At 73.8% G+C, this 101,772-nt stretch carries 78 protein-coding genes, 2 tRNA genes and 1 pseudogene; 53 read left to right on the top strand and 28 right to left on the bottom strand.

Annotated features, from left to right (window positions below; genetic code table 11):
• Positions 1 to 650: 650 nt before the first annotated feature.
• Positions 651 to 2,228, top strand: coding sequence for an outer membrane protein assembly factor BamB family protein (locus tag ACZ3YL_RS34190; protein ID WP_465661253.1), 1,578 nt, complete (start codon positions 651 to 653; stop codon positions 2,226 to 2,228).
• Between the two features lie 133 nt (positions 2,229 to 2,361).
• Positions 2,362 to 4,941, top strand: a complete 2,580-nt coding sequence (pepN, locus tag ACZ3YL_RS34185; RefSeq protein ID WP_465661251.1) for an aminopeptidase N — start codon at positions 2,362 to 2,364, stop codon at positions 4,939 to 4,941.
• 103 nt (positions 4,942 to 5,044) lie between these two features.
• On the opposite strand, the gene ACZ3YL_RS34180 is transcribed toward pepN, so the two are convergent.
• Together ACZ3YL_RS34180 and malQ are read right to left on the bottom strand one after the other, a co-directional pair.
• A complete protein-coding gene (locus tag ACZ3YL_RS34180) occupies positions 5,045 to 5,269 on the bottom strand; it encodes a hypothetical protein (protein ID WP_188303613.1) in 225 nt (74 codons plus the stop codon).
• Between the two features lie 9 nt (positions 5,270 to 5,278).
• Positions 5,279 to 7,438 carry a 4-alpha-glucanotransferase gene (gene malQ, locus ACZ3YL_RS34175; RefSeq protein ID WP_465661260.1) on the bottom strand — a complete coding sequence of 720 codons (2,160 nt, stop codon included), beginning with the start codon at positions 7,436 to 7,438 and terminating at the stop codon, positions 5,279 to 5,281.
• Positions 7,439 to 7,710: 272 nt separating this feature from the next.
• Here malQ and ACZ3YL_RS34170 point away from each other — a divergent pair, with 272 nt between their 5' ends.
• Positions 7,711 to 11,652 carry a beta-N-acetylglucosaminidase domain-containing protein gene (locus ACZ3YL_RS34170; RefSeq protein ID WP_465661249.1) on the top strand — a complete coding sequence of 1,314 codons (3,942 nt, stop codon included), beginning with the start codon at positions 7,711 to 7,713 and terminating at the stop codon, positions 11,650 to 11,652.
• A gap of 128 nt (positions 11,653 to 11,780) precedes the next feature.
• Here ACZ3YL_RS34170 and ACZ3YL_RS34165 read toward each other — a convergent pair whose 3' ends face one another.
• Positions 11,781 to 12,425, bottom strand: a complete 645-nt coding sequence (locus ACZ3YL_RS34165; RefSeq protein WP_465661247.1) for an HNH endonuclease — start codon at positions 12,423 to 12,425, stop codon at positions 11,781 to 11,783.
• Positions 12,426 to 13,016: 591 nt separating this feature from the next.
• Between ACZ3YL_RS34165 and ACZ3YL_RS34160 the strand changes: the two genes are divergently transcribed.
• From ACZ3YL_RS34160 to ACZ3YL_RS34120, 9 genes are all read left to right on the top strand, one after another.
• Entirely contained in the window at positions 13,017 to 14,087 is a 1,071-nt protein-coding gene (locus ACZ3YL_RS34160; protein ID WP_465661258.1) for a mechanosensitive ion channel family protein, read from the top strand.
• A 219-nt stretch (positions 14,088 to 14,306) separates the two neighbouring features.
• Positions 14,307 to 15,497: an ROK family transcriptional regulator gene (locus tag ACZ3YL_RS34155; RefSeq protein WP_465661245.1), complete on the top strand. Its 1,191-nt coding sequence runs from the start codon at positions 14,307 to 14,309 to the stop codon at positions 15,495 to 15,497.
• A 180-nt stretch (positions 15,498 to 15,677) separates the two neighbouring features.
• Positions 15,678 to 17,033 carry an ABC transporter substrate-binding protein gene (locus tag ACZ3YL_RS34150; protein WP_188309713.1) on the top strand — a complete coding sequence of 452 codons (1,356 nt, stop codon included), beginning with the start codon at positions 15,678 to 15,680 and terminating at the stop codon, positions 17,031 to 17,033.
• A gap of 23 nt (positions 17,034 to 17,056) precedes the next feature.
• Positions 17,057 to 18,055, top strand: a complete 999-nt coding sequence (locus ACZ3YL_RS34145) for a carbohydrate ABC transporter permease (RefSeq protein WP_188309712.1) — start codon at positions 17,057 to 17,059, stop codon at positions 18,053 to 18,055.
• 20 nt (positions 18,056 to 18,075) lie between these two features.
• On the top strand, positions 18,076 to 18,993 hold the full coding sequence (locus ACZ3YL_RS34140; RefSeq protein WP_188309711.1) for a carbohydrate ABC transporter permease: 918 nt from the start codon (positions 18,076 to 18,078) through the stop codon (positions 18,991 to 18,993).
• Entirely contained in the window at positions 18,993 to 20,291 is a 1,299-nt protein-coding gene (locus ACZ3YL_RS34135; protein ID WP_188309710.1) for a 6-phospho-beta-glucosidase, read from the top strand. Before ACZ3YL_RS34140 ends, ACZ3YL_RS34135 begins: the two co-directional genes overlap by 1 nt.
• 99 nt (positions 20,292 to 20,390) lie before the next feature.
• Complete coding sequence (locus ACZ3YL_RS34130) at positions 20,391 to 21,410, top strand: N-acetylglucosamine kinase (protein ID WP_188309709.1); 1,020 nt, start codon at positions 20,391 to 20,393, stop codon at positions 21,408 to 21,410.
• 206 nt (positions 21,411 to 21,616) lie between these two features.
• Complete coding sequence (locus ACZ3YL_RS34125; protein WP_188309708.1) at positions 21,617 to 22,228, top strand: hypothetical protein; 612 nt, start codon at positions 21,617 to 21,619, stop codon at positions 22,226 to 22,228.
• Between the two features lie 420 nt (positions 22,229 to 22,648).
• Complete coding sequence (locus ACZ3YL_RS34120; protein WP_223243552.1) at positions 22,649 to 23,758, top strand: hypothetical protein; 1,110 nt, start codon at positions 22,649 to 22,651, stop codon at positions 23,756 to 23,758.
• Between the two features lie 169 nt (positions 23,759 to 23,927).
• On the opposite strand, the gene ACZ3YL_RS34115 is transcribed toward ACZ3YL_RS34120, so the two are convergent.
• Together ACZ3YL_RS34115 and ACZ3YL_RS34110 are read right to left on the bottom strand one after the other, a co-directional pair.
• On the bottom strand, positions 23,928 to 24,584 hold the full coding sequence (locus tag ACZ3YL_RS34115) for a response regulator (protein ID WP_188309707.1): 657 nt from the start codon (positions 24,582 to 24,584) through the stop codon (positions 23,928 to 23,930).
• Positions 24,581 to 25,843 carry a sensor histidine kinase gene (locus ACZ3YL_RS34110; protein WP_465661240.1) on the bottom strand — a complete coding sequence of 421 codons (1,263 nt, stop codon included), beginning with the start codon at positions 25,841 to 25,843 and terminating at the stop codon, positions 24,581 to 24,583. The genes ACZ3YL_RS34115 and ACZ3YL_RS34110 overlap by 4 nt, the downstream gene beginning before the upstream one ends.
• Before the next feature lie 134 nt (positions 25,844 to 25,977).
• Here ACZ3YL_RS34110 and ACZ3YL_RS34105 point away from each other — a divergent pair, with 134 nt between their 5' ends.
• Together ACZ3YL_RS34105 and ACZ3YL_RS34100 are read left to right on the top strand one after the other, a co-directional pair.
• Positions 25,978 to 26,889: an ABC transporter ATP-binding protein gene (locus ACZ3YL_RS34105; protein WP_188309705.1), complete on the top strand. Its 912-nt coding sequence runs from the start codon at positions 25,978 to 25,980 to the stop codon at positions 26,887 to 26,889.
• Positions 26,886 to 27,746 carry an ABC transporter permease subunit gene (locus ACZ3YL_RS34100; RefSeq protein ID WP_188309704.1) on the top strand — a complete coding sequence of 287 codons (861 nt, stop codon included), beginning with the start codon at positions 26,886 to 26,888 and terminating at the stop codon, positions 27,744 to 27,746. Before ACZ3YL_RS34105 ends, ACZ3YL_RS34100 begins: the two co-directional genes overlap by 4 nt.
• 228 nt (positions 27,747 to 27,974) lie before the next feature.
• Here ACZ3YL_RS34100 and ACZ3YL_RS34095 read toward each other — a convergent pair whose 3' ends face one another.
• Positions 27,975 to 28,736 carry a tyrosine-protein phosphatase gene (locus ACZ3YL_RS34095; protein ID WP_465661238.1) on the bottom strand — a complete coding sequence of 254 codons (762 nt, stop codon included), beginning with the start codon at positions 28,734 to 28,736 and terminating at the stop codon, positions 27,975 to 27,977.
• Positions 28,737 to 29,032: 296 nt separating this feature from the next.
• On the opposite strand from ACZ3YL_RS34095, the gene ACZ3YL_RS34090 reads away from it, so the two are divergent.
• The 6 genes from ACZ3YL_RS34090 to ACZ3YL_RS34065 all read left to right on the top strand — a co-directional run bounded on the left by ACZ3YL_RS34090 (position 29,033) and on the right by ACZ3YL_RS34065 (position 41,469).
• Positions 29,033 to 30,151 (top strand): PucR family transcriptional regulator, encoded by a 1,119-nt coding sequence (locus ACZ3YL_RS34090; RefSeq protein ID WP_465661236.1) that lies wholly within the window; start codon positions 29,033 to 29,035, stop codon positions 30,149 to 30,151.
• Positions 30,152 to 30,377: 226 nt separating this feature from the next.
• Entirely contained in the window at positions 30,378 to 31,151 is a 774-nt protein-coding gene (locus ACZ3YL_RS34085; protein ID WP_465661234.1) for a hypothetical protein, read from the top strand.
• Between the two features lie 64 nt (positions 31,152 to 31,215).
• The gene (locus ACZ3YL_RS34080) at positions 31,216 to 33,231 is read left to right on the top strand and encodes a flotillin family protein (protein ID WP_188309702.1); all 2,016 of its coding nucleotides are present in this window, start codon (positions 31,216 to 31,218) and stop codon (positions 33,229 to 33,231) included.
• A gap of 24 nt (positions 33,232 to 33,255) precedes the next feature.
• Positions 33,256 to 37,971, top strand: coding sequence for a DNA repair ATPase (locus ACZ3YL_RS34075; RefSeq protein ID WP_465661232.1), 4,716 nt, complete (start codon positions 33,256 to 33,258; stop codon positions 37,969 to 37,971).
• Between the two features lie 91 nt (positions 37,972 to 38,062).
• Positions 38,063 to 38,896, top strand: coding sequence for an ABC transporter ATP-binding protein (locus ACZ3YL_RS34070; protein WP_465661230.1), 834 nt, complete (start codon positions 38,063 to 38,065; stop codon positions 38,894 to 38,896).
• Complete coding sequence (locus ACZ3YL_RS34065) at positions 38,890 to 41,469, top strand: FtsX-like permease family protein (protein ID WP_465661228.1); 2,580 nt, start codon at positions 38,890 to 38,892, stop codon at positions 41,467 to 41,469. The genes ACZ3YL_RS34070 and ACZ3YL_RS34065 overlap by 7 nt, the downstream gene beginning before the upstream one ends.
• Before the next feature lie 109 nt (positions 41,470 to 41,578).
• Here ACZ3YL_RS34065 and ACZ3YL_RS34060 read toward each other — a convergent pair whose 3' ends face one another.
• A complete protein-coding gene (locus ACZ3YL_RS34060; RefSeq protein WP_465661226.1) occupies positions 41,579 to 42,742 on the bottom strand; it encodes a hypothetical protein in 1,164 nt (387 codons plus the stop codon).
• A 271-nt stretch (positions 42,743 to 43,013) separates the two neighbouring features.
• Here ACZ3YL_RS34060 and ACZ3YL_RS34055 point away from each other — a divergent pair, with 271 nt between their 5' ends.
• Together ACZ3YL_RS34055 and ACZ3YL_RS34050 are read left to right on the top strand one after the other, a co-directional pair.
• Positions 43,014 to 43,868: a class I SAM-dependent methyltransferase gene (locus ACZ3YL_RS34055; RefSeq protein WP_465661224.1), complete on the top strand. Its 855-nt coding sequence runs from the start codon at positions 43,014 to 43,016 to the stop codon at positions 43,866 to 43,868.
• A 5-nt stretch (positions 43,869 to 43,873) separates the two neighbouring features.
• The gene (locus ACZ3YL_RS34050; RefSeq protein ID WP_465661222.1) at positions 43,874 to 44,929 is read left to right on the top strand and encodes an aromatic ring-hydroxylating oxygenase subunit alpha; all 1,056 of its coding nucleotides are present in this window, start codon (positions 43,874 to 43,876) and stop codon (positions 44,927 to 44,929) included.
• 224 nt (positions 44,930 to 45,153) lie between these two features.
• On the opposite strand, the gene ACZ3YL_RS34045 is transcribed toward ACZ3YL_RS34050, so the two are convergent.
• From ACZ3YL_RS34045 to ACZ3YL_RS34030, 4 genes are all read right to left on the bottom strand, one after another.
• Positions 45,154 to 46,851 (bottom strand): 4Fe-4S binding protein, encoded by a 1,698-nt coding sequence (locus ACZ3YL_RS34045; protein ID WP_465661220.1) that lies wholly within the window; start codon positions 46,849 to 46,851, stop codon positions 45,154 to 45,156.
• A gap of 49 nt (positions 46,852 to 46,900) precedes the next feature.
• Positions 46,901 to 47,818, bottom strand: a complete 918-nt coding sequence (locus ACZ3YL_RS34040; protein WP_188305771.1) for an AurF N-oxygenase family protein — start codon at positions 47,816 to 47,818, stop codon at positions 46,901 to 46,903.
• 317 nt (positions 47,819 to 48,135) lie between these two features.
• Complete coding sequence (locus ACZ3YL_RS34035; RefSeq protein WP_188305772.1) at positions 48,136 to 49,158, bottom strand: RNA ligase family protein; 1,023 nt, start codon at positions 49,156 to 49,158, stop codon at positions 48,136 to 48,138.
• Between the two features lie 45 nt (positions 49,159 to 49,203).
• A complete protein-coding gene (locus ACZ3YL_RS34030; RefSeq protein ID WP_188305773.1) occupies positions 49,204 to 49,785 on the bottom strand; it encodes a TetR/AcrR family transcriptional regulator in 582 nt (193 codons plus the stop codon).
• Between the two features lie 146 nt (positions 49,786 to 49,931).
• On the opposite strand from ACZ3YL_RS34030, the gene ACZ3YL_RS34025 reads away from it, so the two are divergent.
• Positions 49,932 to 51,338: an amidase gene (locus ACZ3YL_RS34025; protein ID WP_465661217.1), complete on the top strand. Its 1,407-nt coding sequence runs from the start codon at positions 49,932 to 49,934 to the stop codon at positions 51,336 to 51,338.
• A 135-nt stretch (positions 51,339 to 51,473) separates the two neighbouring features.
• Positions 51,474 to 51,686 (top strand): cold-shock protein, encoded by a 213-nt coding sequence (locus ACZ3YL_RS34020; protein ID WP_188305775.1) that lies wholly within the window; start codon positions 51,474 to 51,476, stop codon positions 51,684 to 51,686.
• A gap of 252 nt (positions 51,687 to 51,938) precedes the next feature.
• On the opposite strand, the gene ACZ3YL_RS34015 is transcribed toward ACZ3YL_RS34020, so the two are convergent.
• Together ACZ3YL_RS34015 and ACZ3YL_RS34010 are read right to left on the bottom strand one after the other, a co-directional pair.
• Positions 51,939 to 52,583 carry a response regulator transcription factor gene (locus ACZ3YL_RS34015; RefSeq protein WP_188305776.1) on the bottom strand — a complete coding sequence of 215 codons (645 nt, stop codon included), beginning with the start codon at positions 52,581 to 52,583 and terminating at the stop codon, positions 51,939 to 51,941.
• 101 nt (positions 52,584 to 52,684) lie between these two features.
• Positions 52,685 to 53,908 (bottom strand): sensor histidine kinase, encoded by a 1,224-nt coding sequence (locus tag ACZ3YL_RS34010; RefSeq protein ID WP_465661214.1) that lies wholly within the window; start codon positions 53,906 to 53,908, stop codon positions 52,685 to 52,687.
• Positions 53,909 to 54,051: 143 nt separating this feature from the next.
• Between ACZ3YL_RS34010 and ACZ3YL_RS34005 the strand changes: the two genes are divergently transcribed.
• Positions 54,052 to 55,194 (top strand): serine hydrolase domain-containing protein, encoded by a 1,143-nt coding sequence (locus ACZ3YL_RS34005; protein ID WP_188305600.1) that lies wholly within the window; start codon positions 54,052 to 54,054, stop codon positions 55,192 to 55,194.
• A gap of 289 nt (positions 55,195 to 55,483) precedes the next feature.
• On the opposite strand, the gene ACZ3YL_RS34000 is transcribed toward ACZ3YL_RS34005, so the two are convergent.
• Positions 55,484 to 55,567 (bottom strand) — tRNA-Leu (locus tag ACZ3YL_RS34000).
• A 212-nt stretch (positions 55,568 to 55,779) separates the two neighbouring features.
• Here ACZ3YL_RS34000 and ACZ3YL_RS33995 point away from each other — a divergent pair.
• From ACZ3YL_RS33995 to ACZ3YL_RS33970, 6 genes and pseudogenes are all read left to right on the top strand, one after another.
• On the top strand, positions 55,780 to 56,676 hold the full coding sequence (locus tag ACZ3YL_RS33995) for a LysR family transcriptional regulator (RefSeq protein ID WP_188305599.1): 897 nt from the start codon (positions 55,780 to 55,782) through the stop codon (positions 56,674 to 56,676).
• 110 nt (positions 56,677 to 56,786) lie between these two features.
• Positions 56,787 to 56,969: a 4-oxalocrotonate tautomerase DmpI gene (dmpI, locus tag ACZ3YL_RS33990; RefSeq protein ID WP_188305598.1), complete on the top strand. Its 183-nt coding sequence runs from the start codon at positions 56,787 to 56,789 to the stop codon at positions 56,967 to 56,969.
• A gap of 161 nt (positions 56,970 to 57,130) precedes the next feature.
• Positions 57,131 to 57,238, top strand: a pseudogene (locus ACZ3YL_RS33985) (VOC family protein); the annotation flags it as partial.
• 230 nt (positions 57,239 to 57,468) lie between these two features.
• Positions 57,469 to 59,028 carry an AMP-binding protein gene (locus tag ACZ3YL_RS33980; RefSeq protein ID WP_465661211.1) on the top strand — a complete coding sequence of 520 codons (1,560 nt, stop codon included), beginning with the start codon at positions 57,469 to 57,471 and terminating at the stop codon, positions 59,026 to 59,028.
• A 104-nt stretch (positions 59,029 to 59,132) separates the two neighbouring features.
• Positions 59,133 to 59,819 (top strand): TIGR03086 family metal-binding protein, encoded by a 687-nt coding sequence (locus ACZ3YL_RS33975; protein ID WP_188305596.1) that lies wholly within the window; start codon positions 59,133 to 59,135, stop codon positions 59,817 to 59,819.
• A gap of 350 nt (positions 59,820 to 60,169) precedes the next feature.
• Positions 60,170 to 60,397, top strand: coding sequence for a DoxX family protein (locus ACZ3YL_RS33970; protein WP_465661208.1), 228 nt, complete (start codon positions 60,170 to 60,172; stop codon positions 60,395 to 60,397).
• A 202-nt stretch (positions 60,398 to 60,599) separates the two neighbouring features.
• Here ACZ3YL_RS33970 and ACZ3YL_RS33965 read toward each other — a convergent pair whose 3' ends face one another.
• Positions 60,600 to 61,256, bottom strand: a complete 657-nt coding sequence (locus ACZ3YL_RS33965; protein ID WP_465661206.1) for a TetR/AcrR family transcriptional regulator — start codon at positions 61,254 to 61,256, stop codon at positions 60,600 to 60,602.
• A gap of 59 nt (positions 61,257 to 61,315) precedes the next feature.
• Here ACZ3YL_RS33965 and ACZ3YL_RS33960 point away from each other — a divergent pair, with 59 nt between their 5' ends.
• Complete coding sequence (locus ACZ3YL_RS33960) at positions 61,316 to 62,722, top strand: aldehyde dehydrogenase family protein (protein WP_465661204.1); 1,407 nt, start codon at positions 61,316 to 61,318, stop codon at positions 62,720 to 62,722.
• Between the two features lie 13 nt (positions 62,723 to 62,735).
• Here ACZ3YL_RS33960 and ACZ3YL_RS33955 read toward each other — a convergent pair whose 3' ends face one another.
• Positions 62,736 to 63,257: a hypothetical protein gene (locus ACZ3YL_RS33955; protein WP_188305592.1), complete on the bottom strand. Its 522-nt coding sequence runs from the start codon at positions 63,255 to 63,257 to the stop codon at positions 62,736 to 62,738.
• 166 nt (positions 63,258 to 63,423) lie between these two features.
• Here ACZ3YL_RS33955 and ACZ3YL_RS33950 point away from each other — a divergent pair, with 166 nt between their 5' ends.
• Complete coding sequence (locus ACZ3YL_RS33950) at positions 63,424 to 64,338, top strand: sigma-70 family RNA polymerase sigma factor (RefSeq protein WP_465661201.1); 915 nt, start codon at positions 63,424 to 63,426, stop codon at positions 64,336 to 64,338.
• A 123-nt stretch (positions 64,339 to 64,461) separates the two neighbouring features.
• Here the strand turns inward: ACZ3YL_RS33950 and ACZ3YL_RS33945 are convergent, their stop codons facing one another.
• Both ACZ3YL_RS33945 and ACZ3YL_RS33940 read right to left on the bottom strand, forming a co-directional pair.
• The gene (locus ACZ3YL_RS33945) at positions 64,462 to 64,995 is read right to left on the bottom strand and encodes a DinB family protein (RefSeq protein ID WP_465661199.1); all 534 of its coding nucleotides are present in this window, start codon (positions 64,993 to 64,995) and stop codon (positions 64,462 to 64,464) included.
• A 47-nt stretch (positions 64,996 to 65,042) separates the two neighbouring features.
• Entirely contained in the window at positions 65,043 to 65,618 is a 576-nt protein-coding gene (locus ACZ3YL_RS33940) for a nucleosidase (RefSeq protein WP_465661197.1), read from the bottom strand.
• Between the two features lie 522 nt (positions 65,619 to 66,140).
• Here ACZ3YL_RS33940 and ACZ3YL_RS33935 point away from each other — a divergent pair.
• The 10 genes from ACZ3YL_RS33935 to ACZ3YL_RS33890 all read left to right on the top strand — a co-directional run bounded on the left by ACZ3YL_RS33935 (position 66,141) and on the right by ACZ3YL_RS33890 (position 79,535).
• On the top strand, positions 66,141 to 67,454 hold the full coding sequence (locus ACZ3YL_RS33935) for a hypothetical protein (protein WP_465661195.1): 1,314 nt from the start codon (positions 66,141 to 66,143) through the stop codon (positions 67,452 to 67,454).
• A 15-nt stretch (positions 67,455 to 67,469) separates the two neighbouring features.
• A complete protein-coding gene (locus ACZ3YL_RS33930; protein ID WP_465661193.1) occupies positions 67,470 to 68,441 on the top strand; it encodes a glutamate ABC transporter substrate-binding protein in 972 nt (323 codons plus the stop codon).
• A 295-nt stretch (positions 68,442 to 68,736) separates the two neighbouring features.
• A complete protein-coding gene (locus ACZ3YL_RS33925; RefSeq protein WP_465661191.1) occupies positions 68,737 to 70,107 on the top strand; it encodes a hypothetical protein in 1,371 nt (456 codons plus the stop codon).
• 5 nt (positions 70,108 to 70,112) lie between these two features.
• Positions 70,113 to 72,716, top strand: a complete 2,604-nt coding sequence (locus ACZ3YL_RS33920; protein WP_188307035.1) for a serine/threonine-protein kinase — start codon at positions 70,113 to 70,115, stop codon at positions 72,714 to 72,716.
• Between the two features lie 3 nt (positions 72,717 to 72,719).
• Positions 72,720 to 74,099 (top strand): protein phosphatase 2C domain-containing protein, encoded by a 1,380-nt coding sequence (locus ACZ3YL_RS33915; protein WP_465661188.1) that lies wholly within the window; start codon positions 72,720 to 72,722, stop codon positions 74,097 to 74,099.
• Positions 74,100 to 74,194: 95 nt separating this feature from the next.
• Entirely contained in the window at positions 74,195 to 75,550 is a 1,356-nt protein-coding gene (locus ACZ3YL_RS33910; RefSeq protein ID WP_188303392.1) for a vWA domain-containing protein, read from the top strand.
• Between the two features lie 73 nt (positions 75,551 to 75,623).
• Positions 75,624 to 76,826, top strand: a complete 1,203-nt coding sequence (locus ACZ3YL_RS33905) for an FHA domain-containing protein (RefSeq protein ID WP_465661185.1) — start codon at positions 75,624 to 75,626, stop codon at positions 76,824 to 76,826.
• 156 nt (positions 76,827 to 76,982) lie between these two features.
• Positions 76,983 to 77,900, top strand: a complete 918-nt coding sequence (locus tag ACZ3YL_RS33900; RefSeq protein ID WP_465661183.1) for an ABC transporter ATP-binding protein — start codon at positions 76,983 to 76,985, stop codon at positions 77,898 to 77,900.
• Positions 77,897 to 79,042: an ABC transporter permease gene (locus tag ACZ3YL_RS33895; protein WP_188303389.1), complete on the top strand. Its 1,146-nt coding sequence runs from the start codon at positions 77,897 to 77,899 to the stop codon at positions 79,040 to 79,042. Before ACZ3YL_RS33900 ends, ACZ3YL_RS33895 begins: the two co-directional genes overlap by 4 nt.
• 88 nt (positions 79,043 to 79,130) lie before the next feature.
• Positions 79,131 to 79,535, top strand: coding sequence for a globin (locus tag ACZ3YL_RS33890; RefSeq protein WP_188303388.1), 405 nt, complete (start codon positions 79,131 to 79,133; stop codon positions 79,533 to 79,535).
• A 15-nt stretch (positions 79,536 to 79,550) separates the two neighbouring features.
• Here ACZ3YL_RS33890 and ACZ3YL_RS33885 read toward each other — a convergent pair whose 3' ends face one another.
• From ACZ3YL_RS33885 to ACZ3YL_RS33865, 5 genes are all read right to left on the bottom strand, one after another.
• On the bottom strand, positions 79,551 to 80,243 hold the full coding sequence (locus tag ACZ3YL_RS33885; RefSeq protein ID WP_465661180.1) for a DUF8010 domain-containing protein: 693 nt from the start codon (positions 80,241 to 80,243) through the stop codon (positions 79,551 to 79,553).
• 55 nt (positions 80,244 to 80,298) lie between these two features.
• Positions 80,299 to 80,742, bottom strand: coding sequence for an acyl-CoA thioesterase (locus ACZ3YL_RS33880; RefSeq protein WP_188303386.1), 444 nt, complete (start codon positions 80,740 to 80,742; stop codon positions 80,299 to 80,301).
• Between the two features lie 109 nt (positions 80,743 to 80,851).
• The gene (ettA, locus tag ACZ3YL_RS33875; RefSeq protein WP_188303385.1) at positions 80,852 to 82,516 is read right to left on the bottom strand and encodes an energy-dependent translational throttle protein EttA; all 1,665 of its coding nucleotides are present in this window, start codon (positions 82,514 to 82,516) and stop codon (positions 80,852 to 80,854) included.
• Positions 82,517 to 82,894: 378 nt separating this feature from the next.
• The gene (locus ACZ3YL_RS33870) at positions 82,895 to 84,328 is read right to left on the bottom strand and encodes a Cys-Gln thioester bond-forming surface protein (protein WP_188303384.1); all 1,434 of its coding nucleotides are present in this window, start codon (positions 84,326 to 84,328) and stop codon (positions 82,895 to 82,897) included.
• A 359-nt stretch (positions 84,329 to 84,687) separates the two neighbouring features.
• Positions 84,688 to 85,263, bottom strand: a complete 576-nt coding sequence (locus ACZ3YL_RS33865; RefSeq protein WP_465661255.1) for a single-stranded DNA-binding protein — start codon at positions 85,261 to 85,263, stop codon at positions 84,688 to 84,690.
• 654 nt (positions 85,264 to 85,917) lie between these two features.
• Here ACZ3YL_RS33865 and ACZ3YL_RS33860 point away from each other — a divergent pair.
• Positions 85,918 to 85,993, top strand: a tRNA-Arg gene (locus tag ACZ3YL_RS33860).
• A gap of 313 nt (positions 85,994 to 86,306) precedes the next feature.
• Here ACZ3YL_RS33860 and ACZ3YL_RS33855 read toward each other — a convergent pair.
• The gene (locus ACZ3YL_RS33855; RefSeq protein WP_188303382.1) at positions 86,307 to 86,918 is read right to left on the bottom strand and encodes a TetR/AcrR family transcriptional regulator; all 612 of its coding nucleotides are present in this window, start codon (positions 86,916 to 86,918) and stop codon (positions 86,307 to 86,309) included.
• 77 nt (positions 86,919 to 86,995) lie between these two features.
• Between ACZ3YL_RS33855 and ACZ3YL_RS33850 the strand changes: the two genes are divergently transcribed.
• On the top strand, positions 86,996 to 87,547 hold the full coding sequence (locus tag ACZ3YL_RS33850) for a GNAT family N-acetyltransferase (protein WP_188303381.1): 552 nt from the start codon (positions 86,996 to 86,998) through the stop codon (positions 87,545 to 87,547).
• Positions 87,548 to 87,651: 104 nt separating this feature from the next.
• Here ACZ3YL_RS33850 and ACZ3YL_RS33845 read toward each other — a convergent pair whose 3' ends face one another.
• On the bottom strand, positions 87,652 to 89,310 hold the full coding sequence (locus tag ACZ3YL_RS33845) for an MFS transporter (RefSeq protein WP_465661176.1): 1,659 nt from the start codon (positions 89,308 to 89,310) through the stop codon (positions 87,652 to 87,654).
• 152 nt (positions 89,311 to 89,462) lie between these two features.
• On the opposite strand from ACZ3YL_RS33845, the gene ACZ3YL_RS33840 reads away from it, so the two are divergent.
• The 3 genes from ACZ3YL_RS33840 to ACZ3YL_RS33830 all read left to right on the top strand — a co-directional run bounded on the left by ACZ3YL_RS33840 (position 89,463) and on the right by ACZ3YL_RS33830 (position 91,808).
• Positions 89,463 to 90,152 carry a TetR family transcriptional regulator gene (locus ACZ3YL_RS33840; protein WP_188303380.1) on the top strand — a complete coding sequence of 230 codons (690 nt, stop codon included), beginning with the start codon at positions 89,463 to 89,465 and terminating at the stop codon, positions 90,150 to 90,152.
• A 34-nt stretch (positions 90,153 to 90,186) separates the two neighbouring features.
• The gene (locus tag ACZ3YL_RS33835; RefSeq protein ID WP_188303379.1) at positions 90,187 to 90,996 is read left to right on the top strand and encodes an enoyl-CoA hydratase/isomerase family protein; all 810 of its coding nucleotides are present in this window, start codon (positions 90,187 to 90,189) and stop codon (positions 90,994 to 90,996) included.
• A 209-nt stretch (positions 90,997 to 91,205) separates the two neighbouring features.
• Positions 91,206 to 91,808 carry a phosphatase PAP2 family protein gene (locus tag ACZ3YL_RS33830; RefSeq protein ID WP_223241886.1) on the top strand — a complete coding sequence of 201 codons (603 nt, stop codon included), beginning with the start codon at positions 91,206 to 91,208 and terminating at the stop codon, positions 91,806 to 91,808.
• A gap of 4 nt (positions 91,809 to 91,812) precedes the next feature.
• Here the strand turns inward: ACZ3YL_RS33830 and ACZ3YL_RS33825 are convergent, their stop codons facing one another.
• Positions 91,813 to 93,039 (bottom strand): acyl-CoA dehydrogenase family protein, encoded by a 1,227-nt coding sequence (locus tag ACZ3YL_RS33825; protein ID WP_188303378.1) that lies wholly within the window; start codon positions 93,037 to 93,039, stop codon positions 91,813 to 91,815.
• A gap of 151 nt (positions 93,040 to 93,190) precedes the next feature.
• Here ACZ3YL_RS33825 and ACZ3YL_RS33820 point away from each other — a divergent pair, with 151 nt between their 5' ends.
• Both ACZ3YL_RS33820 and ACZ3YL_RS33815 read left to right on the top strand, forming a co-directional pair.
• Positions 93,191 to 93,826, top strand: coding sequence for a TetR/AcrR family transcriptional regulator (locus ACZ3YL_RS33820; RefSeq protein WP_188303377.1), 636 nt, complete (start codon positions 93,191 to 93,193; stop codon positions 93,824 to 93,826).
• Between the two features lie 85 nt (positions 93,827 to 93,911).
• Positions 93,912 to 95,354, top strand: coding sequence for a cellulase family glycosylhydrolase (locus tag ACZ3YL_RS33815; protein WP_465661171.1), 1,443 nt, complete (start codon positions 93,912 to 93,914; stop codon positions 95,352 to 95,354).
• Here the strand turns inward: ACZ3YL_RS33815 and ACZ3YL_RS33810 are convergent, their stop codons facing one another.
• Complete coding sequence (locus ACZ3YL_RS33810; RefSeq protein ID WP_188303375.1) at positions 95,355 to 97,379, bottom strand: M3 family metallopeptidase; 2,025 nt, start codon at positions 97,377 to 97,379, stop codon at positions 95,355 to 95,357.
• 182 nt (positions 97,380 to 97,561) lie between these two features.
• Here ACZ3YL_RS33810 and ACZ3YL_RS33805 point away from each other — a divergent pair, with 182 nt between their 5' ends.
• Positions 97,562 to 99,274: a bifunctional 3'-5' exonuclease/DNA polymerase gene (locus tag ACZ3YL_RS33805; RefSeq protein WP_465661169.1), complete on the top strand. Its 1,713-nt coding sequence runs from the start codon at positions 97,562 to 97,564 to the stop codon at positions 99,272 to 99,274.
• Between the two features lie 8 nt (positions 99,275 to 99,282).
• Here ACZ3YL_RS33805 and dhaM read toward each other — a convergent pair whose 3' ends face one another.
• Entirely contained in the window at positions 99,283 to 99,678 is a 396-nt protein-coding gene (gene dhaM, locus ACZ3YL_RS33800) for a dihydroxyacetone kinase phosphoryl donor subunit DhaM (protein WP_188304904.1), read from the bottom strand.
• 235 nt (positions 99,679 to 99,913) lie between these two features.
• Between dhaM and dhaK the strand changes: the two genes are divergently transcribed.
• Together dhaK and dhaL are read left to right on the top strand one after the other, a co-directional pair.
• Positions 99,914 to 100,909 (top strand): dihydroxyacetone kinase subunit DhaK, encoded by a 996-nt coding sequence (dhaK, locus tag ACZ3YL_RS33795; protein WP_188304905.1) that lies wholly within the window; start codon positions 99,914 to 99,916, stop codon positions 100,907 to 100,909.
• 11 nt (positions 100,910 to 100,920) lie between these two features.
• Positions 100,921 to 101,547, top strand: coding sequence for a dihydroxyacetone kinase subunit DhaL (gene dhaL, locus ACZ3YL_RS33790; RefSeq protein ID WP_465661166.1), 627 nt, complete (start codon positions 100,921 to 100,923; stop codon positions 101,545 to 101,547).
• Positions 101,548 to 101,772: the final 225 nt, after the last annotated feature.

The following is a 101,772-nucleotide window of genomic DNA, read 5'->3' as shown; positions in this document are numbered from 1 at the left end:
CCGTTGGCAGTCTGAAAATCACCCGTCACGCCCCTCTCCGCAGCCACCCCCTGCGCCGCCCCCTTCCGCAGCGCGTCCCTCTCGCCTGGTCGGGTGAGGGGGAGGGAGGGGGGGAGGATGGGAGGCGCGGGGGCTGGGTGGGTGGGGGGGATTGCCGGGGGTGGGTGGGTGTGGGGAGGGATGCGGGGGGTGGGGGTGGTTTTGGTGCGGGTGCGCGGGGTTTGTCCTGCGGGGCCGTGGGGCGTGGGGGTGGGGTGGGTGGGGGGTGAAGGTGTTGCGTGGTCAGGGGGTGTGGGGGTGGGGTTCCGTGGTCCTGGCGGCGGCCTGAAACCGGCCGCCACTAGCATGGTGCCCAATCTCACCCGTCCCACCGGACCGTGGACGGTACCGGCCGGGGGACGCATCCAGACATGACGGGGAATCAGATGGCAGGGGATCACCCTACGCCGGGTGCAGGCGACGCATCGGGCAGTGGCCCGCAGGACAACCGGGGCGTTTCGTTCGGGCGCCCGGCAGGCGGCGTGGATCCCGCCGCCGTCGCGGACCAGATGACACAGCTCGACGGTTCGGCGGTTCCGGGGCGGCCGCCGGTCGGTCCGCCGCCGCCGGCCCAGCCGCCGGCGCCTCCGGCCCAGCCGCCGATGGGGGGCGTGGACTACGGGGCGTACGCGCCGACCGCGCCCGGCATCCCCGCCCAGGCTCCGCCGCCGCCGGCCGGTGCGCCGATCGGGCCGTACGACCCGGTGAACGGGGGCGGTTACCCCGCGCCGGACGCCGCCCAGGGGTACGCCACCGGCGGGTACGACTACCAGCAGCAGGGCGGGTACACCTACCCGGGTGCGCCGGTGCCGGTGGCGCCCAAGCAGCGCAACCCCGTGATGCTGTGGGGCGGGATCATCGGCGGCGTGCTGGCGATCGCGATCGTGATCGGGCTGGTCGTGCTGCTCAAGCCGAACGACCCCAAGCCGGGCCCGGGCCCCGGGCCCGGCCCGGTGGCGAACTCGGGCGGCTCCAGCAGCGTCGCGGGCACGGACGGCGGGAACAGCGTCTCGCCGGCGCCGGACTCCAAGGCCACCTTCAACGTCGCGTGGAACGCCCCGTCGCCGGCCAACACGGACGCCACCAACCAGCTGCTCGGCATCTGGGGCACCGACAAGTACGCCGTGCGCGTGGACGGCGACGGCGTCAAGGCCTACAACCTGACCGACGGCAAGCCCGCCTGGAACATCCCGGTGCCGTCCGGCAGCAAGGAGGTGTGCAGCGCCTCGTACACCTCCAACTCCAAGAACATCGCCGCCGTCGCGTTCAACACCGGCGACTACGACTGCTCCACCGTCGGCGCGATCGACCTCACCCAGGGCAAGCTGCTGTGGACCGTCAAGGCCACCGCCGACCGGCTCTCCCAGCCGACCCTGAGCGTCACCGACAACGTGGTCGTCGTCGGCGGCAACGCGGTGGCCGGGCTGAGCGTCGCCACCGGCCAGCCGGCCTGGCAGTACCAGCCGCGCGACAAGGACTGCACCATGCGCGCCCGCGCGGCCGGCAACCAGATCGCGATCAGCGACCGCTGCTACATGACCAGCGGCCCGAAGTCGCAGCTGGTCATCGTGAACGCCGACTCCGGCAAGCCCGCCAGCACGCCGATCACCCTGACCGGCACCATCGAGCAGGTCGACTCGGTCATCCAGGACAAGCCGCTGGTCCTGCTGATCACCAACGGTCCGAACGGCGACTACATCCTGCCGTTCGACAAGGACAACAAGCCGGGCAACCAGATGTCCGTCAAGGAGCCCGGCTCGGACAGCCTGCGCCTGTCCGGCCAGGACACCGCCTTCACCCGCAACGTGGTGAGCGGCAGCACCCTGTACGTCCAGGTCAACCCGACCAAGCCGGCCATCAACGCCTACGACCTGAACACCGGCAAGCGCCTGTGGGCGGCCAGCCCGGGCGACAGCAGCGGCAGCGACATCCGGCTGGTCACCGGCACCGACAAGGACGGCAAGATCCGGGCCGTGGTCTCGCAGGGTTACGACAAGCCGTCCCGGCTGGTGACGCTCTCGCCGACCGACGGCTCGATGACCGACATCGGCACCATGGCGAACGCGAACGGGAAGTTCGACATCAGCGCCAGCACCTCGGTGTACTTCGTCTCGGACGACGGCAACGCGGTGTACGCGTTCCGCCGCTACACCAGCAGCGACGGTCCGCTGACCAAGTGGCGGAAGTGACGCGCTCCGGTCGATGACGGCGGGGCGGGTACGGGCCGGTGGCCCGGGCCCGTCCCGCCTTCGTCTTATCCGGTCGGCCACCTGTCGGGCATGCGAGGATTCGATCCATCAGCCTGACGAAGGAGTGCAGCGAGTGCCCGGCACCAACCTGACCCGCGAAGAGGCCCGCACCCGGGCCGACCTCATCCGGGTGGACGCGTACGACATCGAGCTCGACCTCGGCTCGGCCCGCGAGGGCGGCACCTTCCGGTCCACGACCGTGGTCCGGTTCACCGCCACCACCCCCGGCGCCGACAGCTTCATCGACCTCGTCGCCCCCGGCGTCGAGGAGATCACCCTCAACGGTGCGGCGCTCGACCCGGCGAGCTTCGCCGACAGCCGCATCCCGCTGCCCGGCCTGGCGGCCGAGAACGAGCTGCGGGTGGTCGCCGACTGCTCCTACAGCAACTCCGGTGAGGGCCTGCACCGGTTCGTCGACCCGGTCGACGGCGAGACCTACCTGTACACCCAGTTCGAGGTGCCGGACGCCCGACAGGTCTTCGCGAACTTCGAACAGCCGGACCTGAAGGCCACGTTCGCGTTCACCGTGACCGCCCCCACCGGCTGGGTCGTGGTCTCCAACTCGCCCACCCCCGAGCCGGTCGGCGAAGGCGCCACCCAGGTCTGGAAGTTCGAGCCCACCGGCCGGATCTCCAGCTACATCACCGCGCTGGTCGCCGGCCCGTACGTGGGCGTCTTCGACACCTACGAGAACGGCGAGCAGCGCGTGCCGCTGGCCGTCTACTGCCGTCCCTCGCTGCGCGAGTACCTGGACGCCGAGGCGATCTTCGAGGTCACCAAGCAGGGCTTCGACTACTTCCAGGCGAAGTTCGACTACCCGTACCCGTTCCCCAAGTACGACCAGCTCTTCGTCCCGGAGTTCAACGCCGGCGCGATGGAGAACGCGGGCGCCGTCACCCTGCGCGACCAGTACGTGTTCCGCTCCAAGGTCACCGACGCCGCGTACGAGTCGCGTGCCGCGACGATCCTGCACGAGCTCGCCCACATGTGGTTCGGCGACCTCGTCACCATGGAGTGGTGGAACGACCTCTGGCTCAACGAGTCCTTCGCGACCTTCGCCGAGGCCGTCTGCCAGGCCGAGGCCCCCGGCTCCAAGTGGCCGCACTCCTGGACCACGTTCGCCAACCAGATGAAGACCTGGGCCTACCGGCAGGACCAACTGCCGTCCACCCACCCGATCATGGCGGACATCAACGACCTGGAGGACGTCCAGGTCAACTTCGACGGCATCACCTACGCCAAGGGCGCCTCGGTGCTCAAGCAGCTGGTGGCGTACGTCGGCCAGGACGCCTTCTTCGAGGGCGTGCGGGCGTACTTCAAGCGCCACGCCTGGGGCAACACGCGGCTGAGTGACCTGCTCGGGGCGCTGGAGGAGGCCAGCGGGCGCGACCTCAAGGCCTGGTCCAAGTCCTGGCTGGAGACCGCCGGCATCAACGTGCTGCGGCCGTCTCTGGTGGTGAACACGGACGGTGACATCGAGTCGTTCGCGGTTCTGCAGGACGCCCCCGCGCTGCCCGCCGGCGCCAAGGGCGAGGCCGTGCTGCGCCCGCACCGGATCGCCATCGGCCTGTACGAGCTGGTGGACGGCTCGCTGGTGCGCACCGACCGGATCGAGCTGGACCTCGACGGCGCGCGCACCGAGGTGCCCGAGCTGGTCGGGCGGCACCGGCCGGCCGTCGTGCTGCTCAACGACGACGACCTGACGTACGCCAAGATCCGGCTGGACGAGGACTCGATGGCCGTCGTCACCGAGCACCTCGGCGGCTTCACCGACTCGCTGCCGCGCGCGCTGTGCTGGGCCTCCGCCTGGGACATGACCCGCGACGGCGAACTGGCCGCCCGCGACTACCTCGCGCTGGCGCTGTCCGGCCTCGGCCGGGAGAGCGACATCGGCGTGGTGCAGTCCGTGCAGCGCCAGGTCAAGCTCGCCCTGGACGCCTACACCGACCCGGACTGGCGCGAGCAGGGCCTCGCCCGCTGGGCCGCCGCCGCCGAGGAGCACCTGCGCGCCGCCGAGCCCGGCAGCGACCACCAGCTGGCCTGGGCCCGCACCCTCGCCGCGGTCGCCCGCACGGACGGTCAGCTGGACCTCCTCGCCGGGCTGCTGGACGGCTCGGTGGAGCTCAAGGGCCTGGCGGTGGACACCGAGCTGCGCTGGGTCCTGCTGTCCCGGCTGTCCGCCACCGGCCGGGCCGACGAGGCCGCGATCGTCGCCGAGCTGGAGCGGGACAACACCGCGGCCGGCCAGGAGCACGCCGCCTCCTGCCGCGCCGCCCGCCCGACCGCCGAGGCCAAGGCCGCGGTCTGGGCCGCGGTGGTGGAGGCGGACAACCTGACCAACTACGTGCAGGAGGCCATGATCGCCGGCTTCCAGCAGTCGGACCAGCGGGAGCTGCTGGCGCCGTACGCGGAGAAGTACTTCGCCGCGGTCAAGGGCATCTGGGAGACCCGCAGTCACGAGATCTCGCAGCAGATCATCGTCGGGCTGTACCCGGCGCTGCAGGTCTCCGAGGCGACGCTGGCCGCCACGGACGCCTGGCTGGCCTCGGCCGAGCCGGCGCCGGCGCTGCGGCGTCAGGTCGTCGAGTCGCGGGCCGGGATCGAGCGGGCGCTCAAGGCGCAGGTGGTCGACAAGGCCGCCGGGGGCCGGTGACCTGCCCTGGAAAGGCCTGAAGGGGCGCCGGACGGATCGTCCGGCGCCCCTTCGGGGTTGTGCGGGTCTTGCGGGTCTTGCGGGTCCTTGGTGGACGCGGCGGTTACTTCTTCTTCTTGCCGTACGGCAGACCGGCGAGGGCCGCGATGACGACGAACGCGGCGAGCGGGATCAGCACGTACAGGCCGATGGTCTGGCCGACGCTCAGGCCGGCACCCGGGTCGTCGCCGTCGTCCCTGGTGAGGGCCATGGCGGGCGACGACAGCAGCATCATCAGCGTGACCGTTGCGGAGACCGCGCCGGCTCGCAAAGCGTTCCTCTTGTCCACGTTTCCAACTTACCCGCCGCTTACGGGAGGGCGCGCGTCGGGGTGGTGGTGTGGGTTCCGCTTGCGGGTTCCGGGGCTCCCGGTGACGGGTTCCGGGGCCAGGAGGTGGGCGAGGAGGCGGGCGGCGGGGGTGGCGGCGAGGTGGTCCAGGGTGACCGGGTCGCCCGCGCCGTCGGCGACCGGGAGGCGCCAGTTCGGGTACTGGTCCCAGGTGCCGGGCAGGTTCTGCGGGCGCGGGTCGCCGACCAGGTCCGGCAGCCAGACGCCGACCAGTTCGGCCGGGGTCGCGCGCAGGAAGCGGTAGAGGGCGGGCATGGAGACGGGCTCGTCGGGGGTGAGCAGGCCTCGCGCGGTCAGTTCGGCCCGCCAGTCGGCCAGCTCGGCGGCGGCCTCGTCCTGCTCCTCGGAGAGTGGGCGGGCGAGCAGGCCGAGGCGGTGGCGCAGCTCGACGTGTTCGCCGGAGAGCCGGGCGGCGGTGCTGGGCAGGTCGTGGGTGGTGAGGGTGGCCAGGCAGCCGGGGCGCCAGCGGTCGGGGGGCAGGATCTGCCCGGCGTTGCCCCAGTCCCGTTCGAACCAGAGGACGGAGGTGCCCAGGATGCCCCGGGCCGCCAGTTCCTCCCGTACGCCCGGCTCGACCGTGCCCAGGTCCTCGCCGATCACCGCGGTGCCCGCCCGGTGCGCCTCCAGTGCGAGGACGCCGAGCATCGCCTCGGCGTCGTAGCGGACGTAGGCGCCCTCGGTGGGCGGGTGGCCGTTCGGGACCCACCAGAGGCGGAAGAGGCCCATCACGTGGTCGATGCGGAGCGCGCCCGCGTGCCGCGTGGCGGCCTTCAGGAGTTCCGCGTACGGGGCGTAGCCGGCCTTGGCCAGGGCGTCCGGGCGCCAGGGCGGCAGGCCCCAGTCCTGGCCGTGGGCGTTGAAGGCGTCCGGCGGGGCGCCGGTCGAGATGCCGCCGGCCAGGACGTCCTGGAGCGCCCAGGCGTCGGCGCCGTCCGGGTGGACGCCGACGGCGAGGTCGTGGATCAGACCGACCGGCATGCCGGCGTCGCGGGCCGCGCGCTGGGCGGCGGCGAGCTGCTGGTCGACCTGCCAGGCGAGCCAGCGGTGGAACTCGACGCTTGTTTCGAGCTCTTTGGCGGCCTGGTCGATGTGTGGGCCGTTCGGGTGACGCAGGCCCTTCGGCCAGTGGTGCCAGTCGGCGCCGTGCACCTCGGCCAGGGCGTTCCAGAGCGCGTGCCGGCGCAGCCACTCCCCCTCGCGGCGCTGGTACGCCTCGTAGGCGGCCTGGCGGCCGGGGGCGCGCGGGACCTCGTGGAGGCTCTCCAGGGCTTCGCGTTTGAGGGCCCAGACGGCGTCGCGGTCGACCAGGCCGTCGTGGGCGAGGACCTCCTCGCGCAGCCTGGTGGCCCGGCGGGTGAGGTCGTCGGCCTGCCGGCGCTGCTCGGCGGTGAGGTAGCCGTACTCGGGGACGGCCTCGATCCGCAGGTGGACCGGGTCGGCGAAGCGCCGGGAGGAGGGGCGGTAGGGGGACGGGTCGGAGGGGGTGCCGGGGGCCGCGGGAAGGCCCTGGTGCAGGGGGTTGATCTGGAGGAAGCCGGCGCCGAGTTCGGCCCCGGCCCACTGGGCGAGGTCGGCGAGGTCGCCGAGGTCGCCCATGCCCCAGGAGCGGGCGGAGAGGACGGAGTACAGCTGGGCGAGGAAGCCCCAGCTGCGGCCGGGGAGTTGGGGCAGCTGTTGGGGGGCGACGATGAGTGGGGACTGCTGCTTCTTGTCGTTGCTCTCCGCCGTGAGGGTGTGTCGGCCGAGGGGGAGGTCGGCGGGCAGCCAGTGCGAGTGGCCGCGTGGCAGCTCCCAACTGCCGCCGTCCTCCAGCTCGATGTGCAGCCGGACATCGGCGGGGACGTCCAGTGCGGTGCGTCGGCCCTGTCGGGCGACGACGCAGGGTGGCAGCAACCTGCGGTGCTGTTCGGTCCGGTGACGCTCCAACGCCTCCCGTACCTCCTCCGGCGAACCCGCCGCCACCCCCAGCGCCGCCAGCACGGCTACCAGCGTCCGCGCCCCCACCGCCTGCCCGCCCGCCCCCGGATACCGGGTGTCCACCCCGTACGCCTGGGCCAGCGCCAGCAGTTCGGCGGGCGGCGGCGGCGCGTCCTGCGCCGGGACCTTCAGCCCGTCGACTCCGTCACTGTCGTGGTAAGCGGCCACTCGCGGCTCCTGCGATGTCTCGGCAACGCCTGGTCAGGACTCCCAAGTCCTACCCGGGTGACGGGCCGAGCACGCTGTGCGACACGAGTACGGGCGGTGGATCGATCGGTGACAGCCAGTCAGGACAATCGGATATTCAGGAGCAAAACCGGCATAGCCGTCGGTGACGTTGACACCGGGTTGGGTAGCTGGTGGGGTTGCGAGCGTTGTGGTCCAGGCCTGGCGAGGAGGCCCTTGTGCAAGCCCGAGTGTCCGTTACGGCCGGGCGGCGGCTGCGACAGCAGTTGGAGCAGAGTCCGGTGTTGCGCGAGGTGCTGGACCATCCGGCGGCGCTGGCGGCCCGGCGGGCCACGGCGCGGACGTGCCGTCAGCTGGTGCCGCGGACTGCGGACCGGCTGATCGCCGACCTCAAGGGGACGGAGCCGCTGTTGGCGTCGGTGCGGGCCGAACGCGCGGCCGGGCGGCCGGGGCGGCGGGCGGTGCGGATCGCCGCCGGGGTGGTGACCGCGGCGGTCGTCGGCGGGCTGCTGGCCGGGCCGCTGCCCTCGTCGGCGTACGCGGCCGGGCCCGGGCCGGACGTGGTGAGCAGTGCACCGCAGACGCCGCTGGGCAGCGTGACCAACCCGCAGGTGTTCCCGCACCCGCAGGAGCAGACCGCGGCCGGACGGGCGGTCACCGTGCCGGCCGCCGTGGCGCTGGTGACCGCGCCCAAGGTGGACCCGGGCGCGGTGGACGCCGTCCGCGAGGTGCTGGGCATCGCCGGGGCCACCGCGGTGACCCCGCAGCCGGACGGCGGCACCCCCGCCGCCGGCTCGCTGGTGGTGTACATCGGCGGCCCCGCCGAGGGCGCCGACGGCGAGACCGACCGGACGCTGCGCCAGCTGACCGCCGCGGCCGGCGGCAAGGACGGCTCCGCGCCCTCGACCGCGGGCATGCCACCGGGCGGCTACGTGCTGTCCGCCGGCCAGCTGCCCGCCCAGGGCGGCGGGACGTACGGCGCGGTGGTGCTCGCGGGCGCCGACGCGGCCGGCACCTTCTACGCCGCGCAGAGCCTGCGCCAGCTGCTCGCCGCCGTACCGGCCGGTCAGGGCCAGGGGCCGGGCGCGGCCGGGCTCGGCCTGCCCGGGATCACCCTGCGGGACTGGCCGAGCGGCGCGGCGGTGCGCGGCACCGCGGAGGCGTTCTACGGCACCCCGTGGACCGCCCAGCAGCGGCTCGACCAGGTCGACTTCCTGGGCCGCTCCAAGCAGAACTTCTACCTCTACGCCCCCGGTGACGACCCGTTCCGGCTCAACCGCTGGCGCGACGCCTACCCCGTCAACCAGCAGTCCGAGCTGCGCGAACTCGGTGACCGGGCCCGGCAGAACCACGTCACCCTCGGCTACGCGATCGACCCGGGGCAGTCCCTCTGCTTCAGCTCCGGCACGGACGTCGACGCGCTGGTCGCCAAGCTGGACGGGCTGCGCAAGCTCGGCTTCACCGCGTTCCAGCTGCAGTTCCTGGACGTCAGCTACGACGAGTGGCACTGCGACGACGACCGGGACGCGTACGGCAGCGGCCCGGCCGCCGCCGCCAAGGCGCAGGCCGCGCTGGTCAAGAAGGTGCAGGACCGGCTGATCGCCAGGAACCCCGGGCTGGCGCCGCTGTCGATCGTCCCCACCGAGTACCACAAGCAGGGCACCACGCCGTACCGCAAGGCGCTGGCCGACGCGCTGCCCGCCGGCGTGCAGGTGGCCTGGAGCGGCGGCGGGATGATCCCGGAGAAGATCACCGGCGCCCAGGCCTCGGACACCGGCAGCCTGTACGGGCACCCGCTGGTCACCATGGACAACTACCCGGTCAACGACGCCAGCCCGGACCGGCTCTTCCTCGGCGCCTACACCGGCCGCGACCCGGAGGTGGCGACCCGCTCCGCGGTGCTGCTCACCGGCGCCATGCAGCAGCCGGTGGCCTCCCGGATAGCCCTCGCCACCGCCGGGGACTTCGCCTGGAACCCCACCGGCTACAAGCCCGACGACTCCTGGCAGGCCGCGGTGCGCTCGCTCGCCGGGCCGACCGGCGCCGCCGCCACCCCCGCCGGATCGGCGCTGTCCGCCGTCACCGCGCTGGCCGGCAACAGCACCTCCTCGCCGCTGGCCAAGCAGGAGTCCGGCTACCTCCAGCCGCTGCTCGACCAGTTCTGGGCCAACGCCGAACCCACCTCAGGCGCCGCCCCCGACCTCGCCAGGCTGATAGCGGCGGCGGGCCCGCTGCGGGACGCCTTCACCGCGATGGCGGGCGCCCAGCAGACCCTGGCCGGCACCCAGGCCACCGCCCAGCTGGCCGCCGAGGCCGGGCCCTGGCTGGGCCCGCTGCGCGACTACGGGCTGGCCGGGCAGGCCGCGCTGGACATGCTGCTGGCCCAGCACGGCGGCGACGGCACGGCGGCCTGGAAGGCCCGGGTGCAGCTCAACCGGCTGCGCGCCCAGCTCGCCCAGGCCCCGGCCACGATCGGCGCGGGCGTGCTCGCTCCGTTCCTGGACCGGGCCGTGCGCGCCGCCGACAACTGGTCCGGCGTGGTCAGCGGCGGGGTCACCCCGACCAGCAGCATGGGCACCGCGCACGACCACCTGCCCGCGCTGATGACCGACGGCCAGGCCGACACCTTCTACTGGAGCTCCGCTCCCCCGCAGCCCGGCGACTCGGTCGGCGTGGACCTCGGCGCGGGCCGGCCGATCAGCGGCGTCACCGTGCTGATGGGCGGCTGGGGCAACGGCCCGGACGCCCAGACCGCCGTCGACGACTACCTCCGCGACGGCGTCCTGGAGTACAGCACCGGCGCGGGCGGCTGGCAGCAGCTCGCCGTGGTGAAGAACCAGAAGACGGTCAGCGCCCAGCTGCCGCCCGGCACCGTGGTCCGGGCGGTGCGGCTGCGGGCCACCGCCGCCCAGAAGACCGCCATCGCGGTGCGCGAGTTCACCGTCACCGCACCGGACGAGTCCCCGGCCAGCGTCTCCGGCGGCCCCGCCGCGCTGCCCGACTCCTCGGCCGCGGCCGTCCTGGACGGCAACCCGGACACCGCGTACCGCGCCGCCAAGGCGCCCACCGCGCAGGACGAGCCGCTCACCGTCGCACTCGGCGCCGCCCGGCCACTGGACCGGCTCACCGTGCTCACCGACCCGAACGTGCACGCCACCGCCACCGTCGCGGTGCGCCGCTCCGACGGCAGCTGGACGGACATCGGCACCGTGCAGCCCGGCTACAACGAACTGCCGGCCGGCGGGCAGCTCGCCGACGCGTTCCGGCTGACCTGGAAGCCCGGTGGCGACCCGCCGGTGGTCAACCAGGTGATCCCCTGGTACGCCGACGCCCCGGCGGCCCGGCTGAGCCTCGCCGACCCGGCCCTGGACGTGGTCACCGGCGCCGCCGCCCCCGCCAAGACCCAGGCCACCGTCGAGGCCGGCCGCCCCGAGGGCACCACCGGCGAGCTGCGGATCGACGTGCCGGCCGCCGCCAAGGGCCTCACCGTCACCCCGGCCGGCCCGGTCACCGTGCCGCGCGGCGGGCGGGTCGGCGTGCCGCTGCTGGTCACGGCCGCCCAGGGGACGCCCTCCGGGACGTACCAGGTGCCGGTGTCCTACGTGGCGGGCGGCACCACCGTGAAGCAGGTGCTGCAGGTCCACGTCGTCCCGCCGACCGGCGGACCGGACCTGGCGCTCGGCGCCCAGGCGTCGTCCTCGGGCGACGAGACGCCGAACTTCCCGGCCGCGGCGATCGCCGACGGCGACCCGAAGACCCGCTGGTCCTCGCCGGCCAAGGACGACGCCTGGGTGCAGCTGGCGCTGCCGCAGGCCGGCCACCTGGGCGCGGCGGTGCTGCACTGGCAGTCCGCGTACGCCTCCTCGTACAAGATCCAGGTCTCGGCGGACGGCAGCACCTGGACGGACGCCGCGACGGTGGACAACGGCAAGGGCGGGGACGAGACGGTGCGCTTCGACGCGCCGAACGTCCGGTACGTGCGGATGCAGGGCGTGGCGCGGGCCACCAAGTTCGGCTACTCGCTGTACGGCATCGAGCTGTACGGCGTCACCGCCCCGGCCGCCCCGCCGCAGCAGCCGGCCAATCCGCCGGCCAACCAGCCGGCCCAGCCGGGGGCGCCGGCCGCCCCGCCTGCGGCCCCACCGGCGGCGAAGCCGTAGGTGCAGCCGTAGATGCAGCGGAGCCGGCTCGGAAAAGCGGCGGGCCGCCGGGCTCCCCTTCGCGGGGGGCGCGGCGGCCCATGAGGCGCGTACCGACGGTGTGACGGGCGGGCCCTGTCGTGCTGTGGTCAGGCGGAGAGCGGTTCGGGCTGCTCGCCGCGGCGGACGGGGGCGGGGTGGGCGACGTGCGCCCGGCCGATCGGGACGGAGTGGGTGGGCTCGGTACGGTCGTGGTGCTCGTACTCGCCCCACTGCGCGGCGCGCAGCTGGTCGCCGCCGCCGTAGGGCTCCAGGTAGGGCCGCCAGCGCGGGTCCTTGATCCCGGTGCCGATGATCCGCCAGGCGAGGCCGCTGGGCGGCGCGGGTTGGCGTTTCATCCGCCAGCCGAGTTCGGTCAGGTGCCGGTCGGCCTTGGTGTGGTTGCAGCGGCGGCAGGCCGCCACCACGTTGTCCCACCGGTGCTGGCCGCCCCGGCTGCGCGGGATGACGTGGTCGACGCTGGTTGCGGCGGCCCCGCAGTAGACGCAGCGGCCGTGGTCGCGGGCGAACAGTGCCCGGCGGGTGAGCGGGACGGGCCCGCAGAACGGGACCCGCACGAAGCGGGTCAGTCGGACGACGGACGGCGCCGGAAGGGCGCTGGTGGCGCTGTGCAGAGTGACTCCCGAGTCCTCCAGGCTGACCGCCTTGTGGTTGAGGACCAGGATGAGTGCGCGGCGCATCGATACGACGCCGAGTGGCTCGTAGGACGCGTTGAGGACCAGGACATGCGGCACGGATGCCTCCTTGGACGCCTGCGGCGCGTGGCTCGCGCCGGGACGAGCGGTTGGATCGCGCAACGAGTGCGTGATCTCCCCCAGTGTCGCCTTACGCCTTCGTACGGCGCCACCACTCCTGTGTAACGGACCTGACGTGAACTCCGGGTGTGGTGTCTGTCATACCCGGTATGCCCTGGCGACGGTCCGGTTGCACCCGGGTGCGACCGGGGCGGGGGCGGCGGAGGGGCCGGGGGCGCGGCTCGGCCGGTCGGAGCAGTGCCGTGGGCCGTACGGCGGACGGGCTGCGGCCGTCCGGGGGAGGTGTGGCCGGTGGTGCGGGCGTGGTGCGGGGGTGGTGCCCGGGGGGAGCGCACCGGGGCGTTGACAGGGCGTCCGGGGCGGACCGCACGCCGGTCGGTGGGTCCGGGTTGGTGTTCGGTGCCGGATAGGCTAGCCCGCACGGTCCGCGGGCCGCTTGCGCGGCACGGACCGGTCACGCCCCCAGCAAGGAAGGCCCCGCACGTGTTCCGCTCCGGCGCCACCGGTCCGACCGACGCGTCCCCGACGCTCTCCACCCCGACGCCGGCCCCCTCGCCCACCGCACCGGACCTGCCGCAGCTGCGCATCCCGACCAGCGCGCAGGACGTCACCGACACCACCAAGCAGGCGGCCAGCTGGTTCGACACCCACTGGCAGAGCTGGCTGGCCGGCGGCCTGCAGATCGTCCTGATCATCGTGCTGGCACTGGTCCTGCGGGCCGTGGTGAACAAGCTGGTCACCCAGCTGATAACGAGGATGGCGCGCAGCCACGACCACCGGGAGGAGAGCCGGCTGGGCGGCCTGCTGGCCAACCACGGGGTGGTGAACCCCGAGCGGCGCCAGCAGCGCTCCGAGGCGATCGGCTCGGTGCTGCGCAGCATGGCCTCCTTCACCATCCTGGGCACGGCGGCGCTGATGGTGCTCTCCGCGCTCGGGATGAACCTGGCGCCGCTGCTGGCGAGCGCCGGTGTGGCCGGTGTGGCGATCGGTTTCGGCGCCCGCAACCTGGTCACGGACTTCCTCTCCGGGGTCTTCATGATCATGGAGGACCAGTACGGCGTCGGTGACGAGATCGACACCGGGGTGGCCAGCGGCACGGTGCTGGAGGTCGGCCTGCGGGTGACCAAGCTGCGCGGGGCCAACGGCGAGATCTGGTACATCCGCAACGGCGAGGTGAAGCGGATCGCCAACATGAGCCAGGGCTGGGCGACCGCCTCGGTGGACGTCCAGGTCGGGTACAAGGAGGACCTGCAGCGGGTCGAGGACCTGATCCAGGAGACCGCCGAGGGCCTGTCCAAGGAGGCGCCGTACGACGAACTGGTCTGGGCGCCGGTGTCGATCCTCGGTGTCGAGTCGGTCGCGGCCGACTCGGTGATGGTGCGGATCGAGGCCCGGACGGCGCCGGGCAAGGCCCCGACGGTGTCCCGGGCGCTGCGCCAGCGGCTGAAGACGGCCTTCGACCAGGCCGGGATCAAGGTCAAGGAGGAGGCCGCGGCGGTCGCCACCGGCGTGTCGATCACCGCGGTGGAGCCCTCGCCGCCGTCCGCCCTCTCCGACCCGACCTCGCCGCGCTACCGGGCGGCCGAGCCGATCCCGGTGCCGAAGCCGCCGGCGGACGACCCGACGCTGCAGAAGCCGTAACGCTCCGCCCGGCCGTCCTCGACGGGCGAAGGCCCCGCTCCCGCTTCGGCGGGGGCGGGGCCTTCGGCGTGGGCGGGCGGGGGGCCGGTAACGCTTCGGCATCCTCCGGAGTACCGGGCATTGACACCCCGCTGACGGGGACCGTACGGTCCTGTTCCAAGCGACTGGAAAGTTTCCTAACAGTTCCGGTCCATCAGCCGAAAGGGGAGGATTCCGGCCATGACCAAGAGCACCGCCAAGGCTCCCCTCGCCGGCACCCCCAGTCTGTTGCGCGCCATCAACGACCGCGCGGCCCTCGAACTCCTGTTGGAGAACGGGCCGCTCTCCCGCACCCAGATCGGCAGTCTGACCGGGCTGTCCAAGCCCACCGCCTCGCAGTTGCTGTCCCGGCTGGAGGCGGCCGGGCTGGTGCTGCCGGTGGGTACCACCGAGGGCGGGCCGGGCCCCAACGCGCAGCTGTACCAGGTGAATCCGTCCGCCGGGTACGTCGCCGGGCTGGACGTCACCAACAGTGGGATCCGGGTCGCGATCGCCGACATCACCGGCAGCACGCTGGTCGAGCACAGCGTGTCCAGCAGAGGTGTCCCGGCCGCCGGGACGGTGCCGAGAGTGGCGGCCGCCGTCGCCGAGGCGGTGCGCGCGGCCGGACTGCCCGAGCGGAGCCTGCGCACCGTCGCGATCGGGGTCGGCGGCGCCCCCGACCCGGTCACCGGCAAGCTGCGCTACGCCTCCCACCTGCCCGGCTGGCACTCGCCCCGGCTGGTCGAGGAGCTGACCGCGGCGATCGGCGCCCCGGTGTCGATCGAGAACGACGTGAACCTGGCCGCGGTCGCCGAGCAGGCCTCCGGCGCGGCGGCCGGCTTCGAGGACTTCGTCCTGCTCTGGGCCGGGGTGGGCGTCGGCGCTGCCGTCGTGATCGCCGGACGGCTGCACCGCGGCTTCACCGGCGGCGCCGGGGAGGTCGGCTACATGCCGGTGCCCGGCTCACCGGTCGAGTGGGACGCCCGCCGCCGCAAGTTCGGCGGCTTCCAGGACCAGGTCGGCGCACCGGCCGTCCGCACCCTGGCCCGCGAGCACGGGCTCGGCGCGCCCACCGCGGAGGAGTCGATCGCCAAGGCCCTGGAGACCCCGGGCGCCGGCGAGGCCTTCCTCACCGAACTGGCCGGACGGCTCGCCGTCGGGCTGTCCGTGATCGTCGCCGTGGTCGACCCCCAGCTGGTGGTCCTCTCCGGCGCGGTGCCGAGCGCGGGCGGCGAACGCCTGCGCGCGCTCGTCGAGGACGAACTGGCCCGGATCTGCCTCGCCCGGCCGGAGATCCGCAGCACTGCCCTGCCCGGCTCGCCCGTCCTGCTCGGCGCCCTGCAACGCGCCCTCACGGACGCCCGCGAGGCGGTCTTCTCCACCCACTGATCCACCCACTGATCACCCACTGATCCAACCGTTGATCCCGTCCTGCCGGCCCGGCCGGCCCTGATCCGCCCACTGACGCTCCCCCGCTCCCGAAGACGACCTGCACCCACCTCTCCCCCAACCCCTACGCGGGCCCCGAGGCAATGACGCCTGCCCGCGCACCCCCAGGAGGACCTCGAAGTGCACGCCATCACCTCCCGCAGAGGCCGCCGCACGATAGCCGCCGTCGCCGGCAGCGCCGTCCTGGCCCTGCTCGCCTCCGCCTGCACCGGTTCCAGCGAGTCGGGCGGCACCGACGACTCCGCCAGCGGCAAGGACGTCACCATCACCTTCTGGCACGGCTGGAGCCAGGACAACGAGGTGAAGGCGATCAACGACACCATCGCCGCCTTCGAGAAGGCCCACCCCAACATCCACGTCAAGCCGGTCGGCAACGTCGCGGACGACAAGGTCAACCAGGCCCTGCGGGCCGGCGGTGACGACGCGCCGGACGTGGTGTCCTCCTTCACCACCAACAACGTCGGCATGTTCTGCTCGACCAAGGCGTTCATCGACCTCAAGCCCCAGCTGCAGAAGAGCGGCATCGACGCGGCCAAGACCTTCCCGGCCGCGATGCTCAACTACACCCAGTTCCAGGGCAACCAGTGTTCGCTGCCGCTGCTCGGCGACGCGTACGGGCTGTACTACAACAAGAAGGCCTTCGCCGCCGCCGGCATCACCGCCCCGCCGAAGACCTTCAGTGAGTTCGCCGCGGACGCCAAGGCGCTCACCATCGCCGACGGCGACTCCTACAAGCAGCTCGGCTTCATGCCGCTGTACCACGGCTACGAGTCCACCACCGAGCACTTCCTCGGCCAGTACGGCGCCGGCTACTTCGGCGCCGACGGCAAGTCGAACCTCGCCACCGACCCCAAGGTCGGCGCGATGCTCGACTGGCAGAAGGGCATGGTGGACCAGCTCGGCGGCTACGCGAAGCTGGACAAGTACCGCGCCACCTTCGGCGAGGAGTTCAGCGCCAAGAACCCCTTCCACACCGGCCAGGTCGCGATGGCCATCGACGGTGAGTGGCGCACCGCCTCGCTCGCCGAGAACAAGCCGGACTTCGACTGGGCCACCGCGCCGTTCCCGGTGCCGGACGACCAGGCCGCCACCTACGGCCGCGGCTACCAGACCGGCACCATCGTCGGCATCGCCAGCACCAGCAAGAAGCAGGCCGCGGCCTGGGAGTTCGTCAAGTACCTGACCACCGACACCGACGCGGTGGTGAACTTCGCCAACGCGATCCACAACGTGCCCAGCACCTTCGACGCGCTCAACTCGCCGAAGCTGGTGAGCGACGCGAACTTCAAGACCTTCCTGGACGTCGCCAAGAACCCGAACTCGGGCACCACCCCGGCCAGCGTCAACGGCGGCGGGTACATCGTCTCGCTGCAGAACCTCGGCTACGACTACGAGTCCGGAAAGCAGACCGACCTCAAGGCCGGCCTGGCCGCCACCGCCAAGCAGATCGACACCGACATCGCCCAGGCGAAGTAGCGGGAACGGTCCACGGAGCTCCCATGTCACTCGCGTTCGGCACCCGCAAGGGCGCCGGGACGACCGACCCGGCGGCGCCCTCCACGCAGCACCTGCTGCGCCGGAAGCGCCGCCGGGAGGCGGCCCGCACCCTCGCCTTCCTCTCCCCCTGGCTGATCGGGTTCAGCGTCTTCTTCGTCTACCCGCTCGTCTCCACCGCCTACTTCTCCTTCACCCAGTACAACGGCTTCGGCGCGCCGACCTTCAACGGCCTCAAGAACTGGGACTACGTCCTCAACCAGCTGCCGACCTTCTGGCAGGGCCTGCGCAACACCCTGTGGCTGGTGCTGATCATGGTGACCCTGCGAGTCGCCTTCGGCCTCGGCATCGGGCTGCTCATCACCAAGGTCAAGACCGGGGCGGGCTTCTTCCGCACCGTCTTCTACCTGCCGTACCTGGCCCCGCCGGTGGCCGCCACCGTCGCCTTCGCCTTCCTGCTCAACCCCGGCACCGGGCCGCTCAACCACCTGCTCGGCGAGCTGGGGCTGCCCCAGCCGGGCTGGTTCGCCGACCCGAACTGGTCCAAGCCCGCGCTCACCCTGCTCGCCATGTGGGGCATCGGCGACCTGATGGTCATCTTCATGGCCTCGCTGCTGGACGTCCCCAAGGAGCAGTACGAGGCGGCCGAGCTGGACGGCGCCGGCCCGTTCCAGCGGTTCCGGTACGTCACGCTGCCGAACATCTCCCCGATCATCATGTTCGCGGTGGTCACCGGGGTCATCCAGACCATGCAGTACTACACCCAGGCGATCGTGGCCGGGAAGGTCGCCAGCGGCATCGCCGGCAACTCCGGCCAGCAGTTCGAGCCCGGCTACCCGCAGGGCTCCACCTGGACCCTGCCGCAGATGGTCTACAACCTCGGCTTCCAGCGCTTCAACTACGGCGCGGCCTGCGTCGTCGCCCTGGTGCTGTTCGCCCTCTCGATGGCCGTCACCTCGGTCCTGCTCCGCCGCAAGTCCGGCTTCATGGCGAGCGACGACTAGCGACGGATGAGGACTCCGACATGACTCTCAGCTCCACACCCACGCCCACCATCAGGCCCGGTAAGGCCCCGGCCCCCACCTCCAGGGGCACCGCCGCCGCCCGGACCGCCCGGCGCCGCGCGCTGCTCGACTGGGTGGCCGTGCACTCGCTGGCCATCGCCGCCGCGCTGTTCTTCCTGCTGCCCTTCGTCTTCGTCTTCCTCACCTCGGTGATGAACGACCAGCAGGCGCTCACCACCGACTACTGGCCCACCTCCTGGAACTGGGGCAACTACGCCGAGGTCTGGGACACCCCCGGCTTCCTCACCTGGTGGCGCAACACCCTGGTGTACGCCGGCGCCGGCACCCTGCTGACCGTCGTCTCCAGCCTGCCGGTCGCCTACGCGCTCGCCAAGTTCCGCTTCCGCGGCCGCAACCTGGCGCTGATGGCGGTGATCGCGATGATGATGCTGCCGCCGCAGGTCACCGTCATCCCGATGTACCTGTTCTGGGCGAAGCAGATGGGCCTCGGCGGCTCGCTCTGGCCGCTGATCATCCCGATGGCCTTCGGCGACGCGTTCTCGATCTTTCTGCTGCGCCAGTTCCTGATGACCATCCCCAAGGAGTACCTCGAGGCCGCCCGGATCGACGGCTGCGGCGACCTGCGCACCCTGCTGCGGGTCGTGCTGCCGATGGCCAAGCCGGCCATCGCCGCCGTCGCCCTGTTCCAGTTCTTCTACTGCTGGAACGACTACTTCGGCCCGCAGATCTACGCCAGCAACAACCACGAGGCCTGGACGCTCAGTTACGGCCTGGAGTCGTTCAAGGCCGCCCACCACACCAACTGGAACCTCACCATGGCCGCCACCCTGCTGGTGATGGCGCCGGTGATCATCCTCTTCTTCTTCGCACAGAAGGCCTTCATCGAAGGCGTGACACTGACAGGGGTCAAGGGCTGATGTCCACTGTTCCCAGCCTCAAGCTGGCCATCGTCGGCGGTGGTTCGACCTACACCCCCGAACTCATCGACGGCTTCGCCCGGCTGCGCGACAGCCTGCCGATCGGCGAACTGGTACTGATCGACCCGGCCGCCGAGCGGCTGGAGCTGATCGGCGGCCTCGCCCGGCGGATCTTCGCCAAGCAGGGGCACCCGGCGGCGGTCACCGTCACCACCGACCTGGTGGCGGGCGTCGCCGACGCCGACGCCGTGCTGCTCCAGCTGCGGGTCGGCGGCCAGGCCGCACGCAACCGGGACGAGACCTGGCCGCTGGAGTGCGGCTGCGTCGGCCAGGAGACCACCGGCGCGGGCGGGCTCGCCAAGGCGCTGCGCACCGTCCCGGTGGTGCTGGACATCGCCGAGCAGGTCCGGCGGACCAACCCGGACGCCTGGATCGTCGACTTCACCAACCCGGTCGGCATCGTCACCCGGGCCCTGCAGAGCGCCGGGCACAAGGCCGTCGGGCTGTGCAACGTCGCCATCGGCTTCCAGCGCAAGTTCGCCGCCCACCTGGGAGTGGCCCCGGAGCTGGTCCGGCTGGACCACGTCGGGCTCAACCACCTCACCTGGGAGCGCGGGGTGACCCTGCTGGACGCCCCCGGCGCCGCCACCGGGCGGGAGGTGCTCCCGGAGCTGCTCGCTTCGCACGGCAAGGAGATCGCCGAGGACCTCCACCTGCCGCAGGCCTTCGTGCGACGGCTCGGCGTGGTGCCCTCCTACTACCTGCGGTACTTCTACCAGCACGACGCGGTCGTCGAGGAGCTCAAGGCGCAGGGCTCCCGGGCCGCGCAGGTCGCCGAGATCGAGCGGCAGCTGCTGGAGCTGTACGCCGACCCGGCCCTGGACACCAAGCCCGAACTGCTCGGCCGGCGCGGCGGGGCCTTCTACTCGGAGGCCGCCGTCCAGCTGATCGCCTCCCTGCTCGGGACCGACGGCGGGACGACCGTCCAGGTGGTCAACACCCGCAACGACGGGGTGCTGCCGTTCCTGCCGGACGACGCCGTCGTCGAGGTGCCGGCCGAGGTCGACGCCCGGGGCGTACGGCCGCTGCCGCAGCGGCCGGTCGAGCCGCTGTACGCCGGGCTCATCGCCGCCGTCACCTCGTACGAGCACCTCGCCCTCGACGCCGCCCTGCGCGGCGGACGCGACCGGGTCTTCGACGCCCTGCTCGCCCACCCGCTGGTCGGCCAGATCGAACTCGCCGACCGGCTCACGGACCGGCTGCTCGCCCACAACCGCGAGCACCTCGCCTGGGCCTGACCGCCCTTGCCGGGCCCTCCGGGAGGGCCCGGCCGTGAGGAGACGGACCACCCCCGGCCGGGGTTTGCGGCCGGGCCACGTACGAGCCGCGGGGACCTGATGACCCACCAGCCCGAACCACTCCTGCCCGGCGTCCTCGCCATCGACGCGGGCAACTCCAAGACCGACGTCGCCCTGATCGGCGCCGACGGCACCGTCCGCGGCACCGCCCGCGGCGGCGGCTTCGCCCCCCAGAAGATCGGCGGCGCCGCGGCCGTGGCCGGCCTCGCCCCGCTGGTCGAGGAAGCCGCGGCGGCGGCCGGCCTCCCCGCCTTCCGCGGCGTGCTCACCAGCCACGTCAGCGCCTGCCTGGCCAACGCCGACCTGCCGGTCGAGGAGGAGGCGCTGCGCACCGCCCTCGAATCGCACCCGTGGGGCCTCAGCAACACCGTCGTCAACGACACCTTCGGCCTGCTGCGGGCCGGCACCGACGGCCCGCGCGGGGTCGCGGTGGTCTGCGGCGCCGGGATCAACTGCGTCGGACTGCTGCCGGACGGGCGCACCGCCCGCTTCCCCGCCCTCGGCGAACTCACCGGCGACTGGGGCGGCGGCTCCGGACTCGCCATCAACAGCATGTGGCACGCGGTGCGCGCGGAGGACGGGCGGGGCGGGCCGACCGGTCTGGCCCGCGCCATCGCCGAACACTTCGGCCTGCCCAGCGCCGGCGCCGTCGCCGAGGCCGTCCACCTCGGGCACCTGCCGGGCACCCGGCTGCACGAGATCGTCCGGGTGCTGTTCGCGGTCGCGGCCGAGGGGGACGCCGTCGCCCTGGAGCTGATCGACCGGCAGGCCGACGAGATCGTCCGGCTGGCCGCGGTCGCCCTCGGCCGGCTGGACCTGCTGGACGCCCCGACCCCGGTGGTGCTCGGCGGTGGGGTGCTCGCCTCCCGGCAGCCGCTGCTGCTCGACAACGTGACGGCCCGGCTGGCGCGGGCCGCGCCGCTGGCCGAGCCCCGGGTGGTCGTCGCGCCGCCGGTGCTGGGCGCGGCCCTGCTCGGGCTCGACCACCTGGGCGCGGGCGGGACGGCGCAGGCCCGGGTGCGCGAGACGTACGAGGCGCAGCGGCCGGTCGCGGTCTGACGCCCGCCCCCTTGGGGACCTCCCGTCCCTCGGAGACCTCCCGCCCCCGCCGGATCCGCACATCCGGCGGGGGCGGGAACATTCGTGCGAGGGTGGGAGCCGTCCGGCGGGGGCGGCAACCTTCGTACCGGGGCGGGAACCGTCCGGCGCGCGCCGCTCGTGTACCCGGGTGCCGACCACCACCGACGCCCGGGGAGACTTGTGCCATGGCCGTGCCCCGCATCCTCCTCGCCGCCGCCGCCTTGACCGGCACCGCCCTCGTCGGCCTCACCGGCTGCACGCCCGCCGACTCCCGGCCGACGGTCGCGGCCGCCTCCTCGGCCGCGGCCCTCGCCGATGAGGGCGTGGACGACCCGCTGCTCGACGACGATGACCTCGCCGACGACGGGACCTACCCCACCGCCGGCACCATCGCCGCTCCCGACGCCCCCGCCGCGCCCGACGCCACCGACCCGGTGTGCGCCGCCCCGGAGCCGGCCCCCGGCCACCAGGTGCTGATCGTGGTCGCCGCCGGCCCCGCCGAACTCACCGCCCAGCCCGCCCGCTACGCCTGCACCCCGCCGCACTACGAGGCCACCGGCTCCCCCGTCCACTACGCCTTCGCCGCCGCCGGCGTCGCCGCCACCCTGGTCGACCGCCCGCGCCAGGAGCCCGCGAAGCCCGTCCAGCTCGACGAACTGGTCACCCACCTCAACGACTGCCTGGCCGAACGCGACCCGGCCGACCCGTACGGCTGCGACGGCAACGCCTACGACGTGGTGCTGGACTCCCACGGGCGGATCATGCGGATCTCCGAGGTCGAGGGCCCGGAGGCGTGAGCCGGCGCCGGGTCAGCACACCGTAGGGCACCGACCGGGGCGGCGGAAGGGGGCCGGGGTGGGTGATCGGTGCAGGTCGTGGGGAGGGCAATACGGTGTAGACAGGCCCTTCAACTGTTGAGATTCCGCGTCGCTACGCGCATCAACGGGCTGTCTGCTGGGGGTTTTTGAATTTCCATACGTTTTCCCGGGCCGCTCTTGGGGTTGGTCTTACTCTCGGCGTCGTTGACCCGGTTTCGGCGGCGGTGCTTTGCTTCCGGCCGTCGGCAGTGAACCGGTCCCCCATCCCCGCTTCACTGACTGTTCATGACGAACGGTCGGTGGCACCCGGTTCGCCGTCGTCGCTCCTCCCTAGTTGTCCCCCCACGGTGTCGCCGCGCCCTACCGGTGTGCGGTCGGCATGAGAGAGGAACCCTCACGATGGGCATGTCCCCCACCTCCCGCCGGGCACGAGTCCGGGCCCTGACCGGGCTCAGCGCGCTGGCGCTGGCCGCCGCCGGATTCGCCGCCGCTCCGGCCGCCCAGGCCGACCAGCCGGGCAGCGAGTTCGCCGGGAACAGCCACCCGTACCGGCACGGTGCCGTCCCCACCAAGGAGGGCGCCGAGCACGCCAACGCCGCCTCCGCGGCCGCGACCCGTACGTCGAACCTGAAGTTCGGCGGCGGTGTCAACGGCGTCGGTGTCACCACCGGCGCGCCGCGGGTCTACCTGATCTTCTGGGGCTCCCAGTGGGGCAGCCAGGGCACCGACGCCAACGGCTACACCACCCTGAGCGGTGACCCGTCGGGCGAGGCCGTCCGGGCGCAGCAGCTCTTCAAGGGCCTCGGCACCAACAACGAGACCTGGTCCGGCGTCATGACCCAGTACTGCGAGGGCGTCGCCAAGGGCTCCACCACCTGCGCGTCCACCGCCGCGCACGTCGGCTACCCGACCGGCGGCGCGCTGGCCGGCGTCTGGGTGGACCCCTCGGCCGCCGCCCCGGGCCAGGCCACCGGCAACCAGATCGCCAACGAGGCCATCAAGGGCGCCGGGCACTTCGGCAACACCACCGCGGCGTCCAACCGCAACGTGCAGTACGTGGTGCTCTCGCCGACCGGCACCCACCCGGACGGCTTCAACACCTCGACCGGCAACTTCTGCGCCTGGCACGACTGGAACGGCGACACCACGCTGACCGGCGGCGCGGCCACCTCGCCGTACGGCGACCTGGCGTTCACCAACGACCCGTACGTGACCGACATGGGCTCCTCCTGCGGCCAGAACTACGTCAACACCGGCAACGCGGGCCTGCTCGACGGCGTGACCATGGTGTTCGGCCACGAGTACTCGGAGACCGTCACCGACCAGTTCCCGGCCGGCGGCTGGACCGACTCCTCCGGCGCCGAGAACGCCGACAAGTGCGCCTGGAAGGGCGTCGGCGGCACCGGCGGCTCGCAGAACGTGGCCTTCGCGACCGGCTCGTTCGCCATGCAGGGCACCTGGTCGAACGCGGTCAGCGGGTGCCAGATCTCGCACGCGATCGTCCACTGAGCACCGTCGCGTGAGCACCGGTTCCCGGGCAGCGTGGGGCAGCTCGGGAACGGATGACCCGGCGGATCCGAAGGGCCTGAGGGGTCTCGTGCCCTGACGATCCGATGCGGGGGAAGGCGCCGGGGTGGGCTGTGTGCCCACCCCGGCGCTTCGCGCTGTCCGGAGCCGTCTACGAGGGTGCGACCAGGCCGAACTCGTAGGCGTGGATGACCAGGTGGACCCGGTCGCGGGCGCCCAGCTTGGTGAACAGCCGGGCGACGTGCGCCTTGGCGGTGGCCACGCTGATGGTGAGTTCCTCGGCGATCTCGGTGTTGGACAGGCCACGGCCGACCAGGGTGAGCACCTCGCGCTCGCGCTCGGTGACGCCCTCGGCGGACGTCCGGGGCCGGCCGGCCGTCTCCGGGCGGGCGGCGAACTCGCCGATCAGGCGGCGGGTGATGGCGGGGGCGAGCAGGGCGTCCCCGGCGGCGACCACCCGCACGCCGTCCAGGATGGTCTCCAGGGCGAGGTCCTTGACCAGGAAGCCGCTCGCCCCGGCGCGCAGCGCGCCGTACACGTAGTCGTCGTCGTCGAAGGTGGTGAGGACGAGGACCTGGGTGGGCAGTTCCGGGTCGGCGAGGATCCGGCGGGTGGCCTCGATGCCGTCCATGCCGGGCATCCGGATGTCCATCACGGCGACGTCCGGGCGCAGCCGGGTGACCAGTTCGACGGCCTCGGCGCCGTTGCCGGCCTCGCCGACCACCTCCAGGTCGGGGGCGTCGGCGATGAGCACCCGCAGGCCGGTGCGGATGAGCGGCTGGTCATCGACCAGGACGACGCGGATCACGGTCCCACCTCCAGGGCGGCTGTTTCGGATGCGGCGGGTGCCGCGGGTACGGCGGGTGCCGCGGGTGCCGCGGGTACGGCGGGTGCCGCGGGGGCGGCCGGGATCGGCAGCAGGGCGGCGACCCGGAAGCCGCCCTCGTGGCGCGGGCCGGCGCTGAACTCACCGTGCAGCAGGGCGACCCGCTCGCGCATGCCGGCCAGCCCGTAGCCGGTGCCGGGGGTGTGGGCGGCCGTGCCCGCGCCCAGGTCGACGACGGTGACGGCGAGCCGTTCCGCGCCGTACTCGACGGTGACGTGGCAGTCCCGGGTGCCGGAGTGCTTGACCACGTTGGTGACCGCCTCCTGGACGATCCGGTAGGCGGCGAGGTCCACCTCGGCCGGCACCGGACGGGCCGCGCCGCGCCGGGTGAGCGCGACCCGCACCCCGGCACCCGCCGTCCGCTCCACCAGCCGGTCCAACTCGTCGAGTCCGGGGGCGACTTCGAGCGGCGCGGCCTCCCCCTCGCCCTGCCGCAGCGCGCCGAGCATCCGGCGCAGCCCGGCCAGGGTCTCCCGGCTGGTGGCCTCGATGGCGTCCAGCGCGTTGCGGGTCTCGGCGGGCTGGGTGTCCATGACCCGGCTGCCCATGCCCGCCTGGATCGCGATGATGCCGATGTTGTGGGCCACCATGTCGTGCAACTCGCGGGCGATGCGCAGCCGTTCGGCGGTGACGGCCTGCTCGGCGGCGCGGCCGCGCAGGGCCTCGGCGTGGGTGCGGCTCTGGTGGACGGTGTTGCCGATCAGCCAGGCGATCAGGACGGTCGCGGCGAGGCCCAGGTAGGCGTACGGGTTCACGGGTTGGCCGTTGACGGTTCCCCAGAGGAACAGCCCGGCGAGCACGGCCAGGGGCATCCCCGCCGCGAGCGTCGACACCAGGCGGGAGCGGGTGGCCGCGCAGTACGCGACCACCCCTTCGGCGATCAGGAACTGCACCGGCGCCGTCGCCGGTTGCGTCCACATCCCGAGCGCGAAGACGCCGCCCGCCAGGCCCGCCGCGACGGCCGCCAGCGGCAGCCGGACCAACAGGAAGGCCACCAGGGTGGTGACCACGGCCGTGACCACCAGGGGCATGTCCTCGGTGTTGCCCTGGTACTCGAGGAGGTGCCGGAGTTCGTCGGCCCGGGTGAAGAACCGGAACAGCACGATGGCCGTCCAGAACGCCGCCACCCACACGCCCGCGGGCAGGCGCCGGAGCAGCGGCGGGCGGGGTTCGGTGATCATGACGCGATGGTAGCGGCGGGCGGGGCGGCGGCGCATTGGCCCGGGGGAGTAGTCCTGGGGGCGGGGGCGGTGACCTGCGATTGTGTCCCGCCGCCCGATGCCCGACCGCGGCCCCCACCGGCAGTGTTGTCCCCGTGATCGAGATCGAGCGACTGACCAAGCGGTACGGCGCCACCACGGCCGTCGACCAGTTGAGCTTCACCGTCAAGCCGGGCACCGTCACCGGCTTCCTGGGCCCCAACGGCGCGGGCAAGTCCACCACGCTGCGGATGATCCTGGGCCTCAACACCCCCACCGAGGGCACCGTCGCCGTCGACGGCGTGCCCTTCGCCGGCCGGCCGCGCGGCCTGCGGCACGTCGGCGCGCTGCTGGACGCGAGCGACGTGCACGGCGGGCGCAGCGCCCGGGCCCATCTGTCGGCGCTGGCCCGCAGCAACCGGATCCCGCTCGGGCGGGTGGACGAGGTGCTCGCCGAGGTCGGCCTCGGCAAGGCCGCCGGGCGCCGGATCGGCGGCTACTCGCTGGGCATGAAGCAGCGCCTGGGCATCGCCGGCGCGCTGCTCGGCGACCCGCCCGTGCTGCTCTTCGACGAGCCGCTGAACGGGCTGGACCCGGAGGGCGTGCTCTGGGTGCGCGGACTGTTCCGCCGGCTCGCGGACGAGGGCCGCACGGTCTTCGTCTCCAGCCACATGATGGCCGAGATGGAGCACACCGCCGACCGGCTGATCGTCATCGGCCGCGGCCGGCTGATCGCCGACGAGAGCCTCACCGAGTTCTCGGCCCGACACGCGGAGTCGAGCGTGGCCGTCCGGGCGCCGGAACTCCCGCTGCTGGCCGATGCCTTGCGCGCCGAGGGAGCAGAAGTCGCTCTGGTGGAGCCGCAGTTCGGCATCGTCACCGGGATGCCCGCCGAGCGGATCGGTGAACTCGCGCTGCGGGAAGGCCTGGTGCTGCACGAGCTCGCCACCCGGACGTCGTCCCTGGAGTCCGCGTTCATGTCCCTGACCGCCGACAGCGTCGAGTACCTGGCTGGAGAGACCCGATGAGCACCATGACCCTGATCCGCGCCGAGGCCGCCCGCACCACCGAACCGGCACCCCGGTTCACCGACCTGCTCGCCGCCGAGTGGATCAAACTGCGCTCGCTGCGCTCGACGTACTGGGTGCTGGCGCTCGCCTCGCTGGTCGCGATCGTGATCAACATCAACGCCGTGCACAGCGACCTGACGTACATCGACCACCCGCCGGCACGGATGCCCGGCTTCCCGCCGTACCGCTACGACCCGCTGTACCACGGCCTCAGCGACATCGCGTGCTACCTGATGGCGATCGCGGCCGGCAGCCTCGGGGCGATCACCGTGTTCGGCGAGTACACCACCGGCATGATCCGCACCACCTTCGCCGCCGTGCCCGACCGGCGCGGGGTGATCGCCGCCAAGGTGCTGCTGATCGGCGGGATCACCGCGCTGGCGGGAGCCGTGGTGTCGGCGGTGTCCTTCTTCACCACCAACGCCATGCTGGCCTCCCGGCACGTCGGGCTCTCCATCACCGAAGGCGTCAGCCTGCGGGCCGTGCTCGCCTACGCGGCGATCGTGCCGGTCTGCGCGCTGATCGGGATGGCGCTGGGCGCGGTGCTGCGGCACGCCACCGCCTCGATCGTGTCGCTGGTGCTGCTGTTCTTCATCATGCCGCTGATGTTCGGCGGGGACCGCTACCGGTGGTTGCACGAGATCGGCAGCCACCTGCCGCTGTCCACCGTCAACCGGCTCACCTACAACCCCGACTCCTTGAGCACGATCAGCAAGTGGGCGCCGAGCGTGCTGGACTCCTGGATCACGATGGGGGTCTGGGCGGTCGTCTCGGTGGCGGTGACGATGGTGGTGGTGCGGCGGCGGGACGTGTGAAGTCCCGCACGATCACCGGATGTCGAGGCGCCGCGCCGTCCCGGCGCGGCGATCGCCTCGCGCAGCCCGCGCGGCGTGCGACCAGGCATCGGCGGCGGGGGCCGCCGGATGGGCACGGCGCTCATGCTGTAACTCCCTCTTGTTCGGCCGTGCGAACCCCCCGCCAGACGGAATGCCGAATACATCGGCATGAACCCTGGCGTCGGAAACGACGACGGCGCAGGTCGCTCAGGCCGTGGTGACCGCCGCCTTGGCGCGGAAGGCGCCCAGGGTGGCGGCCGGGACGCCGCAGGCGGGCAGGAAGGCCTCGGCGCCGCCGTGGCGGGCGCGGACCTGGCCGAGGAAGACGGTCATCGCCTCGGCGGGGGCCTCCAGCAGCGGGGCGGGGATGGTGAGCCGGCGGCCCTCGGGGCCGGTGACGCGGGTGGCGCCCTGGCCGTTGAGGGCGGTGCGGTGGCGCTCGGCGAGGTTGGCGAAGATCTGCGGGAGGGCGTCGGCGGTGCGGGCGTAGTCGGCGACGATCCGCTCGACGGGAACGCCGAGGAGGTCGAGGAGCAGCGCGGTGAGCAGGCCGGTGCGGTCCTTGCCGGCGGCGCAGTGCAGCAGGACGGCGCCGGGGCGGGTGGCGGCCTCGACGGCGGCGGCGACGGCCTCGGGGGCGGATTCGGCGAGCAGCAGGTAGAACGCGCCGAGGTCGGCGGCGGTGGTCATGGTCGCCATGTGGGCGGTGAGGACGTCGGTGGCGGGGTTCACCGGGGCGGCGACGACGGTTATCCCGGCGGCCTCGGCGGCGGCCCAGTCCTCGGGGCGGGTCTCGCGGGGGTCCCGCAGGTCGACGACGGTGCGGATGTCGCAGGAGCGCAGCTGGGCGACGACGGCCTCGTCGGCGGCCGGGAAGGGCTGGGCGGAGCGGTACAGCACACCGGGGCGGATCCGCAGGCCCTCGGGGTCGCTGAGGGCGGCGGGGTCGCGGAAGTTGACCAGGGACATGCGGGTGGCCTTTCGGGTGGAGCCGCGCCGGGGCGGAGCAAGGACGTCCAGCAGGACATCTAGATGTCTAACGCCTCAGTGGGGTGCCGGGCAAGCCACGGCCCCCGGGCACCCCTTCCATCCTCCGTCCTCGCCCCGCCACGGCGACCCGAAGCGGTGGATCGGGGGGCGGACCAGGGCGGCGGACCGGGGGCCGCGCCCGGGGCACCCGGCCGTGAGGGCCCCGATCCGGCCGTACGGATCCTGATAAGGTTCACCGCCGAAAATCCAGGCCACACGGGGGTTGGCAGCGCGCGGTGAACGAGACCAACGAGTACGACGACATACCCACCGAGCTGGCCGAGGCCTACCTCCTCCTGCTCGCCGACGTCTCCCGCACCGGGCGCCTGCTGCGCCGGGAGGAGCTGGAGGGCCTGCGCAGGCTGGGCGAGCACTGCGCCGAGGCCGGCTACGGGCTGCGCGAGGTGGTCTCGCACTGCCTGGCGGCGGCCCGGCGGGCCTGGCAGACGCTGCCCGGGACGACCGCCGCCGGCAGCGTCGGCGAACTGCGCCGGATGGGCGACGCGGTGCTGGCCGCCACCGATGCCGCGCTGGCCGCACTGGGCGAGGGCCACGAGCGGGCGCAGCGCCTGGCGGTCCGTCAGGAGGAGGCCGCCAGGCGGGAGTTCATCGACGACCTGCTGCACGGCCGCACCGACCTCGGGCTGCTGGCCGAGCGGGCGGAGCGGTTCGGGCTGCGGCTGGCGGGCGCGTACACGGTGGCGGTGGCGGTCGGCGACGAGCCGTTCGCGGACGTCCATCCGCTGGTGCACCGGGTGGAGCGGGAGCTGACCGGCCGGTTCGGCGAGCGGGACGTCCTGCTGGCCAGCAAGGACGGCCGGCTGGTGTGCATCGCCCCGGACTCCGAGCGGGCCGTACTGGAGGCCTTCGCGGACCTCACGCTGCGCCCCGGCCCCGGCTACCGCCCGGTGCTGCGGGTGGCGACCGGGCGCCGGCACTCGGGCGCCAGCGGAGTGCTGCGCAGCTACGACGAGGCGCTGGACGCCCTGGACTACTCCCAGCGGCTCGGCCTGCCGGCCCGCCTGCTGAAGGCCGAGGAGCTGCTGGTCTTCCCGGTGCTGATGCGCGACCGGGCGGCGATGGCCGACCTGGTGCGCAGCGTGCTCGGCCCGCTGAGCGAGGCGCGCGGCGGCGCCCGTCCGCTGCTGGACACCATCGCGGTGCAGGCGGAGGCGGCGTACGTGAACGCGGAGGCGGCGCGCCGACTGGGGCTGAGCGTGCGCACCCTCGGCTACCGGCTGGAGCGGATCAAGGCACTCACCGGCTACGACCCGGCGGACGCCCTGCAGCGCTTCACCCTGGAGACGGCGGCGATGGGGGCGCGGCTGCTGAACTGGCCGGAGCAGCCGCTGTAGGCGCGTCCTGCGGGGCGCCGGAAGGCCGCCGGGCGGGGTCGGCAAACCCCGGCCGACCCGCCCGGGGCCGTCCTGTTGCCCGGTTGTCGCAATGTCACGGCGGGCGTGCGTACCAGGGTGTCAAAAGGCCGTAAAGATTGCCGGATCCTGGCAATGTGCGGACGCCTCCCCCGCTGCCATGATCTCCCCGGCGCCGATGTGCGGCGTCGTGGGAGAGGCGGGGGGCATGGCCGGGACGGGGGACTTCTTCGCGGCCGCGCTGGCCTTTCCGACGGCGCTGTTCAGTTTCGCGCTGGTGGTGGTCGTCGGGTACTGGCTGCTGATGCTGGTCGGCGGCCTGGGGTTCGACGCCGTGCACGGGGGGCATGGCGTCGGGCACCACCTGGGTGCCGGGCACGCCGGCCCGGTGGGTCACGTCGGACACGGTGCCGGGGGGCATGGTGTCGGGGGGAGCGTGGCCCACGGGGCGTCCGGCGGGCACGGTGCCGACGGGAGCGCCCACGGCGCGGCCGGTGCCCACGGGGGGCAGGGCGCCGGCCACCACGGGGGCGTGCTGGACGCGCTCGGGCTGGGCGGGATTCCCGCGACGGTGGCGCTGTCGCTGCTGGTCGCGCTCGCCTGGTTCGTCAGCCTGGCCGGCACCGTCCTGACCTCGGGGGCACCGGCGCGCGGCGGCGTGTTCGCCGTCGCGCTGGTCGCCTCCTGGGCGGGCACCCGGGTGCTCGTCCGGCCGCTGCGGCGGCTGTTCCCGCAGGACCGGCCGATCACCCGGGGGGACTTCGTCGGCCGGGTCTGCGTGATCCGCACCGGCCGGGTGACGGCCGGCTTCGGGCAGGCCGAGGTGACCGCCGAGGACGGCTCCACCGCGACCGTGCAGGTCCGCACCCCGGACCCGGAGCCGGGGCTGACGGCCGGGCGCACCGCGCTGATCTACGACTACGACCCGGACGGCGAGCACTTCCTGGTCGCGCCGTTCGACCCGCCCCCGCCGGGCCTCTGACGTCACGTCAGTTCTTTTGTCACGCAAACCACTTCGCACCACCGTCTCGTCAAAGGACTCCGTGATGGACACCATCGCCGTGGGTTTCGGCGTACTCATCGCCGTCGTGCTGCTCATCCTGTTCGCCGCGCTGCTCCTGGTGGGCCGCCTGTTCCAGAAGGTCGAGCAGGGCAAGGCGCTGATCGTCTCCCGGACCAGGAGCGTGGACGTCACCTTCACCGGGGCGATCGTCCTGCCGATCCTGCACAAGGCCGAGCTGATGGACATCACCGCGAAGACGGTGGAGATCCACCGGGCCGGCCGGGACGGCCTGATCTGCCGGGACAACATCCGGGCGGACATCCGGATCTCCTTCTTCGTCCGGGTGAACAAGACCGTCGAGGACGTCGTCAAGGTGGCGCAGTCGATCGGCACCGTCCGGGCCTCCGACCCGCAGGCGATCCAGGACTTCTTCGCGGCGAAGTTCGCCGAGGCGCTCAAGACCGTCGGCAAGCAGCTGGACTTCACCGACCTGTACACCCACCGGCACGAGTTCCGGGACCAGATCATCGCGGTCATCGGCACCGACCTCAACGGCTACACCCTCGAGGACGCGGCCATCGACCACCTCGAACAGACCCCGATGAGCCAGCTGGACAGCGACAACATCCTGGACGCCCAGGGCATCCGCAAGATCACCGAGCTGACCGCGATCGAGCACGTGCGCACCAACGAGTACCAGCGCACCGAGGAGAAGGAGATCACCCGGCAGAACGTGGACGCCCGGGAGACCGTCCTGGAGCTCGAACGCCGCCAGGCCGACGCCGAGATCCGCCAGCGCCGCGAGATCGAGACCCTGCGGGCCAAGGAGGACGCGGTGATCGCCCGGGTGCAGGAGGAGGAGCGGCTCAACGCCCAGACCGCCTTCCTGCGCACCGAGGAGGTCCTCGGGGTGCAGCGGGAGAACCAGGCCCGCGAGGTCGCGGTGGCGCAGAAGAACCGCGAGCGGGTGATCGCGGTGGAGAACGAGCGGATCGAGAAGGACCGGCTGCTGGAGGTCGTCGGCCGCGAGCGGGAGACCGAACTCGCCGTGATGGCCAAGCAGAAGGAGGTCGAGTCCCGCCGCCGGGAGGTCGCCGACGTGGTCCGCGAGCGGGTCGCGGTCGAGCGCACCGTCGCCGAGCAGGAGGAGGCCGTCAAGACCCTGCGGGCCGTCGAGGAGGCCGAGCGGGTGCGCAAGGCCGTGGTCATCCAGGCCGAGGCGGAGGCGCAGGAGAAGCTCGTCAAGGACATCAAGGCCGCCGAGGCCGCCGAGCAGGCCGCCTCGCACAAGGCCCGCGAGTCGCTGGTGCTGGCCGAGGCCCGGCAGCAGGCCGCCGAGCTGGACGCGGCCGCCAAGGTCAAGCTGGCCGAGGGCGTCCGGGCGGAGGCCGCCGCCGAGGGGCTGGCCCGGGTACAGGTGCGGGAGCAGGAGGCCGCCGCGGTGGAGAAGGTCGGCCGCGCCGAGGCCGTCGTCCAGACCGAGAAGGCCAGGGCGACCGCGCTGGAGGTCGGCGCCAAGCTGAAGGCGGAGGCCGAGGGCCTGACCGAGAAGGCCGCGGCGATGGCCAAGCTGGACGAGGCCTCGCGCGGGCACGAGGAGTACCGGCTGCGGCTGGCCGCCGAGAAGGACGTCCGGCTCGCCGGGCTGGACGCGCAGCGGCAGATCGCCGAGGCCCAGGCCGCGCTGGTCGCGGCCGGACTGGAGAAGGCGAAGATCGACATCGTCGGCGGGGACTCGGTGTTCTTCGACAGGCTGGTGCAGTCGGTGACGGCCGGCAAGAGCGTGGACGCCTTCGTCGGCCACTCGCAGACCGCCCAGGCGCTGGCCGGCCCCTGGCTGGACGGCCGGTCCGACTTCACCGAGGACCTCACCCGGATGCTGTCCTCGGTGTCCACCGCGGACGTGCAGAACCTGACGGTGTCCGCGCTGCTGCTCAAGCTGATCGGCGGCGGCGGCGAGCAGACCGGGCAGCTCCGGCAACTGCTGGACTCCGCGAAGAAGCTGGGGATCGCCGAGACCCCGATCGGGGCGCTGGCCGGCGCCAACGGCAGCAAGTAGTCACCCGCCGAGCAGCTGAGGAACATGACCGTGGAAGCCCTCGCCGACGCCCGGCCCGACACCGGCAGCTACGAGGTCCTGCGCCGCCGGCTCGCCCGATCGGCCGCCGAACTCGCCGACCGAGCACGGGCGTTGAACGACCGCCGGGTCGAGGAGTTCGGCGGCGGGGAACTGCGGCTGACCGGCACCGGGCGGCTCACCACCGCCCGGCCCTGCCTGCCGCAGGACCTCACCGCCGTCGGCGGGCAGCTGCTGCTCGGCACCCGTCCGGCCGAAGTGGTCGACGACGCCGGGGACTTCACCGACGTCCTCGGCCTCTACCGGGCCGACGACCTCTCCCCCGCCGGGGGCCCGCTGCTGGACGACCCGCGGCTGCGCCAGGACCTCACCGACCTGCGCCGCTACTTCCGCGACGCCCGGCTCGAACGGCTGCGCCCGGTCGGCGGCCGACTGCTCGCCGTCTTCCGCACCGGCCCCGCCGCCACCGACGTCCGGGTGCTGCGCTGGCGCCTCGACGACGGCCGGGCCGCCTACCAGGACGGACGCGGCGAACGCGACCACACCCCCGCCGACGGCGGACAGCCCGACTGGACGGCGCTCACCCGCGACGACCAACTGCCCGCCGCCCCCGGCACCGCGCCGCGCGCCGACCTCGCCGGGGAAGTCCACCTCGGCGTGGACGGCGGCCGGCTCACCCTCACCACCCCCGACGGCCGTGAACTGCACCACGAGCCGCTCGCCGAGGCCCTCCAGACCCTCGCCGACGCCCAGATCGCCCACGCCCGGCTCGCCACCCTGCTGCTGGTGCGGGTACGCCCGTACCAGGAGGAGACCGTCCGGCACCTGGTGGTCCACCTGCCCACCGGCCAGGTCACCCGGATCGACGCCCTCGGCCAGGCCTGCCTGCGGCTGCCCGCCGACCAGGGCGTCGCCTTCCCCGGCGGCTGCCACCTCGCCGACGGCACCGTGCGCACCTTCGACCAGCCGGTGGACGGCCTGACGTACGAACGCACCGTCCTCTCCCCCAACGGCGAGGACGTGCTCTACGAGTTCCGTTCCACCACCGACGGGCACGCGCTGCTCCAGCCGTACAACTCCGTCCGCCAGGAGGCCGCCGCCCCGCTCTCCTGCCAGGGCTACGCGCTGCTCGACGACGGCACCCTGATCGCCCTGCGCCCCGCCGAGGACGGCCCCACCCGGCTGCACCCCGTCCAGCTCTGGCAGAGCCCGTTCACCAGCGAGCGGCACGCCGCCGAACAGCCACCCGGCACCGGCCCGCTGGCCCGGATCGGCAACGCCGACCTGGTCCGCGGCCTGGCCGACTGCCTGGCCCTCGCCCGGCTGGCCGCCGCCGGCGCCGACACCCCGGCCGGCCACCGGGCCGTGCTCACCGCCTGCACCCGCACCGCCGACCGCCACCACTGGCTCGGCCAGAGCGGCCTCGGCGACCTCGCCGCGCCGCTCGCCGAGATCCGCGACACCACCCGGCAGGTGATCGCCGAGTACGAGGCGATCGCCCAGCTCACCGCGCACGCCGCCGCCCGGACCTCGGAGACCGCCGAGCACGTCGAGGGCCTGCTGCGCACCGCCCGCGGCGAGACCCTCGCCGACGCCGCCGAATGGGTCGACCGGCTGGCCGCGCTGCGCCGCGCCCAGGGCCGGGTGGAGGCGCTGCGCGACCTGCCCCGGGCCGAACCGCAGCGCATCGACGCGCTCGCCGCACACCTCGCCGAGGGGCTGGCCGAGGCCGCCGGCCGGGCCGTCGGCCAGCTCGCCGAACCCTCCGCCTTCGAACCGCACCGGCGCCGGGCCGGCGAACTGGCCGAGCGCTGCGCGGGCATCACCACCGCGACCGAGGCCGAACCGCTCGGGATCGAACTCACCGAGCAGAGCGAGGCGTTGCAGACCGTCTCGGAGCTGGTCGGCACCCTCGACCTGGCCGACGCCACCACCCGCACCGCAATCCTGGACCGGCTCGCCGACGTGCTCGGGCTGCTCAACCGGGGCCGTTCCACGCTGACCGTCCGCCGCCGGGAACTGCGCACCCGCGAGGCCGCCGCCGAGTTCGCCGCCGAGACGGCGCTGCTCGCCCAGGCCGTCACCGCGGCCCTCGCCGCCGCCGACACCCCCGAGGCCTGCGACGACCTGCTCGGCCGGCTGCTGCTGCGGATCGAGCAGTTGGAGACCCGCTTCGCCGACGCCGACCCCTCGCTCGGCGAACAGCTCACCGAACGCCGCACCGCGGTCCACGACGCGCTCACCGCCCGCCGCCAGCACCTGCTGGAGGAGCGGGCCGGCCGCGCCGACCGGCTGGCCGCCTCCGCCGAGCGCATCCTCGACACTCTGCACCGGCGCCTCGCCGCCCTCGGCACCGCCGCCGAGATCGACGCCGCCCTGGCCGCCGACCCGACCGCCGTCAAACTCCGCGACCTCGCCGGCCAGTTGACCGGACTCGGCGACAAGGTCCGGGCCGAGGAGCTGACCGGACGGCTGCGCGCCGCCCGCGGCCGCGCCCACCGCGCCCTGCGCGACCGCGCCGAACTCGCCGGGGACGGCCCCGGCACCCTGCGACTGGGCCGCCACCTGTTCACCGTCACCACCCAGCGCCCCGAACTCACCCTGCTGCCCTGGCACGGCCGCCCCGCCTTCACCCTCACCGGCACCGGCTACCGCTCCCCCGTCACCGACCCGGCCTTCGCCGCCACCGAGCGCTACTGGGCCCGCCCGCTGCCCTCCGAGACGCCCGCGCTCTACCGCGCCGAGTACCTGGCCACCAGCCTGCTGCTGGCCGCCGAACCGGGGGGCCTCACCGCCGACGCCGACCTCCTGGAGTACGTCCGCCGGGCCGTCGAACAGCGCCCGGACGAGGGCTACCAGCGCGGGGTGCACGACCACGACGCGGCGCTGGTGCTCCGCGCCCTGCTCGAACTCGACGCCGAGGCAGGCCTGTTGCGCCACCCGGCGGACGCCCGGGCGGCGGCCCAGCTGTACTGGGCGCACGGCACGGACGAACGGCAGCGGCTGGTCTGGCACACCCGGGCCCGCTCGCTCGGCCTCGCCCGCCAGGCGTACGGCGGCACCGTACCGGCGCTCGCCGCCCTGGCTGCCCTGGCCGCCGAACTGTCTGCCGCCGTGGCGGAGTTCACCCCGGGAGCGACCGGAGCCGGAGACTACCTGGCGGCCGAACTCGCCGCCGCCGCACCCAGCTTCGCCTACTCCGCCGGAGCCCGCGCCCTGCTGGAGAAGTTCCACGCCGCTCCCGAGTCGGCCGGGCTGACCCAGGCCCTGGCCGCCCTCCCCGAGGACCCTGCACTGCTCCCGGTACGACGCCAACTGGCCGACGCCTGGCTGGAGTCGGCCGCCGCCGACACCGACCCGGGCGACCGCGCCGAGGCCGCCGCCGTCCTGCTCTGCCCGGCCCTGCCACGCCGCCCCGCCGAGGGCGCCGTCGGCACCCGGCTGACCGGGCTGCTCGGCGACCACCCCCGGCTGACCGGCGGTTCGCTCGACCTGCGACTGGACGAACTGCTCACCCGCGTCCGCGAGTTCGAGCAGACCGACGCCCCCGGCCAGCGCGCCTACCAGCGGCTGCGCGGCGAGCTGCTGACCGCCGAGCACGCCCGGCTGCGGCTCGACCAGTACCGGCCCGCGCCGCTCAACGGCTTCGTCCGCAACCGGCTGATCGACCAGGTGTACCTGCCGCTGATCGGCGACAACCTCGCCAAGCAGCTCGGCACCGCCGACTCCGGCGGGCCGGTGGACCGCAGCGGCCTGCTGCTGCTCGTCTCCCCGCCCGGCTACGGCAAGACCACCCTGGTCGAGTACCTCGCCGAACGGCTCGGCCTGCTGCTGGTCTCGGTCAGCGGCCCGGCCCTCGGCCACCACGTCACCTCGCTGGACCCGGCCGAGGCCCCCGATGCCACCTCCCGGCGCGAACTGGAGAAGCTCAACTTCGCCCTGCACGCGGGCGACAACGTGCTGCTCTACCTGGACGACGTCCAGCACACCTCGCCCGAGTTCCTCCAGCGCTTCATCCCGCTGTGCGACGCCCAGCGCCGGATCGACGGCGTTCAGGACGGCGAGGCCCGCGAGTGGGACCTGCGCGGCAGACGCTTCGCCGTGGTGATGGCCGCCAACCCGTACACCGAGTCCGGCCGGCTCTTCCGGCTGCCCGACATGCTCGCCAACCGCGCCGACGTCTGGAACCTCGGCGACGCCGTGGCCGGCCGGGAGGACCTCTTCGCGCTCAGCTTCGTCGAGAACGCCCTGCCCGCCAGCCCCCACCTGGCCCCGCTGGCCACCGCCGAACGCGCCGACCTGGACACCCTGCTCGCCCGCGCCGCCGGCACCCCGGGCGGCACCCTGTCCGGCGCCTGGCCGGCCGCCGAGGTCGAGCGGATGACCGCCGTCCTGGCCGGGCTGCTCCACCTGCGCGGCACCGTCCTCGCCGTCAACCGCGCCTACCTCGCCTCCGCCGCCCAGGACGACCGCGCCCGCACCGAGCCGCCGTTCCTGCTCCAGGGCTCCTACCGCAACATGGCCAAGCTCGCCCAGCGCCTGGACCCCGCCCTCACCCGGCCGGAACTCGACGCCCTGCTCACCGACCACTACCGGGCCGAGGCCCAGCCGCTCGGCGCCGACGCCGAGGCCCAGCTGCTGAAGCTGGCCGAGCTGCGCGGCGCCCTGACACCCGAGCAGGCGGCGCGCTGGGCGGAGCTCAAACGGGCCTGGCGCGACTGAGGAGGAGCGAGGGGGGTGTAGCCAGCTACACCCCCAGGAGTGAACCCCTGGTCATTGAGCCACCCCCGCCCCGGGCGATGGGATGGGGATCATGAACGCCACGGACTTTGCCGTCGAACTCCGCTCCGTCCGCCGGACCTACCGGCGCGGGCCCGAGCCCGTCATCGGCCTCGCCGATGTGACCATCGGGTTCCCCTTCGGCACCTTCACCGCCGTCATGGGCCCCTCCGGCTCCGGCAAGTCGACCCTGCTGCGGTCGGCGGCCGGGCTGGAGGCCATCGACGGCGGCGAGGTGCGGGTCGACGGCACCGTCCTCGGCGGGCTGCGCGACAAGGAGCTGACCGTCCTGCGCCGGGAGCGGATCGGCTTCGTCTTCCAGTCCTTCAACCTGCTGCCCGCGCTGACCGCGGCCCAGAACGTCGCGCTCCCGGCCCGGCTCTCCGGCCGCCGCCCCGGGCCGGCCGAGGTGACCGCCGCGCTGGCCGCCGTGGGCCTCGCCGACCGGGCCGGGCACCGGCCGGCCGAGCTGTCCGGCGGCCAGCAGCAGCGGGTCGCCATCGCCCGGGCGCTGATCACCCGCCCGGCCGTCCTGCTCGCCGACGAGCCCACCGGCGCGCTGGACTCCAGCAGCGGCCGCGAGGTGCTCGCCCTGCTACGCGGGATGGCGGACGACCCGGGCCGGGCGGTGGTGATGGTCACCCACGACCCGGTCGCCGCCGGGTACGCGGACCGGGTGCTCTTCCTCCGGGATGGCCGGCTGGCCGGCTCGCTGGAGCGGCCCACCGCCGAACAGGTCGCCGCCCGGATGACCGCGCTGGAGGCGCAAACCTCGGAGGCCCAGCCGTCGGAGGCCCAGCCGGCGGGCGTCCAGCCGGCGGGCACCCAGGTGTCGGACGCCCAGGCGCCGGAGGCCGTCGCATGCTGACCCTCGCCCTCGCCTCCGTCCGGCTCCGCTGGGCCTCGTTCGTCGGCAGCTTCATCGCGCTGGCCTGCGGCGTCGCCCTGATGGCCACCTCGCTGCTGGTCATCGCCGCCACCGCCGACGTCCCCGACCAGGGCCGCCAGCGCTTCTCCCAGGCCCCGGTGCTGGTGACCGCCGACCTGAACGTGGACTTCACCCCCGCCGGCGGCGACCCCCAGCCCACCCCGGTCCCCGCCCAGCCGGGCCTGCCCGCCGCCCTGATCGCCGCCGTCGCCGCGACCGGCCCGACCGTCGCGGACCACACCTTCTACGCCCAGCTCGCCGACGGCCCGCGCGGACAGGTCGGCCGCGCCTGGTCCGGCGCGGCCCTGGGCGGCTACCGGCTCACCGCCGGCGCCGCACCCAGGGCCGACGACCAGGTCGTCATCGGCGGCGGCAGCCCGGAGCAGGTCGGCCGGCAGGTCCGGTACGTCACCGCCGACGGCCCGCACACCGCGACGGTCTCCGGCGTCACCGAGGCCGAGGCCTTCGAGCACGCCGTCTTCTTCACCGACGCCCAGGCCGCCCGCTACTGCCCCGCCGTCGGCGTGCTGGCCGCCTTCGGCCCCGCCGACGCGGTGCGCCGGGCCGTGGACGCGGCCGGCGGCGCGAGCGTCGCCCGGGTGCTCACCGGCGCCGAGCGCAGCCAGGCCGACCCGCACCACGCCGAGGTCAGCAGCCGGCTGGACGACGTGCAGACCCCGCTCGGCCTGTCCGCCGCGGTCTCCAGCGGCACCGCCGTGTTCGTGGTGGCCGGCACCTTCGCGCTGTCCATCGCGCAGCGCCGGCGCGAACTCGCGCTGCTGCGGCTGATCGGCGCCACCCGCCGGCAGCTGCGCGCCCTGGTCAACCGGGAGGCGCTGGTGGTCGGCGTCCTGGCCTCCGCCGCCGGGTGCGCGCTGGGCGCGGCCGGGGCGGCGCCGGCCGGCCGCTGGCTGGTCGACCACGCCATGGTGCCGGCCGAGTTCACCGTCCCGGTCACCTGGTGGGGGCTGCTCGTCGCGGGCGCCATCGGGCTGCTGACCGCGATCGGCGGCGTGCTGGTCTCCTCGCTGAAGGCCGGACTGATCAGCCCCGGCGAGGCGCTCGCGGACGCGGACGTGGAACGGCGCTCGCGCGGCGCGCTGGCGTTCCGCTGGCTGAGCGGCCTGGTGGTGCTGGGCGGCGGCATCGTGGCCCTGGTGCTGACGGCCCGCACCTGGCCGGACGCGGCGGCCAACGCCGCCGACTCGCTCGCCCTGCTGCTGGCCATCGTCGCGGGCTGCGTCCTGCTGGCGGCCGTGCTGGCCGGGCCGGCGATCCGGCTGCTGACCGCGCTGCCCGCGCTGGTGGGCCGGCTGCGCGGGCGCCCCGCCGAGGAGACCGGCGGCATCGTCTGGGCCACCGCCCGGCAGAGCTCGCTGACCGCCTTCCGGCGCACCGCGGCGACCACCACCCCGGTGGTGCTGGTGATCGCCTTCGCCGGGTGCCTGCTCGGCAGCATCGACACCATCAACCGCTCGCAGGTCAGCGAGGTGCGCCACCAGCTGTCCGCCGCCGACCTGGTCGTCAGCCCGGCCGGCACCCCCGGGCTGAACCGGACCGTGGTGGACCGGGTCCGGGCCGTCCCCGGGGTGCGGGCGCTGGTCATCACCCCGACCTCGCTGATGGCCGTCGACCCGACCGGCCAGGCCCTGGTGCCGCTCAGCGCCGCCACGGCGGACCCTGCCGCGCTGGCCGAGGTCGACCGCCTGCCGGTGGTCGCGGGCTCGCTCGCCGACCTCGGCCCCGGCTCGGTGGCGCTCAGCCGTACCTGGCCGGGCTCGCCCCGGGTCGGCGGGCGGGTCTCGGTCCGGCTGGCCGACGGCACCCCGCGCGACGTGCGGGTCGTCGCCCTGCTCGGCAGCGGTGCCGAGACCGTCCAGGCCTGGGTGACCGGCGCCGACGCCGTCACCGCCGGGGTCAACGGCCCGGGCGGCGTCGGCGGCCCGGCCCTGGCGAGCCGGATCGACCTGCGGGTGCTGCCCGGCACCGACCCCCAGCGGGCCGCCGCCGCGCTGCGGACCGCCGTGGACGGGCTGGGCGCCCGGCTCTCCACCCCCGAGGAAGTCTGGTCGGCCGCCGGCGACAGCACCGAACAGGCCGCCTGGGACGCCCTGTTGATGATCCTCGGACTGGCCATCGGCTACGCGGGGATCGCCCTGGCCAACTCGCTGGTGATGACGGTCAGCGACCGCCGCCAGGAACTCGCCCTGCTGCGGCTGGCCGGCGCCACCCGGGGCCAGGTGCTGCGCACCGTCGCCGTGGAGACGCTGATGTGCGTGGCCGCCGGCACCCTGCTGGGCGTGCTCGGCACCGCGATCAGCGTCGGCGGCTCCTGGGCCGCGCTGACCGCCCTGGTCGGCCCGACGCCCGCGATGGTGCCCTGGACGGCGATGGCCGCGCTCGCCGCCGGCTGCGCGGCGATCGCCCTGACGGCGGCGGTGCTCCCGACCGCACTGGCCCTGCGCGGCCGGGACGGGCAGGGCATCCTGCGCGGAGCGGCGGGCGCGGCCTGAGCCCTCGGGGTCGTCTTAGACCGCCCGGTGCCGGTGGCTTCCGTGGAGCCACCGGCACCGGGCGGCCCACTGAGCGGAGCGGGGGTGCACCTGGCGGCCCGGAGCCCGGTCACACCTTCCCGAAGACGACGTCCGTCAACTCCAGCCACAGGTCCAGTTTGTGGGCCACGAGCTTGAACTTGTGGTCCGAGCCACGCAGCCGCTCGTAGGTGGCGACCAGCAGGTGCGCCACCCGCTCGGTCTCGGCCGGGAGCTTGCTGTGGATGAGGTCGGTCCAGCGCGGCGAGGTCCGGCTCCCGTCGTGGAGAGTCTCCAAGGGCAGGCTCCGGCAGGCCGCCCAGGTCACCAGCTCGGGGGCGTACTCCAGCAGCTTCCAGCACCCCTTGCTGTTCCGCTTGAGCATCCGGGCGATCGCCTTCTGGGTCTCCCGCCTGGCCTCCACCGCGCGTTGGATGCTGATGGCGTGCAGGTCCTCGTGGACGAGGCTGCGGTAGGACGGGCTTGCGATGTCCGTCCACAGCTCCTTCAGTCCCTGGTCGGTCTGCAGTCGGTTGCTCAGCTGAGGGCGCGGCGCGTGCGAGAGTGCAGCGAGCGAGCGGAACACGTCGCCGGGGGTGAATCCGACAGGGTGCGGCCCGGACACGATCCCTCGCCTCGGTTCGAAGTACCCTCCCTCCTTCCGGAACTCTTCCTGGACGGTGAGGAGGTACGGACAGCGGGCGAGATTGTCCTGCGGTTCGAGCGCGTTGACGTGATGAGCGGCTTCGTCGCACAACTCACGAGCCCGGTCGATGTCTTCCCCGGTGACGATCACGACCCACAGCACGGCCCTGGCAAGCTGCGCGGGGGCCAGCTCGCGAGCGAGGTGGGACATAGTGACCAGGCGTTGGAATCCGTCGAAGCACTCGATGTCCACGATGCCGAGGCGCCCTGCGCCGCCCGACCGGCCGGGTTCCCAGTGCGGGCTCCGCGAGGCGAGGACGATGGGCGGCCCGAAGAACCCCGCTTCCTCCGGCCGTTCGCGCAGCGTGGTCGCGAAGGCCCGGTTCACCGCACTGTCCGGCAGGTAACCGCGTCGGCTGCGCAACATGAAGGCCGCATCGGGCATGTCCGCCAATACGGCCAACTCGGATGCGTCGATCAGGGCGATCCAACGGTTGCCGATGGCCGCAACGTGCCGGACCGCGAGGATGTGCCGACCAGGGGTCGGCGGGGTGTCCGCCTCCAGCGAGATTCCCTGCCAAGTGCCAAGCAGTCCGTGATTGTTGTTCATGGCCGGTTCAACGCCTCGCGAGCGCCCAGGTTGCGGCTCGTAGTCACGGCCCGGACCCACCGCTCCCGGGCACGACGGAGCCCGCTGCCATCGGTCGCCGGGCCGCCCGGCCCGCCGGTGGGTGTCCTCCTTCGTCCCGACCGTCCCCTGGCTGCGGGACACAGCCTGGTCAGCTGATCACCCCGTCCGACGAGCGCACCAACCCTCCCGGCGGCGCAACCGGCCGTGGCGCCGCCGGGAGCAGCCGGTCGAGCGCCGCTAGCGTGCCCCCATGGGCGCTCAGGAGCTGGATCTCACCGCGCTGCGCCGGGTGTACGGAAACGCCGGGAGCCGGTGGTTCTACACCCGGGTGGCGCGCAACGCCCGGCACTGGGGGTGGACCGAGCCCGGGCAGTCGAAGTGGCGGCTGTGGCGGGCGCAGCGGCAGCTGGAGGACGTGCTCGGGCGCAAGCTGGCCCTGCCCGCCGGGGCGCGGGTGCTGGACGCGGGCTGCGGGGCCGGGGTGGTGGCCCGGGCGATGGCGGCCCGGTTCGGGCTGCTGGTCACCGGGGTCGACGTGCTGGACTTCCACGTCGCCGAGGCCCGTCGACTGAGCGCCGACGCCGCACTGGCCGGCCGGACCGCCTTCTCCTGCGGCGACTTCCATGAACTCCCCTTCCCCGAGGGCACGTTCGACGGCGCGTACTCGATGGAGACGCTCGTCCACTCCTACCGCCCGGCCCGCGCGCTGGCAGAGTTCCACCGGGTGCTCCGCCCGGGCGGTCGGCTGGTGCTGCTCGGCCCGATGAGCACCGGCCCGCTGGAGGAACTCCCGTCGTCCGCGCGGGCCTTGCTCGAACCGTACCTGGACGCGATGGCGATGACCGGCGCCCGGCTCTACCACGCGGGCAACCTGGCGCAGCTGCTCGCCGGGGCCGGCTTCGAGGTCGAGGAGGCCCTGGACGCGACGCCGCACTACCTGCCGACCACCGAGGCGGTGCACGCGTACTTCCGACTGCCCTGGGAGCTGCTGCGCCGCGTCGGCGACCCGGCGCGGTGGCTCAATCTCCGCTCCACGGTGGAGATGTACGCGGTGCGCGAGCACATCGCCTGGTACGTTCACACCGCCGTCAAGCCACCGAGGTGACCGCCATGGACGAGCACTCCGCCCCGCTGCCGTACCCGAGCGGCTGGTTCTGCGTCGGTCGGACGCGTGATCTGCCGCCCGGCCGGGTCCGTACGGCCCGGCTGATGGGCGAGGACGTGGTGCTGTACCGGACGCGGCGGGGCGCGGTGCGCGCGATCGGACCGCACTGCCCGCACCTGGGCGCGCACTTCGGCGCGGGCGGGCGGGTCCACGGCGAGGACCTGGTCTGCCCGTTCCACGGCTTCGCCTTCGCCCCGGACGGCTCCTGCACCGGCTCGCCGGACGGCACCCGGTTCCGCGGTGAACTGACGAAGCGTCATCTCGTCGAGCGGGACGGCGCGTTGTTCGTCTGGCGGGGCGGACCGGACGGCACGCCGCCTACCTGGGAGCTGCCGCCGGCGGTCGGCGTGCGGCCGCTCGCCTGGTGGAGCGGAGAACTGCTCTCGCATCCGCAGGAGGTGCTGGAGAACAGCGTGGACTTCCGGCACGTGTCCGTGCTGCACGGCCTGGACGCCCAGGAGACGGCGCCGCCGGAACCGGACGGCCCGCTGTTCACCATCCACCAGCGCACCACCACCCGGTTCCCCGGGCTGGGCGCGGTGAGCCTGGAGCAGCCGGTAACGCTGGCCGGGCTGGGGCTGATGCGGCTGACCGCCGAACTGCCGGAGCTGGGCAGCACGCTACGGGTGTGGGTGCTGCCGACGCCGCTCGCACCCTGGCGCACCCTGGTGCGCTTCGCGGCGACCAGCACCGTGCCGGTGCCCGGGGTCGGGGCGGCGCGGGTCGTGGACCGGGCCGCCTCCTGGGTGGCGCTCCAGGCCTCGGTGCGGATCATCAAGCAGGACCGCCCGGTGCTGGCGCACAAGCGGTACCTGGCGCAGCCGCGGCTCGTGCCCGGGGAGCGTTCGATCGGGCTGTTCCGGCGCTGGGCGCGGCAGTTCTATCCGGTCGGGTCCGGCGGTGCCTGGGATTCCGAGGCCGCCGGCGAGTCCCAGACCGGGTCGGGCAGTCCGGGCACCGACCGCCCCTCCGACTGCCAGCGGCGGGCCAGCTCGGCGTAGATCGGCGCTCCCGGATCCCGGTCCGACCCCGGGTCCGGAGGGCGCCCCGGTTCCGGAGGGCGCCCCGCGCCTGGCAGGATCGTTTCTTCGGCCGGCCAACGCCAAAGAGCCGGCATCACCCCAAAACTGCTCACATCCGCCCAACGCGCCCCACCCGCCCCGGGTCACGGCCGCGTCAACCGGACGGCCCGCGCATCCACCCCGCACGAGCCGTCCGCCGGGGCTCAGCGCCGCCGCCCCGCCGCCAGCAGCTCCGCCAGCGTCGCCAGCTTCACCCGGGGCCGCCCCTGCGCCGCGCCCCGCTCGCGCTCCGCCCGGTCCACCGCGCGCAGTTCCTTCAGCCCCACCGCGTCCGGCCGGCGCCGCCGCACCAACTGCTCGAACTCCGTCCGCCCCGCCGGGGGCACCGGCAGTGCCTGGGCCTGCGCGTCGTCCATCAGCGCGTCCACCGTCTCGCGCGCGCAGGCCCGGTTGGCGCCGATCCCGCCGGACGGCCCGCGCTTGGCCCAGCCGACCACGTACGCGCCGGGCAGCGGCCGGCCGGTGGCCGGGTCGACCACCCGTCCGCCGTGCTGCGCGACCGTCCCGGTCCGCTCGTCGAACGGCAGTCCGGGCACCGGCACGCCCCGGTGCCCGATGGAGCGCACCACCAGGGCGGCGCGCAGGGTGTCCCGCCGAGCGGTCGGGCCGGCCGGGCCAGTCGGATCGATCGGCCCAGCCGGGTCGATCGGGTCGCCGTCCGCTGTCAGCGCGGTCCGTTCGACGGTCAGCCCCGAGACCCGGCCGTCCGCCTCGGTCAGCTCGACCGGCGTCGACAGGAAGCGCAGCACGATCCGCCGCCCCGGCCCGGGTTCGGCGTCCCCGTCGTGGCGCACCAGCGGCAGGTCGGCGAGCAGCGCGGCCCTGGAGTCCGGCGCGGCGGCCTCGATCGCGGCCCGCACCTGCGGGTGGTCCTCCACCACCAGCTCGACGCCCGGCAGCCGGCGCAGCCCCAGGAACTCGGGCGCGCTCCAGGCGGCCTGCTCGGGCCCGCGCCGGGCCAGCAGCACGACCTCCCGCACCCGGCTGCGGCGCAGCGCGGCCAGGGCGTGGTCGGCGATGTCGGTGGCGGCGAGCCGGTCCGGGTCGGTGAGCAGGATGCGGGCGATGTCCACCGCGACGTTGCCGTTGCCGACCACCACCACCCGCTCGGCGGACAGGTCCACGGTGTCGGCCGGCACCGTCGGGTCGGCGTTGTACCAGCCGACGAAGGAGGTCGCGGGCACGCTGCCGGGCAGGTCCTCGCCGGGCACGCCGAGCCTCCGGTCGGCGGCCGCGCCGACCGCGTACACCACCGCGTGGTGGTGCGCGGCCAGTTCCTGGTGGCTGACGTCGGTGCCGACCTCCAGGTTGAGGTGCATCCGCAGCCGCGGGTCGTGGAAGACGCTCGCGAAGCTCTCCGCGATCCGCTTGGTGGACTGGTGGTCGGGCGCGACGCCGTGCCGCAGCAGGCCGCCGGTGACCGGCAGCCGGTCGATCATGGTGAGTTCGGCGCTGGTGCAGCGCAGCAGTTCCTGCGCGGTGTACCCGGCGGAGGGTCCGGTGCCGACCACGGCGATCCGCAGGGTGCCGACCTCGCCCGGCAGGCTGCGCGGGAAGCTGGGCGCGCCCCAGGCGTGGTCGTTGGGGTGGTCGCGGTACCAGTCGCGGTTGAGGTCGCCGAAGACGACGTCCGGCCCGCGCAGCCGGTCGACCGGGAACACCGCGTCCACCGGGCAGGCGTCCGCGCAGGCGCCGCAGTCGATGCACGCCCGGGGGTCGATGTACAGCAGGTCGGTGGTGCCGAACTCCGGTTCGTCCGGGGTCGGGTGGATGCAGTTGACCGGGCAGACGGAGACGCACGAGGCGTCGTTGCAGCAGGATCGGGTGATCGCGTAGGCCATGGCCGGAGTCGGGTCCTCGCTAGAGCTGACGGTCCGTCAGGGTCGGTGGTCAGAGCATGTGCACGCGGCGGTAGACCGCCGCCGCGCGGCTGGTGATCAGCCCGGTCTCGGCGAGGAACGCCATCAGGTGCCGGGAGCTGTTGCGCATCATCGCCTTGCGGTGCTCGTTGCCCTTCGCCTCGTCGAGGGCCCGCGCGACGTCCAGCCCGGCGGCCTTGTAGACGCCCGGGTGCACCATGCTGCTGACGATGACGTACGCGCCGATCGCGATGCCGGTGGCCGAGGCGCGGCGGCGGGCCGGGCTCGCGTGGCGCACCCGCTCGCGGATCTCCTGCCGGGCGAACTTCATGTGCCGGGACTCCTCGACCACGTGGATCCGGGAGGTGCCGCGGACGATCTCCAGGACGTTCTCGCCGCGCATCCAGTCGCGCTGCATGACGTCCAGCACCTCCTCGGCCACCAGGATGCCGCCGTAGGCGAGTTCACCCTTGGCGAGGGCCTTGAAGGCGCGCCCGGCCTGGGCGATCACCTTGTTGGGGCGGTAGGCGGGGACGCCCATCTTCTGGCAGGCGCGGGCGAACATGATCGAGTGGCGGCACTCGTCGGCGATCTCGGTGAGCGCGAACTGGAACTCGGCGCTGGCGGGGTTCTTGAGGTACTGGTCGCGCAGCACCATCTGCTGGAGGATCATCTCGAACCAGATGCCGGTGTTCATGATCGAGCAGACCTCGTGCCGGGTGAGGGTGACCCGCTGCTGCTCGGTCATCTCGTCCCACAGCCGGGTGCCGTAGAGGGTGCTCCACTCGGGGTTGAGGCCGTAGTGCCCGGCCGGGAGGGGGGCGTCCCAGTCGATCTCGGTCATGGGGTCGTAGGAGAGGGTGGCGGCCGAGTCCAGCAGCCGCTTCGAGACGTCGTCGTCGGCCGCCGTGTGGCCGTGTTCCGCCGCCGCCTGCCGGATGAGAGCCATGGCTGCCTCCAGGTGCCTGCCCCTGCGGGTTCCCGCTCACCCGCTTATTAGACGGACAGTACAATAAGAGCCGGTTCCCGAGAACCCCCCGCGCGACGCCGAACCGGCGCGGGGCCGACGGCGCGCGCCCCCTCTGTCGCGTCGCGCGTCATACGGACGTACATCGGGCGTCATACGGACATACGTCCCCTCACATGCCCTGCGGACGTACGTCCCGCGCGGGCGGCCGGGACGACGGTGCCCAGTGCGCCCGCGCCACCGGGCCGACGCCCGCGCCACCGGGTCAGCGCCCGCACCAACGCGCCCGCACCAACGCGTCAGCGGCTGCGCCGGTCCGCCGCGTCGAAGGCAGCGAGGGAGCGGGCGCCGGGGGCGAGGGCGTGGCGGAGGGCGGTGAGTACGGCGGGTTCCAGACCGCCGAGGGCCTCGGCGAGTTCGTCGGTGATGTCCTGGGCGATCTCCGCGGCCACCGTTTCCGCCGGGGTGCGGGGGCCGAGTTTGCTGACGGCCGCGGCGGCGCGGGTGGGGGTGAGGAGGGCGGAGGCCTGGACCAGGAGCCAGGCGGGGACGCCGGCCGCACCCTCGGGCGGGGGGAGGTAGGGGCGGGCGCCGTCGTAGCGTTCGTCCTCGGCGAAGGCCTTCTGCTTGACCTTGATCACCGGCCGGGCGGTCTCCGACTCGTGCCATTCGCCGGCCGGCTTGAGGACGTACCCCTCGGCGAAGTTGGCGAGCCGGCCGGGCAGTTCGGTCAGTGCGGGCAGGCCGAACAGGGCGGGGACCCGGCTGGGGAAGGCGACCGGCAGGCCTTGCAGGGCGTTCAGGGTGCCGCGCCCGAGCAGCGGTACGCAGGTGAGCCCGGCGGTGGCGGCGGCGGACCGGAGGTCGCGGTCGGAGATCCACCACCGGCCGTCGGCCGTCTCCACCGTGGCGTCGAAGGGCAGCCAGCGCAGCCCGGGGGCGTACCAGACACCGGTCTGCACGGGTTCGACGCCGGGGGCGGCGGGCACCTCGGGGTGCGGGTAACGGCCGCCGGCCAGCTCCCCGTACACCGTGACGACGGCGGCCGACCCCCGCGCCGCCCGCACGGCCGCCGCGAAGCGCCCGGCGGCGACGGCGAGTTGAGGCCAGATCCGGCTGACGCCGAAGAAGGCGTCGAGGTCCTCGTCGCCGAGCAGGTCGCGCCGCTTGGCGGCCCGTACGGTGGTGCCGTCGCAGACCACCGCGAAGTGCGCGCCGTGCACCTTCTCGGCCGCGATCCACTCGCGGGCGCCGGGTGCGCCGGGGCGTCCCTTCGCGGGGATCTTCGGATAGGGCGTCAGTTCGGACCGGGAGTCGGACACGACCAGGATCCTCGCCGCTGGGCCCGCCCGGTGGCAACGGGATTCCTAAGCCCGCTCCCACAGCCCGGCGAGGTGCGCGTGGAGGAGGTCCTCGGCCTCCGCCGCCGTCCGGTGGCCGATGAGGACGTGGGCGGTGAGTCCGTCGGTGAGGGCGAGCAGGGTGCGGGCTTCGCGTCGGGCGTCGAGGGCGTGGGAGGCCTCGGCGACGAGCCGGGCGAGCAGTCCTTCGAGGTCGGCGTAGCTGGTGCGGAGGCCGGCGGCCAGGGCCGGGTTGACGGCGGCGGCGGCGAGGAAGGCGAGCCAGATCCGGGCTTCGGCGCGGTGTTCGGCGCGGAGCAGGGCGACTTCGGCGGCGGCGTGTCCGAGGGTGCTCGCGGCGGACTGGGCCGGGCCGGCCAGGACGCGGCCGTGGACCCGTTCGGTGACGCGTTCGCCGATGTGGGCGAGGGCGAACCGGAGCATCTCCTCCTTGCTGCGGAAGCAGCGCTGGACGGCTCCCATGGAGACGTCGGCCCGGGTGGCGACGTCCCGCAGGGTGACGCCTTCCAGGCCCTGGGTGTCGATCAGCGCGCACACCGCTTCGGCGATGTGCCGGCGCCGTTCCTCGTGGTCGACCTGCTTGGGCATCCGCCCCCCACCTCCCTGTTCCGACCCGACCCGCTCCGGACTGCTCCGGGCTGTTCCGGACTGTCTCCAGTTATTCCGATGCAAGCGTATCGGCTCTCCCGCTAAGGTTTCGATGCAAACGCATCGGAACCCACCAGGAGAAGCCCATGTGGAAACTCCCCGCCACCGCCATCGCCGCCGCCGTCCGCAGCGGCGAGGTGTCCGCGCGCGAGGTGGTGGACTCCCACCTCGCGCGCATCGCCGAGGTCAACCCGCAGGCCAACGCCGTCACCCAGCTCCTCGCCGACCGCGCCCGCGCCGCCGCCCGGGAGACGGACCGCGCCCGCGCCGCCGGCGAGCGGCTCGACCCGCTCGCCGGGGTGCCGTTCACGGTCAAGGAGTGCACCCGCATCGAGGGCGTCCCGACCACCTTCGGCACCCCGCGCTTCCGCGACCTCACCGCCCCCGCCGACGCCATCCCGGTGGCCCGGCTGCGCGCCGCCGGGGCGATCCCGATCGGGCACAGCAACATGCCGACCCTGATCCTGGCCGGGATGCACACCCGTAGCGAGCTGTACGGCGACACCCGCAACCCCTGGGACGCCACCCGCACGCCGGGCGGCACCAGCGGCGGGGACGGCGTGGCGGTGGCCACCGGCATGGCCGCGCTCGGGCTCGGCAACGACTCCGGCGGCTCGGTCCGCATCCCGGCCGCGTTCTGCGGGGTCGCCGCGCTCAAGCCGACCACCGGCCGGTTCGCCGCCGACCAGCGCCTGCTGGGCCCGGACGATCCCGGCCCGGCCTCCCAAGTCCTGGTCACGGACGGCCCGTTGGCCCGTACGGTGGCCGACCTGCGGCTCGCGTACGAGACCCTGGCCGGCCCCGACCCCCGCGACCCCCGGGCCGTTCCCGTGCCGCTGTACGGAGAGCCCCTCGACGGCCCGCCGAGGGTCGCCGTGGTCGCCGACCCGGGCGGCCACGGCGTCCACCCGACCGTCCGCCGTGCGGTCGAGGCCGCCGCGGCGGCGCTGCGCGACGCCGGGTACCAGGTGGACGAGGTGCCCGACGTCCCCCGGCTGGACGAGGCGCTGGAGGCCTACCACCGGCTCTGCGTCACCGAGTTCACCCCGAGCTGGCCCGCCGTGCGGCAGTTGCTGGGCGAGGGCGGGGACCGCTACATCGAGCTGACCATGCGCAGCGCCCCGCCCGCCGACGCCGCCGGGCTGATCGGGCTGATGAGCACCTGGATGAACGTCCGCCGCTCCTGGACGGAGTTCCTGGCGGCGTACCCGCTGCTGCTCGGCCCGGTCTTCACCGAGCCGCCGGTCGAACCCGGCCTGGAGTCCCGGGACCAGGCCGGGCGGGACCGGGTCGCCATGGCCATGCGGCTCTGCTCGGTCACCAGCTTCGTCGGCGTCCCGGCTGTCGCCGTCCCCACCGGGCTGGACCCCGCCGGCCTGCCCACCGGGGTGCAGCTCGTCGGGCGTCCGTTCCGCGAGGACCTCTGCCTGGCCGCCGCCCAGCACATCGAGGACCGGCTCGGCACCCTCACCCCGGTCGACCCGAGGGCGTAGCGGCGCGGACCCCGGCCCACCCGGCCCGGGGCGCCTCCCGAGAACCGGGTCGCACCACTACGCTTCGTGCCGAATCGCATGCTCTGCGTGAGATGATCACGCGACGGCACCGCGATCCGACCCCGAGGAGTAGACATGGCCGAGCGCCAGAACGGCACCGTGAAGTGGTTCAACGACGAGAAGGGCTACGGGTTCATCAGCCCGGAGTCCGGCGATGACCTGTTCGTGCATTTCCGGGCGATCGAGTCGACCGGTTTCAAGTCCCTGGTGGAGGGCCAGAAGGTCTCCTTCGAGGCCGTCCAGGGGCAGAAGGGCATGCAGGCCGACAAGGTCCGGATCGAGGAGTAGGCACCTCGGTGGACCCCACCCGCGCGCCCGGTCGACCACGACCGGGCGCGCGTTCGGCTTTCCGGGCGCGGTGCGGCAGGCCCCGGGGGTGGCGTTCACCGCCGGTCCGTTGCCATGAGAACGGCGGGCGGGCATTGCCGCCAGGAAGCGGGACGTGGAGACCGCCGAGCAGGCACGGCGGGCACGGCGGGCACGGCGGGCACGCTGCCGGGACTCGGGCCCGCGTCCGCGAACGGCCGGCGGGCCGGCGGCTCAGCCCGTGAACCCCGGCACCACCAGTCCCGACTCGTACGCGATCACCACGGCATGGGTCCGGTTCTGCGCCCCGAGCTTGGTCAGCACGTTCCCGACGTGGGTCTTGACCGTCTCCAGGCTCACGGTCAGCGTCTCGGCGATCTCCGGGTTGGACAGCCCGGTGGCCATCAACCGCAGCACCTCCTCCTCCCGCCCGGTCAGCGCCGCCCTCGGCAGCGCCTCGGCGGAGTCCAGCGGGCGGGCGGCGACCATCCGGCGCAGCGCGGCCGGGAAGAGGATCGCCTCGCCCGCCGCCACCACCCGTACCGCCTCGGCGATCTGCCGGACCGGCAGCCGCTTGAGCACGAAGCCGCTGGCCCCGGCGCCGAGCGCGGCGGTGACGTAGCCGTCGTTCTCGAAGGTGGTGATCACCACGACCTTCGGCGCTTCGACGGGAGCCTCGGCCAGCAGCTGCCGGGTGGCGTCGATCCCGTTGCGGCGCGGCATCCGCACATCCATCAGGACGACGTCCGGCCGCAGCCGCAGCGCCTGCTCGACCGCGTCGACGCCGTCGGCGGCCTCCCCGACCACCTCGATCCCCGGCTGGGCGGCGAGCAGGGTGCGCAGGCCGCTGCGGGTGACTTCGTCGTCGTCCGCGATCAGGAGCGTGACGGAGGCACTCGGCGCCCCCGCACCCGAGGCCGCCGTGCCCGAGGCCGCTACGCCTGGAGCTCCCCCACCGGATGCCCCCGCGTCGGAGTCGCTCACGCCGTGACCCGGACCGGCAGCCGGACCGCCAGCTTCCAGCGCTCGGGCCCGTCCGGCCCGGCCGCGAACTCGCCGTGCAACAGCCGTACCCGCTCCGCGAGTCCGGGCAGGCCGTGCCCGGAGGTCGGGAAGTCGCCCGCGCCGGCGCCCGGGCCCGTCCGGTTCACCACCCGCAGTTCCAGCGCGTCCGGCGACGCCGTGACGCGGACTTCGATCGGCCCGCCGGCCCCGTGCCGCAGCGCATTGGTCAGCCCTTCCTGCAGGATCCGGTACGCCGCCCGGGAGAGCGTCCCCTGCACCTGGGCGAGGTCGCCGGACAGGTCCGGTTCCACCACGGCGCCCGCGTGGCGCAGCCGGTCGAGCAGGTCGGGCAGGTCGGCGAGGGTCCGGGTGGGAGCGGTGGCCGCGCCCTCCTCGCGCAGCACGCCGAGCACGTAGTCCAGGTCCTCCAGCGCGGCCCGGGTGGACTCCTCGATGCTGCGCATGGCGGCCCGCGCCGCGGCCGGGTCGGCGGCGAGCACCTCGCCCGCCACGGCGGCCTGGATGGTGGCCGCTGTCAGGGTGTGCCCGATGGAGTCGTGCAACTCGTGGGCGAGCCGGTTGCGTTCGGCCAGCAGCAGTTCCCGTTCGGCGGCCAGCGCGAGCCGCTCGGCGGCGGACGGCCCGAGCAGCTTCGGCGCCGCCCATCGCAGGATGCCCGTCACCGCCGCGCAGCCGGCCGCCGCCAGCAGCAGGCAGCAGGCCGCGGCGGGCCAGCTCCACCAGCCGCCGCTCAGCTGCGGCGACCAGTCGAACAGGGTCAGCCGCGCCTCGCCGCCGAGCCAGCCGCCCGGCAGTGTCACGCCCGCGATCAGCAGCAGCCCGCTCACCAGCGCCCCCGTCCACCCCAGGGCCACGTGCAGCACCAGCCAGGCGGGGGTCCGCCAGCGGTCGGCGCCGGGCTGCCCGGCCGCGGGGGCCGGCAGCGGCACCCTCAGCAGGCGGCGGGCGGCGGCGATCAGGGCCCGCCGCGTGGTGCGGGCCAGCCCGACCGCGCCGATCAGGACGGCCCAGAGCAGCAGCGTCAGCGCGGCCTGCACCGCGTAGGGGGCGGAGCGTCCGGCCAGGGCCGGCAGCATGGCGAACGGCAGCAGCGGAAGGCTCGCCAACGCGCCGACGTAGGCGAACAGTGCACCCGTGTACGTGGAGCCGCGCAGCAACGGCCGGATTCCCGTGATCATGCTCGCCAGTATGTCCGGGCAGGTCAGCGGCGGCCTCCCCCGATCGGGGGAGGGTTTTCTCCCGCCTTCCCGCGATGCGCGCCGGCGGTCCGGAACCCATGATCGTGTCCACTGATTCCCAAGGATTCCAACGGAGTTGACTCATGCGTGAGCAGACCTGGCAGAAGCGCTCCCGGCGGCGGACGGTGTCGGCGGTGGCGGCACTGGCCATCGGCGTCGTGACGGCGGGCGTCCTGGCGCCTTCCGCCGCCGCCGCTCCCAGGCCCGACAGCGTCCAGCGGGGCCTGAACGCCCTGGTGCAGTCCGACGGCCTGCCGGGCGCGCTGGCGAGCGTGCAGGACGGTACGGGCCGCACCCGCAGCTACACGGCCGGGGTCGGCGACCTGGCCACCGGCGCGAAGGTACCCAAGGACGGCCAGGTGCGGATCGGCAGCAACACCAAGACCTTCACGGCCGTCGTCGCCCTGCAACTGGTCGGCGAGGGGAGGATCGGCCTCGACGAGCCGGTCGAGACCTACCTGCCGGGCATCGTGCGCGGGGACGGCATCGACGGCGGCCACATCACCGTCCGCGAACTGCTCCAGCACACCAGCGGGCTCCCCGACTACGAGGGCGACATCGAGGAATCCGTCATGCAGCAGCGGTACTTCGAGCCGCGCGAGCTGCTGGACCTGGCCTTCCGGCACAAGGCCGACTTCCCCCCGGGGAAGCGGTTCGGGTACAGCAGCACCAACTACGTGCTGGTCGGCCTGATCGTCCAGAAGGTCACCGGCCGCCCGCTCGCCGAGGAGATCGACCGGCGCGTCATCCAGCGGATCGGGCTGCGCCACACCTACTTCCCCGCCGTCGGGGACCGTACGATCCGGGAGGCCCACCCCAAGGGCTACCGTCAGGAGAAGCCGGGCGGACCGCTGATCGACACCACCGAGCTGGACCCTTCGGCGGGCTGGGCAGCGGGCCAGCTGACCTCCACCGACTCCGATCTGAACCGGTTCTTCAGCGCGCTCCTGGCCGGCGACCTCCTCCCGCCGGCGCAGCTCGCCCAGATGCGCACCACCGTCCCGATCGGGGACACCGGCGCCGGGTACGGGCTGGGGATCATCAGCCGCCCGCTGTCCTGCGGCGGCGTCTACTGGGGTCACGGCGGGGACATCCCGGGCTACGAGTCCCGGGGCGGCGCGACGGACGACGGCCGCGCCGCCGACATCACGGTGACCAGCATCCCGGCAGACGGGGCCGTCACCAGGCGTCTCGAAAGCGTCGTCGACGCGGCCCTCTGCCGCTGACCGGCCCCGGGGCACCGGAGCGGCCGGTCGACCGTCGGGCCGACCGGCCGGCTCTCGGGGTCAACCGGCGTGGCACCCCGCAGTTCATGTCGCCCGAGCACGGCACCGGGGCCGAGATCACCCCGGCCTACAGCGTCCTGCTCGCCCTCTGGAAGCCCGCCGCGTAGCGCACGACGGCCAGCCGGGCCGGAAGGCCGGCCGTCTCCGGTGGTGGCACAAACGACGAAACGGCGCCTCCCACAATGACTTCCGTCACTGCGGGAAGCACCGTTCCGTCGGTACTTCGCTGTGCGCGAGGGGGGAGTTGAACCCCCACGCCCTTTCGGGCACTGGAACCTGAATCCAGCGCGTCTGCCTATTCCGCCACCCGCGCATCTGGGTGATGGGTTAACTATAGACCACCTGGAGGGGTGCCTTCGACCAGCTCAGAGCGACGGGGGGAGGCCGCCCTCGCGGACGGCCGCCGCCAAGGAACCCCGGGCGGAGGCCGAGAAGACCTGGGACGGCTGCTACGACACCTGCGCCGAGCGGATGCCCGCCCGCCTGCGACGATGGGCCCGTCGACCGATCAAGCAGGGGGCCCGCATGGAGCTACGGCAGCTGCGCTGCTTCGTCGCCGTCGCCGAGGAGCTGCACTTCGGCCGGGCCGCCGAGAAGCTGCTGCTCGGGCAGCCCGCCGTGAGCCAGCAGGTCCGGCGGCTGGAGCGGGAGTTGAAGGTCGAGCTGTTCGACCGCTCGCCCCGGTACGTCCGGCTGACCCCGGCCGGGGAGCGCTTCCTGCCCGCCGCCCGCAACGTCCTCTCGGCCGAGGACGCCGCCCGCGCCCTCGCCGCCGATCTGGCCGCGCCCGCCGTCCTGCGGCTGGGCACCATCACCGGGCTCGCCGAGCGGCTCGACCTGATCCTGGAGACCTACCAGCAACGGGCCCCCGGGGTGCGGGTCGAACTGCACTCGGCCCCGGTGCGGGAGCGGCTCGCCCAGCTCGCGGACGGCCGCCTGGACGCCGCCTTCGTCCGGGGCGCCATCGCCGAGAACAGCCCCGGTCTGCGCTTCCTGCCCGTATGGGAGGACGAGTTGGTGCTCGCCCTGCCCGCCCGGCACCCGCTCGCCGCCCAGCCCGAGGTCGATCTCGCCGAACTCGCCGACCTGCCACTGCGGTTGACCGAGCACGGCAACCACCCGGCGCTGGTGGACCTGGTGCTGGACGCCTGCACGGCCGCCGGATTCCGGCCGGTCCTCGGCCCGGCGCACGGCACCCTGCAGAACACCCTGGCCTCGATCGGCACCGGGACCCCGATGTGGACGGTGGTGTACGCCGCCAACGCCCGGATGGTGAACGCCCGCCGAGTGGCCTTCCGCCGCTGCCGGACCCCGCTGGCCCTGCCGACCTCGCTCGCCGTACGACGCTCCGCCCCGCTCCCCCGGCTGCTCCTGGAGGCCTGCCGCATGACGCCCCCGACCTGCGACGATCAGGATTCGTGATCGCTGCCAGAGCGATTCGGGTCTGGGTGCGGGCGGCCCGATCGGGTGGACTGTTCCCAGCCGGACAACCCGGCGGGAAGATCCACCCGAATCCCGGTCAGGAGCCGAAGATGCCGATCGTCACCATCCAGCAGGGCCCGCGCAGCGTCGAGCAGAAGCGCGAGCTGGTCGAGAAGGTCACCGCGGCGTTCGTGGAGACGCTCGCGGTCCCCGCCGAGAGCGTGTTCGTGTTCGTCAACGAGTACCAGCCGGAGAGCTGGGGCGTGGCCGGCAAGCTCACCGCGGACCGATAGGACCGTCAGGGCCAAGAAGGCCAAGAAGGCCAAGAGGGCCAAGAGGACCGGCAGGACCAGTACGACCAGTGACCCGCCGGGCCCGCCGACGCACCCCGTCGGCGGGCCCCCGGGGCTGAAACCCTTCGCGCCGAGGCGTGTTGACCGGAACGGTCACGAGCGCGCGCCCGGCGGACATCGGCCAGACCGGCGACGAGTCCTGGCACGTACTCGCCGATCCGGAGGGCAACGAGTTCCGCCCGCTCAAGGCCCGCCTCAACCCGCTCTGACGGCCCGCAGGCCCGGATCCACGGCCCCCGCCGGCGAGTTGAGGCGCCCAGGTTCCGCAGCGACCGCCCGCGTGACGTCCGCCTCCCCGCCAGTGCCGGGAGGCCTTCACCAACCCGGTCCTTCGTTCACAGACGATATTCTGACCGGTCATGGCCAAAACCCACCGGTAGGGGGCGGGCGGTGGAGTTAGCCTGGCGGCATGGTTGCAAACTACAAGGAAGAAGTGGCCATGAGTGACCAGGAGTTCGTCAGCGCACCCGCCCTGATCCTCCGGGCCCTCGCCTCCCACCCGGACCGACGCGCCATCACCACCGCCGACCGGGTCGAGATCACCGCCGGCGACTTCGCGGCCGCCACCTACCGCCTCGCCCACGAGCTGCTCGCCCGCGGCATCACCCGCGGCTCGACCGTCACCCTGCTCACCGGCAACACCCCCGAGGCCCTCAGCGCCCGCTACGCCGCCGGCCTGGCCGGCGCCCGGGTGGTCAACCTGTACGACGGGATGAGCGCCCCGGTCCTGGCCGAGATCGTCGCCAGCGTGGACACCACCATGCTCCTCGTGGACGCCGAACGCTACGCCGACGCCCCCGAGTTGCTGCCGCTGATCGACGTCCCCGCCGTCCTCACCCTCGGCCCCGGCGCCGACGGGACCGGCCCCGGAGCGCACACCGTCGGCGAGGACGTGATCGCCGCCTCCGCGATCCGCCCCGCCGGGGAACCCGACGTCCGGATCGGCCCCGACGACGACCTCGGCATCCGCCACACCGGCGGCACCACCGGCATCCCCAAGGGCATCCTCAGCCTCCACGGGCCCGTCCGCCGCATGTTCGACACCCCCCTCCACAGCCGCCCCGACGCCGAACCGCCCCGCTTCCTCGCCGCCACCTCGCTCGCCCACCTCGCCGGCGTGCTCGCCGACCTGACGCTCCACGCGGGCGGATCCGTCGTCCTCCAGCGCACCTTCGAGCCCGGCGAGGTCCTCGCCGCGATCGCACGCGAACGCATCACCGACCTGTGGGTGCTGCCCCCGCTGCTCTACCGGCTGCTCGACCACCCGGACCTCGGCCGCACCGACCTGTCCAGCCTGCAGCGGATCGACTACGGCGGCTGCGCCTCCTCTCCGAGCCGGATCCGCGAGGCGCTCAAGGTCTTCGGCCCCGTCCTGGTCAGCCTCTACGGCATGTCGGAGGCGCAGAAGATCGCCGTCCTCACCCCCGACGAGTACGCGCGCTTCGGCGAGGACGGTCCGATCCCGGTCGGCCGGCCCTTCCCCGACGTGGAGGTGGAGGTCCGCGCCGCCGACGGCACCGTCCTGCCCGCCGGCGAGCAGGGCGAGGTGCACGTCCGCTCGGCGATGCTGATGGCCGGCTACTGGAAGCGGCCCGACCTCACCGCCCAGGTCCTGCGCGACGGCTGGCTGGACACCGGTGACATCGGGTACTTCGACGCCGACGGCTACCTCTACCTGGCCGACCGTCTCAAGGACCTCATCATCGTCGTCGGCGGCCACGTCTACCCGACCGAGGTCGAGGAGCTCCTCCTCACCCACCCCGCCATCGCCCAGTGCGCCGTCTACGGCGTGCGGGACGACCAGGAGGCCGAGCACGTCCACGCCGCCGTCGTCCCCGCCGCCGGGCAGCAGCCGACCCTGGAGGAGGTCCGCGCCTTCGTCACCGCCGAGAGGGGCCGCATCTACGCACCGGAAGCCCTCCACCTGGTCGACGCGATCCCGCTGACCTCCGTCGGCAAGCCCGACAAGAAGCGCCTCCGCGAGGCCCTCCCCCACTGAACCCGCCCGGGGCGCTTCCTCCGGGCCGCCGGACCGGAAGCGCCCCAGCGCGAGGTCCGAAACCCGCCGGTGCGGGCGGCGCCGCACCTCGCAGGATGGGCCGCATGACCAGTGCCGCCTTCGACGGGCTCCTCGACCGGTTCCTGCTCGCCAGCGGCGAGTTCGAGCGGATCCTGCGGTCCGTCCGCCCCGGGCAGTGGACCCTGCCCACGCCGTGCACCGACTGGAACGTACGGCAGTTGGTGCACCACATGGCCCGGGGCAACCTCAACTACCTCCTCCTGCTGCACGGCGGCCACCGCACCGAGTTCCTCCGCCTCCGCGAGACCGACGCGCCGGGCGACTCCCCCGCCGCCGCCTACGCCGCCTCCGTCCGGCAGCTGGCCGACGCCTACGGCCGGTCCGACGCCCTCTGCCGCATCCTGGACTACCCCCTCGGCCCGCTCACCGGCCGGCAGGCGCTCGCCGTACGCACCGCGGACAGCACCGTCCACACCTGGGACCTCGCCACCGCCCTCGGCCTGGACGACACCCTCCACCCCGCCCTCGTCGCCTGGCTCGACGAGCACCTCGCCACCATCTACGCGGGGCTGCCCGAAACCCCCGTCGACCCCGACTCCACCCACCGCTTCTTCGCCGCCCCCGACGACCGGCCCACCGAGGGCCCGCCCACCCCTGCCCCCTCCCGCCAGACGCGGCTGCTCCGCACGATGGGACGCTCACCGAAACCCCACGGAACCCCGCCCGGATCCCCACCCGCTTTCACCCCAAGGCGGGGTTTGGCTCAATGAACCACCACTCCGGTGCCGAGAAGCAAACGGGGGGTGGCGGCGCTGAGGGCTGCCACCCCTCCCCCGGCCCACCACCGCCTGGGAGCTGATCAATGCCGCCTACTTGGCCCCGGCGGGAGCCCCGGACGGCCGCTACCTCGCCATCCATTCCACCAAGTTATGGAAGCAGGTATTGGACGCGGGGCGAGCCCCCCGAAGAGGCTTGACCCGAGGGAACACCCCGCGTCCACGAAGGAATCCCATGTCCATCGCCCTGGTCATCGTGACTGTCGTCGCCATCGCCGCCAACGCCGGAATCGCCGCCGCCGACTTCGCCAAGGGCCCCGTTCGTCCTGGCCAACTCCGCCGAGGTGAACGTCGAACCGGAGTGGGTCCCATGGCTGGCCGCCCTCAAGATGGCGGGGGCCGCCGGGCTGCTGATCGGCCTGGTCGCCTATCCGCCGCTGGGCGTCGCGGCCGCGACCGCACTGGTGCTCTTCTACGTCGGCGCGGTGGCCGTCCACGTCCGCACCAAGGTGCTCCACACCTCCACTTCCCCGGCGGCCACCTCGCCCTGGCGGTCGCCACCCTGGCCCTGACCCTCACCCGCTGAGGCGCGCGCAGGCACCCGCAGGCACCCGCAGGCACCCGCGAGAGCTTTGCGAGGAACTCCCGCACGGTGATGGCGAGTTCACCGGCGAGGCCGATCGGCAGCGAGCGTGAACCAGGGCATCGGGCTGCTCTTCCCACGGGGATGCGCAACCGGGACACGCACCCGCGATTCGTTCAGCCGGGATCCGTTCAGCCGGACGGCGTCCCGCCCACCGCCCGCAGGGCGAAGGGCAGCAGGCGGTCGGCGGTCTGCCGGGCAGTGGCCTCGTCGACATCCTCGGGCAGCCGCGGGGTGAGCAGGAAGTGGGTCATCACCGGGCCGACCACCACCTCGCCGAGCAGCTCCACGCCGTCGAGCGGCGGGATCTCGCCCCGCTCGACCGCCCGCCGGACGACCTCCGCGACCCTCCCGTACACCGGCCGCAGGAAGGCCGTGACCAGCGCCTCGGCCAGCGCGGTGTTGTGGGCGGCCTCGCCGATCAGGGCGCGGATCAGCCGGCCGGGCTCGCCGGTCATGCCGGCGGCCTTGTCCCGCAGGACGACCCGCAGGTCGCCCTCCAGGCCGCCGGTGTCCGGCTGCTCGTACGAGCCCTCGCCGTGCAGCGCGGCGGCGGCGATCACCAGGTCCTCCTTGGACGACCAGCGGCGGTAGAGCGTCGCCGTCGAGACCCTGGCCCGGGCCGCCACGGCGGCGGTGGTCAGCCCGCCGTAGCCGCTCTCCGCGAGGACGGCGAGGGTGGCGTCCAGCAGTGCCCGGTCCCGGCCTGCGTCGCGGGGGCGGCCCCGGCGCGGCGGGGAGGCGGCTCCGGAGGCGACGGGGCGGGGCGGGGTGGTGCTGGGGGTCATGCCGGAAGTCTATCGAAAACTAGAAACGAAATCATTTCGTTTCGTTTATGCTCGACGGCATGAGCCTCTCCGCCGAAGCCACGTCCACCGGAAGCGACGAAGCCGCCGCCACCGTCTCCCGTCTGCACACCGCCTTCGCCGCCGGCCGCACCAAGCCCCTCGCCTGGCGCAAGGCCCAACTCCGCGCCCTGCGCCGCCTGTTGGTCGAGCAGGAGGCCGTCTTCACCGCCGCCCTGCACGCCGACCTCGGCAAGAGCGCCGCCGAGGCCTACACCACCGAGATCGGCTTCACCCTCAACGAGATCGACCACACCCTGCGCCACCTCGACGGCTGGCTGCGCCCGCGCCGGATCCCCGTACCGCTCGCCCTGCAGCCCGCCCGGGCCCGCACCGTGCGCGAACCGCTGGGCACCGTGCTGATCATCAGCCCGTGGAACTACCCGCTGCAGCTCGCCCTCGCCCCGCTGGTCGGCGCGCTCGCCGCCGGCAACTGCGCGGTGCTCAAGCCCAGCGAACTCGCCCCCGCCACCTCCGCCGCCATCGCCCACTGGCTGCCCCGCACCCTGGACCGGCAGGCCGTCGCCGTCGTCGAAGGCGGTGTGCCGGAGACCACCGCCCTGCTGGAACAGCGCTTCGACCACGTCTTCTACACCGGCAACGGCACCGTCGCCCGCGTCGTCATGACCGCTGCCGCCCGCCATCTCACCCCCGTCACCCTGGAGTTGGGCGGCAAGAGCCCCGTCGTCGTCGAACCCGGCACCGACCTCGCCACGGCCGCCCGCCGGATCGCCTGGGGCAAGTTCATGAACGCCGGCCAGACCTGCGTCGCCCCCGACTACGTCCTCGCCATCGGCGACACCGCCACCGAGCTGGAACGCCAACTCACCGCCGCGATCCGCGAGATGTACGGCGCCGACCCGGCCGACAGCCCCGACTACGGCCGGATCGTCAACGAGCGCCACTTCGACCGCCTCACCGCCCTGCTCGCCGACGGCCGCCTCGTCACCGGCGGCGACCACCACCGCGCCGACCGCTACCTCGCCCCCACCGTCCTCGCCGACGTCGACCCGGACGCCCCGGTGATGCGCGAGGAGATCTTCGGCCCCGTCCTGCCGATCATCCGCGTCCCCGACCTCGACGCCGCGATCGCCTTCATCACCGCCCGCGACAAGCCCCTCGCCCTCTACGCCTTCACCGCCTCGGACGCCACCAAGCGCCGCCTCACCACCGAAACCTCCTCCGGCGCCCTCGCCTTCGGCGTCCCCAGCGCCCACATCGCCGTCCCCGGCCTGCCCTTCGGCGGCGTCGGCGAGAGCGGCCTCGGCCGCTACCACGGCACCCACTCCATCGACACCTTCAGCCACACCAAGTCCATCCTCGACAAGCCCCTCCTCGCCGACCCCCTCCGCCCCGCCTACCCGCCGTTCACCCCCCTCAAGTCCCGCCTCCTGCGCCGCATCCTCTGACCCCGTAGCCCCCCTAGGGCCTGAACAGCGGCTCGTACGCGTTGCCCTCCTCCGCGTTGAGCAGCACGTACGACGGCCCGAGGCCGAAGGCGACCTCCCGCAGCCGCTCCAACGCCTCGGCCACGGTGGGCACTTCGAGCCCGATCGCGGCGGCGGCAGCGTCCCGGTCGGCGAGCAGCTCGGGCTCGTCCTCCAGGTACTGCTCGGCCGCCTCCGCGCTCTCCTCCTCGGTCAGCCGCACGAAGCCGTGCCACCACGGCACCGCCAGCAGCAGCCGGACCATCTCCTCCAGTCCGACGGCCATCAGCGCCGCGCCGCCCTCGGAGTCGGCGTAGAGCACGGGCCGCTCGTCGCCGCCCTCGCCGCAGAGGAAGAAGGTGCCGCCCGCACCGCACTTGGCGACCTCCTCCAGGGCTTCCCCGGAGGCGAGCACGACCTCCTCCACGTGCGAGTAGGCGTCGAGGGAGAAGTCCCCGGGCCAGAGCAGGTAGTCGACGATGGCGGGGGTGGCGCGCAGGCGCTCGAGGAAGGACATGGCGGCCACCCTACGAGGCCCCCACGACAATCCGGCCGCCGGGAGTTGATCTCCGCGCCGCCCCGCTGTTGGCTGGCTCCCGCTGCTGCCCTGACCCGGGGCCGACCCCGGGACCGGCCCGAGGCCGACCCGAGGGCTGCCCGGCGCGACGAAGGAAGTTGACACGGTGGACGACAGATCTGCCCGGACCGCGCTCTTCGAGGAGCACCGCCCGCACCTGCGCGCGGTCGCGTACCGGATGCTCGGCTCGATCAGCGAGGCCGACGACGCGCTCCAGGAGGCCTGGCTGCGGTACGACCGCACCGACACCGCCGAGGTGGCCAACCTCGGCGGCTGGCTGACCACGGTGGTCTCCCGGGTCTGCCTGAACCTGCTGCGCGACCGCGCCGCCCGCCGGGAGGAGCCGCTGCAGCCGACCGGCCCGGGCGGCGAGGGCGGGCCCGAGCGCGTTCCGGACCCCCTGCTGCGCCGCGAGGGGGTGGTCGACCCGGAGCAGGAGGTGATGCTCGCGGACTCGGTCGGCCTGGCGCTGATGGTGGTGCTGGAGTCGCTGTCGCCCGCCGAGCGGGTCGCCTTCGTGCTGCACGACCTGTTCGCGGTGCCGTTCGAGGAGATCGCCCCGCTGATCGAGAAGACCTCGGCCGCGACCCGCCAACTGGCCAGCCGGGCCCGCCGCAAGGTACAGGCGCACCCCGTGCCGGATCCGGACCTGGGCCGCCAGCGGGTGGCCGTGGACGCCTTCTTCGCCGCCGCCCGCACCGGCGACCTGGCGGCGCTGCTCGCGGTGCTCGACCCGGACGTGGTGCTGCGCTCGGACGGCGGGGCCGGGCAGGCCCGGCACACCGTGGTGCTCACCGGCTCTGCGACGGTGGCCGGGCAGGCCGTGCTGTGGGGCACGCTGTCGCCGTTCGCCCGCCCGGCGCTGGTCAACGGCGCCGCGGGGGCGGTGGTCATCGGCGACAACGGCCGGGCGCTGTCGATCATGGCGTTCACCGTGGTGGACGGCGCGATCGCGGCGATCGAGGTGATCGCCGACCAGGAGCGGCTGGCAGCCCTCGACCTCTCGGCGTTCCGGGACTGAGGTATCCGGGACTGAGGCATCCGGGGCCGGGGCCTTACGGGACCGAGGCCTTCCGAGGCCGAGGCCCGCCGGGGCCGACCTCCCCACGGGCGGGGCGCCCGCCCCGCCCGTGGGACGGCGGCCTCAGCGCCCGACGGCACCGTCCAACTGCTCGCGGATGATGTCCGCGTGCCCGGCGTGCCGCCCGGTCTCCTCGATCATGTGCACCAGCACCCAGCGCAGCGACGGCCCCTCCACGGCGTCGGGCCGCAGCGAGCGCGCCCCCGGCCGGTCCAGGTCGGGGGCGGCCGCGGCCACCGCGTTGGCCCGGGCGATCGCGTCCCGGTAGGCGGCGACCGCCGCTTCCACCGTGAGCCCGGCCGACGGGACGTCCTCGCTGTTCAGCGGCGCCTCCCCCCGTCCGCCGTACGCGTACTCGAACCAGTTGAGCTCGACCACGGTCAGGTGCCGCACCAGCCACAGCAGGCTGGTGCCGGAGGCGACGCCGGGGCGCCGGGCGTCCTCGTCGCCGAGGCCGTCCAGCTTGGCGATGACGGCCTCCCGCAGGTAGTCGAGGAAGGCCAGCAGGGTGGTCCGCTCGTCGGCGTTGAGCGTCGGCGGGCGGGAGTCGGAGAGCTTGCTCGGCGCGGCGCCCCGGGGCGCGGTGTTGTCGGTCACCGCGCCACCGTAACGAGCGGAACCGGCCGGGCGCATCTGACTATCGGTCACCAGCCCTGGGCGTGCACCCAGTCCGCGAGGTGCCGGGCGCAGCCGTCGACGGACTCCCGCCAGCTGTGGGCCGCGCCGTCCCCGGCCTCGTCGCTGACGTACTTGACCAGCCGCACCGGCACCCCGGCCCGGTGGGCGACGGTGGCCACGGCGTAGCCCTCCATGTCGACCAGGTCGGCGTGCTCGGCCAGCCGCTGCTTGGCCGCCGGCTCCTCGACGAACAGGTCGCCGGTGGCCAGCACCGGGCCGTCGCCCCGGCCGACCACCAGCGGGGCGCCGTAGCTGCGGCCGGTGAGCTGCTGCAGGGCTGCGGTGTTCAGGTCGTGCTGGATCACCTGGGCGACGTGGTGCATGCCCTCCCAGCCGGGGCGCAGCGCGCCGGCCGTGCCGAGGTTGATCACCTCGGAGGGCTGCTCGCCCTGGGCGAGCACGGTGGCCAGGGCCGCCGTGGCGTTGACCTTCCCTATCCCGGTGAGCAGCACGGGCAGCCGGTCGTCGAGGTGGGCGGCCTCCTCGCGGACCGCGACGACGAGCAGCGGGCGGTCGGGCGAGATCGTTCCAAGCAGTCGCATGGGGCCCATGGTACGGAGCACAGGGGTGCCGGGCCCGGGATCAGCGCGGCGCGGAACCGCTCGGGGCGCCGTGGGCGTCGCACGGATCGCCACCTCTCCGTCGGGCCGGGACGACCGGTACAAGCCGTACGAGAGCGTGCGGAAACCGTGCACGACATGCTCAAGATCGGCGCAAGTCAGGTGTGGCCGGAGGGAGTCACGGCCATACTGCTGCCATCGGTCGGGCCCCGGGTGTCGGGCCGGCCCCAGGGGAGGATGAGGCGGGTGGCAACACCAGTAGGCAACGGCGCACCGGGCGGCGGGGTCCCGGCACGGCCGAGCACGCCACCGGCCGGGTCGGCGGGGGCACCGTTCGGCGCTCCGGCCGCGGCACCGTTCGGCGCTCCAGCGGCGGCCGCGGGAGCGCCGCCCCGCGGTCTGCCCGCGCCCGGCCCGGGCTCCGGGCACGGCACCGGACCGGGTTCCGGCCCTGGCTCCGGACCGCCCGCGCAGCGCCCCCGGGCCGGTGCGCCGGAGCGCGGCGTGCGCGCCCGGCTGGCGCAGGCCACCCGTACGCCCCCGGGCCGGCTGCGGCTGGCCGGGGTGGTGCTCGCGGTGCTCACCGTGGCCTTCGGCGGGCTCACCGCCTGGCAGTTGGAGACCAGGGCGCAGGCCGCCGACCGGGTGGTCTCGTACAGTCAGCCGCTCAGCCGGGACGCCGCCGAGATCCACCGTTCACTGGCCGACGCCGCCACCACCGCGGCCTCCGGCTTCCTGCTGGCCGGCGCCGAGCCCAAGGACGTCCGGGCCCGCTACGAGCAGGACCTCGCCCAGGCCGCCAAGCTGGTCTCCCAGGCCGCCGCCCGGACCACCGCGACCTCCCCCGCACAGGACTCACTCACTCGGCTGAACCAGCAACTCCCGGTGTACGCCGGTCTGGTGGAATCCGCGCGGGCCGACAACCGGCAGGGCATCCCGCTCGGCGGCGCCTACCTGCGGTACGCCTCCGAGCAGATGCAGACCGTGCTGCTGCCGGCCGCCGCCGAACTGAACTCCATCGAGAGCAAGGAACTGACGGACGACTACGCCGCGGCCCAGTCGGTGCCGTGGGGCGCGTACGGCCTGGCGGTGCTCACCCTGGCCGCACTGGGCTGGGTGCAGCTGACCCTGTTCCGCCGCACCAACCGGGTGTTCAACATCGGCCTGGTGGGCGCCACCGCCGCCGTCCTGGCCGGCACGCTCTGGCTCGCCGTGGCCGGACTGACCACCGCCGCGGCCCTGGAGAAGAGCGACCACGAGGGCGCGAACCCGCTGCGGGCGCTCAACTCGGCCCGGGTGGACGTGCTGACGGCCCGGCTGGCGGAGAACCTGAACCTGGTCGCCCGGGGCTCCACCGCCACGTACGCCGCGCAGTACACGGACGTCACCAAGCGGCTGGCCGGGACGGCCGAGAAGACCACCCCGATGCGCGACCGCGGCGGCTCGCTCTCCACCGCGCTGGGCCTCGCTCCGGCCGCCGCGAGCCAGTCCCTGGCCACGGCCGCCGACCAGTACGACATCTGGCAGGACCGGTACCGCACCGCGCGCACCGCCGAGGTCGACAACGCCGACTACCAGGGCGCCCTGAACGCGACGGTGTCGGCCACCGACACCACCAACACCGCCGACGCCGCCTTCAACGCCACCGACCGGGCGCTCGCCCAGGCCGCCGACACCGAGCAGGCCCGGTTCGACGCCGCCGCCGACGGCACCGCCGGGGACCTCCGGCTCGCCGCCGGCGCGGCCGCGGTGCTCGGCCTGGTGGCCGCGGCGGCCGCGCTGCGGGGCCTGGGCCGACGACTCGCCGAGTACCGGTAGAGGGGGAACACCACGATGCGCACGAGGACCGTACCGACCAGGAGCGCCGCGGCACTGGCAGTGCTGGCGGCCTGCGCGGCCGTGCTCGGCGGGGGCGGCCCGTCCGGCGCCGCGCCGGCCGCCGCGACCGCCGCACCGCGGACCGCGCCGCAGGCCGTCCAGCAGACCCAGGACCAGTCCGACACCTGCGACATCTACAGCAGCGTGCCGCCGAGTTCGGCCGACGGCCCGGCGGTGAAGGCCATCAAGGCCAAGCGCAGCCTGGTGATCGGCGTGGACCAGAACAGCTACCGCTGGGGCGCCCGCAACCCCAACACCGGCCAGATCGAGGGCTTCGACATCGACCTCGCCCGGGCGATCGGCACCGCCATCATGGGCGACCCGGACAAGGTGGTGCTCAAGCCGGTGGCCACCGCCGACCGGGTCGACGCGGTGCAGAAGGGCCGGGTCGACCTGATCGTCCGCACCATGACCGTCAACTGCAAGCGGATGCAGGACGTCGCCTTCTCCAAGCCGTACTTCAGCATCTCCCAGCGGGTGCTGGTCCCGAAGACCTCCCAGGCGAAGAACCTGGACGAGGCGATCGCCGGCAAGAACGTCTGTGTCGCCAAGGGGTCGACGGCCGCCGACGTCATGGACCCGGCCAAGGGCGCCAAGAAGGACGCCAAGGCGCAGCTGACGGTCGTCGAGAACCAGCTGGACTGCCTGGTCCTGATGCAGCTCGGCAAGGTCGACGCCACCATGACCGACGACGGCCTGGCGGCCGGCCAGGCCGCCCAGGACCAGACCGTGCGGATCGTGGACGGCGACGTGCAGCCGGAGGTGATCGGCGTCGCCATGCTCAGGACCAGCCCGGACCTCACCGCGCGGGTCAACCAGGTGCTGGCCGACTACCACGCCAACGGCGACTGGGGGCGCAGCTACGACCGCTGGCTGAAGCCGTACATGCTGAACGACGCCGAGCACTATTGGCCCGTCCCGCACTGAACGGCCGGACGCCGCACGGGCACCACCGGCGGCACCACAGGCGGCACGACGGGCGGCGCATCGGGTACGGAGCGGTGCGGACGCGGAACGGATGCGGGATCGGACCCGGGAACGGACGCGGTGCGGACACGGTGCGTTGACGCCGTCTTGACGCCCCGCGCCCGCACCGCCCGACCGGCCACCAGCTAGGGTTCGGGACGATCACCACGGGGAGACCGGTGGTGGGCACGGGGGATGTCGTGGGCCGCACGTCGTACGCGACGGCGGCGCACGCGAGGGAAGGAAGGACACCGCGGTGGCGGCATCGGCTGGCCCGGTACTGAGCCGGGAGGAGGTGGACCGCGCGCTCGCGCGCCTCGGCGCGGAGCGGGACGCGGTCGAGTCGGCGCTGCTCGCCCTGCAGGACCACCCGGGCCTGCGGCTGCTGGACGGCGCCGAGCTGTCCGGTCGCACCCTGGAGCGCTGGTCGGTCGCCGGCAAGGGCCTGCCGCTGCTCTGGGCGCTGTTCGACCGCTACTCCGAGGCGCTCGCCTCGGCGCGCGCCGTCCGGGCCCGCAAGGCCAAGCCCGGCGGCCCCGAACTCGCCGAACTGAGCGAGCTGCTGACCGGCGACGCGGTGACCGTCCCCGGCGGCGCGCTGCCGGACGGGCCGCAACTGCTGGGCGCGCCCGCCAAGCTGGTCGAGCGGATCAGCCTGGACGCGCTGATGGCCCGGATGAACTCCTGGTACGCCACCGTGCTGGAGGTGGTCAGCGCCGCCGACGCGGTCTGGTCGGCGCTGCCCGCCCGGATCGACCTGCTGCTCGCCGAACTGCACCGGGTGCGGACGCTGGCCGCCTCGCTCGGCGTGCGCACCGGCGGCCACCCGCTGGGCGACGACCTGGCCGGCCTCGAACACGACCTCACCGAACTGCGCACCGAGGTCCGCGAGGACCCGCTGGCGCTGTGGCGCCCCGCCAGGGTGCCCGCCCAGCGCGGCACCGTGCCCGACGGCGAGGCGTTCGCGTCCCCCGCCGGAGTGGTCGACACCGAGCGCTTCGACCGGGCCGGGCGGGCGCTGGACGGCGTCCGGCTGGAGCTGGAGAACCTGCTGCGGCTGCGCGACGACGCCGAGGAGCGGCTGCAGGGCGTCGGCGACCTGCTCCAGCGGGCCGACGCCACCCTCGCCGAGGCCCGCCGGGCCCGCGGCGAGGTGCTGGCGAAGATAGCGGCCAGCGACGTCCCCGCGGTTCCCGGCCCGGCCTCGGCGCTGCGCGAACGGATCGTCACCGCCCTGGACCTGCGCCAGGCCGGGCAGTGGGGCCGGCTGGCGCCGCTGCTGGACACCCTGGAGGACGCCGCCGCCAAGGAGCTGGCCCGGGCTCGGCACTCGCTCACCGAGGTCACCCAGCCGCTGGCCGTCCGGGCCGAACTGCGCGGCCGGCTGGACGCCTACAAGGCGATGGCGGCCCGGATGCGGGTCGCCGAGGACCCGGAAGTGATCGAACGGTACGAGAAGGCGCGCTGGCTGCTGTGGAGCGCGCCCTGCGACCTGCGGGCGGCGGCCGCCGCGGTGGCCCGCTTCCAGCAGTCGCTGCGCCCGGCCCAGAGCGAGGCCGTGGAGGGCGCACAGGCACACGGGACGGCCGGCCAGACGCCGGTCGACGGACAGGTTCAGGGGGGCTGAGGTTGATGGGCGAGACGTGCGTACGGCCGGAGTGCTCCGGCAGCGGCCGGATCGACGCCGACGGCTACTGCGACGAGTGCGGGCTGACCCCGGTGGGGACCACGACGGTCACCCCGGCGGCCTCCGGCGGGTCCGCCTCGGCGCCGCCGACCGCCGCCGGGCCCGGCTCGCCGTGCCCGCGGGACTGCTCCGGCGGCATCGACGCGGACGGCTACTGCGACGAGTGCGGACTGACCCCGCCCGGCGCGGACACCGGCATGACCCAGCCCCACGTGCCGTCCGCGCGGGTCGCCCCGGACTCCGCCCGCAGCGGCTCGATCCGCTCGCTGTCGGCCCGCACCGGCTCCGCCCGCTCGATGTCCGGCCGCTCCCGCTCGCACCGCTCGACCCGCACCGGCAGCAGCCGCTCGGTCTCGGTGCGCTCCACCCGCGGCAGCGTCAGCGCCGGCACCCGCAACCGGCTGGGCGCCGGGCTGGTCACCGTGCCGACCGTGGAGACGGCCGACCCGGCGCAGGCGGTGCTGGCCAACCCCGAGGTGCCCGAGCGCAAGCGGTACTGCTCCAAGTGCGAGGCCCCGGTGGGCCGGGAGAAGAACGGCCAGCCGGGCCGCCCGGACGGCTTCTGCACCAAGTGCGGCACGCCGTACTCCTTCACCCCCAAGCTGCGCCGCGGCGACCTGGTCGGCGGGCAGTACGAGGTGGTGGGCTGCCTCGCCCACGGCGGGCTCGGCTGGATCTACCTGGCGGTGGACCGGCGGGTCAACGACAAGTGGGTGGTGCTCAAGGGCCTGCTGGACACCGGGGACGAGGACGCGCTGGCCGCGGCCGTCGCCGAGCGGCGCTTCCTGGCCGAGGTGGACCACCCGAACATCGTCCGGATCATCAACTTCGCCGAGCACCCGGACCTGCGCACCGGCTCCACCGACGGCTACATCGTGATGGAGTTCGTCGGCGGCAAGTCGCTCAAGGACATCGCCAACGAGCGCCGCACCCCGGACGGCCGGCGCGAGCCGCTGCCGGTCGAGCAGGCGATCGCGTACGCGCTGGAGGCGCTGCCGGCGCTCGGCTACCTGCACAGCCGGGGCCTGATCTACTGCGACTTCAAGATCGACAACGTGATCCAGAGCGGCGACACGCTCAAGATCATCGACATGGGCGCGGTCCGCCGCTTCGACGACGACAGCGCGATCTACGGCACCATCGGCTACCAGGCCCCGGAGATCGCCACCGACGGCCCCTCCCCCGCCTCCGACCTCTACACGGTGGCCCGCACCCTCGCGGTGCTCACCTTCGACTTCCAGGGCTACAGCAGCACCTACCGGGACTCGCTGCCCGGCCCCGAGGATGTCGCGGTCTTCGCGGAGTACGAGTCGTACTACCGCTTCCTGGTCCGCGCCACCGACCCGGACCCGGCCCGCCGGTTCTCCTCCGCCGAGGAGATGGCCGACCAGCTCACCGGCGTGCTGCGGGAGATCCTGGCCCTCCAGGACGAGCGCCCCCGGCCCGCGCCGTCCACCCTGTTCGGCCCCGAACTGCGCGTCGTGGACACCGAGTTGGTACTGCCCACCGACCGGCCCGGACAGCTCCGGGTGGCCGCCCTGGACCCGTCCGCCGCCGCCCTGGCCCTGCCCGTCCCCCGGGTCGACCCGAGCGACCCCAACGCCGGCTTCCTCGCCACCCTGCTCGCCACCGACCCCGAGGAGGCGCTCGCCGCCCTCGGCGGCGCCCCCGCCGTCTCGGTCGAGAGCCGGCTGCGCAAACTGCGCGCCCTGCTCGAACTCGGCCGCCACGGCATGGCCGTGAAGGAATTCGGCGAGCTGGAGCGGGACCACCCGGACGACTGGCGGGTGGTCTGGTACCGCGGCCTGGTCGCCCTGGTCGGCGCCGCCGCCGAAGGGGAGAAGCGGGGGAGCGACGAAGGAGCGACGGAGCGCCGACCGTCGGCGTCGGGTCAGGAGCGCCCGGAGGCGAGCGGGCGAGCAACAGCCGATCTCCGGGCCGCCGCCGAAGCCTTCGACGCCGTCTACGACGCCTTCCCCGGCGAGGCCGCGCCCAAGCTCGCCCTCGCCATCTGCGCCGAACTGCTCGGCAACGGCGGCGACGCGGCCGAGTTCTACCGGCTCGTCTGGACCACCGACCACGCCTACCTCAGCGCCGGCTTCGGCCTGGCCCGGGTCCGCCTCGCCGAGAACGACCGGCCCGGGGCGGTGCGGGTGCTGGAGTCCGTCCCAACCACCTCCAGCCAGTACACCGCCGCCCGGATCGCCGCCGTCCGCGCCCGGCTGCGCGAACGGGCCGCCACCGACCCGCTCGCCACCGACCTCGCCGCCGGCTCCGACCAACTGACCGCGCTGCGACTGGACGACCGCCGCCGCGAGGAGCTCTCCGTCGAGGTGCTCGGCGCGGCCCTCGGCTGGGTCGACGCCGGCTCGGCCGGCGCCCCGCAGGGCGCCGACCTGGTGGTATTGGGACGTCCCGCCGTCGAGCGGGAACTGCGCTTCGCCCTGGAACAGTCCTACCGGGTACTCGCCCGGTTGGCCGACCGGGCCGAGACCAGGATCGAGATGGTGGAACGGGCCAACCGGGCCCGCCCCAGGACGTGGGTGTAACCGATGCCGCAGCAGACCGAGTGCCCGAGCTGTTCCGAGCCGATGGACCGTGAGGACGCCTACTGCGGGCGTTGCGGGGCCGGCCGGGACGGTCGGGCGGCCCCGGGCGCGATGCCCGCCAGCTGGGCCGCCGCCCGTGCTGAGGCCGTCCCGCCGCAGCGCGGGCCGGTCTGCGTGCACTGCGGGCGGCCGCAGGTCACCGAGGACGGCTACTGCGAGGGCTGCGGCAGCGCCCAGCCGCGCCCGCGCGACCACATGGAGAAGGCCCTCGGGGGCGTGGCCGGGGTCAGCGACCGCGGCGTGCGCCACCACCGCAACGAGGACTCCTTCACCGTCGCCGCCACCTCGCTGCCCGGCGGGGAGCCGGTCGTGGTCGCCGTGGTGTGCGACGGCGTCTCCTCCTCCGACCGCCCCGACGAGGCCTCCGAGACCGCCGTCGACGCCGCCTCGGAGTCCCTGCTGACCTCCCTGGAGGCCGGCCGGGACCCGGACGAGGCGATGCGCGCCGCGATCGCCGACGCCGCCAAGGCCGTCGCCGACCTCGCCACCGACGGCGCCGGCCCGACCCGCCCGGACCTCAACGCCCCCGCCTGCACCTACGTCAGCGCCATAGCGGCGAACGGCCGGGTCACCATCGGCTGGGTGGGCGACACCCGGGCGTACTGGATCCCGGACGACCGCTCCGGCGCCGAACCCTTCCGGCTCACCCAGGACGACTCCTGGGCGGCCCGGATGGTCGAGGCCGGGCTGATGAGCGAGGCCGAGGCGTACGCCGACCCGCGCGCCCACGCGATCACCGGCTGGCTCGGCGCCGACGCCGAGGAGGTCGTGCCGCACACCCTCGACTTCACCCCGCACGTCCCCGGAGTGCTGCTGATCTGCACCGACGGGCTGTGGAACTACGCCGAGGCGGCCACCGACCTGGCCTACTTCGTCCGACCGGACGCCCGCACCGAACCGCTCGCCGCGGCGCAGACCCTGGTGAAGTTCGCGGTCGCCGCCGGCGGGCACGACAACATCACCGTCGCGGTGCTGCCGATCGAGCCGTCCGCCGCCGCGCTGGCGGAGATCGAGGAGACTCCCACCGCGCTGGACCTGAAGGTGATCACCCCGGCGCAGGCCCAGGCCGTCCGCGCGGGCGCCCCCACAGGCGCTCCGTCCGGATTTCCGGCCGGCGCCCCCGGGGACGACGAGGACCACGACCCGACCCTGCCGGACCTCCCGGTGATCGGCTCCCCCGCCGCCCCGCTGCCCCCGGCACCGCCCGCCCCGGCCGTCGCACCGCCCGTCCCGCCGGCGCCGCCCGCGCCCCCGGCGGCCCCGCCCGCACCGCCCGTGGCACCGCCCGTCCCGCCGCAGCCGCCGCACCCGCCGACGGCCTGACCGGCCCGCCGCGAACGGTCCGACGGCCCCCGTCCGCCGGACCGCCCCACCGACCCGATCGCATCCACCTTTCACCCGACGGGAGCCACCGCCCCATGGCAACACTGGCGAAGCCGAACCTGCCCAGGTTCGACGTGGAGATCTTCCAGAACGAGTACCTGGCCGACGGCGCCCGCGAGGTCAACGCCATCGTCACCGTCACCTCCACCGGCGGCGGCACCTCCGGCGGCCGCCCGCTCGGGATCACCGACGTCGGCCGGCCGGGCGGCGACGCCAACGCCGCCGTGGTGATCCTGGTCGACTGCTCGGGCTCGATGGACTACCCCAAGACCAAGATCAACGGAGCCCGGGAGGCCACCGCCGCCGCCATCGACGCGCTGCGCGACGGCACCGCCTTCGCCGTGGTGGCCGGCACCCACGAGGCCCGCGACATCTACCCCGGCGACGGCACCCTGGCGACCGCCTCGGCGAGCACCCGGGAGCAGGCCAAGGAGTCGCTGCGCCGCCTCACCGCGGCCGGCGGCACCGCGATGGGCACCTGGCTGGCCAAGGCCGACAAGCTCTTCCTCACCCGCCGCGACATCGCCATCCGGCACGCCATCCTGCTCACCGACGGCAACAACGAGCACGAGTCGGCGGAGGACCTCGCCCGCAACATCGAGCGGGTCACCGGCCACTTCACCGCCGACTGCCGCGGCGTCGGCACCGACTGGCGGATCGACGAACTGCGCAAGATCTCCTCGGCGCTGCTCGGCACCACCGACATCGTCGCCGAACCCTCCGGCCTCGCCGAGGACTTCCGCTCGATGATGACCGGCGCGATGGGCAAGCAGGTCGCCGACGTGGCCCTGCGGATCTGGACCCCGGCCAACGCCGCGGTCAAGTTCGTCAAGCAGGTCGCCCCCGCCGTCGAGGACCTCACCGGCCGCCGGGCCGAGGCCGGCCCCCGGGCCGGCGACTACCCCACCGGCTCCTGGGGCGACGAGAGCCGCGACTACCACGTCTGCGTCGAGGTCCCGGCCGCCTCGGTCGGCAACGAGATGCTCGCCGCCCGGATCAGCCTGGTGCTGCCCCCGCAGGTCGGCGGCGGCACCCCCGAGGTGCTCAGCCAGGGCCTGGTCAAGGCGGTCTGGACGGACGACCTCGCCTCCTCGACCCGGATCAGCCCGCAGGTCGCCCACTACACCGGGCAGGCCGAACTCGCCTCCTCGATCCAGGAGGGCCTGGAGGCCCACCGCGCCGGGGACGTCGACACCGCCACCGCCAAGCTGGGCGCCGCCGTCCGGATCGCCCACGCGACCGGCAACGACGGCACCTTCAAGCTGCTGCAGAAGGTGGTGGACGTGGTGGACCCGAAGGAGGGTACGGTTCGGTTCCGTAAGAACGTGAGCGAGGCCGACTCGATGACCCTTGAGACCCGGTCGACCAAGACGGTACGTGTGAAGAAGTGACCGCTGAAGACGTGATCGGGCCGGCCGCCCGGCGCCACGCCGCACCGCACCGGCCCGAAACGAGGGGGACCTGATGCCGATCTGCCCGAGGGGCCACGAGTCGCAGGCCGAGGACTGGTGCGACTTCTGCGGCTTCCCGATGACTCCGCCGGCCCCGGCACCCGGCGCCCACGGGGGGTACCCGGGCGCGTCCGGCGCCGACCCGGCCGCCGGCGCCCACCCGGGGTATCCGCAGCACGGCGGTGCCCCCTACGGCGCGCCGCCCGCGCCCCCGGCACACCCGGGGGCCGTCCCGCCGCCCCCGCCCGGAGCGTTCCCCCCGCCCGGCGGCTACCCGCCGCCCGGGGCCGTACCGCCGCCCGGCGCACCCCACGGCCTCACCGAGGGCCTGGCCGTCTGCCCGATCTGCCGCAGCCCGCAGACCGGCCGGTTCTGCGAGGAGTGCGGCTACGACTACGAGCTGTCCACCCCCTCGCGCCGCCAGGTGCCGGCCGGCGCCGCACCCGCGCCCGCGCCCGGCCCGGCCCAGCCCCCGCCGCTGAACATCCCGGCGGCCTACGGCGGCACCGCGCAGCCGGCGCAGGCCCCGCCCGGTCCGCCCGTCCCGCCGCAGCCGCACCAGGCGCACCAGCCGCAGGCCCCGGGGTACCCGCAGCAGCCGGAGTACCCCCACACCTACGGCTACCCTCCGCCGGAGGGCGCCTTCCCGGAGGCCCCGGTCCGCGAGGACTCCGGCCCGGTGTACGCCCAGCCGGCCGGCCCCGGCCCGAACACCCGCGGCGGCGATTTCGGCACCTCCTTCCACCTGGCCCCGCCGCAGTCCCAGCCGCAGGCCCAGCCGGAGGGCGTCCCGGCCGAGCCGGTCCGGGCCAACTGGATCGCGGTGGTCTCGGCCGACCGCGACTACTTCACCGACATGATGGCCCGCAGCGGCCCCGAGGCGGCCGGCCTGTTCTTCCCGCCGTACTGCCCCGAGCGCCGCATCCCGCTGACCGGCCGCGGCCAGCTGCGGATCGGCCGGCGCAGCCAGCACCGGGGCACCGTCCCGGAGATCGACCTGTCGGTGCCGCCGGAGGATCCGGGCGCCTCGCACCAGCACGCGCTGCTCGCCGAACAGGCGGACGGCAGCTGGGTCCTGGTCGACCAGGGCTCGACCAACGGCACCACCGTGAACGGGGGCGCGGAACCGATCGCCCCGCACACCGCCGTACCGCTGAGCGACGGCGACCGGATCCACGTCGGTGCCTGGACGACGATCACGATGCACCGCTCCTGACCTACTCCTGAGCACGCGTCAGCGACAAATCCGGCCGGGCCGGGCGGAATTCGACTTTCCGCCCGGCCCGGTTTTCTCTGCGGCTTCCTCAGGGATTCCACAAATCCCCGTCCCCGGTGTGCACAAGACCCTCCGAAACCCCTATTCTCTGGCCTCATGACTGCTGCAATATCCGCTGACGGCATCCGCCAGCGGTACGGGGACGTGCAGGCCGTCGACGGGGTTTCACTCACCGTCGAGGCCGGCGAATTCTACGGGATCCTGGGCCCGAACGGCGCCGGGAAGACCACCACCATGGAGATCCTGGAAGGGGTCCGGAAGCCCGACGAGGGCCGGGTCGAACTGCTGGGGATGGCCCCCTGGCCGCGCAATCCGAAACTGCTGCCGCGCATCGGCGTGCAGTTCCAGGCCTCCGCCTTCTTCCGGAAACTGACGGCCCGGGAGACCATCCGCACCTTCGCGTCGTTCTACGGGGTCGGCCCCAAGCGGGCCGACGCGATGCTGGAGCGGGTCGGCCTCGCCGACAAGGCCGAGACCCTCACCGACCAGATGTCCGGCGGCCAGGCCCAGCGCCTGTCGATCGCCTGCGCACTGGCCCACGACCCGGAGCTCGTCTTCCTGGACGAGCCCACCACCGGCCTCGACCCGCAGGCCCGCCGCAACCTCTGGGACCTGCTGCGGGACATCAACGCCGAGGGTCGCACCGTCGTCCTGACCACCCACTACCTGGACGAGGCCGAGGTCCTCTGCGACCGGGTCTCGATCATGGACCACGGCAAGATCCTCCACACCGGCGCCCCGGCGGCGCTGATCCGCGAGATCGACGACACCGTCCGGATCAGCGTGGCCTCCGGCCAGCTGCCGCTCGAGCGGGCCCGCGAACTGCTGGCCGTGGCCGGCGCCGACATCGCCACCCTGGAGGACGACACCGTCTCGCTCTCCGTCTCCACCCGCCTTCCCGCCCCGGTCCTCAGCGTCCTCGCCGAGCAGAACGCGCTGCGCGGCCTCGAAGTGCGCGGCGCCACCCTGGAGGACGTCTTCCTCCAGCTGACCGGACGGGAGTTCCGCGCATGACCTCCACCACCTCCACCGAGCCGAAGGCCCCCGCACCACGCGGTGGTTCGGCCGGCGCCGCCGAGGGGCGGGAGCGGGTCAGCGCGTTCTGGAGCCTGTCCCGCGCGATGCTGCTCGGGATGAAGCGCGACCGCACCGCGACCTTCTTCGTCCTGCTGTTCCCGCTGGTGTTCCTGGTCTTCTTCGGCTCCGTGACCAAGGGCTCCAGCAGCCCGCACGCCAAGGTCGCGCAGGTCGGCGCGGTGAAGCTGTTCGACTCGATCCAGGGCGACCAGCGGACCGGCCTGGACAAGGTCCTCACCATCACCAGGACCGACGACGAGGCCGGCACGCTGGAGAAGGTCCGCAAGGGCGACTTCGACGCGATGATCAAGCAGGGCCCGGACGGCACGGTGGAGCTGCGCTACACCGCCGCCGACCAGGTCAGGGCCGGCGCGCTCCAGGGCATCCTCAACTCGGTCGTCCAGGAGGCCAACCAGCAGGCCACCCACCAGCCGGCCGCCTACGTGCTGGACTCCCAGCAGGTCGAGGACAAGTCGCTCAAGCCGATCCAGTTCCTCACCCCGGGCCTGCTCGGCTGGGCCGTCGCCACCGGCGCGGTCTTCGGCGCCGCGCTGACCCTGGTCAACTGGCGCAAGTCCAAGGTGCTGCGCCGGCTGCGGCTGGCGCCGATCAACGCCGGCACGGTGGTCAGCTCCCGGATCCTGGTCTCGCTGCTCACCGCGTTCCTGCAGACCAGCGTCTTCCTGGTGGTCGCCACCAGCTTCTTCGGGCTCAAGCTCACCGGCAACTGGTGGCTGGTCCTCCCGCTGGTGGCCTGTGCGACGCTCGCCTTCATGTCGATCGGCCTGCTGGCCGGTTCGGTCGCCAAGACCGAGGAGGCGGCCAACGGCATCTCGCAGATCATCGTGCTGCCGATGTCGTTCCTGTCCGGCTCGTTCTTCCCGATGGACGGCGCCCCGGGCTGGCTGCAGACCGTCTCCAAGGTCATGCCGCTGCACTACCTGGTCGACACCGCCCAGACCGTGCTGACCCGCGGCGGCGGCATCGCCGACGCCCTGCCGACCATGGGCGGACTGCTGCTCTTCGCGGCCGTGCTGACCGGCATCGCCTGGAAGCTGTTCAAGTGGGAAGACGCCTGATCCTCCCCTCCTGACACCTCCGGCCCGACGGGGTCGTACGCCTTTGGTCCCGGTGTACGACCCCGTCGGCGTCTGCGACCATGGTCGGGTGACAGAGATCGGGCGAGGCACGTTCAGCGAGGAGACCTTCTTCGAGCAGGTCGGCGGTGAGCCGACCTTCCGGCTGCTGACCCGCCGCTTCTACGAGGGCATCGCCGAGGACGAGTTGCTGCGGCCGATGTACCCCGAGGAGGACCTCGGCCCGGCCGAGGAGCGGATGGCCCTGTTCCTCATGCAGTACTGGGGCGGCCCGCGCACCTACAGCGAGCGCCGCGGCCACCCCCGACTGCGGATGCGGCACGCGCCGTTCAAGGTCGACAAGGCCGCGCACGACGCCTGGCTGACGCACATGCGCGCCGCCGTGGCCAGCCTGGACCTGCCCGCCGAGCACGAGCGACAGCTGCTGGACTACCTGACCTACGCCGCCGCCTCGATGATCAACACCCCGGGCTGAGCCCCCGGCTCCGCGTCACCGGAGCGGACTGAGCCCCAGCCCCGCACCCGGCGCGGCCGCCGTCCGCACCACCACCGAACCCGCCGGGGCGCTCAGCCGCAGCCAGCCGCCCGCCCGGTGCACCGAGAGCGCGGCGCCCGGCTTCAGGAAGCCGATCACGTACGCGGCGTGCACCGCGCGCAGCGGCAGCTCCGGCAGCACGCCGACCGGCCGGGACCAGATCTCGTCCGCCAGCCGGTCCAGCACCCCGCGGCCCCGGTACTGCTCCGGGACGGCCTCGGTGCGCTCCCTGAACTCCCGCACCCCCGCCATCAGTTCGGGGTACACCTCGGCCACCGGCGGGGCCCCGGCCGGCCGCCAGCCGGCCCGCGGCGGCAGCAGCCCGGCCCAGGCCGGACCGGTCACCGGCGCGGGCAGCGCCACGGCGCCCGCCTCGGTGTCCACGCCGTCCAGCAGCTGGCCCGCCGAGACGGTCAGGTCCACCGGCTCGTCCAGGCCGCTCAGCCGGGCCGTACGGATCACCAGCGCGCCCGAACCGCCCAGCGGCAGCCGCCCGAAGACCGCCAGCACGCCGTCCGCCCCGGCCGGGTCGACCGCCTGCAGCCGCACGGCCGCCGCCTTGTCGAAGCGCAGCAGGCGCAGCAGGAAGGCGGAGAGGTCGGCGGCCTCACCGGTGTCGGTCAGGGCGAGGCGGGCGGTGACGGTCAACGCGGCTCAGCTCGAATCGGTTCGGGGATCCGGGAACTCGGGGATCCGGGGACTTTCAGACTGCCGCGCCGACCGGGGCCTCGTCCATGAACCGGGAGAGGAACTCCCGCTCCACCGGCGAGATCCGGCGCGGCCGGCCCTCGGCCAGGTCGTAGGGCACGACCACGGTGGAGGCGCGGACGTACACCGTCTCGGAGCCGTCCTCGTGGACGTCCTTGATGTCGTAGGAGACGGTCAGCGAGGCGCTGCCGATGCGCGTCACCCGGGTCTCGACGGTGACCGGCTCCGGCCGGTGCACCAGCGGACGCTTGTAGTCGATCTCGTGGCGGGCCACCACCGAACCGCCCGCGAACTCCCCGGCACCGGCCTCGGCGGCCTGGGTGAACATGAAGTCGATCCGGGCCTCCTCCAGGTAGCGCAGGAAGACCACGTTGTTGACGTGCCCGAAGGCGTCCATGTCGGACCAGCGCAGCGGGCAGGCGTAGATGTGGCGAGCCACGGGTGTTCTCCTCGGTGTCCGGTCGCCCGCCGCCGAACCTCGGTGACGGGCCGCGGCCCGGCAGGCCGCCCCGGAAGGCAGTCTGCCGGGCCGTTGTGACAGCTGGATGTCAGCCTCGGGTCAGCTTCTTGTACGTGGCCCGGTGCGGACGGGCGGCGTCGGCGCCCAGTCGCTCGATCTTGTTCTTCTCGTACGACTCGAAGTTGCCCTCGAACCAGAACCACTTGCTCTCGCCCTCGTAGGCGAGGATGTGGGTGGCCACTCGGTCCAGGAACCAGCGGTCGTGGGAGATGACCACGGCGCAGCCGGGGAACTCCAGCAGGGCGTTCTCCAGCGAGGAGAGCGTCTCGACGTCGAGGTCGTTGGTGGGCTCGTCAAGGAGCAGCAGGTTGCCGCCCTGCTTGAGGGTGAGCGCCAGGTTCAGGCGGTTGCGCTCACCACCGGAGAGCACACCGGCCGGCTTCTGCTGGTCCGGGCCCTTGAAGCCGAACGCCGACACGTAGGCGCGGGACGGCATCTCGACCTGGCCGACGTTGATCCAGTCCAGACCGTCGGAGACGACCTCCCAGAGGGTCTTCTTCGGGTCGATGTTGGAGCGGGTCTGGTCGACGTAGCTGATCTTGACGGTGTCGCCGACCTTGACCGTGCCGCTGTCCGGGGTCTCCAGGTCCTGGAGCATCTTGAACAGGGTGGTCTTGCCCGCGCCGTTCGGGCCGATGATGCCGACGATGCCGTTGCGCGGCAGGGTGAAGCTCAGGTCGTCGATCAGGACCTTCTCGCCGAAGGCCTTGTTGAGGTTCTCGACCTCGATGACGACGCTGCCCAGACGCGGGCCCGGCGGGATCTGGATCTCCTCGAAGTCCAGCTTCCGCATCTTGTCGGCCTCGGCCGCCATCTCCTCGTAGCGGGCGAGACGGGCCTTGGACTTCGCCTGGCGGCCCTTGGCGTTGGAGCGGACCCACTCCAGCTCTTCCTTGAGGCGCTTGGCGCGCTTGGCGTCCTTCTGGCCCTCGACCTTGAGCCGGGACTGCTTGCTCTCCAGGTAGGTGGAGTAGTTGCCCTCGTAGCCGATCGCGCGGCCGCGGTCGAGCTCCAGGATCCAGCCGGCCACGTTGTCCAGGAAGTACCGGTCGTGGGTGACGGCGACGACGGTGCCGGCGTACTTGGCCAGGTGCTGCTCCAGCCAGTTCACCGACTCGGCGTCCAGGTGGTTGGTGGGCTCGTCGAGCAGCAGCAGGTCGGGGGCCTCCAGCAGCAGCTTGCAGAGCGCGACGCGGCGCTTCTCACCACCGGAGAGCTTGGTGACGGCCCAGTCGCCGGGCGGGCAGCCCAGCGCGTCCATGGCCTGCTCCAGCTGGGCCTCCAGGTCCCACGCGTTGGCGTGGTCCAGCTCCTCCTGGAGCTTGCCCATCTCGTCGAGCAGCGCGTCCGAGTAGTCGGTCGCCATCAGCTCGGCGATCTCGTTGAAGCGGTCGAGCTTGCCCTTGATCTCCTTGACGCCGTCCTGGACGTTCTCCAGGACCGTCTTGGTCTCGTCGAGCGGCGGCTCCTGGAGCAGCATGCCGACGGTGAAACCGGGCGAGAGGAAGGCGTCGCCGTTGGAGGGGTGCTCCAGGCCGGCCATCATCTTCAGCACGGTGGACTTACCGGCACCGTTGGGGCCCACGACGCCGATCTTCGCTCCGGGGAGGAAGCTGAGCGTCACGTCGTCAAGGATGACCTTGTCTCCGTGAGCCTTGCGCACCTTGCGCATCGTGTAGATGTATTCCGCCACGTGAGATCGCTCCGGCGTCGTCGGGAGTATTCGTCTTGCAGCGTTCCATTGTGCCGCACCCGGCCGGGAGCCCCGAACCGCCCAGGTGACCCCACCGGGGTATCCGGCCCTTCCCGGTACGGCGATCGCCCCCGGCTGCCCGCCCCACCCTGCGGCGATCGCCCCCGGCTCCCGACCCCGGCTCCCTTCCCCCGCCCCCGTACGGCGATACGGCGATCGCCCCCGGCTGCCCGCGCCGGGCCCCCCGCCCCCGTGACCGGGACACCCCGGCGGGACACGCAGACGGCCCGGCCCCCCGCAGCAGGTGCGGGGAACCGGGCCGGTTCCGCTTCTCAGGCCTTCAGGAGGTCAGCGCCTTCCGTGGCCCGCTCAGGCGGTTCAGGCGGTGGTGCGACCGTGACGGCCACGGCGGCGCAGGACGAAGACCGCGGCGCCACCGGCCACGACCAGGCCACCGGCGACGGCGGCGAGGATCGGGGTGGAGTCATTGGCACCGGTCTGGGCCAGGCCACCGGTGCCCGGGGCGGCGCTGGTGGTGGACGGAGCCGGGTGGGCGCCGCCGGCGCTCGGGGTGCCCGAGGGGGTGGCGGTGCCGGTGCCGGTCGGGGTGGCCGGGGCGGTCGGGGCCGAGGTCGGGTTGCCGGTGCCGGTCTTGCAGTCCAGGACGCCCTGGAAGTCGCGGCTGTAGCCGTTCGGGCCGGCGACGGTGATCTTGTACTCGGTCTTCTCGGCGACCTGGACGAGCACGCTCTCGGTCTTGCCCGGCTGGACGGTCAGCTGCTGCTTGCCGACCGTGACGGTGCCGGCCTCGTCACCACCGTTGGTGACGGAGACCCGCACGCCACCGCTGGCGCACTCGATCTTGGCGGTGCTGTCGATCAGCGCGCCCTTGCCCTGCTTCCAGGTGGCCTTGGCCCCGGCGGAGACGCTGACCTTGCTGGAGCCGGCCAGGATCATGGTCTGGCTGTGGTCGGTGGCGGTGTAGCCCTTGCTCAGGAACACGCGGCCGCTGGGCACCTCGGTGGAGACGTCGGCCTTGAGGGCGAGCGAGCCGTCCGGGGTACCGGCCGGGACGTCCAGGAACAGCTGGGTGTCCTTGGCGATCGGCCCGGTCAGGGTGGCGCCGACCGGCTTGCCGTCCTTGTCCACCAGCTTGGCCTTGTCGGCGGCGTCGCCGGTGACGGCCAGCTTCACCGCGGCGGCGCTGGAGTTGAGGACGAACGGGCCCAGCTTGCTGCCGGACTTGCCGGAGACGGAGTCCGGGGTGAGGCTCAGCGACGGCTTGGGCTCGGCGGCGATGCCCTTGTTGGCGCCGCTGATCAGGTAGTCACGCAGCTTGGTGGCCGCCTCGCTGTGCGGGGTGGCGTTCTTGCCGTCCGAGAACTTCCAGATCGCGGCCTGGGTGCCGGCCGCGGCGTCCTCGGCGGTCAGGCCGGGGATCTTGAGGGAGGCGGCGAGCGAGCTCTCCGACACCTTCGGGTAGGAGTTCTCCAGGATCCAGCGGATCTTGGAGGCGGGCTCCGCGCGCTTCGGGTCGCCGAGGGAGCTGGTCGACCAGTCCGACTCCTGGTACTGGATCTTCTTCCGGATGTCCACCGGGAAGCCGAAGTCGATGCAGTAGGTCTTCAGCTCGCCGTCAGCGGTCTTGAGCGTGAACAGACCCGCGTCGTAGGTGTTGCCGTCGACGTCGACCTTCTCGCCGAAGATCGAGTTCTGGACGACCGCGGACACGCCCGACGCCGGAGTGTCGGCCGCAGCCGCCGCACCGGCCGCGAACAGGCCTCCGCCCAGCGCAACGCTGGTCGTGAGCATGACAGTGACTATGCGGGACAGACCCCGCCCCTGCCTCTTGAACATCTGGGATCCCTCCGGAGCGGGCCGCGCCCGATTGGGCAGCCCGCCGACTTGCCGTGCCGCGCGTGTGCCCCCTGTGGCACTGCTGCGGGGTGTGAACCAGACGAATCCTATTGAGCCTCAGAGGCCTCGAAACCCCCATGCGAAATCAGGACGATTCCGTATCTGGATCGTTATCAACCCCCGCAGGTTCCACACAAGCTGACGCGTCGCCAGAATCCACCCTCGACTTTCTGCTTTCCGGACGAGATTGCGCGTGCGGGCGCAACGACTCTCTCGATCAACATATTTGTCGACAGGGAAGGGTCACCACCCCGTCAGCTCAGCGCCGCCCGGTCTTCACCTCCCCGATCCCCCTCGGACACCCCCTCCTGCTGCTCCGTCACCGTTCGCGCCCCCGGGAGCAACTCGAGCGGACGGGGCGCCACGGCCACCCCCGAGGCCCGGCGCGACTCCAGTGCGCTGACGATCCACCCGGGCACCGGCTCGCTCGCGGACTCCGCGCCGGCCGCCCCCGTCGCGCCCGCCGGCTGCCCGCGCACACCCGTCGCCCAGCGGAACGCCGAGGTACCACGGGTGAGATCGTGCCCGACCGACCGGGCGTCGATCTCGGCCCGACTGCGTTTCGCCTCCCCCTCCCGCCACTCCCGCACCCGCAGCCGGCCCGTCACCAGCACCGGATCACCCTTGGACAGCGAGCCGATCAGGTTCACCGCGAGCGCCCGCCAGGCCGTCACCCTCAGCCACTGCGTCTCGCCGTCCACCCAGCAGGCCCGCTCTCGGTCGTACCGCCGCTCGGTGCAGCCGAGCTGGAAGTTCGCCATCGGCACCCCGCCGGCGGTTTCCCCGTAGCTCACCTCGGTCGCGACATTGCCGAGCACCGTCACCTGCATCTCATTCACAGCACACCCTCCGTTCTCGCCGATGCACCGTACGGAATCGAGCGGTGCGAGTTGAGAGTGCGCCCCGGAAGAAATCCCCGCCATCGGGTTCTGAAATCCTGTGGACAACTCCTAGGCCGATCGGCAGGGTGAAAAACGACCGTCACTCACAGGGGTGAATTTCGGCCTTCGTGCACCGCCAGGCCGCCGTCTCTTCGCGCTCATGACAACAAACCGGCCGATCGCGGCCGCCCCCGGAGCGCGGCGCAAGACCCGACCGGAGCCGTCCGCGCACGTCACTCGACCGGAGCAAGCCGAATAGGACCCCCCACCCAGGCCGGCGGCGCGACATTCTCCGTGTCGAATCCATAACGGGTGGGGAGGCAGCCCCGTAACGAGTGCACAACGTCCGGCCCTGAACAGTCCCAGACCGCTGCACGCACGGTCTTCACCTGCGATTATCGGACCGCTCCACCGAACCGACACACCAACGACGGTGTCGTCACACCCGGCCGAGGAACTGGACACCCTTATCCTGTCCCCGACAGGGCGAGGGCCCGCCAACCCCCACCCCCACCCTCCGGCACGGGGCCGGACTACGCGCGTCCACAGCGCTCGTCGCCCGATCCCGGCCACGGTCACGCCCGCCAGGGCGCCGTCCGTCCCGCCCCCATAGCTCAGCGGATAGAGCACCCGCCTTCTAAGCGGTAGGTCGCAGGTTCGAATCCTGCTGGGGGCGCCACCCCGCAATTCCCGCAGGCCATCGCGCATGCGAACACTTTCCGTGGCCGTACCGGACCTCCGGGTAATCCCGCACCCACCGCGCATAACCCGTGACAATGCGTGTCATGGCCGCCGCGAAAGCCGGCCCGGCGGGAAACCGGAATTCCGGGCGAATCCCCCACCCCTGAACGAAACAACCCGCCCCGGCCGGCCGACCGGCGAAATCCGACAAAAGCCGGACAGAAGCGCCCCGACGAGTCCGGGGGCGCCGCGAGGCCGGGGCCCGCCGCTCGGGTTTCGGCGGATCGGGCGAGGATCCACGAGGCAGGGCCCTAAGCCGTCAGCCCCGCCAGATAGGCGTCGAGCAGCGCGGTCTGCCGCTCCGCCGGGAACTCCGCCGGGGCGAACAGCGACTGCACCACCAACCCCAGCACGAAGGCCTGCGCCCCCGCCGCGAGCCCGGCGGGATCGGCCCCGGCCGGGAGCTCGCCGAGCCGCTGGGCGTCCGCCACGTGCGCCGTGAGTGCCACCCGCGAGCGGGCGTAGCGCCCCGCGTGCGCGGCCGCCAGCTCCGGGTCCGCCAGGGCGACGTCCCAGGAGCTGACCCAGATCCGGTTGCCGGACTCGGTCGCCTCGTCCAGCGGCAGCACGTCGAGCAGCGCGGCCCGCAACCGGGCCAGCCCGGCGGGCGGCGGCGGGGTGCCGTCGGCGGGGGCCATCCGCCGGGGCCGGGCCGCGGAGCGCCGGTCGAGCTCCTCCAGGGCGTGGCTCAGCAGGGCCCGCTTGTTCGGGAAGTAGTGCGTCAACAAACCGGTGGACGCGCCCAGTTCGGCGGCCACCGCGCGCAGGGTGAGCCCTTCGAAGCCCTTGCTGGAGAGCACCCGCCACACCCCCTCGGAGACTTCCGAGCGGCGGGCGTCATGGTCTCCACGGGCTGGCGTCATGGGGGCTATCGTACATACCAAACGTTTGTTATGAATGACCTCGACCACCCGCAGCACCACCCCGGAGAGGCCCGCCCGTGTTTTCCGTCCCGCTCGCCGAGAACGCCGAACTGCGCCCGCTGGAGCCCTGGCAGGCCCCCGAGTTCCTGGCCCACATCGACCGCGCCCGCGCCCACACCGACCCGTGGATCCCGTGGGCGACCTTCTCCACCGACCTGGACTCGGCCCGCGCCACCCTGCAGCGCTACGCCGACCGCCAGGCCACCGACTCCGGCCGGATCTACGGCATCTGGCGGGACGGCACGCTGGTCGGCGGCGTGATGTTCGTGCACTTCGACACCAAGAGCGGCAACTGCGAGATCGGCGCCTGGACCGAGCCGGCCGGCGAGGGTGGCGGGCTGATCACGGCCGCCGTCCGGCAGCTGATCGAGTACGCCTTCACCACCCGGGGCCTGCACCGCGCCGAGTGGTGGTGCTCGGCCGTCAACGCCCGCAGCCGGGCGGTGGCCGAGCGGGTCGGGATGCGGCCCGAGGGCGTGCTGCGGGAGTGGTTCCTGCACAACGGCGTCCGCCACGACAAGGAGATCTGGGCGGTCCTGGCCTCGGAGTGGGCCGCCGCCCGGCGCTGACGGCCCGCCGGAAGGGCGTCCGGACCAGGGCGCGAAAGCCCACGGGGCCCGGTGGACTCCGTCGTCCACCGGGCCCCGCTCCGTCGCACCCCCCGCGCCCTCGCTCAGGCCGCCGGCGCCGGCTCCTCCGCACCCGCACCCGCACCCGCACCCGCACCCGCCGGAGCCTCGGCCACCACCGGCTCCACCGGCTCCACCGAGCGCAGCCGCAGGGCCAGCAGCAGCACCAGCACCATCACCCCGCCCGCCGACAGGAAGACCACGTCCACGGCATCCGTGAAGCTCCGCACCGCGTGCTCCCGGGCCGCGCCGGTCAGCGTCCGCACCGCGCCGAGCGACCGCCCGGGCTCGCCGGCCTCGAACACCCGGGCCAGCACGCTGCCGAAGAGCGCCGCGCCGAGCGCGTTGCCGAGGGTCTGGAAGAACCGGATGCCGGTGGTGGCGACGCCGAGCTGGTGGCGCGGGGCGGTGTCCTGCACCAGGGTGATCAGCTGTCCGATCAGCTGCCCGAACCCGGCGCCGAGCAGGGCGAGTTCGACGCCGACCTGCCACAGCGGGGTGTCCGGGCCGCTGAGTCCGAGCAGCGCCAGGGCGAGCACCGAGCAGCCCGCACCGGTGATCAGGAGGGTGCGCGGCCGGTGGCCGCGGGCGATCAGCCGGGTGGCCAGCAGGCCGACCCCGGTCATCCCGGCGGCCATCGGCATCAGGTAGAGGCTGGCCGAGGTCGGGGCGATCCCCCGGGCGATCTGCAGGTAGGTCATCACATAGACGATCGCGCCCATCATGCCCATCCCCACCAAGCCCTGGACGGCGAAGCCGATCCGCACCACCGGGATCCGGAACAGCGAGAGCGGCAGCACCGGTTCGGCGGCGGTGGCCTGGCGCCACAGGAAGAGGCCGAGCGCGGCCAGGGTGGCGGCGGCGAGCCCGAGGATCACCGGGGAGGTCCAGCCGTAGTCCTTGCCGCCCCATTCGGTGACCAGCAGCAGTCCGGTGGCGAAGGCCGCGGCCAGGGCGGAGCCGAGGAAGTCCAGGCCACGCCGGCCGAGGTCGCGCGGCAGCCTGATCACCAGGGCGACGCCGACCAGGACGAGCAGGCCGAGCGGCAGGTTGACGTAGAAGATCCAGCGCCAGCCGAGGTGGTCGGTGAACAGGGCGCCGACCAGCGGGCCGACCGCCATGCCGAGGCCCGCGACGATCCCGCCCATCGCGCCGCCCTTGCCGCCGCCGCGCTCCTGCGGGTCCCGGAGCTGGGCCATCACCACCATGGTCACGCTCATCAGCCCGCCGCCGCCGATGCCCTGGACGGCCCGGAAGGCGATCAGCTCGCCCATCGACTGCGCGGCGCCGCACAACGCCGAGCCGAACAGGAAGGTGCCGACCGCGCCGACCAGCACCCGCTTGGCGCCGTAGACGTCGCAGAGCTTGCCGTAGAGCGGGAGCAGCGCGGTGGCGGCCAGCGAGAAGGCGCTGACCAGCCAGGGCAGCCGGTCGACGCCGTGCACCGGGTCGAGGTCGCGGACGATCGGCACGGTGGCCGCCGAGACGATGTTGGAGTCGAGCACGGCCAGCACGATCGTCACCAGGCAGAGCAGCATGCCGAGTTGGCGCTGGGCGGCGGTCATCAGGGTGGAGCCGGCCAGGTCGGTCACGGTCGGCTCGGGCGCGGTCTCGTCGGTCACGGTCGGCTCGGGCGCGGTCTGGTCGGGCGCGGCCTGGTCGGGCGCGGTCTGGTCGGACGCGGTCCTGGCGGCGGATGCCATAGGGAAGTCCCCCCGGAGTCAGTGGAGTTGGCCCCGACCGGTGCGGTCCGGCGGGCTCGGCACCACCATGGCAGTGTTTTTGGACTGGGTCAATTCTTCATCTGGTCCAATCTTTCTGCCTGGTCAACCTTTGATCCTGGTACAGTCCCCTCATGGCGACCCACCACGGCTTGGACCTCGGCCCCGACCGCGACCTCGACGCACTCCCGCTGCGCGAGCGCAAGAAGATCCAGACCGGCATCCGGATCTTCCGCGCGGCCATCGGCCTGTTCGCCGAACGGGGCTTCGACCAGGTCTCGGTGGCCCAGATCGCGGCCGCCGCCGACGTCTCCAAGATGACCGTCTTCAACTACTTCCCGACCAAGGAAGACCTGGTCATGGGCCCGATGGAGCAGCACCTCGACGAGCCGGCCCGAGTGGTGCGCGACCGCGCCCCGGGCACCTCGGCGGTCGCGGCGCTGCGCGAGCACTTCCTGGCCGCGCTGGAGCGCCGGGACCCGGCCACCGGCCTGAACGACGACCAGGTGGTGCTGGACGTGATCCGGCTCATCCACAACACCCCGGCACTGGCCCTGCGGGCCACCGCGGCCTTCGACCCCCACGCGCGGACCCTGCTGGCCGCCGAACTGCTCGCCCAGGACCCGGCCCACGACGAGCTGCTCGCCCGGGTCGCCGCGGCCCAGCTGCTCGCCGTCCGGCTGACCCTGATCGGCGGCAACCACCACCGGATGCTCAGCGGCGAACGCGCCGAGGACGCCCTGCCCGCCGCCCTCGACGAGGCCCGCCGCGCCTTCGCCGCGGTCGAGCACGGCCTCGGGGCGTACGGCGCCCGCCCGGCCTGAGAGAGTGGGCGCACCACGCCGACCGGAGGTGCGCATGGACCAGCCGCTGCTCACGCGGGACCGCTCCGCCCTGCCCGCCCAGGCCGAGGGCCTGAACGCCTACGTCGGCGAGGACGGCGTCGCCGTCCTGGAGTTCGCCCGCCCGCACCGGCGCAACGCGGTGACCCTGGCGATCTGGCAGGCGCTGCCCAAGGTCCTGGACCAGCTCGCCGAGCAGCAGGGCGTGCGCGTCCTGCTGCTGACCGGCGCCGGGAACACCTTCAGCGCGGGCGCCGACATCACCGAACTCGCCGAGGTGTACGGCGATCCGCGGCGTGCGGACGCCTATCACGCCGTCAACGTGGCCGCCGAGGAGGCGCTCGCGGCCTTCCCCCACCCGACGCTCGCGGTGGTGCACGGCGCCTGCGTGGGCGGCGGTTGCCAGTTGGCCGTCGCCTGTGACCTGCGCTTCGTCGCCGAGGACGCCCGGCTGGGGATCACCCCGGCCAAGCTCGGCGTGGTCTACCCGGCGGTGCCGACCCTGCGACTGGCCCGGCTGGTCGGCCCGGCCCGGGCCAAGTACCTGCTGTTCTCCGGCGAGTTGGTGCGCGGCCGGGACGCGCTGCCGCTGGGCCTGGCGGAGCGGGTCCTGCCGGATGCCGAACTGGACGCCGCCGCCCTGGAGTTCGCCCGGCTGCTGACCAGCCGCTCGACCCAGACCATCGGCGCGGTGAAGGCCGCGCTGGCCGTCCCGGCGGAGCGGGCGGGCGAGGCGCTGGAGCCCTGGGAACGGCGCTCCCGGGAGGCCTCGGACGTGCACGAGGGGCTGGCCGCGTTCCTGGCGGGCCGCCCGCCGCGGTTCTGACCGGCCCGGTCCCGGCCGCCGCGGTTCCGACCAGCACGGCCCCGGCCGCCGCGGTTCCGACCAGCACGGCCCGACGGACGTTGAGGACCAGCGCCGAGGACCAGCGCCGAGGACCGGCAGCGGAGGCGGCTCACGTACGATCGTCCGACCGGCGCCGAGCCGTCGCCCGCCCCCCTTTCCAGCTCTTCAGCCCCCGGAGCACCACCGCGATGACCGCCGAGGCCACGACCGCCCCCACCAGCCGGACGACCTGGGCCCGCCGGGTCACCGACGGCGTCGAGCCGAAGAACGTGATCATCGCGGTCTGCCTGCTGATCGGCGCCCTGCGCTACGGCTGGGCCGGCCTCGGCTGGGCCGCCTTCGCGGCGCTGTTCGCGGCCGTCATCCCGACCCTGTTCATCCAGCGCGGCATCCGCAAGGGCACCCTGGAGGACCGCCACGTCGGCCACCGGCAGCGCCGGCTGACCGTCATCCCGTTCATCATGGGCTCGGTCGCCGTCAGCTTCGCGGTGATGATCCGGGCCGACGCCCCGCGCGACCTCACCGCGATGGTGGCGGCGATGTTCGCCTCGCTGATCCCGATCCTGGCGATCACCGTCTGGTGGAAGGTCTCCGTGCACACCGCCGTGGCGGCCGGCGCGGTGACCTGCCTCGGCATCGCGCTCGGTCCGCTGTGGCTGCTGCTCTACCCGCTGGTCGCGGTGATCGGCTGGTCCCGGGTGGTGCTGCGGGACCACACCACCGCGCAGACGATCGTCGGCGCGGTGGTGGGCGGCCTCAGCGCCGGGCTCGCCTTCTGGGCCGCCCGGTAGCCGGCTACCGGATCGGCATCCCCGAGATCGCCCGGGCGATGACCAGCCGCTGGATCTCGCTGGTCCCCTCGAAGATCGAGTAGATCGCGCTGTCCCGGTGCATCCGCTCCACCGGGTACTCCCGGGTGAAGCCGTTGCCGCCGAGGATCTGCATCGCCTGCGCGGTCACGGACTTGGCCGTCTCGCCCGCGTACAGCTTGGACATCGAGCCCTCGGCCGCGGTGAACGGCTGGTTGTTGGCGGCCATCCAGGAGGCGCGCCAGACCAGCAGCCGGGCCGCGTCGATCCGGGTCTTCATGTCGGCGAGCTGGAAGGCCACGCCCTGGTTGTCGATGATCGGGCGGCCGAACTGCTCCCGGGTCTTCGCGTAGTCCAGCGCCACCTCGTACGCGGCCCGGGCGATGCCGATCGCCTGCGCCCCGACGGCCGGGCGGGAGGCCTCGAAGGTGGCCATCGCCGCGTTGCCCCTGCCGCCGGCCCGCTTGGCGCCCTCCCGGGCCCGGGCCAGCCGCTGGTCCAGCTTCTCCTTGCCGCCGAGCAGGCAGCTGCCGGGCACCCGGACGCCGTCGAGCACCACCTCGGCGGTGTGCGAGGCGCGGATGCCGTGCTTCTTGAACTTCTGGCCCTGGCTCAGCCCCGGGGTGCCCGGCGGGACGACGAAGGAGGCGTGCCCGCGGGTGCCCAGCTCCGGGTCGACGCAGGCCACCACGACGTGCACGGCGGCGATCCCGCCGTTGGTGGCCCAGGTCTTGGTGCCGTTGAGCACCCACTCGTCCTTGGCCTGGTCGTAGACGGCCCGGGTGCGCAGCGCGCCGACGTCGGAGCCGGCGTCCGGCTCGGAGGAGCAGAAGGCGGCCACCTTGACGTCGTCGGGGGTGCCGAACATCTGCGGGGTCCAGGTGCCGATCTGCTCGTCGGTGCCGTTGGCGAGCACCGCGACGGCGGCCAGCGTGGTGCCGACGATGGCCAGCCCGATGCCGGCGTCGCCCCAGAACAGCTCCTCCATGGCGATCGGGATGCCGACGCCGGAGGGGTCGAAGTACTGCTGGGCGTAGAAGTCCAGCGAGTAGATGCCGAGCTTGGCGGCCTCCTGGATGATCGGCCAGGGCGTCTCCTCCCGCTCGTCCCACTCGGCCGCGGCGGGCCGGATCACGTCGGCGGCGAAGCCGTGCAGCCAGTCGCGTACGGCGAGCTGGTCCGCGCCCGGGTCCAGCGAGAACGTGCTGCTCATGGTGGAGCCTCCGCAGAAGGGATACGACGCAGGGATCGCGGTCGCCGGATGCGACCCACCGGGGTGTTACCCCGGGTAACATCGTCGGAGTCTGCTACTGATTGGTAACCGGTGTCAACGCCCAGGCCCCCCACGATCCGAGGAGTAGCGCATGTCCCGAGAGCCCCGCCGCGAGCAGCTGCTCAACGCCGCCGACCGGGTCATCCAGCGCGAGGGGCCGAGCGCCAGCATGAACGCCATCGCCGCCGAGGCCGGCATCACCAAGCCGATCCTCTACCGGCACTTCGGCGACCGGAACGGCCTGATCGGCGCCCTGACCGAACGCCACACCAGCGGGCTGCTGGCCGCCGTCCGGGCCGCCCTCGCCGAACCGCTGGAACGCCGCGACCGGGTCGAGCACGTCCTGGACACCTACCTGGCCGGGATCGAGGCCCGCCCCCAGGTCTACCGGCTGCTCACCCACCCCGAACCCGGCGACCCGAGCGGCGCCGGCAACGCCCTCGCCCCCGCCCTCCGGCAGATCGCCGGGGAGATCACCCGGGCCGTGCAGAACCAGGTCGACCTCGGCGCCGACCGCGACCTGCTCGCCGAGGCCTGGGGCCGGGGCATCACCGGAATGGTGCTGGCCGCCGGGGACTGGTGGCTGGAGACCAGACCCTGCTCGCGCACCCGGATGGTGCAGGCCCTGGCCGACCTGCTCTGGGGCCGCCTGGCCGCCGCCGCGGACCTGCCGACCGCCGTCCTGCCCGCCGCCCCGGCCGAGCCGCCGAGCCCGGCAGCCGGCTGAACTCCCGTTCCGCGCACGACCCTTGTGCCGGCCCCCGGGCCACGGGCATCATCAGGGCCCCGTCCCCGCCGCTGCGAGGTCCCCGATGCGCCTGCGCCGCACCGCCGTCGCCCTGCTGCTCGCCGCCACCGCCGCCCTCGGCGGCGCCACCCCGGCCACCGCCCACAGCGGCCCCCCGGCCCACTTCCCCACCGGGACCGCCACCGGCCCGGACGGCCGCACCGCCCTCACCGACGACCAGGGCCGCCGGCTCCAGCTGCGCGGCTTCAACCTCGACAAGTACGCCGAGGCCACCGAGGCCGACCTCACATCCATCGCCGCCCAGGGCTTCACCCTGGTCCGACTGCCGGTCTCCTGGACCAGGCTGGAGCCCGAACACGGCCGCCTCGACCCCGCCGAACTGCACCGGATCCAGCAACTCCTCGGCTGGGCCGACCACGTGGGCCTGCTCGTGCTGGTCGACTTCCACCAGGACGTCTACGGGCCGAAGTTCGGCGGCGGCAGCAACGGCATCCCGGCCTGGGCCACCCGTGACGACGGACTGCCGTTCACCCCCGACCCGAAGGACTGGTTCGCCGGCTACTTCCAGCCCGCCGTCCAGGCCGCCTTCCGCCACCTCTACGACGACCCCGACCTGCGCGCCTGGCAGGCCGACTTCTACGCCCGGCTCGCCCGCGAACTGCGCGGCCACCGCTCCCTGTTGGGCTACGACCTGTTCAACGAGCCGTTCGGCCCGGTGGACGGCGACCCCACCGACCCGGCCGTGCTCGCCGCCGCCTCCGCCGCCCTGGAACAGGGCCGGCTCGCCGACATGTACCGCCGCCTGATCACCGCCGTCCGCCACGTCGACTCCCGCGCCTGGCTGTTCGTCGAACCGACGGTCCTGGTCGGCCAGGGCGTGCCCACCCGGCTCCCCGGCTTCACCGACCCCCGCCCCGGCGCGCCCCGGCTCGGCTACGCCCCGCACTTCTACGACACCGCGGTCGAGAACGGCGCCGACTGGGACCAGTCCGACGGCTTCGTCGAGCAGTACACCGCCGCGATCAGCGGCTACCCGGCCGCCCACCGGCTGCCCGTCCTGGTCGGCGAGTGGGGCCCGCCCGACTCCCGCACCCCCGGCAACACCCTGCTGGTGCGCCGCCAGGTCGCCGCGATGGACGGCTTCACCGAGGGCTGGACGATGTGGTACTGGTGCCGCGGCACCGGCGGCTACTGCGCCCTCGACCCCACCGGGCGCCCCGCCCCCGGCGACGGACCCGCCTTCGGCCCGTACCCGGCGGCCGTCGCCGGCACCGGCGTCCGGACCACCGACGGTGCCGTCCGCTGGACCGCTGACGGCACCGGCCGCACCAGCGAACTCGTCCTGCCGCCCGCCGCGTTCCCCCGCGGCGCCCGGGTCACCGTCTCCCCCGCCGACGCCCGGGTCGAGGTCGAGCAGCCCACGGCCGGACGCGCGGGAACCGTACGGATCCGGCTCCCGCACACCCGCCCGGGGACACCCGTGACGGTGGCCCTCACCCCGCGCTGATCAGGCCAGCCCCCGGCGGGCCAGCAGCGGCGCGGTCTCCGGCGCCCGGCCGACCACCGCGCGGAAGGACTCCAGCGGGTCCCGGCTGAACCCGCGCGCCAGCAGCTCGCGCCGGAACAGCTCGCCGCTGTCCCGCACCGAGCGCCCGTTGGTCTCGAACCACCGCACGGTGTCCGCGTCCAGCACCTCCGACCAGATGTACGCGTAGTACCCGGCGCTGTAGCCGCTGGAGAAGATGTGCTGGAAGTACGGCGTGCGGTAGCGCGGCGGGATCGCCGGCACCGCGATGCCGGCCTCCGCCAGCGCCCGCGCCTCGAACTCCTCGGCGTCCGCGACCCGGTGGTCCTGCGGCAGGGTGTGCCAGGCCCAGTCCAGCAGCGTCGCCGCCAGGTACTCCACCGTCCGGAAGCCCTGCCCGAAGCCCTCGGCCGCGGTCATCCGCTCGACCAGCTCGGCCGGCAGCGGCTCCCCGGTGGCGTGGTGGCGGGCGTAGTTGGCCAGCACCTCCGGCCGGACCATCCACATCTCGTTGACCTGCGAGGGGAACTCCACGAAGTCCCGCGGCACCGCGGTGCCCGCGAACAGCGGGTACCGCACGTCCGAGAACAGCCCGTGCAGCGCGTGCCCGAACTCGTGGAACATGGTGCGCACCTCGTCCCAGCTCAGCAGCGCCGGCTCACCCGGCGCCGGGCGCGGGACGTTGAGGTTGTTCAGCACCACCGGCCGCCGCCCGGTCAGCCCGGACTGGGCCACCAGCTCGTCCATCCAGGCCCCGCCGCGCTTGGACGCCCGGGCGTGGAAGTCCCCGATGAACAGGCCCAGCGGGGTGCCGTCCTCCTCGAACACCTCGAAGACCCGGGCGTCCGGGTGGTGCGCCGTCAGCTCCGGCCGCTCGGTGAAGCTCAGCCCGTAGGCGAGCTTCGCGGCGAAGAACACGCCGTCCTTCAGCACCCGTTCCAGCTCGAAGTACGGACGCAGCGCCGCCGTGTCCACCTGGTAGGAGGCCTGCCGGACCTTCTCCGAGTAGTACGCCCAGTCGTGCGCGGCGATCTCCGCCACGCCGTCCTCGGCCGCCACCCGGGCCAGCTCGGCGGCCTCCCGGCGGGCGTTCGCCACGGCCGGCTCCACCAGCCGGGCCAGCAGCCCGGACACCGCCTCCACCGTGCCGGCCGTCTCGTCCGCCACCACGTACGCGGCGTGGCTCGGGTAGCCCATCAGCACGGCCCGCTCGGCGCGCAGCGCGGCCAGCCGGATCGCCAGCGGGCCGTTGTCCCCGGTGCCCCGGGCGAGCGAGGCGGCCAGCAGCCGCTCGCGCACCGAGCGGTCGGCGAGCTGGGCCAGCTCGGGCTGGGTCGAGGTGTTCTTCAGGCTCAGCACGTACTTGCCCTCGTGGCCGAGCACCCGGGCGTTCTCCGCCGCACCGGCGATCGCGCCCTCGGACAGCCCGGCCAGCTCCTCGGCGGAGTCCACCACCAGCGCGGCGGCCCGGGTGGCGGCGTTCACGTTCTGCTGGAACGTGGTCCCCAGCGCGGCGAGTTCGGCGTTCAGCTCGCGCAGCCGGGCCTGCTCGGCCGCGCCCAGCCGGGCGCCGGAGCGGACGAACGCGGTGTACCAGCGCTCCAGCAGCCGCAGCGACTCCGGGTCCAGGCCCAGCGCGGCGCGGTCCGCGTGCAGCGCCTCGATCCGGGCGAACAGCTCCCGGTCCAGGTGGATCGCGTCGTGGTGGGCCGCGAGCAGCGGGCTGACCTTCGCCTCCACCTCGTCCAGCAGGTCGGTGGTGTCGGAGGAGGACTGGTTGCGGAACACCGCGTCCACCCGGCGCAGCAGCCCGCCGGACCGCTCCAGGGCCACCAGGGTGTTCTCGAAGGTCGGCACGGCCGGGCTGCCGGTGATCGCCGCGATCTCGGCCAGTTGCTCGGCCATCCCGCGCTCGTAGGCGGGCAGGTAGTGCTCCTCCCGGATCTCGGCGTAGGGAGGCAGTTCGTAGACCAGCGGGCTGGCTGCGAAGAACGGGTTCTCGGTCATTTCGCCGACCCTACGCGGTGTCATCCCGCGTGCCCATACACCCCAGGTCATCGTTGTCAGACCCACCCGTTAACGTCGACGGCGCGGACCTCCCGGACCGCACACCTGCACACCCGCACACCCGCCCTCCGTACGACCGCCCAGCCGTACGACCGCCCACCGCACGAGAGGAGACGCCCGCCGTGGCCCCCAGAACCGCCCTCGCGCCCGACCCGCACGGCCCCGGCGGCCGCCTCCAGCCGCTCGACGACGCCGGCCACCCGCTCGGCCCGCCGGAGGCCGTCCCCGACCTCGCCGCGGCCGTCGCCGCCCGGGAGGCCGTCGACCACCCGCGCTGGGTCTGGGCCGCCGCCGACTCCGGGTACGCCCCGCTGCTGCCCCGGCTGCCCGACCGGCTCGCCCGCTGCCACGACCTCCGGCTGGTCGAGGCGCTGCTGCTGGCCCACGAGGGCCGCTTCGGCGCGCCGCGCTCGCTCGGCGCCGCCTGGTCCAGGCTGCGCGGCCTGCCCGTCCCGGACGACCTGCCCGAGCCGGGCCTCGCCGACGCGGACGACGGACAGGACACCCTGTTCGCCCCCGACCGGCTGCAACTGCCGCCCGGCGCCGACCCGTTGACCGCCGTGGTCGCCGTGCACGCCGAACAGCAGCGGCGGATCGCCGCCATCGCCGACCCGGCCGCCCGGCAGCGCTTCCGGCTGCTGGTCGCCGCCGAGTCGGCCGGCGCCCTGGTGGCCGCCGAGATCGCCCACGACGGCCTGCCCTGGCGCTCCGACGTCCACGACCGGCTGCTCACCGAGCTGCTCGGCCCCCGCCCCACCGTGCCCGGCACCCAGCCCCGGGTGCTCGCCGACCTCGCCGTCGAGCTCCAACGGGCCCTCGGCGCCAAGCCGTTCAACCCCGACTCGCACACCCAGGTGCTGCGGGCCTTCGCCGAGGCCGGCATCCAGCTCGGCTCCACCCGCTCCTGGGAACTCAAGGAGGTCGACCACCCGGCCGCCCGGCTGCTGGTCCGCTACAAGGAGCTGGCCCGGATCCACGTCGCCCACGGCTGGGCCTGGCAGGACGCCTGGGCCCGCGGCGGCCGCTTCCGGCCCGAGTACGTGGTCGGCGGCGTGGTCTCCGGTCGCTGGGCCAGCCGCGGCGGCGGCGCCCTGCAGATCCCGCGCATCCTGCGCCGCGCCGTGGTCGCCGACCCGGGCTGGCTGCTGGTGGTCGCCGACGCCGCCCAGTTGGAGCCGCGGGTGCTCGCCGCGCTCTCCCAGGACACCGGCCTGGCCCGCACCGCGGCCGGCGGCGACCTCTACGAGGCGCTCGCCGCCCAGGCCTTCCAGGGCGACCGCGACAAGGCCAAGCTCGGCCTGCTCGGCGCCATGTACGGGCAGACCAGCGGCGACATCGGCCCCCTGCTGAGCACCCTGCGCCACCGCTACCCCGCCGCGATGGGCTACGTCGAGGCCGCCGCCCGCACCGGCGAGGACGGCGGCGTGGTCGCCTCCCGGCTCGGCCGGGTCTGCCCGCCCGCCTCCGCCGCCTTCCTCGACCTCACCGAGGCCGACACCGCCGGCGAGACCGGCGGCCGCACCGCCCGCGCCCGCGGCCGGTTCACCCGCAACTTCGTCATCCAGGCCAGCGCCGCCGACTGGGCGCTCGCCCTGCTGGCCGCGCTGCGCCGACGGCTGAACGAACTGCCGGTGGCCGTCCCGGCGGACCGCCCGCACCTGGTGTTCTTCCAGCACGACGAGGTGATCGTGCACACCCCGGCCAACCTGGCCGAGGAGGTGGCCGCCGCCGTCGCCGAGGCCGCCGACGAGGCCCGGCGGCTGGTCTTCGGCGACACCCCGGTGCGCTTCCCGCTCAGCACGGCCGTGGTGGACTGCTACGCGGACGCCAAGTAGCCCGGGCCCTACGGCAGCTTGCGGAAGCCGCGCGCCTCCTCGGCCGCCGCGACCACCTCGGCCAGCCCCGCCCCGGCCGAGGCGGTGACGGCGGCGGCCACCGCGCCCTCCACGAACGGCGCGTCCACCAGCCGTACGCCCGGCCTCGGTTCGTCCTCCAGCACGGTCACGGCGGTGAGCACCGAGCTGCCGAGGTCCGGCAGCACCACCACGCCCGCCCCACCGTCCGCCTCCGCGACCGCCGCGGCGATCAACTCGTAGCTGGTACCCAGCCCGCCGTCCTCCGTCCCGGCCGCGACCACCACCCGCACGCCGTCCGAGGCGAGTTCGCCGAGCAGCTCGCGCAGCCCCTCCGCGAGCCGGGCGCTGTGCGAGACCAGAACAATGCCCACGTGTTCGCTCATGCGCCCGCCTCGCTCCGCTCGCCGGCCGCTTCGCGAGACGCGCACCCTTGGATGATTCTCTCGCTTCGCTCGGTCATGCGGCCGACCTTACGGCCCCATCCCACTGCTCCGGGAGGGTGACCACAAACGCGCGTGTCGCGCCCCGTGCCGGTACCCCCCGTCCGGCGTAGCGTCGGGTCCGGCAGCGTCCGCGCTGTTGCGTCCGCACCAAGGTCACCCAAGGGAGCGAAGAGCGTTGAAGAAGCTGATCAACACCCCGGAGAGCGTGCTGGAGGACGCCCTGGCCGGGGTCGCCGCCGCCCACCCCGAGCTGACGGTGGACGTCCCCAACCGGGTGATCACCCGGGCCGCCCGCCCGGCCGGCCCCAAGGTCGCGCTGATCTCTGGTGGCGGCTCCGGCCACGAGCCGCTGCACGGCGGCTTCGTCGGCCCCGGCATGCTCGACGCCGCCTGCCCCGGCGAGGTGTTCACCTCCCCCGTCCCGGACCAGATGCTGGCCGCCGCCAAGGCGGTGGAGAACGGCGCCGGGGTGGTCTTCGTGGTGAAGAACTACACCGGCGACGTGATGAACTTCGAACTCGCCGCCGAACTCGCCGCCGAGGAGGGCCTGGAGGTCCGCACCGTCCTGGTCAACGACGACGTCGCGGTCGAGGACTCCACCTGGACGGCCGGCCGCCGGGGCACCGGCGCGACTGTCCTGGTCGAGAAGACGGCCGGCGCGCTGGCCGAGCGCGGCGCCGGCCTGGACGAGGTGGCCGCCCTGGGCGAGCGGGTCAACGCCGCCTCCCGCTCCTTCGCCGTCGCGCTCACCGCGGCCACCGTCCCGGCCGCCGGCAAGCCCGGCTTCGACCTGCCCGAGGACGAGATCGAGGTCGGCGTCGGCATCCACGGCGAGCCCGGCCGCCGCCGCGAGAAGCTCCGCCCGGCCCGCGACCTGGCCGCCGAGGTGGTCGAGACCATCCTCACCGACCACCACCTGACCCCGGGCGACGAGGTGATCGCCCTGCTCAACGGCCTCGGCGCGACCCCGCTGCTGGAGCTGTACGTGGTCTACGGCGAGGTCGCGGCCCGGCTCGCCGAGCACGGCATCACGGTCGCCCGCAGCCTGGTCGGCAACTACGTCACCAGCCTCGACATGGCGGGCTTCTCACTCACCCTCACCAAGGCCGACGCCCAACTGCTGGACCTCTGGGACGCCCCGGTCGACACCCCCGCCCTCAAGCGGGCCTGATGGGAGACGGCATGGACTTCGACAGCACCCTCGCCGAGGCCTGGATCCGCGCGATCGCCGCGGCCGTCGACGAGGAGCGGACCCGGCTCACCGAACTGGACTCCGCGATCGGCGACGGCGACCACGGCAGCAACCTCCAGCGCGGCTTCACCGCCGCCCTCGCCGCCCTGGACGGCCTGGAGCCCGCCGGCCCCGGCGCCGTCCTCACCAAGACCGGCACCACCCTCATCTCCAAGGTCGGCGGCGCCTCCGGCCCGCTCTACGGCAAGGCCTTCCGTGCCATCGGCGCCGCCCTGCCCGAGCCCGCCGGCCCAACCGCCGTCGCCGAGGCCCTGGCAGCCGGCCTGGACGCGGTCCGCGCCCTCGGCAAGGCCGAACCCGGCGACAAGACCATCGTGGACGCCTGGACCCCGGCCGTCGCCGCCTTCCGCACCGCGGCCGCCACCGGCGCCACCCTCCCCGAGGCCGCCGCAGCCGCCGCCGAAGCCGCCGACCGGGGCGCCCGCGACACCGTCCCCCTCCAGGCCCGCAAGGGCCGCGCCTCCTACCTCGGCGAACGCAGCATCGGCCACCAGGACCCGGGCGCCACCTCCACCGCCCTCATCTTCCGCACCCTCGCCGCCACCACCACCCGCTGAAGTCCCCACCCCCAACCCCCACCCACCAGGAGCACCCCCACCAACCCACCTCCCCTCCCCACCCACCTTCTCCCACCCACCCCCAGCACCCCCACCCCCCTCCCCCGCCCACCCACCCCCGCTAACTCACCCAGGCGAGAGGGACGCGCTGCGGGAGGGGGCGGTGGAGGGGGTGGGTGCGGAGAGGGGCGTGACGGGTGATTTTCAGACTGCCAACGGCGCCCA

Source organism: Kitasatospora sp. NPDC023176 (assembly GCF_055560495.1).
The sequence above is the reverse complement of the archived record's forward strand: the minus strand, read 5'-3'. Positions and strand labels throughout refer to the sequence as shown.

Excerpts from the sequence above, each read along its gene's own strand:
- ACZ3YL_RS34155 (WP_465661245.1), top strand. The coding sequence starts at position 14,307 with ATGACCAAGAGCACCGCCAAGGCTCCCCTCGCCGGCACCCCCAGTCTG.
- ACZ3YL_RS34145 (WP_188309712.1), top strand. The coding sequence starts at position 17,057 with ATGTCACTCGCGTTCGGCACCCGCAAGGGCGCCGGGACGACCGACCCG.
- ACZ3YL_RS34140 (WP_188309711.1), top strand. The coding sequence starts at position 18,076 with ATGACTCTCAGCTCCACACCCACGCCCACCATCAGGCCCGGTAAGGCC.
- ACZ3YL_RS34135 (WP_188309710.1), top strand. The coding sequence starts at position 18,993 with ATGTCCACTGTTCCCAGCCTCAAGCTGGCCATCGTCGGCGGTGGTTCG.
- ACZ3YL_RS34130 (WP_188309709.1), top strand. The coding sequence starts at position 20,391 with ATGACCCACCAGCCCGAACCACTCCTGCCCGGCGTCCTCGCCATCGAC.
- ACZ3YL_RS34125 (WP_188309708.1), top strand. The coding sequence starts at position 21,617 with ATGGCCGTGCCCCGCATCCTCCTCGCCGCCGCCGCCTTGACCGGCACC.
- ACZ3YL_RS34120 (WP_223243552.1), top strand. The coding sequence starts at position 22,649 with ATGGGCATGTCCCCCACCTCCCGCCGGGCACGAGTCCGGGCCCTGACC.
- ACZ3YL_RS34110 (WP_465661240.1), bottom strand. The coding sequence starts at position 25,843 with ATGATCACCGAACCCCGCCCGCCGCTGCTCCGGCGCCTGCCCGCGGGC.
- ACZ3YL_RS34100 (WP_188309704.1), top strand. The coding sequence starts at position 26,886 with ATGAGCACCATGACCCTGATCCGCGCCGAGGCCGCCCGCACCACCGAA.
- ACZ3YL_RS34095 (WP_465661238.1), bottom strand. The coding sequence starts at position 28,736 with ATGTCCCTGGTCAACTTCCGCGACCCCGCCGCCCTCAGCGACCCCGAG.
- ACZ3YL_RS34085 (WP_465661234.1), top strand. The coding sequence starts at position 30,378 with ATGGCCGGGACGGGGGACTTCTTCGCGGCCGCGCTGGCCTTTCCGACG.
- ACZ3YL_RS34080 (WP_188309702.1), top strand. The coding sequence starts at position 31,216 with ATGGACACCATCGCCGTGGGTTTCGGCGTACTCATCGCCGTCGTGCTG.
- ACZ3YL_RS34075 (WP_465661232.1), top strand. The coding sequence starts at position 33,256 with ATGACCGTGGAAGCCCTCGCCGACGCCCGGCCCGACACCGGCAGCTAC.
- ACZ3YL_RS34070 (WP_465661230.1), top strand. The coding sequence starts at position 38,063 with ATGAACGCCACGGACTTTGCCGTCGAACTCCGCTCCGTCCGCCGGACC.
- ACZ3YL_RS34065 (WP_465661228.1), top strand. The coding sequence starts at position 38,890 with ATGCTGACCCTCGCCCTCGCCTCCGTCCGGCTCCGCTGGGCCTCGTTC.
- ACZ3YL_RS34060 (WP_465661226.1), bottom strand. The coding sequence starts at position 42,742 with ATGAACAACAATCACGGACTGCTTGGCACTTGGCAGGGAATCTCGCTG.
- ACZ3YL_RS34055 (WP_465661224.1), top strand. The coding sequence starts at position 43,014 with ATGGGCGCTCAGGAGCTGGATCTCACCGCGCTGCGCCGGGTGTACGGA.
- ACZ3YL_RS34050 (WP_465661222.1), top strand. The coding sequence starts at position 43,874 with ATGGACGAGCACTCCGCCCCGCTGCCGTACCCGAGCGGCTGGTTCTGC.
- ACZ3YL_RS34045 (WP_465661220.1), bottom strand. The coding sequence starts at position 46,851 with ATGGCCTACGCGATCACCCGATCCTGCTGCAACGACGCCTCGTGCGTC.
- ACZ3YL_RS34040 (WP_188305771.1), bottom strand. The coding sequence starts at position 47,818 with ATGGCTCTCATCCGGCAGGCGGCGGCGGAACACGGCCACACGGCGGCC.
- ACZ3YL_RS34030 (WP_188305773.1), bottom strand. The coding sequence starts at position 49,785 with ATGCCCAAGCAGGTCGACCACGAGGAACGGCGCCGGCACATCGCCGAA.
- ACZ3YL_RS34025 (WP_465661217.1), top strand. The coding sequence starts at position 49,932 with ATGTGGAAACTCCCCGCCACCGCCATCGCCGCCGCCGTCCGCAGCGGC.
- ACZ3YL_RS34020 (WP_188305775.1), top strand. The coding sequence starts at position 51,474 with ATGGCCGAGCGCCAGAACGGCACCGTGAAGTGGTTCAACGACGAGAAG.
- ACZ3YL_RS34010 (WP_465661214.1), bottom strand. The coding sequence starts at position 53,908 with ATGATCACGGGAATCCGGCCGTTGCTGCGCGGCTCCACGTACACGGGT.
- ACZ3YL_RS34005 (WP_188305600.1), top strand. The coding sequence starts at position 54,052 with ATGCGTGAGCAGACCTGGCAGAAGCGCTCCCGGCGGCGGACGGTGTCG.
- ACZ3YL_RS33995 (WP_188305599.1), top strand. The coding sequence starts at position 55,780 with ATGGAGCTACGGCAGCTGCGCTGCTTCGTCGCCGTCGCCGAGGAGCTG.
- dmpI (WP_188305598.1), top strand. The coding sequence starts at position 56,787 with ATGCCGATCGTCACCATCCAGCAGGGCCCGCGCAGCGTCGAGCAGAAG.
- ACZ3YL_RS33980 (WP_465661211.1), top strand. The coding sequence starts at position 57,469 with ATGAGTGACCAGGAGTTCGTCAGCGCACCCGCCCTGATCCTCCGGGCC.
- ACZ3YL_RS33975 (WP_188305596.1), top strand. The coding sequence starts at position 59,133 with ATGACCAGTGCCGCCTTCGACGGGCTCCTCGACCGGTTCCTGCTCGCC.
- ACZ3YL_RS33965 (WP_465661206.1), bottom strand. The coding sequence starts at position 61,256 with ATGACCCCCAGCACCACCCCGCCCCGCCCCGTCGCCTCCGGAGCCGCC.
- ACZ3YL_RS33960 (WP_465661204.1), top strand. The coding sequence starts at position 61,316 with ATGAGCCTCTCCGCCGAAGCCACGTCCACCGGAAGCGACGAAGCCGCC.
- ACZ3YL_RS33955 (WP_188305592.1), bottom strand. The coding sequence starts at position 63,257 with ATGTCCTTCCTCGAGCGCCTGCGCGCCACCCCCGCCATCGTCGACTAC.
- ACZ3YL_RS33940 (WP_465661197.1), bottom strand. The coding sequence starts at position 65,618 with ATGCGACTGCTTGGAACGATCTCGCCCGACCGCCCGCTGCTCGTCGTC.
- ACZ3YL_RS33930 (WP_465661193.1), top strand. The coding sequence starts at position 67,470 with ATGCGCACGAGGACCGTACCGACCAGGAGCGCCGCGGCACTGGCAGTG.
- ACZ3YL_RS33920 (WP_188307035.1), top strand. The coding sequence starts at position 70,113 with ATGGGCGAGACGTGCGTACGGCCGGAGTGCTCCGGCAGCGGCCGGATC.
- ACZ3YL_RS33915 (WP_465661188.1), top strand. The coding sequence starts at position 72,720 with ATGCCGCAGCAGACCGAGTGCCCGAGCTGTTCCGAGCCGATGGACCGT.
- ACZ3YL_RS33910 (WP_188303392.1), top strand. The coding sequence starts at position 74,195 with ATGGCAACACTGGCGAAGCCGAACCTGCCCAGGTTCGACGTGGAGATC.
- ACZ3YL_RS33905 (WP_465661185.1), top strand. The coding sequence starts at position 75,624 with ATGCCGATCTGCCCGAGGGGCCACGAGTCGCAGGCCGAGGACTGGTGC.
- ACZ3YL_RS33900 (WP_465661183.1), top strand. The coding sequence starts at position 76,983 with ATGACTGCTGCAATATCCGCTGACGGCATCCGCCAGCGGTACGGGGAC.
- ACZ3YL_RS33895 (WP_188303389.1), top strand. The coding sequence starts at position 77,897 with ATGACCTCCACCACCTCCACCGAGCCGAAGGCCCCCGCACCACGCGGT.
- ACZ3YL_RS33870 (WP_188303384.1), bottom strand. The coding sequence starts at position 84,328 with ATGCTCACGACCAGCGTTGCGCTGGGCGGAGGCCTGTTCGCGGCCGGT.
- ACZ3YL_RS33865 (WP_465661255.1), bottom strand. The coding sequence starts at position 85,263 with ATGCAGGTGACGGTGCTCGGCAATGTCGCGACCGAGGTGAGCTACGGG.
- ACZ3YL_RS33855 (WP_188303382.1), bottom strand. The coding sequence starts at position 86,918 with ATGACGCCAGCCCGTGGAGACCATGACGCCCGCCGCTCGGAAGTCTCC.
- ACZ3YL_RS33845 (WP_465661176.1), bottom strand. The coding sequence starts at position 89,310 with ATGGCATCCGCCGCCAGGACCGCGTCCGACCAGACCGCGCCCGACCAG.
- ACZ3YL_RS33840 (WP_188303380.1), top strand. The coding sequence starts at position 89,463 with ATGGCGACCCACCACGGCTTGGACCTCGGCCCCGACCGCGACCTCGAC.
- ACZ3YL_RS33835 (WP_188303379.1), top strand. The coding sequence starts at position 90,187 with ATGGACCAGCCGCTGCTCACGCGGGACCGCTCCGCCCTGCCCGCCCAG.
- ACZ3YL_RS33830 (WP_223241886.1), top strand. The coding sequence starts at position 91,206 with ATGACCGCCGAGGCCACGACCGCCCCCACCAGCCGGACGACCTGGGCC.
- ACZ3YL_RS33825 (WP_188303378.1), bottom strand. The coding sequence starts at position 93,039 with ATGAGCAGCACGTTCTCGCTGGACCCGGGCGCGGACCAGCTCGCCGTA.
- ACZ3YL_RS33820 (WP_188303377.1), top strand. The coding sequence starts at position 93,191 with ATGTCCCGAGAGCCCCGCCGCGAGCAGCTGCTCAACGCCGCCGACCGG.
- ACZ3YL_RS33815 (WP_465661171.1), top strand. The coding sequence starts at position 93,912 with ATGCGCCTGCGCCGCACCGCCGTCGCCCTGCTGCTCGCCGCCACCGCC.
- ACZ3YL_RS33810 (WP_188303375.1), bottom strand. The coding sequence starts at position 97,379 with ATGACCGAGAACCCGTTCTTCGCAGCCAGCCCGCTGGTCTACGAACTG.
- dhaM (WP_188304904.1), bottom strand. The coding sequence starts at position 99,678 with ATGAGCGAACACGTGGGCATTGTTCTGGTCTCGCACAGCGCCCGGCTC.
- dhaL (WP_465661166.1), top strand. The coding sequence starts at position 100,921 with ATGGACTTCGACAGCACCCTCGCCGAGGCCTGGATCCGCGCGATCGCC.